The sequence below is a fragment of the Amycolatopsis coloradensis genome (assembly GCF_001953865.1).
Classification (GTDB): domain Bacteria; phylum Actinomycetota; class Actinomycetes; order Mycobacteriales; family Pseudonocardiaceae; genus Amycolatopsis; species Amycolatopsis coloradensis.
Genome location: NZ_MQUQ01000002.1, coordinates 1 through 115,343, shown reverse-complemented (window position 1 = coordinate 115,343; position 115,343 = coordinate 1). Strand labels below are relative to the sequence as shown.

At 68.7% G+C, this 115,343-nt stretch carries 107 protein-coding genes, 1 tRNA gene and 2 pseudogenes (1 of these 110 running past the window's edge); 54 read left to right on the top strand and 56 right to left on the bottom strand.

Annotated elements, in window-relative coordinates:
• The 3 genes from BS329_RS02390 to BS329_RS02380 all read left to right on the top strand — a co-directional run.
• Positions 1-804, top strand: the 3' portion of a protein-coding gene (locus tag BS329_RS02390; RefSeq protein ID WP_076155286.1) for a cysteine desulfurase-like protein. Its footprint begins 381 nt before the window's first position; 804 of the gene's 1,185 nt are visible here — the last part of the coding sequence; its start codon lies beyond the left edge, outside the window; the stop codon is at positions 802-804.
• Between the two features lie 215 nt (positions 805-1,019).
• On the top strand, positions 1,020-1,853 hold the full coding sequence (locus BS329_RS02385) for a poly(ethylene terephthalate) hydrolase family protein (RefSeq protein WP_076155284.1): 834 nt from the start codon (positions 1,020-1,022) through the stop codon (positions 1,851-1,853).
• A gap of 68 nt (positions 1,854-1,921) precedes the next feature.
• Positions 1,922-2,476, top strand: coding sequence for an isochorismatase family protein (locus BS329_RS02380; RefSeq protein WP_076155283.1), 555 nt, complete (start codon positions 1,922-1,924; stop codon positions 2,474-2,476).
• 6 nt (positions 2,477-2,482) lie between these two features.
• On the opposite strand, the gene BS329_RS02375 is transcribed toward BS329_RS02380, so the two are convergent.
• Complete coding sequence (locus tag BS329_RS02375; protein ID WP_076155630.1) at positions 2,483-3,910, bottom strand: PP2C family protein-serine/threonine phosphatase; 1,428 nt, start codon at positions 3,908-3,910, stop codon at positions 2,483-2,485.
• Positions 3,911-4,280: 370 nt separating this feature from the next.
• Between BS329_RS02375 and BS329_RS02370 the strand changes: the two genes are divergently transcribed.
• Entirely contained in the window at positions 4,281-5,105 is an 825-nt protein-coding gene (locus BS329_RS02370; RefSeq protein ID WP_076155629.1) for a GAF and ANTAR domain-containing protein, read from the top strand.
• A gap of 27 nt (positions 5,106-5,132) precedes the next feature.
• Positions 5,133-6,005, top strand: a complete 873-nt coding sequence (locus tag BS329_RS02365; protein ID WP_076155282.1) for an alpha/beta fold hydrolase — start codon at positions 5,133-5,135, stop codon at positions 6,003-6,005.
• Between the two features lie 316 nt (positions 6,006-6,321).
• Here BS329_RS02365 and BS329_RS02355 read toward each other — a convergent pair whose 3' ends face one another.
• The 4 genes from BS329_RS02355 to BS329_RS02340 all read right to left on the bottom strand — a co-directional run bounded on the left by BS329_RS02355 (position 6,322) and on the right by BS329_RS02340 (position 9,573).
• On the bottom strand, positions 6,322-7,860 hold the full coding sequence (locus BS329_RS02355; RefSeq protein WP_076155280.1) for an alkaline phosphatase D family protein: 1,539 nt from the start codon (positions 7,858-7,860) through the stop codon (positions 6,322-6,324).
• A gap of 99 nt (positions 7,861-7,959) precedes the next feature.
• Positions 7,960-8,922: an NAD(P)-dependent alcohol dehydrogenase gene (locus BS329_RS02350; RefSeq protein ID WP_076155279.1), complete on the bottom strand. Its 963-nt coding sequence runs from the start codon at positions 8,920-8,922 to the stop codon at positions 7,960-7,962.
• Between the two features lie 13 nt (positions 8,923-8,935).
• Positions 8,936-9,151, bottom strand: coding sequence for a helix-turn-helix transcriptional regulator (locus tag BS329_RS02345; protein ID WP_076155278.1), 216 nt, complete (start codon positions 9,149-9,151; stop codon positions 8,936-8,938).
• A complete protein-coding gene (locus tag BS329_RS02340; protein ID WP_143252814.1) occupies positions 9,145-9,573 on the bottom strand; it encodes a hypothetical protein in 429 nt (142 codons plus the stop codon). Before BS329_RS02340 ends, BS329_RS02345 begins: the two co-directional genes overlap by 7 nt.
• A gap of 310 nt (positions 9,574-9,883) precedes the next feature.
• Here BS329_RS02340 and BS329_RS02335 point away from each other — a divergent pair, with 310 nt between their 5' ends.
• Positions 9,884-10,273 (top strand): PASTA domain-containing protein, encoded by a 390-nt coding sequence (locus BS329_RS02335; protein WP_244197001.1) that lies wholly within the window; start codon positions 9,884-9,886, stop codon positions 10,271-10,273.
• Between the two features lie 3 nt (positions 10,274-10,276).
• On the opposite strand, the gene BS329_RS02330 is transcribed toward BS329_RS02335, so the two are convergent.
• A complete protein-coding gene (locus tag BS329_RS02330; RefSeq protein WP_076155277.1) occupies positions 10,277-10,663 on the bottom strand; it encodes a MarR family winged helix-turn-helix transcriptional regulator in 387 nt (128 codons plus the stop codon).
• 86 nt (positions 10,664-10,749) lie between these two features.
• On the opposite strand from BS329_RS02330, the gene BS329_RS02325 reads away from it, so the two are divergent.
• Positions 10,750-12,207: an MFS transporter gene (locus tag BS329_RS02325; protein WP_076155275.1), complete on the top strand. Its 1,458-nt coding sequence runs from the start codon at positions 10,750-10,752 to the stop codon at positions 12,205-12,207.
• Between the two features lie 47 nt (positions 12,208-12,254).
• Here the strand turns inward: BS329_RS02325 and BS329_RS02320 are convergent, their stop codons facing one another.
• Entirely contained in the window at positions 12,255-13,514 is a 1,260-nt protein-coding gene (locus BS329_RS02320; RefSeq protein ID WP_076155624.1) for a cytochrome P450, read from the bottom strand.
• 49 nt (positions 13,515-13,563) lie between these two features.
• Here BS329_RS02320 and BS329_RS02315 point away from each other — a divergent pair, with 49 nt between their 5' ends.
• Complete coding sequence (locus tag BS329_RS02315) at positions 13,564-14,292, top strand: alpha/beta fold hydrolase (protein WP_076155274.1); 729 nt, start codon at positions 13,564-13,566, stop codon at positions 14,290-14,292.
• A gap of 54 nt (positions 14,293-14,346) precedes the next feature.
• On the opposite strand, the gene pdxR is transcribed toward BS329_RS02315, so the two are convergent.
• From pdxR to BS329_RS02300, 3 genes are all read right to left on the bottom strand, one after another.
• Positions 14,347-15,783 carry a MocR-like pyridoxine biosynthesis transcription factor PdxR gene (pdxR, locus tag BS329_RS02310; protein WP_076155273.1) on the bottom strand — a complete coding sequence of 479 codons (1,437 nt, stop codon included), beginning with the start codon at positions 15,781-15,783 and terminating at the stop codon, positions 14,347-14,349.
• A gap of 12 nt (positions 15,784-15,795) precedes the next feature.
• The gene (gene metH, locus BS329_RS02305) at positions 15,796-19,404 is read right to left on the bottom strand and encodes a methionine synthase (RefSeq protein WP_076155271.1); all 3,609 of its coding nucleotides are present in this window, start codon (positions 19,402-19,404) and stop codon (positions 15,796-15,798) included.
• A 227-nt stretch (positions 19,405-19,631) separates the two neighbouring features.
• Positions 19,632-20,309, bottom strand: a complete 678-nt coding sequence (locus BS329_RS02300; RefSeq protein WP_076155270.1) for a peptidylprolyl isomerase — start codon at positions 20,307-20,309, stop codon at positions 19,632-19,634.
• A 90-nt stretch (positions 20,310-20,399) separates the two neighbouring features.
• On the opposite strand from BS329_RS02300, the gene BS329_RS02295 reads away from it, so the two are divergent.
• On the top strand, positions 20,400-20,966 hold the full coding sequence (locus BS329_RS02295) for a hypothetical protein (RefSeq protein WP_076155268.1): 567 nt from the start codon (positions 20,400-20,402) through the stop codon (positions 20,964-20,966).
• A 46-nt stretch (positions 20,967-21,012) separates the two neighbouring features.
• Here BS329_RS02295 and BS329_RS02290 read toward each other — a convergent pair whose 3' ends face one another.
• Positions 21,013-21,282, bottom strand: coding sequence for a DUF2631 domain-containing protein (locus BS329_RS02290; protein ID WP_076155622.1), 270 nt, complete (start codon positions 21,280-21,282; stop codon positions 21,013-21,015).
• A 95-nt stretch (positions 21,283-21,377) separates the two neighbouring features.
• Here BS329_RS02290 and dxr point away from each other — a divergent pair, with 95 nt between their 5' ends.
• From dxr to map, 6 genes are all read left to right on the top strand, one after another.
• Complete coding sequence (dxr, locus tag BS329_RS02285; protein WP_076155267.1) at positions 21,378-22,583, top strand: 1-deoxy-D-xylulose-5-phosphate reductoisomerase; 1,206 nt, start codon at positions 21,378-21,380, stop codon at positions 22,581-22,583.
• Positions 22,584-22,586: 3 nt separating this feature from the next.
• Positions 22,587-23,828, top strand: a complete 1,242-nt coding sequence (locus BS329_RS02280) for a M50 family metallopeptidase (RefSeq protein ID WP_076155266.1) — start codon at positions 22,587-22,589, stop codon at positions 23,826-23,828.
• A 118-nt stretch (positions 23,829-23,946) separates the two neighbouring features.
• The gene (gene ispG / locus BS329_RS02275) at positions 23,947-25,098 is read left to right on the top strand and encodes a flavodoxin-dependent (E)-4-hydroxy-3-methylbut-2-enyl-diphosphate synthase (protein ID WP_076155264.1); all 1,152 of its coding nucleotides are present in this window, start codon (positions 23,947-23,949) and stop codon (positions 25,096-25,098) included.
• Between the two features lie 153 nt (positions 25,099-25,251).
• Entirely contained in the window at positions 25,252-26,106 is an 855-nt protein-coding gene (locus BS329_RS02270; protein ID WP_076155620.1) for a GNAT family N-acetyltransferase, read from the top strand.
• Positions 26,107-26,155: 49 nt separating this feature from the next.
• The gene (locus BS329_RS02265) at positions 26,156-27,961 is read left to right on the top strand and encodes a penicillin-binding transpeptidase domain-containing protein (protein ID WP_076155263.1); all 1,806 of its coding nucleotides are present in this window, start codon (positions 26,156-26,158) and stop codon (positions 27,959-27,961) included.
• 23 nt (positions 27,962-27,984) lie between these two features.
• Entirely contained in the window at positions 27,985-28,842 is an 858-nt protein-coding gene (gene map, locus BS329_RS02260; RefSeq protein WP_076155261.1) for a type I methionyl aminopeptidase, read from the top strand.
• A 116-nt stretch (positions 28,843-28,958) separates the two neighbouring features.
• Here map and BS329_RS02255 read toward each other — a convergent pair whose 3' ends face one another.
• Complete coding sequence (locus tag BS329_RS02255; RefSeq protein ID WP_076155259.1) at positions 28,959-29,648, bottom strand: FadR/GntR family transcriptional regulator; 690 nt, start codon at positions 29,646-29,648, stop codon at positions 28,959-28,961.
• Between the two features lie 48 nt (positions 29,649-29,696).
• Between BS329_RS02255 and BS329_RS02250 the strand changes: the two genes are divergently transcribed.
• Positions 29,697-30,944 carry a CynX/NimT family MFS transporter gene (locus BS329_RS02250; RefSeq protein WP_076155257.1) on the top strand — a complete coding sequence of 416 codons (1,248 nt, stop codon included), beginning with the start codon at positions 29,697-29,699 and terminating at the stop codon, positions 30,942-30,944.
• 55 nt (positions 30,945-30,999) lie between these two features.
• Positions 31,000-31,509, top strand: a complete 510-nt coding sequence (locus tag BS329_RS02245) for a hypothetical protein (RefSeq protein WP_244197000.1) — start codon at positions 31,000-31,002, stop codon at positions 31,507-31,509.
• 52 nt (positions 31,510-31,561) lie between these two features.
• Here the strand turns inward: BS329_RS02245 and BS329_RS02240 are convergent, their stop codons facing one another.
• From BS329_RS02240 to BS329_RS43255, 3 genes are all read right to left on the bottom strand, one after another.
• Entirely contained in the window at positions 31,562-32,956 is a 1,395-nt protein-coding gene (locus BS329_RS02240; RefSeq protein WP_076155255.1) for a mycothione reductase, read from the bottom strand.
• Between the two features lie 73 nt (positions 32,957-33,029).
• Complete coding sequence (locus BS329_RS02235) at positions 33,030-33,755, bottom strand: M15 family metallopeptidase (protein WP_244197010.1); 726 nt, start codon at positions 33,753-33,755, stop codon at positions 33,030-33,032.
• Entirely contained in the window at positions 33,682-33,855 is a 174-nt protein-coding gene (locus BS329_RS43255) for a hypothetical protein (RefSeq protein ID WP_158075745.1), read from the bottom strand. Before BS329_RS43255 ends, BS329_RS02235 begins: the two co-directional genes overlap by 74 nt.
• A gap of 215 nt (positions 33,856-34,070) precedes the next feature.
• Between BS329_RS43255 and BS329_RS02230 the strand changes: the two genes are divergently transcribed.
• Both BS329_RS02230 and BS329_RS02225 read left to right on the top strand, forming a co-directional pair.
• Entirely contained in the window at positions 34,071-34,904 is an 834-nt protein-coding gene (locus BS329_RS02230; protein ID WP_076155251.1) for a S1 family peptidase, read from the top strand.
• A 33-nt stretch (positions 34,905-34,937) separates the two neighbouring features.
• Positions 34,938-35,420, top strand: a complete 483-nt coding sequence (locus BS329_RS02225) for a GNAT family N-acetyltransferase (RefSeq protein WP_076155249.1) — start codon at positions 34,938-34,940, stop codon at positions 35,418-35,420.
• Here BS329_RS02225 and BS329_RS02220 read toward each other — a convergent pair.
• The 4 genes from BS329_RS02220 to BS329_RS02205 all read right to left on the bottom strand — a co-directional run bounded on the left by BS329_RS02220 (position 35,386) and on the right by BS329_RS02205 (position 42,786).
• Positions 35,386-36,573 (bottom strand): 8-amino-7-oxononanoate synthase, encoded by a 1,188-nt coding sequence (locus tag BS329_RS02220; protein WP_076155247.1) that lies wholly within the window; start codon positions 36,571-36,573, stop codon positions 35,386-35,388. The two genes, BS329_RS02225 and BS329_RS02220, sit on opposite strands and share 35 nt — an antisense overlap.
• Before the next feature lie 156 nt (positions 36,574-36,729).
• Entirely contained in the window at positions 36,730-38,229 is a 1,500-nt protein-coding gene (locus tag BS329_RS02215) for a DEAD/DEAH box helicase (protein ID WP_076155245.1), read from the bottom strand.
• A 366-nt stretch (positions 38,230-38,595) separates the two neighbouring features.
• Complete coding sequence (locus BS329_RS02210; protein ID WP_076155244.1) at positions 38,596-39,537, bottom strand: serine protein kinase RIO; 942 nt, start codon at positions 39,535-39,537, stop codon at positions 38,596-38,598.
• Between the two features lie 423 nt (positions 39,538-39,960).
• Positions 39,961-42,786, bottom strand: a complete 2,826-nt coding sequence (locus BS329_RS02205) for an ATP-binding protein (protein WP_076155242.1) — start codon at positions 42,784-42,786, stop codon at positions 39,961-39,963.
• Positions 42,787-43,095: 309 nt separating this feature from the next.
• On the opposite strand from BS329_RS02205, the gene BS329_RS02200 reads away from it, so the two are divergent.
• From BS329_RS02200 to BS329_RS41730, 3 genes and pseudogenes are all read left to right on the top strand, one after another.
• A complete protein-coding gene (locus BS329_RS02200; protein WP_076155240.1) occupies positions 43,096-44,259 on the top strand; it encodes a S8 family peptidase in 1,164 nt (387 codons plus the stop codon).
• Positions 44,259-45,806: a S8 family serine peptidase gene (locus BS329_RS02195; protein ID WP_076155239.1), complete on the top strand. Its 1,548-nt coding sequence runs from the start codon at positions 44,259-44,261 to the stop codon at positions 45,804-45,806. The genes BS329_RS02200 and BS329_RS02195 overlap by 1 nt, the downstream gene beginning before the upstream one ends.
• Before the next feature lie 88 nt (positions 45,807-45,894).
• Positions 45,895-46,365, top strand: a pseudogene (locus BS329_RS41730) (FAD-dependent oxidoreductase); the annotation flags it as partial.
• Positions 46,366-46,433: 68 nt separating this feature from the next.
• Here the strand turns inward: BS329_RS41730 and BS329_RS02185 are convergent.
• Together BS329_RS02185 and yaaA are read right to left on the bottom strand one after the other, a co-directional pair.
• Positions 46,434-47,885 carry a trypsin-like serine protease gene (locus tag BS329_RS02185; RefSeq protein ID WP_076155237.1) on the bottom strand — a complete coding sequence of 484 codons (1,452 nt, stop codon included), beginning with the start codon at positions 47,883-47,885 and terminating at the stop codon, positions 46,434-46,436.
• 87 nt (positions 47,886-47,972) lie between these two features.
• Positions 47,973-48,728, bottom strand: a complete 756-nt coding sequence (gene yaaA / locus BS329_RS02180; RefSeq protein ID WP_076155236.1) for a peroxide stress protein YaaA — start codon at positions 48,726-48,728, stop codon at positions 47,973-47,975.
• A 59-nt stretch (positions 48,729-48,787) separates the two neighbouring features.
• Between yaaA and BS329_RS02175 the strand changes: the two genes are divergently transcribed.
• Positions 48,788-49,756, top strand: coding sequence for a GNAT family N-acetyltransferase (locus BS329_RS02175; RefSeq protein WP_076155235.1), 969 nt, complete (start codon positions 48,788-48,790; stop codon positions 49,754-49,756).
• Between the two features lie 73 nt (positions 49,757-49,829).
• A complete protein-coding gene (locus BS329_RS02170; protein WP_076155234.1) occupies positions 49,830-50,765 on the top strand; it encodes an aminoglycoside phosphotransferase in 936 nt (311 codons plus the stop codon).
• A 25-nt stretch (positions 50,766-50,790) separates the two neighbouring features.
• Here the strand turns inward: BS329_RS02170 and BS329_RS02165 are convergent, their stop codons facing one another.
• On the bottom strand, positions 50,791-51,693 hold the full coding sequence (locus BS329_RS02165; RefSeq protein ID WP_076155232.1) for a 2-hydroxyacid dehydrogenase: 903 nt from the start codon (positions 51,691-51,693) through the stop codon (positions 50,791-50,793).
• 28 nt (positions 51,694-51,721) lie between these two features.
• A complete protein-coding gene (locus BS329_RS02160; protein WP_076155230.1) occupies positions 51,722-52,078 on the bottom strand; it encodes a VOC family protein in 357 nt (118 codons plus the stop codon).
• A 126-nt stretch (positions 52,079-52,204) separates the two neighbouring features.
• On the opposite strand from BS329_RS02160, the gene BS329_RS02155 reads away from it, so the two are divergent.
• Together BS329_RS02155 and BS329_RS02150 are read left to right on the top strand one after the other, a co-directional pair.
• Positions 52,205-53,953: a proline--tRNA ligase gene (locus BS329_RS02155; RefSeq protein ID WP_076155229.1), complete on the top strand. Its 1,749-nt coding sequence runs from the start codon at positions 52,205-52,207 to the stop codon at positions 53,951-53,953.
• Positions 53,953-54,894 carry a DUF8017 domain-containing protein gene (locus BS329_RS02150; RefSeq protein ID WP_076155227.1) on the top strand — a complete coding sequence of 314 codons (942 nt, stop codon included), beginning with the start codon at positions 53,953-53,955 and terminating at the stop codon, positions 54,892-54,894. The genes BS329_RS02155 and BS329_RS02150 overlap by 1 nt, the downstream gene beginning before the upstream one ends.
• Here BS329_RS02150 and BS329_RS02145 read toward each other — a convergent pair.
• From BS329_RS02145 to BS329_RS02130, 4 genes are all read right to left on the bottom strand, one after another.
• Positions 54,831-57,020 carry a bifunctional lysylphosphatidylglycerol flippase/synthetase MprF gene (locus BS329_RS02145; protein ID WP_143252813.1) on the bottom strand — a complete coding sequence of 730 codons (2,190 nt, stop codon included), beginning with the start codon at positions 57,018-57,020 and terminating at the stop codon, positions 54,831-54,833. The genes BS329_RS02150 and BS329_RS02145 overlap by 64 nt on opposite strands.
• A 71-nt stretch (positions 57,021-57,091) precedes the next feature.
• Positions 57,092-57,958 (bottom strand): DUF8017 domain-containing protein, encoded by an 867-nt coding sequence (locus BS329_RS02140; protein WP_076155224.1) that lies wholly within the window; start codon positions 57,956-57,958, stop codon positions 57,092-57,094.
• Positions 57,955-58,875 carry a DUF8017 domain-containing protein gene (locus tag BS329_RS02135; RefSeq protein ID WP_076155222.1) on the bottom strand — a complete coding sequence of 307 codons (921 nt, stop codon included), beginning with the start codon at positions 58,873-58,875 and terminating at the stop codon, positions 57,955-57,957. The genes BS329_RS02140 and BS329_RS02135 overlap by 4 nt, the downstream gene beginning before the upstream one ends.
• A gap of 9 nt (positions 58,876-58,884) precedes the next feature.
• Positions 58,885-59,571, bottom strand: a complete 687-nt coding sequence (locus BS329_RS02130) for an HAD hydrolase-like protein (protein ID WP_084749326.1) — start codon at positions 59,569-59,571, stop codon at positions 58,885-58,887.
• 127 nt (positions 59,572-59,698) lie between these two features.
• Between BS329_RS02130 and BS329_RS02125 the strand changes: the two genes are divergently transcribed.
• On the top strand, positions 59,699-60,703 hold the full coding sequence (locus tag BS329_RS02125; protein ID WP_076155218.1) for a YhgE/Pip domain-containing protein: 1,005 nt from the start codon (positions 59,699-59,701) through the stop codon (positions 60,701-60,703).
• On the opposite strand, the gene BS329_RS02120 is transcribed toward BS329_RS02125, so the two are convergent.
• The 3 genes from BS329_RS02120 to BS329_RS02110 are packed head-to-tail and all read right to left on the bottom strand — an operon-like array spanning position 60,641 to position 62,236.
• Entirely contained in the window at positions 60,641-61,051 is a 411-nt protein-coding gene (locus tag BS329_RS02120; protein ID WP_076155216.1) for a secondary thiamine-phosphate synthase enzyme YjbQ, read from the bottom strand. The genes BS329_RS02125 and BS329_RS02120 overlap by 63 nt on opposite strands.
• 5 nt (positions 61,052-61,056) lie before the next feature.
• On the bottom strand, positions 61,057-61,662 hold the full coding sequence (locus tag BS329_RS02115) for a DUF3626 domain-containing protein (RefSeq protein WP_208619136.1): 606 nt from the start codon (positions 61,660-61,662) through the stop codon (positions 61,057-61,059).
• A 10-nt stretch (positions 61,663-61,672) separates the two neighbouring features.
• The gene (locus BS329_RS02110) at positions 61,673-62,236 is read right to left on the bottom strand and encodes a helix-turn-helix domain-containing protein (RefSeq protein ID WP_076155215.1); all 564 of its coding nucleotides are present in this window, start codon (positions 62,234-62,236) and stop codon (positions 61,673-61,675) included.
• Between the two features lie 31 nt (positions 62,237-62,267).
• Here BS329_RS02110 and BS329_RS02105 point away from each other — a divergent pair, with 31 nt between their 5' ends.
• Positions 62,268-62,798: a GNAT family N-acetyltransferase gene (locus tag BS329_RS02105; RefSeq protein WP_076155213.1), complete on the top strand. Its 531-nt coding sequence runs from the start codon at positions 62,268-62,270 to the stop codon at positions 62,796-62,798.
• 273 nt (positions 62,799-63,071) lie between these two features.
• Positions 63,072-63,458, top strand: a complete 387-nt coding sequence (locus BS329_RS45350) for a nuclear transport factor 2 family protein (RefSeq protein ID WP_341866308.1) — start codon at positions 63,072-63,074, stop codon at positions 63,456-63,458.
• Between the two features lie 100 nt (positions 63,459-63,558).
• On the opposite strand, the gene BS329_RS02095 is transcribed toward BS329_RS45350, so the two are convergent.
• The 7 genes from BS329_RS02095 to BS329_RS02065 all read right to left on the bottom strand — a co-directional run bounded on the left by BS329_RS02095 (position 63,559) and on the right by BS329_RS02065 (position 69,945).
• Positions 63,559-64,818 carry an HNH endonuclease signature motif containing protein gene (locus BS329_RS02095; protein ID WP_076155211.1) on the bottom strand — a complete coding sequence of 420 codons (1,260 nt, stop codon included), beginning with the start codon at positions 64,816-64,818 and terminating at the stop codon, positions 63,559-63,561.
• A 199-nt stretch (positions 64,819-65,017) separates the two neighbouring features.
• Complete coding sequence (locus BS329_RS44330) at positions 65,018-65,503, bottom strand: hypothetical protein (protein ID WP_076155210.1); 486 nt, start codon at positions 65,501-65,503, stop codon at positions 65,018-65,020.
• Positions 65,504-65,540: 37 nt separating this feature from the next.
• The gene (locus BS329_RS02085) at positions 65,541-66,185 is read right to left on the bottom strand and encodes a response regulator transcription factor (protein WP_076155615.1); all 645 of its coding nucleotides are present in this window, start codon (positions 66,183-66,185) and stop codon (positions 65,541-65,543) included.
• Between the two features lie 15 nt (positions 66,186-66,200).
• The gene (locus BS329_RS02080; RefSeq protein ID WP_076155208.1) at positions 66,201-67,463 is read right to left on the bottom strand and encodes a sensor histidine kinase; all 1,263 of its coding nucleotides are present in this window, start codon (positions 67,461-67,463) and stop codon (positions 66,201-66,203) included.
• A gap of 47 nt (positions 67,464-67,510) precedes the next feature.
• Positions 67,511-67,714, bottom strand: coding sequence for a hypothetical protein (locus BS329_RS02075; protein ID WP_076155206.1), 204 nt, complete (start codon positions 67,712-67,714; stop codon positions 67,511-67,513).
• Positions 67,715-67,724: 10 nt separating this feature from the next.
• Entirely contained in the window at positions 67,725-68,840 is a 1,116-nt protein-coding gene (locus tag BS329_RS02070; protein WP_076155205.1) for a fatty acid desaturase family protein, read from the bottom strand.
• A 13-nt stretch (positions 68,841-68,853) separates the two neighbouring features.
• Entirely contained in the window at positions 68,854-69,945 is a 1,092-nt protein-coding gene (locus BS329_RS02065; protein ID WP_076155203.1) for a ferredoxin reductase, read from the bottom strand.
• A 125-nt stretch (positions 69,946-70,070) separates the two neighbouring features.
• On the opposite strand from BS329_RS02065, the gene BS329_RS02060 reads away from it, so the two are divergent.
• The 5 genes from BS329_RS02060 (at position 70,071) to BS329_RS02040 (ending at position 74,384) form a co-directional block, all read left to right on the top strand.
• The gene (locus tag BS329_RS02060; RefSeq protein ID WP_425266348.1) at positions 70,071-70,691 is read left to right on the top strand and encodes a TetR family transcriptional regulator; all 621 of its coding nucleotides are present in this window, start codon (positions 70,071-70,073) and stop codon (positions 70,689-70,691) included.
• A 180-nt stretch (positions 70,692-70,871) separates the two neighbouring features.
• Positions 70,872-71,978, top strand: a complete 1,107-nt coding sequence (locus BS329_RS02055) for a Re/Si-specific NAD(P)(+) transhydrogenase subunit alpha (RefSeq protein WP_076155200.1) — start codon at positions 70,872-70,874, stop codon at positions 71,976-71,978.
• Positions 71,978-72,277, top strand: a complete 300-nt coding sequence (locus BS329_RS02050) for an NAD(P) transhydrogenase subunit alpha part 2 (protein ID WP_076155198.1) — start codon at positions 71,978-71,980, stop codon at positions 72,275-72,277. Before BS329_RS02055 ends, BS329_RS02050 begins: the two co-directional genes overlap by 1 nt.
• On the top strand, positions 72,274-73,659 hold the full coding sequence (locus tag BS329_RS02045; protein WP_076155197.1) for an NAD(P)(+) transhydrogenase (Re/Si-specific) subunit beta: 1,386 nt from the start codon (positions 72,274-72,276) through the stop codon (positions 73,657-73,659). The genes BS329_RS02050 and BS329_RS02045 overlap by 4 nt, the downstream gene beginning before the upstream one ends.
• A complete protein-coding gene (locus tag BS329_RS02040) occupies positions 73,656-74,384 on the top strand; it encodes a lipoate--protein ligase family protein (protein WP_076155195.1) in 729 nt (242 codons plus the stop codon). The genes BS329_RS02045 and BS329_RS02040 overlap by 4 nt, the downstream gene beginning before the upstream one ends.
• 65 nt (positions 74,385-74,449) lie before the next feature.
• Here BS329_RS02040 and BS329_RS02035 read toward each other — a convergent pair whose 3' ends face one another.
• Complete coding sequence (locus BS329_RS02035) at positions 74,450-75,142, bottom strand: Lsr2 dimerization domain-containing protein (protein ID WP_076155194.1); 693 nt, start codon at positions 75,140-75,142, stop codon at positions 74,450-74,452.
• 157 nt (positions 75,143-75,299) lie between these two features.
• Between BS329_RS02035 and BS329_RS02030 the strand changes: the two genes are divergently transcribed.
• A complete protein-coding gene (locus BS329_RS02030; protein ID WP_076155192.1) occupies positions 75,300-76,673 on the top strand; it encodes a dihydrolipoyl dehydrogenase family protein in 1,374 nt (457 codons plus the stop codon).
• On the opposite strand, the gene BS329_RS02025 is transcribed toward BS329_RS02030, so the two are convergent.
• Entirely contained in the window at positions 76,670-78,118 is a 1,449-nt protein-coding gene (locus BS329_RS02025) for a hypothetical protein (RefSeq protein ID WP_076155190.1), read from the bottom strand. The two genes, BS329_RS02030 and BS329_RS02025, sit on opposite strands and share 4 nt — an antisense overlap.
• A gap of 94 nt (positions 78,119-78,212) precedes the next feature.
• Here BS329_RS02025 and BS329_RS45115 point away from each other — a divergent pair, with 94 nt between their 5' ends.
• The 4 genes from BS329_RS45115 (at position 78,213) to BS329_RS02010 (ending at position 82,240) form a co-directional block, all read left to right on the top strand.
• Positions 78,213-78,338 (top strand): hypothetical protein, encoded by a 126-nt coding sequence (locus tag BS329_RS45115; protein WP_279628123.1) that lies wholly within the window; start codon positions 78,213-78,215, stop codon positions 78,336-78,338.
• Positions 78,339-78,675: 337 nt separating this feature from the next.
• Entirely contained in the window at positions 78,676-79,179 is a 504-nt protein-coding gene (locus BS329_RS02020; RefSeq protein WP_091599164.1) for a DUF3145 domain-containing protein, read from the top strand.
• Positions 79,180-79,220: 41 nt separating this feature from the next.
• Positions 79,221-79,814 carry a hypothetical protein gene (locus BS329_RS02015; RefSeq protein WP_076155189.1) on the top strand — a complete coding sequence of 198 codons (594 nt, stop codon included), beginning with the start codon at positions 79,221-79,223 and terminating at the stop codon, positions 79,812-79,814.
• 65 nt (positions 79,815-79,879) lie between these two features.
• Positions 79,880-82,240 (top strand): cation-translocating P-type ATPase, encoded by a 2,361-nt coding sequence (locus tag BS329_RS02010; RefSeq protein WP_208619135.1) that lies wholly within the window; start codon positions 79,880-79,882, stop codon positions 82,238-82,240.
• An 83-nt stretch (positions 82,241-82,323) separates the two neighbouring features.
• Here the strand turns inward: BS329_RS02010 and BS329_RS02005 are convergent, their stop codons facing one another.
• From BS329_RS02005 to BS329_RS01985, 5 genes are all read right to left on the bottom strand, one after another.
• Positions 82,324-83,574 (bottom strand): beta-ketoacyl-[acyl-carrier-protein] synthase family protein, encoded by a 1,251-nt coding sequence (locus BS329_RS02005; protein ID WP_076155187.1) that lies wholly within the window; start codon positions 83,572-83,574, stop codon positions 82,324-82,326.
• A gap of 40 nt (positions 83,575-83,614) precedes the next feature.
• The gene (locus BS329_RS02000; protein ID WP_076155185.1) at positions 83,615-83,860 is read right to left on the bottom strand and encodes an acyl carrier protein; all 246 of its coding nucleotides are present in this window, start codon (positions 83,858-83,860) and stop codon (positions 83,615-83,617) included.
• Between the two features lie 68 nt (positions 83,861-83,928).
• The gene (locus tag BS329_RS01995) at positions 83,929-84,912 is read right to left on the bottom strand and encodes a beta-ketoacyl-ACP synthase III (protein ID WP_076155184.1); all 984 of its coding nucleotides are present in this window, start codon (positions 84,910-84,912) and stop codon (positions 83,929-83,931) included.
• The gene (locus BS329_RS01990) at positions 84,909-85,835 is read right to left on the bottom strand and encodes an ACP S-malonyltransferase (protein ID WP_279628122.1); all 927 of its coding nucleotides are present in this window, start codon (positions 85,833-85,835) and stop codon (positions 84,909-84,911) included. Before BS329_RS01990 ends, BS329_RS01995 begins: the two co-directional genes overlap by 4 nt.
• A 181-nt stretch (positions 85,836-86,016) precedes the next feature.
• Positions 86,017-87,231, bottom strand: a complete 1,215-nt coding sequence (locus tag BS329_RS01985; protein ID WP_076155180.1) for a PucR family transcriptional regulator — start codon at positions 87,229-87,231, stop codon at positions 86,017-86,019.
• A 342-nt stretch (positions 87,232-87,573) separates the two neighbouring features.
• Here BS329_RS01985 and BS329_RS01980 point away from each other — a divergent pair.
• Positions 87,574-88,055: pseudogene (locus BS329_RS01980) on the top strand (mechanosensitive ion channel family protein).
• Positions 88,056-88,277: 222 nt separating this feature from the next.
• Positions 88,278-88,919 (top strand): nicotinamide mononucleotide transporter family protein, encoded by a 642-nt coding sequence (locus BS329_RS01975; RefSeq protein ID WP_076155179.1) that lies wholly within the window; start codon positions 88,278-88,280, stop codon positions 88,917-88,919.
• Positions 88,920-88,996: 77 nt separating this feature from the next.
• On the opposite strand, the gene BS329_RS01970 is transcribed toward BS329_RS01975, so the two are convergent.
• Together BS329_RS01970 and aceE are read right to left on the bottom strand one after the other, a co-directional pair.
• Positions 88,997-90,208 carry an alpha-hydroxy acid oxidase gene (locus BS329_RS01970; RefSeq protein WP_076155177.1) on the bottom strand — a complete coding sequence of 404 codons (1,212 nt, stop codon included), beginning with the start codon at positions 90,206-90,208 and terminating at the stop codon, positions 88,997-88,999.
• A gap of 125 nt (positions 90,209-90,333) precedes the next feature.
• Positions 90,334-93,129, bottom strand: a complete 2,796-nt coding sequence (gene aceE / locus BS329_RS01965) for a pyruvate dehydrogenase (acetyl-transferring), homodimeric type (protein ID WP_076155176.1) — start codon at positions 93,127-93,129, stop codon at positions 90,334-90,336.
• Between the two features lie 400 nt (positions 93,130-93,529).
• On the opposite strand from aceE, the gene BS329_RS01960 reads away from it, so the two are divergent.
• The 3 genes from BS329_RS01960 to BS329_RS01950 all read left to right on the top strand — a co-directional run bounded on the left by BS329_RS01960 (position 93,530) and on the right by BS329_RS01950 (position 94,610).
• Positions 93,530-93,961: a DUF3052 domain-containing protein gene (locus BS329_RS01960; RefSeq protein ID WP_076155175.1), complete on the top strand. Its 432-nt coding sequence runs from the start codon at positions 93,530-93,532 to the stop codon at positions 93,959-93,961.
• 77 nt (positions 93,962-94,038) lie between these two features.
• Positions 94,039-94,500 carry a peroxiredoxin gene (locus tag BS329_RS01955; RefSeq protein WP_076155174.1) on the top strand — a complete coding sequence of 154 codons (462 nt, stop codon included), beginning with the start codon at positions 94,039-94,041 and terminating at the stop codon, positions 94,498-94,500.
• 38 nt (positions 94,501-94,538) lie between these two features.
• A tRNA-Val gene (locus tag BS329_RS01950) sits at positions 94,539-94,610 on the top strand.
• Positions 94,611-94,630: 20 nt separating this feature from the next.
• Here BS329_RS01950 and BS329_RS01945 read toward each other — a convergent pair.
• Positions 94,631-95,581: an SDR family NAD(P)-dependent oxidoreductase gene (locus BS329_RS01945; protein ID WP_076155173.1), complete on the bottom strand. Its 951-nt coding sequence runs from the start codon at positions 95,579-95,581 to the stop codon at positions 94,631-94,633.
• 41 nt (positions 95,582-95,622) lie between these two features.
• On the opposite strand from BS329_RS01945, the gene BS329_RS01940 reads away from it, so the two are divergent.
• On the top strand, positions 95,623-96,210 hold the full coding sequence (locus BS329_RS01940; protein ID WP_244196997.1) for a TetR/AcrR family transcriptional regulator: 588 nt from the start codon (positions 95,623-95,625) through the stop codon (positions 96,208-96,210).
• A 285-nt stretch (positions 96,211-96,495) separates the two neighbouring features.
• Here BS329_RS01940 and BS329_RS01935 read toward each other — a convergent pair whose 3' ends face one another.
• Positions 96,496-96,999, bottom strand: coding sequence for a carboxymuconolactone decarboxylase family protein (locus BS329_RS01935; RefSeq protein ID WP_076155171.1), 504 nt, complete (start codon positions 96,997-96,999; stop codon positions 96,496-96,498).
• 23 nt (positions 97,000-97,022) lie between these two features.
• Between BS329_RS01935 and BS329_RS01930 the strand changes: the two genes are divergently transcribed.
• Positions 97,023-97,532, top strand: coding sequence for a MarR family winged helix-turn-helix transcriptional regulator (locus tag BS329_RS01930; RefSeq protein ID WP_076155170.1), 510 nt, complete (start codon positions 97,023-97,025; stop codon positions 97,530-97,532).
• On the opposite strand, the gene BS329_RS01925 is transcribed toward BS329_RS01930, so the two are convergent.
• A complete protein-coding gene (locus tag BS329_RS01925) occupies positions 97,529-97,948 on the bottom strand; it encodes a cupin domain-containing protein (protein ID WP_076155168.1) in 420 nt (139 codons plus the stop codon). The genes BS329_RS01930 and BS329_RS01925 overlap by 4 nt on opposite strands.
• Before the next feature lie 19 nt (positions 97,949-97,967).
• On the bottom strand, positions 97,968-98,573 hold the full coding sequence (locus BS329_RS01920) for a TetR/AcrR family transcriptional regulator (protein ID WP_076155166.1): 606 nt from the start codon (positions 98,571-98,573) through the stop codon (positions 97,968-97,970).
• Between the two features lie 63 nt (positions 98,574-98,636).
• Between BS329_RS01920 and BS329_RS01915 the strand changes: the two genes are divergently transcribed.
• Entirely contained in the window at positions 98,637-99,128 is a 492-nt protein-coding gene (locus tag BS329_RS01915) for a DUF1453 domain-containing protein (protein ID WP_076155164.1), read from the top strand.
• Here BS329_RS01915 and BS329_RS01910 read toward each other — a convergent pair.
• On the bottom strand, positions 99,125-100,303 hold the full coding sequence (locus tag BS329_RS01910; RefSeq protein WP_076155609.1) for an aminotransferase class V-fold PLP-dependent enzyme: 1,179 nt from the start codon (positions 100,301-100,303) through the stop codon (positions 99,125-99,127). The genes BS329_RS01915 and BS329_RS01910 overlap by 4 nt on opposite strands.
• Before the next feature lie 55 nt (positions 100,304-100,358).
• Here BS329_RS01910 and BS329_RS01905 point away from each other — a divergent pair, with 55 nt between their 5' ends.
• Together BS329_RS01905 and BS329_RS01900 are read left to right on the top strand one after the other, a co-directional pair.
• The gene (locus BS329_RS01905; protein ID WP_076155162.1) at positions 100,359-100,988 is read left to right on the top strand and encodes a GntR family transcriptional regulator; all 630 of its coding nucleotides are present in this window, start codon (positions 100,359-100,361) and stop codon (positions 100,986-100,988) included.
• A 4-nt stretch (positions 100,989-100,992) separates the two neighbouring features.
• Positions 100,993-101,754 carry a metallophosphoesterase gene (locus tag BS329_RS01900; protein ID WP_076155160.1) on the top strand — a complete coding sequence of 254 codons (762 nt, stop codon included), beginning with the start codon at positions 100,993-100,995 and terminating at the stop codon, positions 101,752-101,754.
• A gap of 114 nt (positions 101,755-101,868) precedes the next feature.
• Here the strand turns inward: BS329_RS01900 and BS329_RS01895 are convergent, their stop codons facing one another.
• The 5 genes from BS329_RS01895 to BS329_RS01870 form a co-directional block, all read right to left on the bottom strand.
• Positions 101,869-103,482, bottom strand: coding sequence for a CocE/NonD family hydrolase (locus BS329_RS01895; protein WP_076155159.1), 1,614 nt, complete (start codon positions 103,480-103,482; stop codon positions 101,869-101,871).
• Between the two features lie 229 nt (positions 103,483-103,711).
• Positions 103,712-104,674 carry an asparaginase gene (locus BS329_RS01890; protein ID WP_076155157.1) on the bottom strand — a complete coding sequence of 321 codons (963 nt, stop codon included), beginning with the start codon at positions 104,672-104,674 and terminating at the stop codon, positions 103,712-103,714.
• Complete coding sequence (locus BS329_RS01885; RefSeq protein ID WP_076155155.1) at positions 104,671-106,110, bottom strand: amino acid permease; 1,440 nt, start codon at positions 106,108-106,110, stop codon at positions 104,671-104,673. Before BS329_RS01885 ends, BS329_RS01890 begins: the two co-directional genes overlap by 4 nt.
• Positions 106,111-106,114: 4 nt before the next feature.
• A complete protein-coding gene (locus tag BS329_RS01880; RefSeq protein WP_076155153.1) occupies positions 106,115-106,786 on the bottom strand; it encodes a FadR/GntR family transcriptional regulator in 672 nt (223 codons plus the stop codon).
• Positions 106,787-107,202: 416 nt separating this feature from the next.
• Positions 107,203-107,604 carry a nitroreductase/quinone reductase family protein gene (locus BS329_RS01870; RefSeq protein WP_076155150.1) on the bottom strand — a complete coding sequence of 134 codons (402 nt, stop codon included), beginning with the start codon at positions 107,602-107,604 and terminating at the stop codon, positions 107,203-107,205.
• A 134-nt stretch (positions 107,605-107,738) separates the two neighbouring features.
• Between BS329_RS01870 and BS329_RS01865 the strand changes: the two genes are divergently transcribed.
• The 5 genes from BS329_RS01865 (at position 107,739) to BS329_RS45470 (ending at position 115,067) form a co-directional block, all read left to right on the top strand.
• On the top strand, positions 107,739-108,791 hold the full coding sequence (locus BS329_RS01865) for a plasmid pRiA4b ORF-3 family protein (RefSeq protein ID WP_244196996.1): 1,053 nt from the start codon (positions 107,739-107,741) through the stop codon (positions 108,789-108,791).
• A gap of 193 nt (positions 108,792-108,984) precedes the next feature.
• Positions 108,985-112,569 (top strand): DNA polymerase III subunit alpha, encoded by a 3,585-nt coding sequence (gene dnaE / locus BS329_RS01860; protein WP_076155148.1) that lies wholly within the window; start codon positions 108,985-108,987, stop codon positions 112,567-112,569.
• Complete coding sequence (locus BS329_RS01855) at positions 112,569-114,041, top strand: MFS transporter (RefSeq protein ID WP_076155146.1); 1,473 nt, start codon at positions 112,569-112,571, stop codon at positions 114,039-114,041. Before dnaE ends, BS329_RS01855 begins: the two co-directional genes overlap by 1 nt.
• Positions 114,042-114,498: 457 nt before the next feature.
• Positions 114,499-114,699, top strand: coding sequence for a low temperature requirement protein A (locus BS329_RS45475; RefSeq protein ID WP_425266349.1), 201 nt, complete (start codon positions 114,499-114,501; stop codon positions 114,697-114,699).
• Positions 114,696-115,067, top strand: coding sequence for a low temperature requirement protein A (locus tag BS329_RS45470; protein ID WP_425266347.1), 372 nt, complete (start codon positions 114,696-114,698; stop codon positions 115,065-115,067). Before BS329_RS45475 ends, BS329_RS45470 begins: the two co-directional genes overlap by 4 nt.
• The last annotated feature ends 276 nt before the right edge of the window (positions 115,068-115,343 follow it).

Sequence of the window (115,343 nt, the reverse complement as noted above, 5' to 3'; positions counted from 1 at the left end):
CGTGCCGGGATGACCGTCCGCTGGATCGACATCGACCCCGAAACCACCGAACTCGACCTCGATTCCCTCGCCCTCACCGAGCGGACGAGGCTGGTCGCGGTCACGGCGGCCTCGAACGTCCTCGGCACCAAGCCGCCGATCCGCCGGATCGCCGATCTCGCCCACGACGCCGGGGCGCTGGTGTTCGTCGACGGTGTGCATTTCGCCGCCCATGACCTGGTGGACGTTCCCGCGCTGGGAGCGGATTTCTTCGTCTGCTCGCCGTACAAGTTCCTCGGCCCGCACTGCGGGGTGCTCGGCGCGTCGCCCGCCCTCCTCGAAACCGTCGAACCGGACAAGCTCCTGCCTTCGCCCGACGCCGTGCCCGAACGCTTCGAATTCGGCACCCTGCCCTACGAGATCCTCGCGGGCGCGACGGCCGCGGTGAACTTCCTCGCCACCCTCGACCCGGGAACGGGCGGATCGCGGCGGGACCGGCTGACGAACTCGCTGAATTCCTTGCACGACCACGAAAGCGCGCTGCGCGCCAGGCTGGAAGAAGGGCTGGGAGACGCTGTCACCGTCCACTGCAGGGCGGCCGACCGGACCCCGACCGTCCTGATGGGCCTCGGCGGACGTGAGCGCGAAGCCCAACGGCATCTCGCCGAACGGAGGATCGTCGCCCCGGCGGGGTCTTTCTACGCCCACGAAGTCTTCGCGGCCTTGAAGCTGGAGGACCCGGCGCTCCGGGTCGGGCTGGCGCCGTACACCAGCGCCGAGGACGTCGACAGGTTGCTCGACGGGCTGTCGGCGTTCGTCTGCTGAGGGGCCGCGTGTCGTCCACCCGATCACGTCCCTACGCCATCTTGGCCTGCCCGCCCTGACCCGAACAGGTCAGCCGACCTGCTTTTGGGCCCGGTCACAAGACTCGTTCGCCCGTTCTTGTGATCGGCCCCATGGACCTACGGTGACCGGACCGACACCCTGGGAAGGGAACGTCGCGGGCAACGGGGCCCGGACGGACCAGGACGGTGACCACCATGGGGAGACTTCGCGCACGGACACTGATCGCCGGGATGGTCGTGCTCGCGACCGTGGGCATCACGCCCACCGCGACGGCCACGGCCACGACCGGGATCGCGGACCAGTGGAGCAAACCGGGGCCCTTCGAGGTGACCGTCGAAGCCCTCGACGATACGCACACGGTGTACCGGCCCTCGCGGCTGGAGAAGCACCCGGTGATCCTGTGGGGCAACGGCACCGGCGCGAACCCGGGGATCTACGACGGCCTGTTGCGTCATCTGGCCTCACACGGTTTCGTGGTCGCGGCCACCGACACGCCGAACGCGGGTTCAGGCAAGGAGATTCTGGCCGGGGCCACGACCCTGATCGCCGAGAACTCGCGCCCCGGCAGTCGTTACCAAGGCAAGATCGACACCGCGCACATCGGTGCGACCGGCCATTCCCAGGGCGGTGGCGGGGCGATCGCGGCCGGTGCGGATCCTCGCGTCACCACCACGATCCCGATCGAGCCGGGGCCGCAGGGCTCCGCGACGGCGTTGAAGGGGCCTTCGTTCTTCCTCGGTGGCCAGTTCGACATCATCGTCGTTCCCGCGCTGCTGGTCATCCCGCGGTACCGCCTCGCGACCCAGGTACCCGCGATCTACGGCGAACTCGCCGGCGCGACCCATTTCACGCCCACCGGTGACGGAGGCGGGTTCCGCGGCGCGGTCACGGCGTGGTTCCGGTTCTGGTTGTCCGGTGACGAGCGAGCCCGTGCGGAGTTCTTCGGTCCGTCCTGCGGATTGTGCCGGGACGGGGCGTGGTCCGACGTCCAGCGGAACGCGAAGGCCTTGGCCGTCCCGGCGGCTTGATCGCCGGTTCTTGTCGGTGGGCCGGTCTAGGGTCTTCCCGACAGCCTGACCAGGAGGGACACCCCGTCATGACCACACTCGACAACCGGCCGAACACCGCGCTCTTGGTCGTCGACGTCCAGAACGGCGTCGTCGACGAGGGCCACGAGCGCGACGCGGTGGTCGCGAACATCGGCGCTCTCGTCGGCAGGGCACGGCGGGAAGACGTCCCGGTCGTGTGGGTGCAGCATTCCGACGAGGAACTCGTGCGAGGAAGCGAAGAATGGAACATCGTCGGTGAGCTGACCCGCGCCGACGCCGAGCCGGTCGTCCACAAGTCCTATGGCGACTCGTTCGAGGACACCGATCTGGAGAAGGTACTGGCGGAACGCGGCGTCGGACGGCTGGTGGTCGTCGGGGCGGAGACCGACGCCTGCATCCGCTCGACACTGCACGGTGCCCTGGTCCGCGGGTACGACGCGACGCTGGTCGGTGACGCGCATACGACCGTGGACAAATCGGCATGGGGCGCGCCGAAGCCGGAGCAGGTCATCGCGCATACGAATCTGTACTGGCGCTACCAGATCGCGCCGGGCCGGAAGGGAGGGACGGTCGAGACCACGGACGTCGATTTCAGCGGCTGAGCCGTCTCACGGCCGGCCGGACCAGCGCGCGATCAGCAGACCGGCGTCACCGGTGAACTCGTTGCCGCAGTGGGTTTTCGCCGCCTGAAGCACCCGCCGGGCGGTTTCGGGCGGTACGTGTCCGGCGTTGTCGGCCAGGCAGGTGGCGAACGCGAACCGTTCGCCGTCGGTGTCACGCGCGCCCGAGAGGCCCTCGGTGTGCAGGACCAGGAGATCTCCCGGCCGTAGCCAGGCGGTCGCGATCCGGCCGGGCGGTCCGGTGCCGAACGGCGGGCGCCGTCCACTGTCCAATGTGGTCTGTTCGGGCTCGTCGCCGAGCACGAACGGCGGTTCGCGCCCCGCGTCGAGGTAGCGGAGCCCGCCGCCGGTGAGGTCCATTTCGGCCAGTACGCCGCGGACGGGGGCACCGTCGCCGAACTGCGTCGACAGCGCTTTGTCGACAGCGGTTTCCTGGCCGCGCAGGTCCAGGCCCTGGCGGCGAGCGGACCGGTAGGCCGCGAGCGCCGCCGCGACCACCAGGCTCGCGGAGCGGGTGTCCCGGCCGGCGTCGAAGATCGCCAGCCACGCCTTCGTTTCGGAAAGGGAGTAGTCGAACGTGACACCACGAACGTCGTAGGTGGGCTCGATACCGCCGGCCACCACGACGGTGTGCGTCGCGGCGGTCAAGGGAGGCAGGTTCTGCCAGACCAGCTCCGCGGCGGGAGTGCGCCGTCGGTGCCGCCTCAGCGTGTCGAGGCCGTCGCCGTACCTCGACGCGGCGGCGAGGAGATGACCGGACAGCGACGCGAGCCACCGGCACTGGATGCGCAAGGCTGGGTCGTGGAGGTCGGCGTCCGCGCCCGCTTCGACCTCGAGTACGCCCATGCGCTCGTCGCCGTCCAGCAGCGTGGCCCACAGGCGTGGTCCGTCCGGTTCCTCGAACAGCAGGGTGCCGGCGTGCCGATACGCCTGGCCCGCGGTGCTGGCCTCGATGGCCAGCGGTACACGGCCGGGCGCCGTCCCGCCGGGAACAGGTACGAGCTGCCGCTGGTCATGGTCGACCAGGTAGACGGCGATCTCGAGGCCCAGTGCCTGGCCCGCCGAGGCGATGATCCCGGGTAGGCGTTCGGGTGCGGCCCGGTGAGCGCCGTCGAGCAGCCCCACCAGTGCGGCCAAGGGACCGCGAGGACGGGTGTCCTCACCGGTCTCACGGCTGTATGGCGCCCGGTGCGCGCCGTCGACCTCGTCAAGCCGCTCGTTGACCGCGTGGGCCACCATGTCCCGCTGGATCCTGGGCAGGGGAGCCAGCCCCTGGAGGAAGCCGTCCAGCTCGACTTCGCTGACATCGCCGCCCAGCGCGAAATATCTCAGCCACAGCTGCTCCAAGGTCAGGCCGGTGCGCGCGAAACACGCCGCTACGATGCGGCGCTGCTCCTCTGCCTGGAGCGAAGCCATGACGATCACCCCCGCGAACTCGCCTACCTTGGACCCGGATACCAATCGGAAGCCGGTGCGAAACATGAGTCGGCGCCCGAACCACGCCCGGTTGGGCGAGGAGCGGGTTACGCCAGGTGGCGGAACGGTTCGTCGACGGCGTGACCTGACCGACAGAACCGGGACAGGCCGAACGTGGGTCGCGGTAGGCGGGGTGATCGCATTCGGCTAAGGTCGGCTTCCGAAAGCGGTTCTGAGCGTTGAGAAGTTAGCGCCGATCCGCCGGTAACCGGGTTGGTTGCGGCGGTTGATGGTGCGCGCTCGGCGCCGGTTCTCGCCGGTGACTCCCGTGGTGCATCACGCCGATGTGCAGAAGTGGGAGAGGCGGGCTTTGGCCGATGAAATCGACTGGCAGCAGGACAAGAACCGATTCGTCGAGGATGTCGGCGACGGCGAACTGCCGGTGACCTCGGAAAACGGCGCCCGGCTGATCGCCGGGCCACTGGTTTCGCAGTTCGTGGCACTGACCAGGGCGCTGCTGGACTCCGGCTCGGTCGCGGCGGTACTCGAACGAGTGGTCTTCGCGACTCGTGACCTGGTGCCGGGCGCGGATTTGGTGAGTGTCACCCTTCTCGATCCGGACGGCGGGTTCCACACGCCGGTGCGGACCGACGAGATCGCCGGCGAACTGGATCAGTTGCAGTACCAGTACAGCGAGGGGGCCTGCGTCGAAGCCGCGCGGGCTTCGGGGCCGGCGGCGGCCTTCAGCGACAATCTCGCCGAAGACGCCCGCTGGCCGCGGTTCGGGCCCGCCGCGGCGGCGCTCGGCTTCCACTCGCTGGTCTCGACGGCCTTGCTGCCGGAAGCGTCGAGTTCGCAGCTTTCGGGCGCGCTGAACGTCTACTCGCGCAGTCCGCACGGCATCGCCAGGACCGACAGGGACGTGTTGTTGCTGCTGGCGACGCACGCGTCGCTGGCGCTGGCGACCACGCACGCGGTCACGCGCGGTCAACTCCAGGAGGAACAGCTCCAGCAGGCGCTCGACAGCAGGGACGCGATCGGGCAGGCCAAGGGCATCCTGATGGCGCGGCGCGGGATCGACGCGGCGGAGGCGTTCGAGGTCCTGCGGCACACGTCGCAGAATATGAACATCAAACTCCGGGAGCTGGCGGAGATGCTGTCCAAACGGCATACGGAACTGCATCTGCCCGACTGAGCGGGCGGCGCCACTACGATCGCGATCATGGGTTTCGGCGAACTGGAGTTGTCGCGGACGTACGAGTGGCGCGGCCGTTCGGTGGCGTGGGAACGCCTCGGCGAGGGCGCCCCGGTGGTGCTGTGCCACGGGACACCGTGGTCGGCGCAGCTGTGGGCGCCTTTCGCGCGGGCGCTCAGCGAGGAGTTCACCGTCCATGTCTGGGACATGCCGGGGTACGGCCGTTCGTCGAAGGAGCCAGGCCACGCCGTCGATCTCGGGACGCAGGGTGAGCTTTTCGCCGACCTGCTCGGGCATTGGGGGCTGACGGCCCCGCATGTGATCGCCCATGACTACGGCGGGGCTGTTGCCCTGCGCGCGAAGCTGCTGCACGGTGCCGAGTACGCCTCGCTCGCCTTGGTGGACGTCGTCGCGCTGCGGCCGTGGGGTTCGGAATTCTTCCGGCTCGTCGCGGAGAACGCCGAGGTCTTCCAGGCGCAACCCCCGACAGTGCACCAGGGTGCGCTCGAGTCCTACATCGGGACGGCCTCCCATCGTGGTCTCACCGGCGCCCAGCTGGCCACGCTGACCGGGCCTTGGCTGGACGAGGAGGGGCAACGCGCCTTCTACCGGCAGATCGCCGAGGCGGACGTCCGGTACACCGACGAGATCCAGGACCGCTATCCCGAACTCGCGTTGCCGGTGAAGGTGATCTGGGGCGCGGACGACACGTGGATCCCGGTGGACAGGGCGGAACAACTCGTGAACGCGATCCCCGGCGCCCTCCTGGACGTCATCCCGGAGGCCGGGCACCTGATCCAGTACGACACGCCGGTCGAACTGGCCTTTTCCCTGCATCGCTGGCTTACCGCGGAAGTGGACCGGTGGGGATCCGGGTCAAGATCACCATCGTGTTCTTGAAACAGTGGAAATCGTCTACGTGATACCCGGCGACATAGGCGCTCGAAAGCAGTCCGCCGCGACCTTCCGCCGTCGACGGTCCGAACCGAGCTGGACCCGATGTCCGACGGTGTACCACTAGGAGGATCCCGACGCGCGGTGGGCGACCACTCGACAGGTTTCCGATGGCCTCGGCAGGGAGAAACAGGTCAGGGAAATTCTTTCGCCGAGCGGAGGCCGGTGAACCGGCCAGGTTTCCGGCCACCGAGGGCGGCCAAGATCAAAGCGCTGCTCCGGAAGAGCGTCCCCCGCCACCTTCTGAGTTCGCCCTTTTGGTCTAGCGGCGCCTGTATTGCGCCGGTGACGTGATCGTCGACCGGTCCTCATAGGACCCCGGCCTGCCGCGGTCGACGTGGAACGTCGTCAGGGTGCTGACCGGCGAACGCGGGTCGCGCCGGTCCCCGATCACCCGCATGTGCGTGCTCCAGCGGCGCGGGGTGACCTCGTAGACGTCGTAGCCGTACCGGTTGCCCTCGAAGTACTGGAGGTGCGGGTTCGCCGCGCCCATCTTCGGCCCGTTCGTGGCGTTCCATTCGGGGGAGTAGGCGCCGGAGGAGACCGAGTGCGCGGTGAACTCCGTCCCGATCACCGGGGTCGCCGGGTCCGCGAAGTCCGGGCGGATGTCGTCGACGAACGCGGAATGCCAGTCGCCGGTGATCACCACGAAGTCTTCGAGGCCGCTGTTCGCCACGTGGGTCAGCACCTCCTTGCGTTCGGCGAGGAAGCCGTCCCACTGGTCGGTGAACATGTAGCCGCCGCCACCCGGCTTCGCCAGTTGGCTCAGCATGATCGAGTTGACCCAGCAGTGCCACGCCTCGCCCGCGCCGGTCACCTGGTCCTTGAGCCAGGCCTTCTGGTCCGCGCCGAGGATCGTGCCGTCGGGCAGGTTCTGTGCCGACCGGTACTGGCGGAGGTCCAAAATGGACAGATCAAGCAGGTCGCCCCAGCCGCGCCGCCGGTGGATCCTCGGCGTCTCGGGGTGGTCCGGCCGCACGGGCATGTGCTCGTACCAGGCCTGATACGCCGCCGACCGCCGTGCCCGCAGCGATGGCGTGGTGCCGCTGTAGTCGTTGACGACCTCGTGGTCGTCCCAGGTGATGAACCAGGGGTGGGCCGCGTGCGCGTCCCGCAGCGACGGGTCGGACTTGTAGAGCGCGTGCCGACGCCGGTACGCGGGCAGGGTCAGCACCTCGGGGCCTTCGTGGTCGCGCAGCGGGTTGCCGCCGACCTGGCCGTGCTCGTAGACGTAGTCACCGAGGTGGACGACGAAATCGAGGTCCTCCCGCGCGATCCCGGCGTGCGCCGCGTAGAACCCGTCGTGGAACGCCTGGCAGTTCGCCGAGGCGAACCGCACTCGCCGGACCGGCCCGACCGGGGCGGTGCGGGTGCGCCCGGTCCGGCTGACCTTGCCGAGGGCGTGGAAGCGGTAGAAGTACTGCTCGCCGGGCTCGAGCCCGGCCACCGGAACGTGCAAGCTGTGCCCGAGCCCGGCGGTGGCCGCCACCGTGCCGCGCGCCACGCGGCGGCGGAACCCACGATCGGCGGCGACCTCCCAGCCGACCTCGACGGTGTCCGGCAGCGGCTGCTCGAACTCCATCGGCTTCGGCGCGAGCCTGGTCCAGAGCACGACGCCGTGCGGGACCGGGTCGCCGGACGCGATGCCGAGGGTGAACGGCGCCTCGTCCCAGCTCGCCCCCAGCGCCGCCGCGGCCTCTTCCGCCTGGGCGACGGTCATCCGCGAACTCAACGGCCAGGCCAGCCCCAGCGCACCGGCGGTGGCGGCGCCTCGTAACAGGTCCCGGCGGTTGACGGACATCGGTGGTCTCCCTGGCTGTTGTGGTGGGTCGCTCCACGACACCGAACACGCCCAAGATGGCCGGAGGTGAACGCGCGGGAAAACTCTTGCCGGAGGAGTTCACACGGTGATGACGACCTTGCCGCGCACATGACCCTCGCCCGCGTAACGGATGGCTTCGGGGACCTCGGCCAGCGAGTAGGTCCGGTCGATGACCGGTGCCAGTTTCCCTTCCTCGATGAGCGCGCGCAGGGTCTCGAGATCTTCGCGGTTCTCCGTCGAGAACAGGCCGCGCAGCTTGTGCTTGACGAACGGCCCGAGGAGCAGTGCCCGCAGGTTGCGGCCAACCGGGCCGATCCACTTCCCGTCGCCTTCGCCGCCGACGATCACGAGAGTTCCTAGCGGGGTGAGGCATTTCCGTAGCGAGGTCAACGACCGGGTGCCCGCGGTGTCGAGGATGACGTCGTAGCCGCCGGTGAAATCCTCGCGGGTGTAGTCGAAGACGGTGTCCGCGCCGAGCGAGCGGACCAGGTCCACCTTGCCCGTACTGCACACGCCGTCGACCTCCGCGCCGAACGCCTTGGCGATCTGCACCGCGTAGCCGCCGACGCCGCCGCCCGCCCCGATGACGAGGACCTTCTGCCGGGGCGTGATCCCGCCTTTGTCCCGAAGTGCCTGGAGCGCCGTGAAAGCCGAGATCGGGACCGCGGCCGCTTCGTGGAAGCCGAGCCGCCCGGGCTTCCGCGCGAGTTTGTCCACTGTGGTCAGTGCGTACTCGGCGAAGGAACCCTGGCAGGTACCGAAAACCTCGTCACCGGGCCGGAATTCCGTCACGTTCTCGCCGACCGCGTGCACGATCCCGGCGAAGTCCAGCCCGCGCACGCGGGCCTTAGGTCTGCGGACTCCGAACCCCATCAGCCGCACGAGGTACGGCGTCCCCTCCATGAGATGCCGGACGCCGGGATCGACGCCCGCCGCGCGCACCTGGACGACCACGCCGTCCGGCCCCGCTTCGGGTTCCGGCAGGTCCGTCAGCCGGAGAACATCGGTCGTGCCGTATTCGTTCTGGACGATCGCCTTCACGGCGGCCTCTTTCCTAGTCCGGATACTGGAAAACGTCGTCGAGCCCGACGCCGAACACCCTGGCGATCTGGAAGGCCATCTCCAGGGACGGCGAGTAGCGGCCCTGTTCGATGGCGATGACCGTCTGGCGCGTGACGCCGATCCGGTCCGCGAGTTGCGCCTGCGTCATCTCGCCGGCGGCGAAGCGCAGGGCGCGGATCGAGTTCGTGACCTTGGTCGGTTTCACCATGTCCGGAATCCCCAGCGGTACGCGGCGATCTTCGCGATCGAACCGAGCAGGGACGAGAGGACGAAGGCGAGGTACACCGTGTTGGCGATCCAGAAGTGGTCCAGTTCGGCCATCGCCATGACCAGCGCCGCGACGCCGCCGATCACGACGAACGACTGCCCGACATGCTCGCCGAACCGGCCGATCTCGCGGTCGCGCTGGTCCTTGCGGCCCGCGTCCGCCGGTGAGATCAGCGCCGCGGCGACGTGCAGCACGATCGAGGCCACGATGGCCGCCCCGACCGTCCACAGCAACGGTGCCACGTAAGGGACTTCGGCCAGCGCGCCGGAACTCGCCCGGCCGAGGACGACGAGCAGGTAGACCGCGTAGGCGCAAACCGTGACCACGAGCATGATCCACGCGCGTTTCTCTTCCAGTGCCACGCTGTCCAACGTAAAGACTTCTAGACATGGTGTCAAATATTCTTTACCTACGTGGTGAGTGTGAGGACGCCGGTCAAGGTCAGGTCGGTCGAGCCGGGAGGATCTGGGACGTTGAACGTCCTGAATCCTCCCCGCTCGACGCCCGCTGCGCACCGGACCTGGCGGCGAGGCCCGTCAAAGAAAGCACCGGAGATCCCGCGATCAGTGCCGGGCAAGGGTATGGCTCGCGGTGTCGCCCGGTCGGGTGCTAACACTCGGCCGCCCGGCCGCGACTCTTCTCGGTCCCGCCGTCTCAGAATGGAGTGCCCGGATGAGTGGAACCGCCGGCCGGATCGTCCTGTCGCTGGCGGTCGGCGCGCTCGCCCTCGCCGGGTGCGGCACCCCGAACCCGCGACCTGGGGCACCGGCGACCGCCACCGAGACTTCCGTGAGCGTGCGGCCATCCGCCGAGCCGAGTACGTCGGCGGCTGCCCGGCTTATCACCGTCCCGGATGTCTCCGGGATGAACCATCAGGCCGCGCAGGACGCGATGCAGGCGGCCGGGTTGTACAACCTGCGCGAGGTCGACGGGACGGGCAAGGGCCGGATGCTCGTCATGGACCGGAACTGGGTTCAGACCGGGCAGGATCCCGCGCCGGGGACGAAAGTGGCCGCGGACGCGGTGATCACGCTGACCGCCGTCAAGATCGGCGAGAAGTGAACTTCAGGCCTTGACGGTGAGAGTTTCTTCGAGCGTCGCCCGGTGCGTCGGCTTCGCCTCTTCGTAGCGACGACGGCCTTCGTCGGTAACCACGACGAAGATCCCGCGCCGGTCCGCCTCGCAGAGCGCGCGCTGGACGAGTCCTTCGCGCTCCAGGCGGGCGACGAGTCGTGATGTGGCGCTCTGACTCAGGTGGACGACCTCGGTCAGGTCCGCGGCGCGGCATTTGCCGACGGCGCAGTTCACCAGCCGTTCCAGGGCTTCGAACTCGGTGACACCGAGGCCGTGACGCTCCTGCAGCCGGCATTCGAGCCTGCCGAAGACCGCCGCGTGGCGGGCGGACAGGTTGTGCCACTCCAGCAGCAGGTCTTGCTCGGCGACGTCGCTCACGCGGCCCAATATAGCATGCACGTGAATTTTATGCAAAGTCATTAAATGCTCTTGCATTAGATGCGTGTGCATGTACTGTACTGATCATGAGTTCTTCCGTGCAGCTGTCCACCAGCTCGACCAGGTGGGACGCGCGCCTCTGGGGTGTCCTGCTCACTGTGTCCGTCGTCGTGGGCCTCGACGCGCTCGACGTGTCGATGGTCGCCGTCGCCCTCCCGTCCATCCAGGCCGAACTCGGCCTCTCCACCGGTGCCCTGCAATGGATCATCAGCGCTTACGTGCTCGGCTACGGCGGCCTGCTGCTCCTCGGCGGGCGCACCGCCGACCTGCTCGGCAGGCGACGGGTCTTCCTCATCGCCGTCGCGGTCTTCGCGCTCGCTTCCCTGCTCGGCGGCCTCGTCGACGACGGCGCGCTGCTGATCGCCACCCGCTTCATCAAGGGTCTCGCCGCCGCGTTCACCGCACCGGCCGCCCTGTCCATCATCACCACGACCTTCCACGAAGGCCCCGCCCGCAACCGGGCGATCAGCATCTTCGCCGTGTTCGGTGCCAGTGGTTACTCCGCTGGCCTCGTCTTCTCAGGTCTGCTCACCGAGGTGGGCTGGCGCTGGACGTTCCTGCTGCCGGTGCCGATCGCGCTCGCCGCGCTGGTCGCCGCCGTCAAGCTGATCCCGTCCTATCAGCCGCAGACCGGTGGCGGCTATGACTTCCCCGGCGCGATCACCGGTGCCGCCGGTTCGCTCCTGCTGGTCTTCGCCGTGGTCGAGGCACCGGAGATCGGCTGGGCCGCCCCGCGGACCCTGATCTCGTTCGCCCTCGCGCTCGCCCTGCTCGTCACGTTCGTGTTCATCGAGAAGCGCAGCAAGCACCCGCTGCTGCGGCTCGGCATCCTGCGCTCCGGCCCGCTGGCCCGCGCCAACCTCGGCGGCGCGACGTTCTTCGGTGCCTACATCGGTTTCCAGTTCGTGGTCATGCTGTACCTGCAGACCGTGCTGGGCTGGTCCGCGTTGCAGACCGCGCTCGGGTTCCTGCCCGCCGCGCTGATCGTGGCCTTCGGTTCGCCGAGGATCGAGCCGCTGATCGACCGGCTCGGCACGCCGCGCACGATTCTCGCGGGCGTCGTCGCCCATGTCATCGGATACGCGTTGTTCCTGCGGATCGACGAGAGTTCCAGCTACGCGGGTTCGGTGCTGCCGAGCATGATCCTGCTGGGTATCGGCTTCATGCTGGCGTTCTCCTCACTGAACATCCAGGCGACCAACGGCATCTCCGACGACGAGCAGGGCCTCGCCGGCGGTCTGCTGAACACGTCGATCCAGGTCGGCGGCGCGATCGGCCTCGCCGTGGTGACCGCGGTCCTGACCGGCAACGCGGGTGGCGCCACCGGCCCGGCCGCGCTGCTGAACGGCTTGGCGCCCGCGCTGACCGTCGTCACCGGCATCGCCGTGATCAGTGTCCTGGTGGCGCTGTCCGGAGTGGTCGGCCTGCGCAAGGCCGAAGCCCGCTCCACCGTCGCCGAACCGGAGTTCGCCGCGGCCGAATGACCAGGGGGGTGTCGGGCCCCTTCCCGCGCTCGGGGGCGGGAAGGGGCTCATCCCTGCCAGTGGATCGGCAGGGACTTCAGCCCGTTCTGGAAGTTCGACCGCAGCCGCACCGGCTCCCCGGCGAGTTCGACCTCGCCGAGCAGGTCGAGGACCGCTTCGAACATCGCCCGCAGCTGCACCCTGGCGAGCTGGGCGCCGAGACAGAAATGCGGGCCGTGCCCAAAAGTCAGGTGGTCGTTGGGCGTACGGCCGATGTCGAAGCGGTCCGGGTCCTCGAACACGGACTCGTCGCGGTTCGCCGCCGAGAACCAGACGACGACCTTGTCGCCAGCCCGGATGTCCACATCGGACAGAACGACGTCCTCGGTCGCGGTCCGGCGAAAGTGCATGACCGGCGTCCACCAGCGCAGCATCTCTTCCACCGCACTCCGAAGCAGTGATCGGTCGGCCAGCAGCCGCCGGTACTGATCCGGATGCGACAGCAGCGCCAGCAGTCCACCGGGGATGCCGTTGCGCAGCGTTTCGTTGCCCGCCACGGAAAACAGCCAGAACAGGTTCTCGAACTCCACGATCGAGACCCGCCCGTCCACGTCGTCGACGTGTCCCATCAGGTTGCTCATCACGTCGTCCCCGGGATTCTCCCGTTTGTACTCGCCGAGCGCGGTGGCGTACGCGTAGAGATCCGGCATCCCGGCACGCGTGCGCGGATCGGGCATCGCGCCGTCCGGTCCCGGAACCGGCCGCACGGCCAGCGCCGCCCGCGCGAGATCGGTGACCTCGTCCGCCTCGACGGTCGCGCTCACCGCGTAGTCGGCGTCCTGGTAGCCGATCACGCGATTGCTCCAGTCGTACATCAGCCGCCGGTCCTGTTCGGGAATCCCGAAGACCTCGGCGAGCGTCAGCAGCGGGAGATCGGCGGCGACGGCGGCGAAGTCGCATCGGCCGTCCGCCGCGACCTCGGTGATCAGATCCCTTGCCCAGCCGTGGATCCGCTCGGTCAGCCCGCCGACGGCGCGCGGCGTGAACGCCTTGGTGAGCAGGCCGCGCAGCCGGGCGTGCTCGGGCGGATCCATGTTGAGCATCATCCGGCGGACGTAACCGAGATCCTGCTCGGTGGCCGGGTCCCGGATCTGCGTCCCGCCGAGGCGCGACGAGAACAGCTTCGGGTTCTTCAGCACGTGCTTGACGTCCGAATGGCCCAGCACGGCCCAAAAATCGTCCATCCGCACGACCGGCGACTCCCGGCGCAGCGCCGCGAGACGTTCATACGGCACTCCCCGGGTGAACGTGTCCGGATCGGTGATCACGGCTCCGAACACTAGCCCGGGGACGGGGGACTGGGGAAAGATCCGTCCGGTGGAAACACTGAAGATGCGCACCGCCGGAACCGAAGGCCCCGTCGTGGTGCTGCTGCACGGCCTCGGCGCGACGGGCGCGGTCTGGGACGGCCTCATGGCGGAGCCGGGATATCGCTGGCTGGCGCCCGACCTGCCGGGACACGGGGGATCGGGCCGGTTGCCGCACTACTCGTTCGGCGGTCTGGCGGCGGCGGTCGCCGAAGCGCTCCCGGAACGCGGGCCGGTGCTGGTGATCGGTCATTCCCTGGGCGGCGTGGTCGGGCTGGCGCTGGCCAGCGGCTGGTTCGGGGTGAAGGTCGCCGGGCTGTTCACGGTCGGCGTCAAGGTCGAATGGAGCGAGGACGACCTCGCGAGGGCGGCCGCCATGGCGGCCAAGCCGCCGAGGGTCTTCCCGACCCGTGAGGACGCCGAACGCGGCTTCCTCAAGATCGCCGGTCTGGTCGGGATCGCCGACGCGGATCCCGACGGCGTGGCCGAAACCGAAGGCGGCTGGCGGCTGGCGCTGGACCCCCGCGCGTTCGGCGTCGGCGCGCCCGACATGCGCGGTCTGCTCGGTGCCGCGCGCTGCCCCGTCGTCCTCGCGGCCGGGGAACACGACCCCATGAGCCGCCCCGAACAGCTTCGCGCCCTCAGCCCGCACACGGCCGTACTCCGGGGACTCGGCCACAACGCCCACGTCGAAGACCCGTCCTCGCTCCTGCCCTTCCCCCGGCAATTCGTCCTCTAGTTGCGGTAGTTCGACGCCGAACCACCGCAACTAGAGGACGAAACGCGGGTGGTGTCAGGGCCGAAGGCGGCCGAGGGTCGCGATGCCTTCGGCGATGTCGGTCGCCGGGCTGGCTCCATAGCCGAGGACGAGTCCCGGCTTCATCGGCCGCTGGCAGTGCCACGACAGCGGCTGCACCTTCACGCCCTGCTCCAGCGCGGCGGCGGCGAAGTCGAGGTCGGAGAACTCGGCGTCGAAGGTGATCGTCAGATGCAGCCCGGCGGCGGCGCCGTGCACCACGGCGCCCGGGAGATGCGCCCGGAGCGCGTCGATCATCGCGTCCCGCCGGCGGCGGTGCCGTTTGCGGACGAACCGCAGTTGCCGCTCCATCTCGCCGGATTCCATGAGATGCGCGAGCACCAGCTGCGGGAGGACGGCGTTGCCGAGGTCGGCGAACCGTTTGGCCGCGACCACCTCGTCCCGGTACCGCGGCGGCACCAGCATCCAGCCCACCCGCAGCGCGGGCGCGAGCCATTTCGACACGCTGCCCGCGTAGCAGACCTGTTCGGCGAGCATCGAGCGCAGCGCGGGGACCGGCGGACGGTCGTAGCGGTGCTCGGCGTCGTAGTCGTCCTCGATGATCAGTCCGCCGTCCGCGGCCCAGCGCATCAGTTCGCGACGGCGTTCCCCGCCGAGGACGACGCCGGTCGGGAACTGGTGCGCGGGCGTCAGCAGGACGGCGGGCGCGCCGCTGCGAACCAGCTCGTCGACGTCGATGCCTTCGTCGTCGACGCGGATCGGCGGGGTCGCGAGCCGCCGGTCGTGCAGATGCTGCCGCGCGCCCAGCGAACTCGGGTCCTCGACCGCGATCTCGGCGATCCCGTTGTCGCACAGCACCTGGGCCAGCAGCCCGAGGCCCTGCGCGACCCCGGCGACGATCAGGACGTCGTCCGCGTCGGCGGTGATGCCGCGAGTACGCGCGATCCAGTGCGCGATCGCCAGCCGCAGCGCGGGCGCTCCCCGCGGGTCGCCGTAGCCGAACGCCGCCGCCGAAAGGTCGTTGAGCACGGTGCGCTCGGCGCGGAGCCACGCCGTCCTCGGGAAGGCCGTCAGATCCGGCACGCCGGGGGACAGGTCGATCTTCGCCGGGGTCGACCGCAGCGAGTCGAAGACGCCGATCCCGGGTGCGGGCTGGAAGATCGTGCCCGCGGACGGCGGCCCAGGCGCCGTCTGTTCCTTCGTCCTCGCCGGTGCTGCGACGACCACCGTGCCCGCGCGGCCGCGTCCGGCGACGTGGCCGTCCTCGACCAGCCGCTGGTAGGCCTCGGTGACCACGCCGCGGGAGACCTGGAGATCCGCCGCCAGCGCCCTGGTCGCGGGCAGCCTGCTGCCGACCGGCAGGCGGCCGTCGGAGATGGCGTGCCGCAACCGCGACGCCAGCCAGTCCGATCGGCGCCCCGGTGGTGCGTCCCCGATGTCCAGCTGCAGGAAGTCCGAGCCCTCGGCAGTCACCCGATCATTGTGTCATTCGGGTTCGTAGGCGAGGTTCGGCCGCAGCCATTGCTCCATAGTGGACAGTTCGAGACCGCGACGGGCGGCGTAGTCCTCGACCTGGTCCTTACCGAGCCGTCCGACGGTGAAGTACTTCGAGTCGGGGTGGGCGAAGATCAGCCCGGACACGCTCGCCGCGGGCGACATCGCGAACGACTCCGTCAGCGTCATACCGAGCTTGTCGGAGTCGAGCAGGTCGAACAGCTCCTGCTTCTCGCTGTGGTCCGGGCTGGCCGGATAGCCGAGCGCCGGGCGGATACCGCGGAACCTTTCGGCGTGCAGGTCTTCCAGCTTCGGGTCGGCGTCCGGCTCGAACCATTCCCGTCGTGCCTTCAGGTGGATGTACTCGGCGAACGCCTCTGCGAGCCTGTCCGCGAGCGCCTTCACCATGATGGCGCGGTAGTCGTCCTGCTTCGCCTCGAACTCGGCGGCGAAGTCCTCGGCACCGAGGATGGTGACCGCGAACCCGCCGAGGTGGTCGCCCGCCCCGGCCGGCGCGATGTAGTCGGACAGGCAGCGGTTCGGCCGCTCCAGCGGTTTCTTGGTCTGCTGGCGCAGCATCGGGAACTTGACGCCCGACTCCAGGATGATGTCGTCGCCCTCGGAGTGCGCGGGCCAGAACGCGTACGCGCCCTTCGCCTGGAACCGCTCCTCGGCGATGATCTGGTCCATCAGGGTATTCGCGTCGTCGAACAGCTCCTGCGCGACCGGATTCGAGAGAATCGCCGGGTACTTGCCCTTCAGCTCCCATGCCAGGAACAGGAAGGTCCAGTCGACCATCTCGCGCAGTTCGGTGAGCGTCGGCGAGAGGTACCGGACGCCGGTGAACTCGGGGGTCGGGATGTCGTCGAAGGACACCTTCTCCGGGTTCGCCCTGGCCTGCTCGACCGTCAGCAGCGGGGTGCGCTGCTTGGTGGCGTGCTGCTCACGCAGCTTCTCCTGGTCGGCCCGGTTGTTCTTGTCGAGGATGTCGGCGCGGTCCGCGTCGAGCAGATCACCGACGACGCCGACGACGCGGGAGGCGTCGAGGACGTGCACGGTCGTGTTCTCGTACGCGGGCGCGATGCGGACCGCGGTGTGCTGGCGTGACGTGGTCGCGCCGCCGATCAGCAGCGGCAGTTTCAGCCCGCGCCGCTCCATTTCGGTGGCGACGTTGACCATTTCGTCCAGCGACGGCGTGATCAGGCCGGACAGCCCGACGACGTCGGCGCCCTCGGAGACGGCGGTGTCCAGGATGACCGAGGCCTGGACCATCACGCCGAGGTCGATCACCTCGTAGTTGTTGCAGCCGAGGACGACGCCGACGATGTTCTTGCCGATGTCATGCACGTCGCCCTTGACCGTCGCCAGGACGACCTTTCCGTTGCCCTGGCGGGTTTCGACGCGGCCTTCGAGACGCGCCTTCTCCTTCTCGGCCTCCATGAACGGTTCGAGGTAGGCCACCGACCGCTTCATCACCCGCGCGCTCTTGACCACCTGCGGCAGGAACATCTTCCCGGATCCGAACAGGTCGCCGACGATCTTCATGCCGTCCATCAGGGGACCCTCGATGACTTCGAGCGGCCTCGGCAGTTTCTGCCGGGCTTCCTCGGTGTCCTCTTCGATGTAGTCGACGATGCCGTGCACCAGCGCGTGGCTGAGCCGCTCCTCGACCGTCCCTTCACGCCAGGACAGGTCGATGACGCGCTGCGTTCCCTTGCCGTTGACCGTTTCCGCGAAGGTGACCAGCCGGTCGGTGGCGTCCTCGCGGCGGTCGAAGAGCACGTCCTCGACCAGTTCCAGCAGATCCTTGGGGATGTCCTCGTAGACCGCGAGCTGCCCGGCGTTGACGATGCCCATGTCCAGCCCCGCGCGCACCGCGTACAGCAGGAAGGCCGAGTGCATCGCCTCGCGCACGACGTTGTTGCCGCGGAAGGAGAACGAGAGGTTCGAGATACCGCCGCTGATACGCACGCCGGGACAGCGTTCCTTGATCCGCGGCAGCGCGTCGATGAACGCCTTGGCGTACCCGTTGTGCTCGGAGATACCGGTCGCGACGGCGAGCACGTTCGGGTCGAAGATGATGTCCTCGGCGACGAAACCGGCCTTCCGCGTCAGCAGGTCGTAGGCGCGGCCACAGATGGCGACCTTGCGGTCGGCGGTGTCGGCCTGGCCCTGCTCGTCGAAGGCCATCACGACCACGCCCGCGCCGTAGTCGCGGATGCGCCGGGCCTGCTCGAGGAACTGTTCCTCGCCTTCCTTGAGGCTGATGGAGTTGACGACTCCCTTGCCCTGCACGCACTTCAGCCCGGCTTCGAGGACCGTCCAGCGCGAGCTGTCGATCATGATCGGCAGCCGGGCGACCTCGGGTTCGGTGGCGATGAGGTTGAGGAAGGTGGTCATCGCCTCTTCGCTGTCGAGCAGGTCGGCGTCCATGTTGACGTCCAGCAGGTTCGCCCCGCCGCGGACCTGCTCCAGCGCGACGTCGACGGCGGCCTGGTGGTCGTCGGCCTCGATCAGCTTGCGGAACTTGGCGGATCCGGTGACGTTGGTCCGCTCGCCGATCATGACGAACCCGGTGTCCTTGCCGATCTCGAACGGCTCGAGCCCGCTGAACCGGGTGCTCGCCTTCGGAGCCGGTACCTGCCGCGGCTCCATCCCGCGGACGGCGTCGGCGATCTCCTTGATGTGCGCGGGTGTCGTGCCGCAGCAGCCGCCGACGACGTTGACCATCCCGGAGGTGGCGAAGTCGCCGAGCAGTCCGCCGGTCTCCTCGGGCGTCTGGTCGTACCCGCCGAACGCGTTCGGGAGGCCGGCGTTGGGGTGACAGGCCGTGTAAGTGCCCGCGAGGCGGGACAGTTCGGCGATGTGCGGGCGCATTTCCTCGGCGCCGAGCGAACAGTTGACCCCGACCAGCAGTGGGTCCGCGTGCTCGATGGAACTCCAGAACGCCTCGACCGTCTGCCCGGACAGCGTCCGGCCGCTCAGGTCGACGATCGTGACCGAGATCCACAGCGGCAGATGCGGCGCGACGTCGCGGGCGGCGGAGATCGCGGCCTTGCAGTTGAGGGTGTCGAAGATCGTCTCGATCAGCAGCAGGTCGACGCCGCCCTCGGCGAGCGCCTTGATCTGGTCCGCGTACGCCGCGTAGACCTCGTCGAAGGTCACCGCGCGGAACGCCGGGTCATCGACCTTGGGCGACAGCGACAACGTGACGTTCAGCGGCCCGACCGACCCGGCGACGAACTTCCCGCCGGCGGCGTCCGCCGCCTCGCGCGCGATCTGAGCGCCGCGGAGGTTCATCTCGTACGCGAGATCCTCGAGCCCGTAGTCCGCCTGGCCGATGGTGGTGGCGGTGAAGGTGTTCGTCGTCGTGATGTCCGCGCCGGCGTCGAGGTACTGGCGGTGGATGTCACGCACGACGTCCGGCCTGGTGATGTTCAGCAGGTCGGGGTCGCCGGTGATGTCGCGGGGGTGATCCTGGAACCGCTCGGTGCGGTAGTCCTCTGGCTTGAGGCCGGCGTTCTGGAGCATCGACCCCCAAGCGCCGTCGAGCACGACTATGCGCTCATCCAGCAGCTTTCGAAGGGTGGTCGTTTCCATCCAGAGCTCCTCCCATGTCGTGGGAGGCGCCCTTGCGGTGAGGTACGGGGCCGAGCGTGGCGGACCCCGTGGTCCGTTGCAGCGCCTCTCGACCTTCGGTGAGCTTACCGGACACACACAAGGGGACTTCGCCTGAATTGCTCAGCCGCTGGCCAGAGCGCGTGGGGGCTCCCGCACTGTGGGATCGGTGCAGGGGAATCGGTGCAGGGGGCCTGTTCCGATCGCCCTCAGAACCCGACGGTCGCCTTCTGGATCTTCACCGGCTTCGCGGGCAGCCCGTCGGCCGGGCCGTTCGGATCCGTCGGGATGATGCCGTTCGCGACGATCCTGTCCAGCACCTCCATACCCCGCACGACCTTGCCCATCACCGAATAGTTCTTCGGGATGTTCGCGAACGAGTGCACGATGAAGAACTCGCTGCCGTTGGTGCCGGGACCCTGGTTGCCCATGGCGATGGTGCCGCGTTCGTAGGTCTCGGTGCCGTCGACCTCGTCCGCGAACTTGTAGCCGGGACCGCCCTTCTCGGCTTCGTAGATGTCGCCGCATTGAAGGACGCCGAGGCGCGAGGTGTTCGTCAGGCGCCAGCACTGGCTGTGGTCGTAGAACCGCTGCAGGGCCAGGCTGGCCAGGTTGTGCGCGGCGCACGGGGCGGCGCCCGCGCGGTTCAGGCGCACGGTCACGGGGCCGTGGTTGAAGCGGAACGTGACGTCGATGGTGCCGCGGGTCAGCGCGAAGGGCAGCGGACGCAGCACCGGCCGGGCGGCGGGGTTGTCCGGTGTCGGCGTGAACTCGCAGCGCACGATCGGCAGGGAGGCCGAAGTGGCGGGTGCGGCCGAGGCGACCCCCGGCAGCAGGACGGCGGCGAGAGCGGAGACGACGGCGGTGACACCCCAGCGCGGCTTCATGAGGGGGAACCTAACTCAAATGGGTGGTCGTCGGGTAGCGGTTCACGCGGGTCGCGCCTGGTGAGTGCCCAGGGCCGTTAGAACATTCACATGCTGAGTACGACTCTCGCGATCACTCTCCTGCTCGTCCCGCCCATCGAGATCCGCCCCGACCAGGTCGACCACGTCGCCCTGCCCTGCGTCCAGGCCGGAGCGTCGGCCGCCGACGCGGAATCCGCCAAAGTCCTCAACCAGCGACTCGCCACCAAGATGCGCCGCTACATGAACCCGTACAACACGTCGTGCGCCAGAGCGGTCGTCGGAACCGTCAGGAAGTCGGGCCTCGACGAACGCGCGGCGGCCATCGCGATCGCCACGGTGATCGTCGAGTCGAGCATCGCCAACCTCGACGGCGGACTCGGTGACTCCGTCGGGCTCTTCCAGCAGCGCGCCAGCTGGGGATCCTTCGCGCAGCGGACCGACCCGGTCTGGGCGACCGGGAAGTTCCTCGCCGTCATGCGGCAGTTCTATCCGAAGGACGCGTGGAAGAACGCCGCCATCGGGGACGTCGCCGCGGCGGTCCAGCGGCCGGCGGCGAAATACCGGCATCGCTACGGGGTCGAGGCAGGCGACGCGGTCAAGATCGTCAGCGAACTGTGGGCCAAGGGCGGCAAATGACCCCTGCCCTCGACAGAGGACAGGGGTCACTGAAGCCGTGCAGGAACTATTTGCGCCAGGCCGTGCGCTGTTTGCGGATGTCCGTCACGAGACCGAACACCAGCGCGAGCGACAGGCCGATCAGCCACAGGTTCTCGGTCCAGCCGTGGTGGTTGCCGTACAGCATCACCAGCAGGATGATCGCGCTCAGCCAGCCCGCGATCCGCGTCGCCTTCGGGAAGGAGCCGTGCCAGCCCCATTCGGCCGACGGCTCGTCACGGGGATCGACGGTGTCGACGCCCACCCGGCCACGCTTTTCGACCGCCTTGCTCGCCACGATCAACTCCTCAAGACCCGGTGGTTCACTTGCCGGCGAATGATCCCACACCTGGCTGCACGCGCCGGATGGGGCCCAAGCGACAATGAGCCCCGATGACTACCTCGCGAAGTGTGCTCGTGCTCGGTTCGACCGGCTCGGTCGGCGCCCAGGCCCTCGACGTCGCGGCCCGTAACCCGGACCTGTTCCGGGTCGCCGGGATCGCCGCGGGCGGCTCCGACCCCGTGGCGCTGGCCGCGCAGGCCCTGGCGCACCAGGTCGACGCCGTCGCCATCAGCAGGCCGACGGCCGTGGAAGACCTGCAGCTCGCGCTGTACGCCGAGGCGCAGAAGCGCGGCTACTCCAGCGGCGACTTCAAGCTCCCGCGCATCTTCGCCGGGGCCGACGCGGTCGTCGAGATGATCGACACCACCCCGGTCGACGTCGTCCTCAACGCGCTCCCCGGCTCCCAGGGGCTCCCGCCGACGCTGCGCGCGCTGGCCACCGGCGCCACACTCGCCCTCGCGAACAAGGAGTCGCTGATCGCGGGCGGGCCGCTCGTGCTGGCCGCGGCCAAGCCCGGCCAGCTCGTCCCGGTCGACTCCGAACACTCCGCGATCGCCCAGGCCCTGCGCGCCGGCCGGGAGACCGAGGTCGCGAGGCTCGTCCTGACGGCGTCGGGCGGCCCGTTCCGCGGTCGCAGGCGCGAAGAACTGGCCGACGTCACCGTCGAGCAGGCGATGGCGCATCCGACCTGGTCGATGGGCCCGCTCATCACGATCAACTCGTCCACCTTGGTCAACAAGGGACTGGAGCTGATCGAGGCGAAGCTGCTGTTCGACATCGAGACCGACCGCATCGACGTGGTGGTCCACCCGCAGTCGATCATCCACTCGATGGTGACGTTCGTGGACGGCTCGACGATCGCCCAGGCCAGCCCGCCCGACATGCGGCTGCCGATCGCGCTGGCCCTGCACTGGCCGGACCGTGTTCCCGGCGCCGCGGCCGCGTGCGTCTGGGACAAGCCCGCGAGCTGGACCTTCGAACCGCTGGACAACGACGCCTTCCCCGCTGTCGAGCTGGCCAGGCACGCCGGAACCGTGGGCGGCTGCGTCCCGGCGGTCTACAACGCCGCGAACGAGGAATTGGTCGCCGCTTTCCTGGCACAGAACACCGGCTTCACCTCGATTGTGGACACTATTGCCCAGGTGGTGGAAGCCGCCGACGAGTGGCGTCGCGAACCTCGCGACGTTGACGACGTACTTGCTGCCGAGCGCTGGGCTCGCGCGCGTGCCGGTGCGCTGATCGGTAAGGGGAAGTAGCGCGTGGTCTTCATTCTCGGGATCGTGCTGTTCGCGCTGGGCATCTGCCTGTCCGTCGCACTGCACGAGGCCGGTCACATGTGGGCGGCCAAGGCCTTCGGCATGAAGGTCCGGCGCTACTTCATCGGCTTCGGGCCGACGATCTTCTCCTTCCGCCGCGGCGAGACCGAGTACGGCTTGAAGTGGATCCCGCTCGGCGGGTTCTGCGACATCGCGGGGATGACCGCGCTCGACGAGGTCACGCCGGAGGAATCGAAGCGCGCGATGTGGCGCTTCAAGACCTGGAAACGCACCGTCGTCATGTCGGCGGGCTCGGCGATGCACTTCATCCTCGGTTTCATCATTCTCTATTTGATGGCCGTCACCATGGGCCTGCCGAACCCCGCCGCGCAGGCCGCCCCCGCCGAGGCCGTGATCAGCGCCACGTCGTGCGCCCGCGCGGCCACCACCGTGGAGCAGCTGAACGACACGGCCTGCCCGCCCGACGCCCCGACCCCCGCGAAGACCGCCGGCCTCCAGGCGGGCGACAAGGTCGTCTCCGTCGCGGGCAAGCCGATCAAGAGCTGGCGCGAGATGCTCGCGGCCGTCCAGGTCGCCAACGGCCCGACGCCGTTCGTGGTCGAGCGGAACGGGCAACGGCTGAACCTGACCGTCGACGTGCCACGGGTGCAACGGCTGGTCGCCGACGGTTCCAACAACACCACGGTCAAGGACGTCGGCATGATCGGCGCCTCGCCGATCCAGAACACCGCGCCGCCGATGCTGAGCTACGGCCCCGTCGACGCGGTCGGGGCGACGTTCTCCTTCACCGGCACGATGTTTTCCGAGACCGCCAAACGGCTGATCGAGTTCCCGTCGCGGATCCCCGCGGTGGTGGATTCCATCTTCGGCGGCGAGCGCGACCCGAACACCCCGGTCAGCGTGGTCGGCGCCAGCCGCATCGGCGGTGAGGCCGCCGAGCGTGGTCTGTGGGAGATCTTCGTCCTCCTGCTGGCGAGCCTGAACTTCTTCATCGGCGTGTTCAACCTGCTGCCGCTGCTCCCGCTCGACGGCGGGCACATCGCGGTCGTCTGGTACGAGCGGGTCCGGGACTGGTTCCGGAAAATGCGGGGCAAGGCGGCGGGTGGCCCGGTCGACTACACGAAGCTTTCCGCGATCACGATGGTGCTCGTCTTCATCGGCGGCGCGGTGACTCTGCTCACTGTCACCGCCGACATCGTGAACCCGGTCAAGCTGTTCCAGTGACGGGGAGCCCCGATTACGGAGCGCGCTGTCAGCGTCGTTGGGCTGCCCAGGTAATGCTGCTCACCGTGACGGCTGACGTCGTGTATGTCCGCCGATCGGGGTAGGTACGCTTGAAGGCGTGACTGTCGCTCTTGGTATGCCAGCGCTTCCTCCTCCCGTCCTCTCCGAGCGTCGCAAGACCCGACAGCTGCAGGTCGGGCCGGTCGGCGTCGGGAGCGAGCACCCGATTTCGGTGCAGTCGATGACCACCACCCTCACCTCCGACGTCAACGCGACCCTGCAGCAGATCGCCGAACTGACCGCTGCGGGCTGTGACATCGTGCGGGTCGCGTGCCCGTCCGCGGACGACGCCGAAGCGCTGCCCGCGATCGCCAGGAAGTCGCAGATCCCGGTGATCGCCGACATCCACTTCCAGCCCAAGTACGTCTTCGCCGCGATCGAGGCGGGCTGTGCGGCCGTCCGGGTGAACCCGGGCAACATCCGCAAGTTCGACGACCAGGTCAAGGAGATCGCGCGGGCCGCGAAGGACCACGGCACCCCGATCCGGATCGGCGTCAACGCGGGTTCGCTGGACAAGCGGATCATGGACAAGTACGGCAAGGCGACCCCGGAGGCGCTGGCCGAGTCCGCGCTGTGGGAGGCGTCGCTGTTCGCCGAGCACGACTTCTACGACGTCAAGATCTCCGTGAAGCACAACGACCCGGTGGTCATGGTGCGCGCGTACGAGATCCTCGCCGAGCAGTGCGACTATCCGCTGCACCTCGGCGTCACCGAGGCGGGACCGGCGTTCCAGGGCACCATCAAGTCGGCCGTGGCGTTCGGCGCGCTGCTGCGGCAGGGCATCGGTGACACCATCCGCGTTTCGCTGTCGGCGCCGCCGGTGGAAGAGGTCAAGGTCGGGATCCAGATCCTGCAGTCGCTCAACCTCAAAGAGCGCAAGCTTGAAATCGTCTCCTGCCCGTCCTGCGGCCGCGCACAGGTCGACGTCTACACCCTCGCCGAGCAGGTGACCGCCGGGCTCGAGGGTATGGAGGTCCCGCTGCGCGTCGCGGTCATGGGCTGCGTCGTCAACGGTCCGGGCGAGGCACGCGAGGCCGACCTCGGCGTCGCTTCGGGCAACGGCAAGGGCCAGATCTTCGTCAAGGGCGAGGTCATCAAGACCGTCCCCGAACACGCGATCGTCGAGACGCTGATCGAAGAGGCCATGCGGATCGCCGAGGAGTCGGGCCAGACAATCGGCGAGGGAGAGCCCACCGTCACGGTCGGCTGACTGGTCGAGACCACGTTATGAACGGTCCGTTCATTACAAAAATCTGTAATGAACGGACCGTTCATAACACTTGGGCCCCCGCCAGCCCAACTTCTCTCAGCGTGTCGTAAAGCGTGCGTTCCGTTTACGCCGTCGATCTGGCACCCTGGAGTGGTGTTGCGGCTCGCAGGTGCACGGCTGCTCGATGATCGGGACTATCCGGCGGTCCGTGCCGCGCTCGCCGCGGACCCGGTCGGCAGCTGCATGGTCAGTGCCAGAGTGGAGACCGCGGGTCTCGACCCCTGGCGGCTCGGTGGTGAGCTTTGGGCCGCCGATTCCCGTCCCGTGCGGGCGGGCAGGCTCCAAGGGCTGTGCTTCTCCGGGCCGAACCTGATTCCCTTGCGCGGCAGCGCCTCCGCCTTGCGTTCGTTCGCCGATCGTGCCCTGCGCCGCCAGCGAAGCTGTTCTTCGCTCGTCGGCCACGCGGAGCAGGTCATCGGACTGTGGGACGAACTCGAGCCCGAATGGGGCCCCGCCCGCGAAGTACGGCACGACCAGCCGCTGATGGCGCTGGACGGGGTCCCGCACGTGGCGGCCGATCCGCTGGTCCGCGCGGTACGCCCGGAGGAACTCGACAGGTACCTTCCGGCCGCGATCGCGATGTTCATCGAAGAGGTCGGCGTCGATCCCCGCAACGGTGACGGCGGCGCCGGGTATCGCGCCCGCGTCGCGGAACTGATCGCGGGCGGACGCGCGTTCGCGCGGTTCGAGGACGGCGAAGTCGTGTTCAAGGCCGAGATCGGCGCGATGTCCTCCACGGTCGGCCAGATCCAAGGTGTGTGGGTGCATCCGGAACGTCGTGGCGGCGGCCTCGGCACCGCCGGGACGGCGTCCGTGGTGACCAGGCTCGTCCGTGGCATGGGCCGCACCGCGAGCCTGTACGTCAACGCCTACAACAGCCCGGCGCTCGCCGCCTATCGCAAGATCGGCTTCCAGCAGGTCGGGCAGTACGCGACGGTTCTCTTCTAGGCCGTGTCGCGTTCGGTCGGAAACCGCCCGGACTGGCAGGATCCGTTGCATGCCAGCAGGTCGTCGTGTCGCCGTCGTCGTGCTCGCGGGGGTGGTCGGCCTTGCGGCCGCCGGTTGCGGACTCTTCGCCGATTCCGGTCCCGGTGACGCCGTCTCGGGTTTCCTCGGCGGGCTCTCCTCCGGCGACGTCGCCGCCGCAGCCTCCTTCACCGATTCGCCGGACGCCGCGCGTGCGTCCTTGGAGATGGCTTGGAAGGCGCTTTCCCCCGAGTCGATCAAGGTCGCGGACACGAAGGTCCGGCACTCGTCCGGCGAGGACAACGGGACGGCGACCTATCAGCTCACCTGGAATCTCCCGCGCGGCCACGTCTGGACGTACAAGGCCGACGCGCAGGTCCATTCCACTCAGGACGGCTGGAAGGTGCGCTGGCTGCCGACGGCGCTCCATCCGCAACTGGCCGTGCAGCAGACCATCTCGCTGAAGTCCGAACCGCCGGACCTCGCGCCGGTGCTCGACCGTGACGGGATGCCGTTGCTGCGCCCGCAAACCGTTGTCGGCGTGGTGCTCGACCCGGCGAAGGCGGGGGACCTGGTGGCGGTCTCCGACAAACTCGGCGCGGTGCTCGGCCGGTTCGACGCCTCGGTGACCGGTCAGTCGATCCGCGACGGGGTGAAGACGCTCAAGCCGGGTGCCGGCTATCCGGTGATCAGCCTGCGCGCGAACGACTACCAGCAGGTGAAACCCGAGATCTACGACCTGCCCGGCGTCCGGTTCGGCCAGCAGGACCGGTTGCTGCCCGACGACAAGAACTTCGGCAAGCAGGTGCTGCCCGCCGTCCGCTCACTCGTGGAGGACCAGGTGGAGGGCTCGGCGGGCTGGCGCGTCGTCACGCTCGACACGGGCGGCGGCGAGATCATCGACCTGTACACCGAACATCCCCAACCGGCTCCGGCGGTCGTCAGCACGCTCAGCGTGAAGGCTCAGGGTTCGGCGGAGCGGGCGCTCGCCTCGCTCCCGACGGCCTCCGCGCTGGTCGCGATCCAGCCGTCGACCGGGGAACTCCTGGCCGTTGGGCAGAACGCCCCGGCCGACACCCAGGGCGCGATCGCGCTCAGCGGCCGGTTCCCGCCGGGCTCCACGTTCAAGATGGCCACCGCCGTCGCGGCGTTGTCCGCGGGCACCGTACAGGCGAGCAGCCCTGTCGACTGCCCCGGCACGGCCACCTTCGAGAACCGGACGGTGCCGAACGAGGGCAAATTCGCCCTCGGCGTCGTCCCGCTGTCGACGGCGTTCGCGAGATCCTGCAACACGACGTTCGCGAAGCTCTCGACCGACCTGCCGCCTGCCGCGCTGACGGACGCCGCGCGTGACCTCGGCGTCGGCGCCGACTTCGTGATCCCGGGACTGACCACGATCACCGGCTCGGTGCCGCCGTCGAACACCGTCGCGCAGCGGGCGGAGAGCGGCTTCGGCCAGGGGACCGTCGTGGCGAGCCCGTTCGGGCTGGCGGTCGCCGCCGCGACGGTCCAGGCGGGGAAGGTCCCGGTGCCGACGCTGGTGCGGGGGATGACCACGACGTCGTCCGGGCTCGGGAAGCCGATCCGGCCGGAGGTGCTCGACGCCGTCCGCGGGATGATGCGCGAGGTCGTCACCGACGGCACGGCGACCCTGCTCAAGCCACTGCCCGACGTCCGGGGCAAGACCGGGACAGCCCAATTCGGCGACGGGACGCGTTCGCACGGCTGGTTCGTCGGTTACACCGGTGACCTGGCCTTCGCGGTGCTGGTCACCGACGGGGGGACGGCCAAACCCGCGGTCGAGGCCGCCCAGCGCTTCCTGACGGGGCTCGGTTAGCGACCAGGTCGTAGGCTGGACTCATGTCCGTTCGTTCCCCCTTGAAGCCCGGCGTCCAGACGCCGAGGCGAGTCGTCCCCGCCAGCATCGCCCGTCCCGAGTACGTCGACCGGCCGGCGCCGAAACGCGACACGGGCAACGGGGTCCGCACGCCCGAGGTGATCGAGGCGATGCGCGTCGCGAGCCGGATCGCGGCGCAGGCGCTCGAGGAAGGTGGCAAGGCCGTCAAACCCGGCGCGACCACCGACGACATCGACAAGGTGATCCACGAGTTCCTGCTGGACAACCACGCGTATCCGTCCACCCTCGGCTACCGCGCTTTCCCGAAGTCGTGCTGCACCTCGCTCAACGAGGTGATCTGCCACGGCATCCCGGACTCGACGGTGATCGAGGACGGCGACATCTGCAACATCGACGTCACCGCGTTCATCGGTGGCGTGCACGGCGACACCAACGCCACGTTCCTCGCGGGTGAAGTCTCCGAGGAGGCGCGGCTGCTGGTCGAGCGCACGCGCGAAGCGACCATGCGCGCGATCAAGGCCGTCCGCCCCGGCAGGCAGCTCAACGTGATCGGCCGCGTCATCGAGGCGTACGCGAAGCGGTTCGGCTACGGCGTCGTGCGGGATTTCACCGGCCACGGCGTCGGGCCGGCTTTCCACACCGCGCCGACCGTCCTGCACTACGAGGAGCCGTCGGTCGACACGGTCATCGAGCAGGGCATGACCTTCACGATCGAGCCGATGATCACCCTCGGCACCATCGACTACGACATCTGGGCCGACGACTGGACCGTCACCACCAAGGACAAGAAGTGGACCGCCCAGTTCGAGCACACCCTCGTGGTGACCGAAGACGGCGCCGAGATCTTGACCCTGCCTTGAGAAACTCGTGAGTGACCGAGAGGGGCTGGCTGGCGGGCAACTTCGGATCGTGGCCGCGTTGATGAAGGACTCGGGACGTGAGTGTCCCGGTTCCTTCATCAACGAGCCCGGCCCCTTCAGCTCTCGTCCCGCTCCACCCTGGCGAGCAGCTCGTCGAGGAAACCGCACGCCTCGGAGGCGGCACGGTCGGCGTCGCCGTCGGCGATGGCCTCGGCGAGACCCTCGTGACCGATCTCCGGCAGGTATTCGCCTCCCGGCGTCACGTTCGACGTCGCGGCCACACTGGCCGTGATCACCTCGGTGAGCCCGCGATACATCTCGGTCAGCAGGGTGTTATGTCCACTTTGGACAACGGCGAAGTGGAATTCCGCGTCGAGACGGGCGAAATCCTCCCAGTGGCGCTCCCGCAGTTCGAGATTGCGGCGTTCCAGCAGCGAGCGCAGCTCGGTGACCTCCTCCTCGGTCCGCGACCGGGCCGCGAGCCGGGCACCCTCGACCTCGAGGATGCGCCGCACCTGCAGCACCTCGCGCAGCTCCGAACCGCACAACCGCCGGATCGCGCCCGAGACCTCGCTCGTCGCCCGCACGTAGGTGCCGTCGCCTTGCCGGACCTCGAGCAGTCCGGTGTGCGCGAGCGCGCGAACGGCTTCCCGGACGGTGTTGCGGCCGACGCCGAGCTGTCCTGCCAACTCCGGCTCGGTCGGTATCCGCTGCCCGATGGGCCATTCTCCCTGCGTGACGGCGTCACGCAGCTGCTCGATGACCTGATCGACCAGGCCGGCACGGCGCGTGGTGGCCAATGGCACAGCGTTGTCCCTTCATCCAATCATCCTATGTATGTGATACTAGCCGACGTGCGTGTCGACTCCCGAGAACCCGTTTCCCCGTTCGACGATCGTCCTGAATTCGAAGGCTCGATCGAGACGGAGTGGCGGCCGGGAGTGATCTCCGGCGGTGTCCTGCTCGGCGTCGCGGTCATCCTGGTCGCCCTCAACCTGCGCCCGGCGATCACCAGCGTCGGCCCGATCCTCGGCGAGATGCGCGACGACCTCGGCGCCACGGCGACCTGGGCCGGCGTGCTCACCACGCTCCCCGGCCTCTGTTTCGCCGCCGCCGGGCTCGCCGCTCCCGCACTGGCCCGCCGGTTCGGTGTCGGCGTGGCCATCGCCTCCGCGCTGTCGGTGCTGGCCGTCGGGCTGGTGCTGCGGGTGATCGACGGGCCGTACGTCGTGCTCGGGGGAACCCTGGTGGCCACGGCGGGAATCGCACTGGCGAACGTGCTGATCCCAGTCGTCATCAAGGACTCCTTCCCGGCGCGTGTTGGCATGATGACCGGCGTCTACACCGCCGCTCTTCAGGGCGGAGGCGCCCTGGGGTCCGCGCTCACCCCTCCCCTGGAGAACGCGTTCGGCGGCTGGCGTCAAGGTCTCGGCGCCTGGTCGGTGCTGGCGGTGCTCGCACTCCTCGTCTGGATTCTCGCAGCCCGCGGTACTGGGCGTGCGCCCGTTGCCGAGGCAGGCAAGCAGGGTAGCGGGCGTTCGCTCCTGCGGAGCCCCCTTGCGTGGATGGTCACCCTTTTCTTCGGCACTCAGGCCTTTTTGGCCTACGTGGTGATGGGCTGGCTGCCGGAAGTGATGATCGACGCCGGAGTAAGCAAGGGTGATTCCGGTCTGCTGCTCGGGCTGATCTCGCTCATCGCCGTTCCGATCAGTCTCGTGGTGGCGCCGATGGCCGCTCGGCACGGCAGTCAGAGCCCGTGGATCGTCGGGCTCGGCGTCTTCGGCTTCGCGGGCATGGTCGGCATGATGGTCGCCCCGGCCGCCTCGCCGCTGCTCTGGTGCGTCCTCATCGGGCTCGGGATGAGCGTCTTCTCGCTCGCGCTGACGGTGATCGCGCTGCGGGCGCGCACCGGCGCGGACACCGCGAGGCTGTCGGGGATGGCGCAGGGCATCGGCTACCTGCTCGCGGCCGTCGGGCCGTTCCTCTTCGGACTGCTTCACGACCTCACCGACGGCTGGACCGTGCCGTGGATCATGATGCTCGTCGTCTTCGCCGCACAGATGACCTTCGGCGCCTTCGCCGGTCGCCGCCGCTTCGTCTGAACGCGTTCAAAAAACTCCTTGACCCCACGCCGGGCGCAGCCATAACCTAAGCGAGTTGAACCTGTTCAAAAACTTGGTTCTGGGGGTCGGCGTGGTGGAAGAAATCGCGTACGGAACGGTTTTGGCCTGCTTCGCCGCGGTGTGCGTCGTCTTGGCGCCGTCGCGGCCCCCGGCCGCGGTTTCGCCGTCGGAGTTCTACCGCGCCGTGGACCTGGTGTGCGTACAGGTGGGGGCGGACAGCACGGCGTTCCAGCGCTACTGGCCGGACCCCGAGGGGGACGTCGCGACGGAGCAGCGCAAGTGGCAGCACTTCGTCGCGACGAGGGTGGACGACGCCAAGGACATCCTCAGGGGAGCGACGGGGGTCCGCACGGTGCCGGGAGAGGCGGCATCGGCGCGTGAGGAGTTCTTGGCGGCAGTCCGCCGGTACGTCGAGGCGGGCGAGCGGTTCTCGGGAGACGGGGCCCGCTCGGCCACCTTGATGGGTGCCTCGGACACCCAGATGAACGCGGTGAGCGAACTCGCGGTGCGGAACGGGGCCCGCAACTGCGGACGCGTCGTCTGACGTCCGGCGAGCCCCAAGGGAACCGCAACTAGAGGACTACTTGCGGCGGAGGTCAGTCCAGCGGCAGGTTCAGCAGCGCGTTCTCGACCAGTTCCGGCATCGCCGGGTGGATCCAGTACTGCCCGCGCGCCATGCTCTTCGCGTCGAGCCCGAAGCTCATCGCCTGGATCAGCGGCTGGATCACCGACGACGCCTGCGGGCCGATGATGTGCGCGCCCAGCAGTTGCCCGGTGGCCGGGTCGGCGAGCAGCTTCGCGAAGCCGGTGGTGTCCTCCATCGCCCAGCCGTAGGCGATACCGGCGTAGTCCTGGTGCGAAGTCACGTACGAAACGCCGCGCTCGCGGGCCTCGCGTTCGGTCAGCCCGACCGAAGCGACCTGCGGCGAGGTGAACACCGCGTGCGGGACGAACCGGTGGTCGGCTTCGATCCGCTCGTCCGGGTGCAGCAGGTTGTGCTGCACGACGCGCTGCTCGTGGTTCGCGACGTGCTTCAGCTCGAAGACCGACGAGAGGTCGCCGAGCGCGTAGATCCCGTCGACCACGGTCTGCTGGTACTCGTCGACCACGACGTGCCCGCGCTCGCCCGTGGTCACGCCGGTGGCGGCGACGTCGAGGAGGTCGGAGTTCGGCGTGCGGCCGGTCGCGACCAGCAGCACGCCGGCCTCGACGGTCTCGGCACCCTCCGCGCCTTCGAGGTCCAGCGCGACACCCGAAGAGGTCTTGCGCGCGCGGACGGTCTTCCGGTCGAGCCGGACGTCGAACCGCTGCCCGGCCAGTTCGGTGAACCTCGCGCTGACGTCGTCGTCCTCGGACCGCAGCAGCGCGCCGGACCGGTTGACCACGGTCACGTTCACCCCGAACGAGGCGAAGACGTGCGCGAACTCTGCCGCGATGTACCCGCCGCCGAGGATCACGATGCTCGCGGGCAGTTCGTCGAGCCGCATCACCGTGTCGGAGGTGTGGTACCCGGTTTCGGCGAGGCCGGGGACGTCCGGGAGCACCGGGCGCCCACCGGCGGCGAGGACGAACCGGTCGGCCGTGATCGTCTCGGCCGGGCGGCCGTCGGGGTAGCTGACCTGGAGTTCCTTGTGCCCGGTGAAGCGGCCTTCGCCCTCGTACACGGTGACGTTCTTGTTGTCCTCGTGCTTGACGCGGTACTCGCGCCCGCCTGCGGCGATCGGGTCGATCCGCCCGAAGATCCGGTCGCGGACGTCGCGCCAGCGGACCCCGGTCAGCTCCTCGTCGACGCCGTATTTCGACGACGACGCGGGGGTGGCCGCGACGTTGGCGGCGTGCACGAACATCTTCGTCGGGATGCAGCCCACGTTCAGGCAGGTGCCGCCGAACGTGCCCTTCTCCACGATCGCCGTGTTCCAGTTCGCGAAACGCGGGTCGAGGATCGAGTTACCCGATCCGGTACCGACGATCACCAGGTCGTAGTGGGGCACGCTGACTTCCTTTGCGGCTGAAGCGGGTGGTTCCGACTCTAGCCAACTTGTCACGGCGACCGGTTGTTCCCGGTCAACGCCCGTTCGCGCTGAAGTGCATCCGGTCCACTGGCGTGGTCCAGGTCCCGCCCCAGGTCCAGCCGATCGCGGAGAAGGCGGCCACGGTCGCATCGCCCCGCGTGATCATCCCCGGCCGCCGGTTCCCCCGGTCGAGGTACGCCGATGCGAGTTCGGGCAGCACGAGATCGCCCTTGGTGTACGGGTTGCAGAACGGGTTGACGTCGATCGCGAGTCCGTAGGCGTGCGCGGACCAGTTCGTCCGGCCGCGGGCAGGGCGGCAGACGAACGCGTTGGTGTTGTTCCCGTCGCCCGTCGGGGGAGCGGTGAGTTCGGCGGGAGCGGTCACGCGCATTTCCTCGATCGGGAACTTCGCGGCGAACAACCGCCCGAACACGGTGACGACGGCGCTCGCCACCGACGCGTTCACGAGCATTTCGCCGGTATGCGCGCGGCCGTCGAAACCCCAGAACGACAACGTGAGGTAGCGCAGTTCGCCTGCTTTGACCGGACAGCCCGCTTGCCAGGTGCTGCGCGCGAGAACCCCGGCGGGGGCCGCGTTCACCGTGCTCGCGAACCGGTTCCCGGCGGGCGGGGGGAGCAGGTCCGCGGTCGGCAGCGAACGATCGGCCAGCACGGGAGGAGTCGGGAGGATCTGCCCGAAACCGTCACGCCGCAAGGGAAGCGGCTTCGCGCCGACTTGCCAGAGCGGTGCGGGAGGCGGGGCAGGGGTGCTCGATATCGGTGCCGGTGAAGGGGTTTTCGCCGGACTGCCCGCAGCGGCCGAGGTGGACGGCGGGGACGGCGCCGGTGCCGGAACAGGCGGGGGCGGACTGGAACACGACAGCAGGAGAAAGGCCGTAGCCGCCAGAATCGTCGCCGTCGCCCGCACGGGGTCCAGCGTGTCAGATGCGTTCGGTGAGCACAGGTCCACCCGTTTCAGTGACAGCACCTCGGGCTTTCTCGGATTAGGGTATTGCGATCGCTTGTGTACGCGCTGGAGTCGAACGACTTCCCAGGGTTTGACCGTACGTACGCCCCGGTGAAGGGACCGAACATGCCCAAGAAGTCACGTCGCACCCTGCTGTACGCGGTCGGGGCGGTACTCGCGACGGCCGTGATGGCGCCGGTCGCGGTCAACAGCGCGTCGGCGGCCGGCAGCGCGGTGGGCGGCCCGGACAAAGCCGTCGAACCGAGGATCGTGGGCGGTGGCAAGGCTTCGGTCTCGCAGTACCCGTACGCGGTCTATTTGGCCGATCGCAGTGGAAACCAGTACTGCGGAGCGGTGATCGTCAGCCCCACGACGATCGCGACGGCGGCGCACTGCGCGGTCGCGGTCGACAAGAACGACGTCCGGGTCATCGCGGGCCGGGAGGACAAACGCACGCGGGACGGCGTGGAACTGCGCGTTTCGAAGGTCTGGGTCAGCCCCGACTTCCAAGGGGACCCCGCCAAGGGCGGCGACATCGCGGTGATGACGGTCAGCGGCCAGTTGCCGTACCGGTCCGCGAAGGTCGCGGACAACGGCAACGCCGACCTGTACAGCGAGGGGACGAAAGCGACGGTGCTCGGCTGGGGCCGCGTCGCCGACGGTGGGGCGCGTTCGGACTACCTGCGTAGCGCTGTCGTCCCGGTGGTCAGCGACAAGACCTGCCGCACCGCGTACTCGGGCTACGATCCGAGCGACATGGTGTGCGCCGGATACCCCGAAGGCGGGGTCGACGCCTGCCAGGGCGATTCGGGTGGCCCGTTGGTGGTGGGCGACACGCTGATCGGGATCGTTTCGTTCGGCGAAGGCTGCGCGAAGGCGAACAAACCGGGCGTGTACACCCGCGTCTCGCACTACGCGAACGAGATCTCCCAGCAAAGCAGCCGACGGCTGATCGGCTGATCGATGCCGTCTTCACGTCCGATGTGCTAACAAGTGGGCGTGAGCACCGACACCCCGATCATCGAGACCTCGTCGTTCCCGCTGTCCGTCGCCGGTGACGAGATCACCGCCGCGCAGTTGCACGGCATCCTCCGTCTGCGCGTCGACGTGTTCGTCGTCGAGCAGAACGTCGCCTATCACGAGATCGACGGGCGTGACCTCCTGCCCGGCACGCGTCACCTCTGGATCGGCGGTTCCGTCGCCGTCGACTCGTACCTTCGCGTGCTGCAGGACGCCGGCGGCACCTTCCGCATCGGCAGGGTGTGCACGGCCGTCCGCTCACGCGGCAAGGGCCTCGCGGGACGGCTGATGGAGACCGCGCTCGCGGGGATCGGAGACGCGCCGTGCGTCCTCGACGCGCAGACGTACGCGACGAAGTTCTATGCCAAGTACGGCTTCGTGGCCGAAGGCGACGAGTTCATGGAAGACGGGATCCCGCACATCACGATGTGGCGCCGGGAGGCGCCGCAGCCGTGATCACCCCGACCGCGCGGTCCACGTCGGCCTCGGTGAGATCGGCGCGCGCGGTCAGGCGCAGGCGGGAGATGCCGTCGGGTACGGACGGCGGGCGGAAGCAGCCGACGCGGATGCCCTGATCCGCGCACGACGCAGCCCACGCGACGGCCGCTTCGGGCGACGGCGCCTGCACCGAGATCACCGCGGCGTCCGGGAGACTGACCCGGAACCCCGCCGCTTTCAGTTGCATCGCGAGGTTTCCGGCCGCGTCGGTCACCTTGGTGGCCAGCTCCGGCTCGGCCTTCAGCGCGGTGAGAGCGGCCAGCGCGGCGGCGGCACTGGCCGGCGCGAGGCCGGTGTCGAAGATGAAACTGCGGGCGGTGTCCACGAGATGCTTGATCACCCGGCGCGGCCCGAGCACCGCTCCACCTTGCGCCCCAAGGGATTTCGACAACGTGATCGTGGTGACGACGTCCGGCGCGCTGGAGAGTCCCGCCGCGTGGACCGCACCTCGGCCGCCCTCGCCCAGGACGCCGAAGCCGTGGGCGTCGTCGACGAGCAGTGACGCGCCGTGCTCCCGGCAGACACCGGCGAGTTGTTCCAGCGGGGCGATGTCGCCGTCGACGGAGAACACGGAATCGGTGACGACGAGCGCGCGGGGTTTGCGGCGGGTCGCGAGCGCGTGTTTGAAGGCGCTCGGATCGCTGTGCGCGACGGCGGCGATGTCCGAGCGGGACAGGCGGCAGCCTTCGATCAGCGAGGCGTGGATGTACTTGTCCGTGACGATCGCGGAGTCCGCGCCGGACAGGGCCGTGACGGCGCCGAGATTCGCGGTGAAACCGGACGAGAAGACCAGGGCGGCCTGAGTGCCGCAGAAGCGGGCGAGTTCGTGCTCGAGTTCCGCGTGGACCTCGGTGGTGCCGGAGACGAGGCGGGAGCCGGTCGCCCCGGCGCCCCAGCGCAACGCGGCCGCGGCGGCCGCACCGGCGACGCGTTTGTCCCTGGCGAGCCCGAGGTAGTCGTTGCCCGCGAGATCCAGCTCAGGTTCCTGGGCCTGCCGGATACGCAGCTTGCGTACCAGCCCTGCTTCGGCCCGCTTCTCCGCCTCGACGTCGAGCCAGTCGAAAACCTGCTCGGGCGGGAGGTTCTGGGGAGCGGGGCCGGGAGAAGTCACGTCCCGCAGTCTCCCATTCGCGCCCCGGCTGCCGGTGCGGTGGTCCCGCTGTGCACTCGCTGGAACGCACTGAACGGGACTTTCCTTGCGAATTCGCAAGGAAAGTCCCGTTCAGCTCACGCTGGGGCCGGGGTGAACCGGCTCCGTTCAGTCAGTTCAGCTGTCGTAGCTGCGACGCGGGCGTCCGGCGCCCGGACGCTGCGGGCGGCCGCTGCCGCCACCGGACTCGCCACGACGCGGGCGGCCGCGGAAGCCGCCGGGACGGCCGCCTTCGCGGTGACCCTCGCGCGAACCCTGGTAGCCACCGCGGTCGCCGCCACCGTAACCGCGGCCACCGCCGCGACGCGGGGACTCACGACGACGCTCGATGACCGGCTCACCGCTGGGCTGCTGCGCACCGGTGATGCGAGCGAGCTCGGCGTCGCCCGGGCGGACCGTGGTCTGCTCGGCGCGGACACCGGCGCGGTCGGTCATCCGGCGCACCATGCGGCGCTGGTCGTGGGTGACCAGCGTGACCACGACACCGGACGCCCCGGCGCGCGCGGTCCGGCCGGCGCGGTGCAGGTAGTCCTTGTGGTCGGCGGCCGGGTCGACGTGCAGCACCAGCGAGATGTCGTCGACGTGGATACCGCGAGCGGCGACGTCCGTGGCGACGAGGACCGGGGCGAAGCCCTCCTTGAAGTCCGAGAGGACCCGGTTGCGCTGACCCTGGGTCTTGCCGCCGTGCAGAGCGGCCGCGTGGACGCCCTTCTCGCGCAGGCGCTCGGTGAGGCGGTCCACGTGGTGCTTGGTGCGGACGAACATGATCGTGCGGCCCTCGCGGGCGCCGATCTCGGTGATGATGTCCTGCTTGTCCTGGTGCGACACCTGGAGCACGTGGTGGTCCATGGTGGTGACGCTCGCGGTCGACGGGGCGACCGAGTGCGTGACCGGGTTCGTCAGGTACGCCCGGACCAGGCGGTCGACGTCACCGTCGAGGGTCGCCGAGAACAGCAGGCGCTGGCCGTCACGCGGGGTCAGGTCGAGGATCTCGCGAACCTGCGGCATGAAGCCCATGTCGGCCATCTGGTCGGCCTCGTCGAGCGCGATGAAGTTGACCTCGGACAGCGACGCGGTGCCCTGGCGGACGTGGTCCGACAGCCGGCCGGGGGTGGCGATCAGCAGGTCGACGCCGCGGGAAAGCGCGTCGGCCTGGCGGGTGAAGGCCATGCCGCCGACAGCGGTGCGGCACCACAGGCCGAGGGACTTGGCCAGCGGGGTCAGCGAGTCGGCGACCTGCATGGCCAGTTCGCGGGTCGGGACCAGGATCAGCGCGCGGGGGTGCTTCGGACGGGCGCGGCCGCCGTTGAGCCTGGTCAGCATCGCGAGGCCGAAGGCCAGGGTCTTGCCGGAACCGGTCTGGGCGCGGCCCAGCACATCGCGGCCGGCGAGCGCGTCGGGGATGGTCGCCGACTGGATCGGGAAGGGGGTGGTGATTCCGCCCTCGGCCAGTGCCCGCAGCAGCGGCTCGGGAAGACCGAGCTCCGCCCAGGTCGTGGCCTTGACACTCTCGACGGCGTCGTTGTGCAGCATCGCGTCACCCGCGGGGCGGGTGCGCGGCTTGCGGTGCTGACGCGCCGACGGTGAGGTGTGGCCGGAGTTGAACGTGACTGTCACAAATGCCTCTCGGACGTGGCACGTCGCAAGGAGGCCCGGGCTGCCCGCACGCAGGCAGGGCAAGATGGTGTGCACAGATGGGCGTTCACAGGGACGAACCCGGCACACCGCGTCTGCATGACACCGCGCGCCAATTGGTTGATACGGATACCGCGAGCCATTCGGTTGGCTTTGGAGGCGACGGACACCACTCATCCACGCCGCCGGTTGCGGTCTAGCCCTACTGTACCGGACCGTTACCCGGCCTCCCACTCGGAGGGACCGATTGTGGGCAGGGTCTCCACCGGGGCTTCTCCTGGCGTGTCATGAAAGGGGCTTTCCCGGCGTGATGGGCAGGGAAAGCCCCTTTCATGACACTGTGGACGGTCAGCGCAATCCGGCGATCTCTTGCAGTTCCCCGATCAGCTCCGGGACCGCCGTCAGCCGCTCCGGCAGTTCCCGTGCGTGGAACCACGTGGCAATGTTCCGCACGTCCCGCGCGAGGAACTCGAGTCCGCCGGGATTGGCCACGATGTCGACCACCTGCGGCAGGTCGATCACCATGATCTGCCCGCGGTGGACGAGCAGGTTGTACGCCGAGAGGTCGCCGTGCGCGAGACCTTGCGTCGCCAGCAGTTCCAGCATCGCCGAGGTCTGGAACCACAGTTCCCGCAACTGCCCGGGTTCCGGCCGGACCTGTGCCAGCCGCGGCGCGGCGGTCTCCCCGTCGCCGAGGAATTCCAGCAGGATCTCGGTGCCGTCGCGCTGCACCGGGTACGGCACGGGCGCACCGACCGTCCAGAGCCTGCTCAGCGCGCTGAATTCGGCCACCGCCCACTGTTCGGCGATGAGGTTGCGGCCGAAGCTGCTGCGTGACTCGATGGCCCGCATCTCCCGCGAACGCCGCATCCGCCTGCCTTCGAGATAGCCGGCGTCGCGGTGGAACAACCGGTGCTCGCCACTGCGATACCGCTTGGCCGCGAGCACCGTGCCCTCGGTGCCGGGAAGGTTGCGCCGGACGAGGTGGACGTCGGCCTCCTTGCCGGTTTTGAGGACGCCGAGTTCGGTGTCGACCGCCGCCAGTTCGGTGATCACCCAGTCCGGGCGCGGCTGCGGCCCGTGCTCGGACTCTCCCCAGGTACTCCAACGGTCGGCGCCGTCGGGGATGGCGGTTTCGGTGTAGGCGTCCTCGCGCAGCCGGGCGAGCCGGACGCGTTCGGCCGCGGTGAGCCGTCCGCCGCGGGCGGGTTCGGGCTCGTCGTCGAACCGGGCACGACGGGTGCGGCGTGGACGTTGTTCGTGGGACTCTTCGAGATCGTGCTTGCGCACTGGTGGGTTCTCCTAGTCAGGGATGCCCCACCGGGCGAGCGTCGTTTATTCGCGCTCAGCCGCGAGGGGCGAGTGGATGGGGGCGGACAACGCCCCGGACAGTCATCAGCACGAGGCACCTCCCGGTCGCATCCACCGGCTCCCTGCCGGATCGCGGACGATTATCTCGGACGCCGCCAGGCGCCCGCAACCGAATTAAGGCTGGGTAAGGCGAAGCAGCCTGCTCGAGCCGTCCTTCGGTGCTGCCCTGCCCACCTGAAGTACGTGATGGCCCCCTTCCTTGCGTCCAGCGCAGTGAAGGACCCCTTCATGTACTTGAGGAAGGGGTGAAGGTCGAGTTTTCGCGACACGGCCGCTTTGCCACTCACGACGACGCCGGCCTCGCTCTCCGACGCCGCCAGGCGCCCGCAACCGAGTTGATCCCTAAGCCGAACGCAGACTCGCCAGCTCACCCCGGGAACGCACCTTCAGTTTGCGCAACACGCTCGCGACGTGCTGTTCCACCGTCCGCCGGGACAGGAACAGCACCTCGGCGATCTCCCGGTTGGTGTGCCCGGCGGCGAGCAGCCTGGCGACGTCGCGCTCGCGTGGGGACAGTTCGTCGCCGTAGCCCCGGCGGCCACGCCGCGAGGGGGCGACAGCGCCGGTGGACCGGAAGGCGTGGCGGCAGCGCGCGGCGTCCCGGGTGGCGCCGAGGTGGTCGAATGTTTCGGCGAGCGCGGCGAACGTCTCGGCGACGTCCTCGTTCCCGGCGAGACGGCAGCGCGTGGCCCGTTCGGCGATCAGCGCCGCGTGATACGGCGCCGGGAGGGCGTCGTACCGTTCCCGTGCCTGCTCGAAGGCCTTGATCGCCGCCACGTGGTCGCCACGGGACGCGGCGATGAGGCCGCGGTTCGCGGCCAGCGCGGCATGGGTGGACGGCGCGTCGAGGTCGCCGATCTCGCGTTCGAACTCGTCGGTCAGCGCTTGCGCCTCGGCGTCGCGACCGGTGGCGCAGTACGCGTCGACGGCGGCCACGAGCAGGTCGGCGCTCCAGGCCCAGACACCCTTGGCGCGCAAGAGTTCCAGTCCTTTCTCGGCCTGTGCGACGGCGGCTTCCCCGAGGTCCTGCGCGAGCAGCATGCCCGCCATCCCGGCGTGCGCGGCGATCGCGACCGGCGTGAACGCGTTCTCCGGCTGATCCGCCGCGGTACCGGCGAACCGGGCCGCGGCTTCGTCCCATTCACCGCGGGCGGCGGCGAGCAGGCCGAGCACCAGGCACAGTTCGCTGGTCACCGGCAGGAGGTCGCGGTATTCGTCGATCAGCGCGCCGGCCCGTTCGGCGAGGCCGTCCCAGTTCCCGGTGAGCCAGTCGGTGTGGACCGCGGTCGCGCGGGCGGTGCTGACGACGTACGGCGCCCCGCAGTCGGCGGCCAGCTGCATCCCGCTGCGCAGCAGGCTCCTGGCGCGGCGGTGGTGACCGATCCAGGCACAGGCGTCGGCGCCGTTGCAGTGCAGCCGCGCCAGATGCCGCTGCTCGTCGGCCGAAGCGACGCTGGTGGGCGCCCGGTCCAGCATGTCCCAGCCGCGCGCGTCCCCGATGTGCAGCCGCGACGCCACGTTGTTGGCCAGCAGGATGATCTTCAGTCGCTGGTCGGTGGCCAGGTCGATGAGCCCGTCCACGCGATCCATCCACCGCCGGTGTTCCCGCAGCGGGGTCGCGCCGACCCACGGCTGGGCGAGCACGCCCATCCCGCGTCCGGCGAGGTCGGGCCGGTCGGGGAGATCGTTGACGGCGAGCTCGATCTCCGTCCTGGCCGCTTCGAGGCCGCCGGCCTGGCGGACCAGCAGGAGCCCCAGTCCCAGCCGGACTTCACCGCTCAGCCGCCCGGACAGCCTGCCGTCGGTGAGCAGCCGCTCCAGTGCCGGGATGACTTCGGTCTGGCCGAGACCGTTGCACGCCACCGCGCTGAACTTGACCGCCAGTCTGTCCACATCGGACGGTTGCAGGCCCGGTTCGTCGAGCAGGGTACGGAGCAGATCCGTCGCGGTGGCGAGATCGCCGACCGTCGACGCCTGATCGGCGGCCGCTTCGCCGTACTTCAGCGCACCGGCCCGGTCGCCCGCCTTGCGGCAGTGCTCGGCGAGCCGCACCAGGGACTGCGGGAGGCGGTCGCGCAGCAGCCGCGCGGCACGCCGGTGCAGCTCCTGGCGGTCGGGGCCGGGGATGGTGCGGTAGGCGGCCTGCTGGGCGAGCGCGTGCCGGAAGCCGTATTCACCCTCGCCGGTCTCCACCAGGACGTTGCGTTCGAGTGCCAGGACCAGGGCGGGGTGGGCCCGTTCGGGAGTCAGCGCCGCCGCGGCGGCCAGCAGGTCCGAAGTGCACGGTGTGCCGAGGACGGCGGCGGCCTCGGTGATCCGCCGGGCGGCAGGCGGCAGCGCGGTGAGGCGTTCGACCATCGCCTCACGCAGCAGCGCCGGGACCTCGACGGCGTCGAGCAGGCGCCGCGCGGTCGCGCCGTCGGCGTGCACCGCGCCCTCGATGCCCCCGATCGCGTGCACGATCTCCTCGACCACGAACGGGATCCCCGCGGTCCGCTCGTGCAGCCGCGCGGCGAACTCGGCCGAGACGTTCGCCCCGCCGAGCAGGGCCGACACCAGTGCCTGGACGCCGTCTCGGTCCAGCGGGCGGAGGGTGACGAGTACGTGCTCGGTGCCGGACGCGGGCCGGTAGGCGCTGCCGAGCGGGATGCCGCCCGGCGTCTCCTCGCGCCGGTAGGTGAGCAGAAGGGTCAGACCGGCGGGCGGGTCGGTCATCAGGAACCTCAACAGGCGGCGGGAACCGTCGTCCGCCCAGTGGAGGTCCTCGATGAGGAGGACGTGCGGTCCCAGCGAGCCGAGCAGCTCACGGACGGCGCGGAAGAGCCGGTGCCGTTCGGCCCTCGGATCGCCGAGCCGGGGTGGCGGATCGGGCAGGAAGGCGGCGAGTTCCGGCAGGTAGGGACCGAGTACGCCGGTCACGGGGTTGAGTTGGCGCGCCGGGCGGGCGTCCTTCAGCGCGTCGAAGACCACGCCGTACGGGAAGGGCTCGCGCAGCGGCTGGCAGCTTCCGGTGAGCACCGGCCGTCCGGCCAGTTCGGGGCAGGCCAGCAGTTCGGTGGCGAGCCGGGTCTTGCCCACCCCCGCTTCGCCTTCGAGCATGATCGCCGCCGGCGAGCGCATCGCGCCGTCGAGGATCACGCGTAGTTCCGCATCACGGCCGACGAGCACGGGCGAACTCGTCCTGCGTCGGCAGCCACCGATCACCATGCCGGGTCACCCCCGCTTCACGAACAACACCGTTCGAGTGAACGCAGCTTAAGCACCTGTTCGGCGATCACGGAACCCGCTCGGACGGTCACACAACTTTCGTAGGGACGGTGATTTTCCCTAATAGATACGTAGTCCTACGGACCGTTGCCTCGCTTGTTCGGGCAGGTCCCGCCACCCGAAAGTGAGTCAAGCGTGACTGCTCGTCACGGCGTCGGCCGGGATTCCCGCCGGCGCGAACCACCTGTTCGAGTGAACGGAGCTCAGGAAATGCGTGGAGAACTTCGACGTCACCGGATCGCGGGCGCGGTGCTCACCGGGGCCTGTGTAGCGGCCTCGCTGGCCTTCGCCGGATCTGCCACGGCCGCCGAGGGGCAGATCCGCGGCGCCGGTGTGCCGGGCGCCGTCACGGACGGGTACATCGTCTCGTTGAAGAGCGGCGACGCCGGTCTCGCGGCGAAGTACGGCGGCCAGGTGAAGGCGACCTACAGCGCCGCGCTGAACGGCTTCTCGGCGAAGATGACCGAGGCACAGGCCAAGCGGCTCGCCGCCGACCCCCATGTCGACTTCGTCCAGCAGGACGCCGTCGCGTGGATGACCGGCACCCAGACCAACCCGACCTGGGGCCTTGACCGGATCGACCAGAAGAACCTGCCGCTGGACCGGAAGTACACCTATCCCAACGACGGTGCCGGGGCGACGGTCTACGTCCTCGACACCGGTGTCGACTACCGCCAGGCCGAGTTCGGCGGCCGCGCGACCAGTGGATACGACTTCATCGACAACGACAGCGACGCCCGTGACTGCCAGGGTCACGGCACGCACGTCGCCGGCACGGTCGGCAGCGCCACCTACGGTGTGGCCAAGGGCGCCAAGATCGTCTCGGTCCGCGTGCTGAACTGCCAGGGCAGCGGCCAGTACTCGCAGATCATCAGCGGGATCGACTGGGTCGTGAAGAACGCCAAGGGCCCGTCGGTGCTCACCATGAGCCTCGGCGGACCGGCCGACTCCGGGGTGGACTCCGCCGTGCGCCGCGCGGTTTCGGCGGGCATCACCAACACGGTGGCCTCCGGGAATTCCAACACGGACGCCTGCTCCACCAGCCCGGCCCGAGTGCGTGAGGCCATCACCGTCAACGCCACCCAGAGCGACGACCGCCGGTCCACGTTCTCGAACTACGGCAGCTGCACCGACATCTTCGCGCCCGGCACCAACATCACCTCGACCCGTAACGGTGGCGGCACCCAGCAGATGAGCGGTACCTCGATGGCGACCCCGCACGTCGCGGGCGCGGCCGCGATCTACCTGACCTCGCACCCGTCGGCGAACCCCGCCGCCGTGGCCTCCGGTCTGGCGAGTGCCGCCACCAGCGGTGTCGTGACGAGCCCCGGCTCCGGTTCGACCAACAAGCTGCTGAACGTGGCGGGTCTCTGATGCGCCGCGGCGTGCGGGCCGGTGTGGTGGCCGTCGCGGCCACCGCGCTGGCCGCGCTCGCCGCGGGCAACGCCGTCGCCGCGCCGGCGGAAGGCGTTGTCGTGCAGGCGAATCAGCACTACGGGGACCAGTACATCGTGGTGCTCCACGAGGTCGGCACCATGGCGGTCGAGCGGTCCTCGGCCGCACTGACCGGCCGATACGGTGGCGAGGTCCGCTCGGCGTACAGGAACGTGCTTCGCGGCTTCTCGGTCAAGGGAATGTCCGAGCAGCAGGCGAGGCGGCTCGCGGCCGACCCGGCGGTCAAGGCGGTCTACCAGGACGGCACCGCGCGTGCCGTCGGCACCCAGGCCAACCCGACCTGGGGCCTCGACCGGATCGACCAGAAGAACCTGCCGCGGGACAAGAGCTTCACCTACCCGAACACGGGTGAGGGCGTCACCGCGTACGACATGGACACCGGGATCAACCCGGAGAACCCCGAGTACGAGGGGCGCGCGTCCATCGGCAAGGACTTCGTGGGTGGCAACGGGAAGGACTGCAACGGGCACGGCAGTCACACGGCGGGCACCATCGGCAGCAAGACCTACGGCGTGGCGAAGAAGGTCAAGCTCGTCGGGCTGAAGGTGCTGGGCAACGACTGTTCGGGCAACGGTCCCGACTCCGCCATCGTCGACGCGGCCGAATGGCTGACCGCGAACGGCACCAAACCGGCGGTGGCGAACCTGAGCCTGAAAATGGACCAGGTCGGGCTCGGCGACGACGTCATCAAGAAGTCCATCGCGGCGGGCTTCGTCTACGCGGTGGCGGCGGGCAACGAGAACCAGAACGCCTGCAACGTCAGCCCCGCCCGCATCCCCGAGGCGATCACGGTCGGCGCCTCGGACGAGAACGACAACAAGTCCTCGTTCTCCAACCACAGTTCGTGCGTGGACATCTTCGCCCCTGGCAGCAACATCACGTCGCTGTCCACGTCCAACGGTGGTTCGGCGAACATGAGCGGGACTTCGATGGCCACGCCGCATGTGGCGGGCGCGGCGGCGCTGTACCTGGCCGCCAACTCCGGTGCCACCGCACAGCAGACGCGGGACGCGCTGGTGAACAACGCTTCGGACGGTGTGCTCAAGGGCCTGCCGGGCGGAACGGTGAACAAGCTGCTGAACGTGTCGTTCATCGGCGGTGGCGGCCCCGGCCCGACGTGCGGGGCCAAGTCCAACACCACACTGGTGTCCATTCCGGACGCGGGTGACGCGGTGACCAGTTCGGTGACGCAGGAAGGCTGCGACGGCAAGGCGTCGGCGACGCTGCCGGTCAAGGTCGACATCGCGCACACCTACACCGGTGACCTGGCGATCGATCTGGTCGGGCCGAGCGGCGCGGTGTTCGCGCTCAAGCCAGCGGGAGGGATCGGCGAGGCGGGCGGCGTGCACACGTCGTACTCGGTGAACGCCTCGTCCGAACCGGCGAACGGGACCTGGAAGCTGCGGGTCCGTGACGTCCACCGGTTCGACAGCGGGACGATCGAAGGCTTCTCCATCGCCTTCTGAGTCCTTGCGAGCGGCGGTGCGCCGCGGTCACGATGACCGCGGCGCACTGTCGTTTCGCTGGGGAGGCTCGCAGGGAGTCCTATGACGCCGTGATCGTCGGTGGCGGGCACAACGGCCTGGTCGCGGCGGTCTCCTTGTCGACACGGGCGAGAGCGGCCGGACGGCGGCGTCGTTCTCCGCGCTCACCGGGTCCACAAAGGACTTCGAGGCGTGGCAACGGTTCCACGCGATGACGTCCGGGTCGCGCGGCGGACGTTCCCCACGCTGACCGAACCATTGCGCTCGAAGGAGGAGCTGCGCCGGCGCCGGCGATTTCCGGCAGAACCTTCGCCTGCTGTACCACGTGATCGGCAAGGGGACCGGCGACTGGGACGTCCCGGTGGGCGGCATGGGCGCGGTGACCGGCGCGCTCGCGTCGGCCGCCAGGAACGCCGGGGCTCGCCTGGTGACCGGAGCCGAAGTGCTGTCCATCGACCCGGACGGTTCAGTGCGCTATCGGCTCGGTGACGACGAGCTCGCGGTGCGTGGCGGCCACGTGCTGGCCACCGTCGCGCCGCGTGTCTGAAGTCCGTGAAGGCCTCCTTGAGGAACTAGAGTTCCTCAAGGAGGCCTTCACGGACTTGCTGCTTACTGGACGGTGAGGGTGTACGTGGCGGTGGCGGTCTTGCCCGCCGAGTCCGTCGCGGTGACGGTCACCGGGTAGGTGCCGCGCTGGAACGGCGCGACCACCTGCATGGTCGAGCTACCGCCGCTCGAGATCGTCTTCGGGTTGAAGAACGGGGCGAACGGCAGGCCCTGTCCGGCCGCCGACAGGGTGATCGTGCCGGTCCCGCCGGTGGCGGAAACGGTGACGTTGCTGAAGAACCCGGGCTGGACGGTGCCGCTGCCGGGACTTACGCTCACCTGGAGGTTGCCGGGCTGCGGGCCGCCGTTGCCGACGGTCAGCGTCAGGTTCGTGGTCGCCGTGTCGGTGGTTCCCTTACCGGAAATCGTGACCACGTAGTCCTTTTTGGCCGTCCCGGCGGGAACCTCGACGGTCACCTTGGCCGACTCACCCGAGTTGATGGACGCGGGCTGGAACGTGGCCTTCGCGCCGTCCGGGAGTCCGGCCGCGCTCAGGTCGACCTTCTCCGCACCGTTCTTGCCCGGCTTGCTGGTCACCGTGGCCGAGACGTACTTGCCCGGCTCGACCTTGAGCGACGAAGGCGTCACACCGAGGGAGAACGTCTCCGGGTTCTGCGGCGCACCGATCTTCTCCTTGACCCAGTCGCCCATGTCGTTGTTGAGCCTGCCGTACACGCTGTACCACTTGAAGTCGCTGCGGCTCCACGACGCGACGCCGACGACCTTGCCGTCCACGATCAGCGGCCCGCCGCTGTCACCCGGCAGGATCGTGACGTGACCGTCGCTGTAGCCACTGCACACCATCGTGGCTTCCTTGAAGCCCGCGCCGACCCCGTTGCAGTTGCTGCCCTGCACGATCGGCAGGGTGAACTTGTGCAGTTCGACGTTCGCGGGACTGTCGTTGTGGCTCTTCTTGCCGTAGCCCAGCCCGAGCCCGGACTTGCCCGGCTTGTTCAGCTCCGTGTCGGCCGACGTCGCGACCTTCGCGTACTGGCCGCCCGGCACCGGGATGTCGGCGTCCGTGGTGACCACCGCGACGTCGTAACCCTGGTCGAAGTTGACGTACTTCGGGTGGATGTCATAGCTGACGACGCCGATCCGCGTCCCACCGCCCGCGTTGAGATCGTCCAGCCCGTAAAGGAAACTCTTCTCGCCGTCGGCCGCCTTGCAGTGCGCGGCGATCAAGATCTTGCGCGGCGCGACGACCGAGCCGGTGCAGGTCTGGCCCTGTGGTCGCGTCCCGCCTTGGCGCAGGCCGGCGATGATGAACGGGTGGTCCTTGACCGAGGCGGGGGTGCCGCCGATGGAGTTCGTGTGCGGTCCACCGGGGACGATCGCTTGATCCGTCGGCGTGACGGCGGTCAGGTTCGCGGCGGCCGCGGGCGACGGCAGGAGGACCGAGAGGCAGCCGAGGGTGGCGGTGGCGATCCCCAGTAGCCGTTGTCTTCTGTTCACGGTGGTTCCTTTCCAGGTGGCTGGAAATCACTTTCCGCATGTGCACCTGGCGGAACAACCGAGGAAGAAGCCCGTAGGGGTACGGAACTAATGCGGGCCGTCTCCGGTGAGTAATTCGAGACTGTGGTCGCCGGTGCGCTCGACGTCGAGACCGGCCTTCGACAGCACCCGCAGCAGCTGTTCCACAGTGGACGGTTCGCTCCGGGACTTCACCAGCTCTGAGGCCAGTCGTCCCTTGTACGCCTTGTTGAAGTGGCTCACCGTCGTCCGATTGCCCTTGGCGTCCTCGGTCACGACGCGTACGGTCACCGCGTCCGGACGGAGCTTCGCGAGCGCCGAGTAGGTACCGGAGCGCAGGTCGACGACGAGCCCCTCGATGCCTTGGAGCACCGGTTCCAGCGTCGGCTTCCACACGCTGCGGACGGTTCCGAGTGACGGCAGCGCGTTCCCGCCCGACAGCCGGTACGCGGGGATCGGGTCGGTCGCCGCGACGACACCGAACAGTGCCGAAGCGACGGCGAGGCGCTTCTCGGCCTTCGCCAGCGTCGCCTTGGTGAACGACTTGACGTCGAGCGCGTCGTAGAGCACCCCGGTGTAGCGGCGCAGCGCCGGCATCGTGGGCGAGGTCCACAGCTCGGCGTTGCGGGTGACCTCGTCGGCCTGCCGCGGCGTGATGCCGAGCGCGGCGACACTGGCCGGGACGTCGCCCGCCAGTTCGGCCAGCGCGTCGGCCAGCTTCGCCCTGGTCGGGTTCAGTTCCGGGAACGACAGGGCACCGAGGTCCAGCGGCGCGCCGGTGCCGCCGGCGGCCTTGGTTTCGGAAGGGGGGAGCAGCACGAGCACCACGGAAGCGTAACTAAATGGAGTGCGTCACCCCGAGGCGCGGGCTTAGCCTCGACCGCATGAGCCTGACCTGGCGCCCGCTGACCTTGGACGACATGCCGCGACTGGCCGAGACCTTCGCCGCGGCGGAGCGTGTCGAGCCGATCGAGGAGCACTACAGCGCGGAAGATCTCGCCGAAGAGATCAGCACGCCGACCGTCGACCTGCCGACGGCGTCCACCAGTGCCTGGGACGGCGACAAGCTCGTCGCCTACGGTCTGCTCCGGCGACGTGACGCGGCGGATCCGGTGCACATGATGAGGGTCGAGACGCTCGTTCACCCCGAGTACCGCGAAGACGCGATCGCCGCGCACCTCACCGGCTGGTTCGAGGAGGCGGGAAAGCGGCTCCACGCGAAGTCCCACCCGGACGTACCGCTGGAACTGCACGCCGCGGCCAACACCAAGCAGCGCTGGCTTTCCGAGGTCCTTGTCGACTCCGGATTCGAGCACGCCCGGTGGTTCGTCGACATGCGGGCCAGCCTCGACTCAATCCCGCCGGTCAAACCGCTGCCCGAAGAGTTCCCGCTCGTCACGTACGAGGACAAGTACGAGGCCTTCACCCTTCGGTCCCGCAACGAGACCTTCGCGGACCACTGGGGGAGCACGGAGCAATCTCCGCAGGCGTGGCGGCATCTGGTGGTCGGCGCGAAAGACTTCCAGCCGGACCTGTCGTTCCTGCTGCTGAGCCCGGAACGCGACCGAGTGGTCGCGATGGTGCTGAGCGCGTTCTTCGCCTCCGACGAGGCGGCCACGGGTGTGAAGGACCTGTATGTCAGTCACGTCGCGACGGACGCGGCCCTCCGCGGGCGCGGCATCGCGGGCGCGCTGCTCGGGCACACGATCATTCAAGCCGAGGCCAAGGGCTTCCAGCGGGCTTCGCTCAACGTCGACCAAGACAACAACCACCGCGCCCTCGGTGTCTACGAGCGGGTCGGCTTCAGCGAACATCAGCGCTGGGCCGGGTACGTGAAGCCCGTCCCGACCTGACCGGTTGTCACCTGAAAGGGTGGATTTCGGTACAGTCGATCTTCTCGGACAGATCGCTGGGGGTGGTAGGGCGTTGCCGGTTTCCGCACGCCTCGGCTGGCATGACCTGCCTTCGGCGACGCGTGACACCGTGGAGCGTGAGCTCGGGTCGGTCGTCCGCCGTTCGCTGTGGCAGACCCCGGAATTCGACGGCGGTGTCGCCGCGAGGCTCGAACTCGAACGCGGTCATCGCTGGGTCTTCCTGAAGGCGATCCCCGCGCACAGTCCGCGAGCGGGCGGCTACCGGACGGAGGCCGCCATCGCCCGGCGGCTGCCCCCGGAGGCGCCGACGCCGAAGCTGCTGTCCTTTGTGGACGGCGAATGGCTGGTGCTCGCGTTCGCCGACTTCGACGGCACCAGACCGAACCTGCGCCCCGGGTCGCCGGACCTTTCCGCGGTCCTGGCCACTTTCGGCGCACTGGGGCGCACGCTCACACCGTGCCCGCTGCCCGACGTCCCGGACGCGCTCGACGATCTCGGCCCGCTCCTGCGCGGCTGGCACGAACTGGCGAAGGAGCCACCGGACGACCTCGACGGCTGGGCCGTCCGCAACCTCGACAGGCTCGTCCAGCTGGAGACGTCCTGGTATCCCTGGTCGGCCGGGGACACGTTGCTGCACAACGACATCCAGCCCGAGTACCTGGTGAGGACCGGGCCAGGCCGGGTGCTCGTCACCAACTGGCGCTACCCGGCACGAGGCGCGGGCTGGCTCGATCTGGTCGCGCTCGTCCCGTATCTGCTCGACGCCGGGCACGAGCCCGCCGACGTCGACCGCCTGCTGCGGCGGCGCCCCGTGCTCACCGGCGTCCCGGTCTGGGCGGTCACCGCGTTCGGCGTCGCCTTGGCAGGCCACGCCGAACGAGCGTGCCGACTACCGGAGCCACCGGCGACGACCGGGGTTCGCGCCGCGCAGCGCCGTCTCGCCTCGGCCATGCGCGAGTGGCTCGCCTACCGCACGCACTGGCACTGACAGCGACTAGAGGACGAAACGCGAGTCAGCCGACCACGTTCAGCGGCTCTTCCCCGGCCGCGTACCGGCGCAGCTGTTCGGCCACCAGTCGCTTCGCGCGCGGGTAGAACGACGCGGACCCGCCCGCGATGTGCGGCGTGACGACCACCCCCGGTGCCGTCCACAGTGGATGGTCCGAAGGCAGCGGCTCGGGATCAACGACGTCCAATGCCGCGCGCAGCCGTCCGGCGACGGTCTCGGCCGTGAGCGCCGCGGTGTCGATCGCCGAGCCTCGCCCGACGTTCACCACCAGGGCGCCGTCCGGCAGCGCGGCGAGTTCCGCGACGCCGATCAGGCCCGTGGTCGCGGGCGTCTCGGGCAGGATCAGGACCACGATGTCGGCGGACGGCAGCAGCGCCGCCAGCTCGCCGACGCCGTGTACCCGCTGCGCGGGACGGGCCGTGCTCGCCACCCTGGTCACGACGGCTTCGGCCGCGACCAGTTGCCGCTCGATGGCCTGGCCGATCGAGCCGTGACCGACCAGCAGGACACGGCTGTCGGCCAGCGAGCGCGTGTGCTCGCGCTCCCACGAACCGATCGCCTGCTGCGCGAACCAGCGCGGAAGATCCCGCTGCGAAGCGTGGATCAGCGCCAGCGCGTGCTCGGCCACGCTGAGATCGTGCAGGCCACGGCCGTTGGCCAGCTTCACCCCCGCCGGCACCAGCGGGATCAGCTTCTCCACCCCGGCCGAAAGCGACTGCACGAGCTTCAGCGACGGAAGCCGGTCGAGCAGCTTCACCGGCTCCATACCGGTGTCGTACGGCAGCACATAGACCTCGACATCATCGAGGTCGCCGTCCGGAAGCGGGCCGGTGCCGTCGTACAACCGCGCGGTCAGGCCCTCCGGCAGCTCGAGGCCGGACCAGGGCAGGATGGCTCGCTCCGTCATACCGCCATTCTGACCATCGCGACCGGTGTCAGCCCTCGTGGGTCGCGACGCAGAACTCGTTGCCGACGGGATCGGCCAGCACCGTCCAGGCGAAGCCCGGCATCTCGTGCCTGTCCAGCTTCTTCGCACCCAGTCCGATCAAACGTTCCACCTCCTTCTCCATGTCGTCGGTACCGAAGTCCAGGTGGACCCGGTTCTTGCCCGCGCGCTGCTCCGGCACGCGCTGGAACCCGAGTACGGGTCCGTTTTCCGTCTTGGGGTGCAGGATCAGAACCTCGCCGCCGTGGTCCTGGTCCACCTCCACCCCGAGTGCCTTCGTCCAGAACTCCGCGAGCCCTCGCGGATCCGCGCAGTCGATCGTGATCATGCCCAGCTCGATGCCCATACCGGCAAGCTAGCGGAGCCCACCGACAAAACCGGCCACCCGCGATAACCGGTTGAAGACCCCCTGGGCGGGTTGACTACGCTGCGCAGACCGTCTAAGCGCGTCATCGCAGCGAGGAGCCCAGAAGTGATCACCAGGATGTCGTCGTTGTTCCTTCGCACTCTGCGTGAGGATCCGGCGGACGCCGAGGTACCGAGCCACCGGCTCCTGGTACGCGCCGGCTACGTCCGCCGGGTCGCCCCGGGCGGCTACTCCTGGCTGCCGCTGGGCCTGCGGGTGCTGCGCCGGATCGAGAACGTCGTGCGCGAAGAGATGAACGCGTTCGGCGCGCAGGAGATCCAGTTCCCCGCGCTGCTGCCGAGGGAGCCTTACGAGGCCACCGGCCGCTGGACCGAGTACGGCGACGCCCTGTTCCGCCTCAAGGACCGCAAGGGCGCCGACTACCTCCTCGGCCCGACGCACGAAGAGTTGTTCGCGCTCACCGTGAAGGGTGAATACAACTCGTACAAGGACTACCCGGTCGTCCTGTACCAAATCCAGACCAAGTACCGCGACGAGGCACGTCCCCGCGCGGGCATCCTGCGCGGCCGCGAGTTCGTCATGAAGGACTCCTACTCCTTCGACCTCGACGACGAGGGCCTGGCGAAGTCGTACGAGCTGCACCGTCAGGCCTACACCAGCCTGTTCGACCGCCTCGGCATCGAGTACGTCGTCGTCAAGGCCACCTCCGGTGCGATGGGCGGCTCGGCTTCCGAAGAGTTCCTCGCCGTGGCCGAGACGGGTGAGGACACCTACGTTCGCAGCACCGAATCGGGTTACGCGGCCAACGTCGAAGCGGTCACCACGCCCGCTCCCGAGGCCAAGCCGATCGAGGGCCTGCCCGAAGCGAAGACCCACCACACGCCGAACACGCCGACCATCGAGTCACTGGTCACGTTCTTGAACGACGCGGGCCTCGGCCGCACCTTCACCGCCGCGGACACGCTCAAGAACGTCCTGGTCAAGACCCGCCGGCCGGGTGCGAAGGAGTGGGAGCTGCTGGCCATCGGCCTCCCCGGCGACCGCGAGGTCGACATGAAGCGGCTCGAAGTCTCGCTCGAGCCCGCGGAATTCGAGCTGCTCGAAGAGGCCGACTTCGCGAAGAACCCCTTCCTCGTCAAGGGCTACATCGGCCCGAAGGCGCTGAAGGACAACGGCGTCCGCTACCTGCTCGACCCGCGCGTCGTCGACGGCACCGCCTGGGTGACCGGCGCCGACGAGCGCGACCACCACGTGGTCGACCTGGTCGCGGGCCGCGACTTCACCGGTGACGGCACGATCGAGGCCGCCGAGGTCCGCGAAGGCGACACTTCGCCCGACGGCAAGGGCACCCTCGTCGCCGCGCGCGGTATCGAGATCGGGCACATCTTCCAGCTGGGCCGTAAGTACGCGGACGCGTTCGAGCTGGACGCGCTGGGCCCGGACTCCAAGCCCATCCGCATCACCATGGGTTCCTACGGTGTCGGCGTCTCGCGGCTGGTCGGCGTGCTCGCCGAGCAGAACCACGACGACCTCGGCATCATCTGGCCGCGCGAGGTCGCGCCGTTCGACGTGCACGTGGTCATCGCGGGCAAGGACGAGGCGGTCGCCACGGGTGCGGAGAAGCTCGCCGCCGAGCTGGACGCCGCCGGGATCGAGGTCGTCCTCGACGACCGCAAGGCCTCGCCCGGTGTGAAGTTCGCGGACGCCGAACTTGTCGGTGTGCCGACGATCCTGGTGGTCGGGCGCGGACTGGCGAACGGCGTCGTCGAGGTCAAGGACCGCCGCACCGGTGACCGCGAAGAGATCGCCGTCGACGCGGTCGTGGAGCACCTGGTCAAACTCGTCCGCTCGTAATGGGCCTGTTCGGCAAGAAACGCGGGGATTCCCCGGGCTACGAGGACAACGCGGCGCTGGACGGATTCGGGGGCTACCAGCCCTCGGATTCGCCCGGCTCCCCGCCGGCTCCCGAACCCGCCCCGGCCGCCGAACCGACATCGGAGCCGCAACAGCCGGCGAAGCAGCCGATGTCGCGAAGCGGGCGCAGGGCCATGTACGGCTTCTTCGCCACGCTCGGCGTCATCGCGATCGCCACGCTGGCGAACACCAGTGACAACTCGTCGGAGAGCAGCGCTCCGACGAGCCGGAAGCCGAGCGTCTACACGCCGTCACCGCAGGTCGTGAGCCCGCCGTCCATCGAAGGCTGGCAATCGGTCACCGGAGGGGACGGCACGTACGCCTACGACGTCCCGCCCGGCTGGACGCCGAAACCCGGCACCGTGCACGGCTGGGAGAAATCCGCCGCCGTACCCGGCAGCACCATGACAACCAGCGCGTTCTTCGGCGACGGCTTCTGCCCGCAGGAACGGACCAGCAGGCTGGCCGGCAGCGGTGTGCGGAGCGAGAAGACCGCGGACCCCGCCGCGGCCGCGCTGAAAGCCGCGTCCGACCTCGCCCTGAGTGCCTACAGCCCGGACGAAGGCCCGCTCGCGACGTTCACCGTCTCGCCTGCCCAGAAGACGGAGATCCCTCTCGCCAACGGCGAGAAGGTCTCCGCGAGCATCGTGCTTCTCGACGTCGTTCCGGTGCGGAGCAACGCCTGCGTCTCCCAACGCGCGGTGGTCGGCGCGCTCGCCGTCGCGTCGGGGGACAAGTCGCTCACCATGCTGGCCTATTCGGATCAGGACCGTCCGGGGACCGCGGACCGCGAACAGATCCTGAAGATCCTCAAGACCTACCGGGGCGTCCCGGCGGCCGACCGCAAGACCATCACGCCGCCGCCTTCGACATCGCGCTGATCTTTCCCGGGCTGAGGCTTCTTGCCGGACCTGGCGAGTTTGGCCAGCCGCAGCAGCCCGGTGTTCGGCAGGTAGGCCCGGCCGAGCGCGATCCCGATCCGCGGCAGATCCGCCTCGTCGCGGAACGCCAGGTACAGCGGGACGTGCTTCGGCTGGAACTTCGCCTTGAACGCGTGCAGCGAACGGAATCCGTAGAACGGCTCCATCATCGTGCCGAGCGCGTCCAAGACACGTTCGACGGCGTGCGCGGGTTCGGCCGAGCCCGCCAGCGGAGCGCCGGACAGCGACACGAACTTCGCGCCCTCCTCGCGGAAGGCGAGGCACGACGACGCGATCAGGAACTCCATCGAGGGACGGAAACCGTCGGCGCGCTTGCGCATGACGTCGAGCGTCCAGCCGCCGATGGCTCCGGCACCGGTGTAGACCGGCAGCCACGACGTCACACCGTGCACCACCCCGTCGGCGTCCACCGCGAGACCCACGCGGGTCTCCGGATCCATCGCCTCGTCGACCCCGCCGAGGGTGAAGCCCATTTCCGGCATGCCCTTGTCGCTGATCCACTCCTCGGAGATCGCGCGGACCTGCGAGATGACCGAACGAGGCTGATCGGCGAGCCGGACCAGCCGGAACTCGATACCGTCCTTCTTGGCGCGGTTGAGCGCGGTCCGCACGTCCTGCCAGCGCTTGCCGCGGAACTCCAGCGTTTCCAGTTCGATCAGGGTGTCTTCGGCGACCTGGACCTGCTTCCAGCCGAGTTCCGTGGTCTTGGCGGTGGTGCTCCCGGTGGCGGAGAACAGGCACGGCACGAGACCGGTGTTCTCACACATCGCGATGAACTCGGCGATCGTCCGGTCACCGGCGCCGTCCGGGGCGATCGGGTCGCCGAGGGCGATGGCGACACCGGCGTGCCGTCGGTAGGCGAGGTAGGACTTGCCGTCCGCGGCGACGAAGTACGAGTTCTGCGGCCACGTCGTCATCCACGAGAGCGTGCTTCCGCCGTGACGGCTGAGCAGCGTGCGGGCCAGCGCGGGGTTGCCCATCCGGCCGAGACGGCGGCGCTTCCGCCGCGACGGCACCCGGAAGGCGCCCCGCGAAGAGATCAGGAGCGCGAACTCGACCGTCCACAGGAGATTGTCCACGAAGAACAGCGGCGGATCCGAAAGCCCGGTGTCCTCGCCGAGGATCTCGGCCAGTGCGAGCACCCCGCCGTAGGCCATCACCTGGAGGATGACGAACGAGGTCAGGATCATCGCGCACCACCAGGCGACCTGGCTGCCCTTGCGCAGGCCGTTCATGATCGGCAGCACGATCAGGCACAGGAGGACGACTTCCCAGGTGGACAGCGAAAGTTCCTCGGACGAACCGAAGGGACCGTTGCCCGGCACGAAGGACATCACCAGTTCGGCGACCGTCAGCACCAGCAGGCCTGCCATGGCGTAGAACCGCCACTCGCGCAGACTCGGCCGCCGTTCGCGGGCGGAGTCCGTCGAACCGAGGAACCGGCGCCCGAACGGCAGGGCCAAGGCGAGTGCGAAGAAATGCACGAGATCGGCGAGTGTGCCGACGAAGATGATCGCGATCCCGGCGTAGACGCACAGTCCGGCGCGCAACCGCAGGCGCCACGGCGGGCGCAGGGTGGCGCTGGCGACCGCGACCGCGGCGAGCGCGCCCCCGGAGAACCCGACGTCGAGATTGCCGCCGACGCGTTCCGCCCATTCCCAGCCGGAGTTGCGGCTCAGCGCGAGGAACTGGACCGCGACCAGCACGCTGACGAACTGCCCGCCGATCGCGACGGTCATCGCGCGGCGCGTACCGAGCCGCCATTCGGCGAATCCGGCGAACAACGCGAAGCTGAGCACCATCGGCAGGTAGCACAGCGGGACGACCGCGAACAGCGGTCCGGTCAGCAAGGTCCACCACCGGCCTGATTCGAGCGACGGCAGCCCATAGGCGATGTACGGGTACACCGCGCGATCCTCGGCGGCCGACCAGAGCGCGCCCGTGGCCAAGGCGAGCGCGAGCATGGTGACCGTGACGAGGGTCGTGAAAGGCAGCCGGTGCCTCAGCACCGTGGCGATCTTGTGTGTCCGGCCCGGCGCGGCCGTCCCGCTTCCCCCTGTTGGCATGGGAATCAAGGTAGGCGGCGGAGCCGGTCGGACACATCCGGCACGGGACCCATATTTCCCTTAGGGGAGTGCTACTCCCGACGGATGCTCTCACCCATCTTGAGGACGATGTCCCTGGCTACCGCACCGGGGATCTCCTGGTCCGCCAGTACCAAAAGGACGTGGTAGCGGCCGGAGCCGGGCAGGGCGCGCAAGGGGAGGGCGATCGCGGTGACCGCGACCGACGGCGCCGGGCATCGTCCGTTCGCGGTGGGAAGGACGGTGGTGGTCACGGCGGTGGCGATCATGGCGCCTTCGAGGACGGTCACCGGCCCGGACGTGCCGAGTTCGGTCTTCGGGCCTTGCCCGTCGCCGAGCGAGCCGTATGCGGCTTCGGCCCACCGCAGAGTCGTTTCCTCCGCGGCCTGGGCGATGCCGCCGACCTCGCCCTCGTCGATGGTGGTGATCCCCGCCATCGCCCGCGCCGAAAGTTCGGAGCCCGGGCAGAAGTCGCGGCGGAACCGGGCGACGCCCTGCAAGGTGACGAGTTCGCCTGCCGGTGTCTCGAATCCGATGGCGACGTCGGGTTCTTCGATCTTCCAGTCCGGCGGGACGTCGAAAACGAGCGGGTGATCGTCGGACAGCACCGTTTGCCAGCCCGCGATCACCGGTTTGATCCGGGTGGGCAGCACCGGATCGGGAAGGACGAGGTCCTCGGCGGACGGCGCCGGGACCGTGGCCTGGTAGGTGGCCGTCGTGCCGACCGCGAGGACGATGGCCAGCCCGACGACACCCAGCGCGGGCAGGAGGCGAGGGCGACGGCGCGGCGGGACCGCGTCCCGAACCGGCGGAAGCGGCCCTGTCCGTTCGGTTTCGGTTTTGGTTTCCAGCGGCTGCCCGGTGAGCGGATCGACGAACCACAGTCGCGGTTCGTCAGGGCGCCCACCGGGGCCGGTCATGGCCGCGGCCTCAAACTCGCGAGGATCTTTTGGGCGTCCGCCTCGGGCAACGCGTCGGGCGTGCCCTGGTCGAAGGCCATGACGAAGCAGATGGTCTGGTCGCCGGACTTGAACGCGGCCGAGGTGACCTTCACGCTCGGTGCCCGGCAGTCCTCGGTCTCGGCCGGGGTGAACGTCCCGGTCGAACTGACCCCCTGGATCGAGCCGCTCGCGATCGGGACCTGCGTGATCTCGGGCAGCGGGACGTCGGACCTGCCGGTCGCGGACTGGATCCAGAGCCGGACGGCGCCCCTGGCGGCGTTCTCGACCGGAATCTGGTCCGCGGTGGCGAAGCCGACGACACCGCGGTTCGAGCCACGGGCATCCGGGCAGGCGCCGAGTTTGTACGTCGACGCCTCGTGGATGACCATCTTGAACTCGCCCTCGTTGTAGCCGACGATCTGACCCGGCTTGGTCTCCCAGCCGGTCGCGGGCAGGTCGTAGGCCGCTTTGTCCTTGGTTGACAGGATCCCCTGCCAGCCGGGCGTCGTCGAGGGGACTTTGTTGTCCTTGGGGGCTCCACTGCTCGTGGACGGCGGTTTCGCCGCCGAAGACGACGGCGGCGCCGGTTCGGCGGAAGCGGGCGGGGCGGCCTGAGGTCGCGGATCGTCGCCTTCACGCAGGACGAAGAAAAGCGTGGCACCGACGGCGATGACCACGACGAGCGCCCCGAGGCCGATCCAAAGGCCCTTCTTGCCCTTGTTCGGCGGTTCGGGCGCGAAACCCTGGTAGGTCTGCTGGAAGTACTGCTGCTGGGGGTCCTGCGGGTACTGGCCATACCGGGGCGGATTCTGCGGCGGATACTCCTGCTGCGGGGGTTGCTGCCGATAGGGCTGCTGCGGTTGCTCCGGCCAGCCGTTGCCGCCTGGGTATGCCATGGAGCGAGCTTAGTTGGCGTCCCCGAGCACGGCCGCACGTACCGCCGCCAGGTCGGAGAGGTCGCCGAGCACGGTGTGGGCGCCCGCGTCGGCCAGTTCCTCCGCGCTGAACTGGCCGGTCGCCACGGCCACCGCGACGGCGCCGTTGTCGAGCGCGGCCCGCACGTCGTCCGGGGTGTCGCCGATGACGACGACCGACGTCGGCGCGAAATCGGTGCCGTGCTTCTCCGAAGCGTGGCCGACGGCGGCGGGCACCAGGTCGGGCCGGTGCGCCGAGAGCGAGCCGTAGCCGCCGATCTCGAAGTCGACGTGCTCGTGCAGGTCGAAAGCGGTCAGCTTGTGCACGGAGATTTCCGGCAGGTTTCCGGTGACCAGCGTCTGGACGATGCCGCCGTGCGTGGCGAAGTCGTTCAGCGCGTCTTTGGCGCCCGGGAGCGCCCGTCCGTTCGCGGACAACGTCGGGGCGTGGCTTTCGGAGACCGCGACCAGCGCGAGCCAGAGTTCGCGGACGTTCTCCTCGGTGGGCTCGACGCCGTGCGAGGACAGGATGTCCGCGCTGATGGCGCGTTCGGTGCGGCCGCCGAAACTCGGCAGTCGCCGCAGTTCGACGCCCGCGACTTCGGCGAGCGCGGCCGTGTACCAGGCGGCACCGACGCCCCGCAGGTCCACGAGGGTCTGGTCGATGTCCCACAGCACGAGCCGGTGCGGAGTAGTCACGTGATCGAAGGTAACGGGAAGCCTATTCAACGTCTGTTGACTTCTGCTGGGCGGACGCCTACCTTGGCAGCTAATTCAACAAGTGACGAATAAATGGAGGACGGTCATGACGACCCCGATCCATCGCCCCGCCGGGGCGTTCGCCTTACTCGCCGCGGCGGCCGGTGCGCTCGTTGCCGTCGTACTCGGCTTTCTCACCTTCGGCGCGCAGGCCACCGTCGCGCCCGACGGTCTCCCCGTCGCCGTGGCCGCGCCGCCGGGACCGCTCCAAGCGGCCGCGAACGGGATCGCGTCCCACGGCGGCGGCCAGGTCTCCTGGCGGGTGATCTCTCCCGAGGAAGGCCGGAAACTGTTGGCGGACAAGGAGGTCTACGGCGTCCTCGAACTACCGTCCACGGTCGTGGTCTCCGGCGCGGTGAACCCGTCCGGTACGCAGATCGCGCAGCAGGTGCTGACCGGTGTCGCGCAGACGCGGGGCGGGACGCCGAAGATCGAGACGCTGCACCCCGCCACCGCGGCGGGCCGGGTCGCGCCGCTCGCGTTGAGCGCCCTGGCCTGGGTCGGCTGCCTCGCCGCGGGTGCCGTGCTGATCCTGGCCGGGCGGCGGATCGGCAGGGAGGCTGGAGTCGCCGCACGTTTCACACAGATCGTTTCGGCAGGCGTGCTGGTCACCGGAGTCCTGGCCGGATTTCTGAAACTGTGGGACTCCTCGCTCCCACTCGGCTGGGACGTCCTCGGCTTCCTTTTTCTGGCCTCGACCGGATTCGCCGCGCTGCAAACCGGTCTGCTGCGGCTGCTCGGCGTCCGCGCGATGGCGATCCTCGGCCCGCTCTACCTCGTCGCGCCCGCCGTCGCCGGTCAGGTGCCGGAGCTGCTGAACCCCGCATACCGCGCGGTGTTGTGGTCTTGGACGCCGTTCCGGTTCTCCGCCGAAGGCCTCCGGAGCCTGCTGCACGGCGTGCCCGGCGCCCCGGACGTCACGACCGGGGTCTGGGTGCTCGCCGGACTGCTCGCGGCCGGGCTGCTGCTCGCGCTGTGGCCGGGCCGGTCAGCCCTCCAGGAGACTGAAACGGACACGGCGGACCGGGTTGTCCACGTTGGTGTCCACTAGGCAGACCGACTGCCAGGTGCCCAGCGTCATCACGCCGCCGAGTACCGGGATCGTCGCGTACGGGGGCAGCAGCGCGGGCAGGACGTGGTCACGGCCGTGACCGGGACTGCCGTGCCGGTGCTCCCAGCGGTCGTCGCGGGGGAGCAGGTAGTCGAGTGCTTTGAGCAGGTCTTCGTCGCTGCCCGCGCCGGTTTCGAGAATCGCCAGCCCGGACGTCGCGTGCGGGACGAAGACGTGCAGGATCCCGTCCTCGGCGTCCGCGTCGCGCAGGAAGGTCTCGGCGTCCTTGGTCAGGTCGTGCACCACGGCCACGCTGCCGGTGCGCACCTCGATCTCCGTGGAATACATGCTCTTCACGGTAGTACCCCGAAGCGCGCGACGTAGTGCCAGACACGTTTCAGGGCTTGCGGGTCGAGTACGACGGCTTCGACGTCCGTCTTCAGGTCGATCGGACCGTGAACGTGTGCCTCGATGTAGTCGTCGAGAAGATCCGTGTCATCCTGATCCGCCAGTGCGATCAATGCGGAAACCCGGGTGCCGTGGCCGAAATCCGCCGGCTGCAGCACACTGTCCGGGTAGCAGAAGGTGGTCCGCTCGACGGTGTGCGCCGCCATCCGGAAGTGAGCGGAGCCGAACCTCGGTGCTCCACCGACCGCGCGGCGCCGGAAGTCGAGTGCCCCGTATTTCGGCCGTTCGGCGGGTGACGCGTCGTCGTAGGCTCCGCCGAACATCCGGCTTTCCCACTGCCAGCGATCTCCGCCGGGGTACGCGGTCAGTCCGCCGTTGCTCGTTCCCGTTTCGAATTGGCTCCGGTAGAAGCCATCCTCGGCCATGACTGCCAGCAGCGGGCGTCCGTCCACTGTGGATCGATCAGGATGGAAGTGCAGGGTCACCGGCAGTCCGGTTTCGTGCCCGCCGCGCGCTTTCGCCGCGACGTACGCGAGGGCACGGGAATCCATCACCCCAGTATCAGGCGTGACGCCGGGCGAGGGCGACCAGATATCGGACCGGCTCGTCGGTCGGGTTGACGTAGGCGCACGGCTGCGGCGTGCCGAGCTGGAGGCAGTCGCCCGCGCCGAGTTCGTGCTCGACGTCGCCCTCGCGGAACCGCAGATGGCCGTCCAGTACCCAGATCTGGTGGTGCGTCAGCGCGTAGGTGTGGGCGGGGAAGGAAACCTCGGCGCCCGCGGGCAGCACGACCTCGACAAGTTCCAACGGCCCGCCGAGCGACGGGGAGACGGCGCGGCGCACGTACCCCGTGTCCGGGTCGGTCCACGTCGGCTGGTCGGCCACGCGCACGAGCCGCCGGTCACCGTGTTCGGCGCGCGCCACCAGCTCGGACAACGTCATCCCGAGGGCGGCCGAAAGCCTGCTGAGCAGGACGGCCGTCGGCTGCGCCTCGCCGCGTTCGATCTTGCCGATCATCGCCCTGGACACACCGGACAGCTCGGCGAGAGCGCTGGCCGAGAGGTTCTGGTCGAGTCTCGCGGACTGGAGCGTCGCGGCGAGCGACGCGGACAAGGGATCCGGCATGCTGTCCACTATAGTGGCAATCTTGGTTACTATGATTGCCATGGTGATCAGGGAAGCGACGGAAGACGACGCGGCGGCGTGCGTGGAGATCTACGCGCCGTACGTCACCGACACGGTGATCTCATTCGAGACCGAGCCGCCCAAACCGGACGAGATGGCCGAGCGCATCGCCAAGGCGCAGCGATCGCACGCGTGGCTCGTACTCGAAGACGACGAAGGCCGCGTCGCCGGCTACGCCTACGGAGGCCCCTTCAGCGGGCGTCCTTCCTATCGCTGGTCGTGCGAGGTCAGTATCTACGTGGAGCTGGGCCGACGGCGGACGGGCGGCGGTCGCGCGCTCTATCAGGCGCTGCTGGACAGGCTGGCGTCCCGCGGAATCCGGAACTTCTGCGCGGGAATGGTGCTGCCGAACGACGCGAGCGCCGGGCTGCACGCGGCGATGGGATTCGAGCCGGTGGGGACCTATCGGCGGATCGGGTACAAGCACGGGGCTTGGCGGGATGTCGCTTGGGTGCAGTTGTGCCTGCCCGAGGTGGATGAAGTTCCGGTGGAGCCACGGTAGGCCGGGTGTCGCTGGCGACGGCGCCTGGGCAGAAGGCGTAAGTGTTCACGGGCCGCGGACCCGACCGCGGTCGCCGAGGCACGTAAGCCCTTGGCTTTGGGGCTGGTGATCTTGGGTCGCACCGAACACCCGACGACGGAGAGACTCACGGTTGGCCCGGGAGCCGCAGCGAGCCGTGACGTACTCCTGGTCCCTCGATACCGTGTGGCCTTCTGGCCTGGTTGTAGGCGCACGTGTCGCCGACCAGAACCGAACGAGTGAACAGGAGCGGGTATGACCGACGATGTGGCAGGCCAAGTGATCAAGGCCGAACAGGATCGGATCCACTGTCTCCTCGACGTGGATCGCGGCACCTACGACCGCTTGCATGCCGCGGAGTACCGGTTGTGCAACCCGACCGGCACCGTGTGGACGAAGGCCGAATACCTGGATCTCCTCACCACCGGGCGAGTCGTCTACCGGGAACTGGCGCTGACCGGCGACGTGGACGCCATCGTCGNNCGGACATCCCGCGGCACGAGGCCTGGCACACCGACGTCTACACCGATGCCGACGGCACGTGGCGTTGTGCCTGGTCGCAAGCCACCGGCATCATGGACCTTCCGTCGGCCGCGCCCTGACCCAGCACGAGGTAGGCGCGGACCCGCCGGACTGGGTTGAGGAAAGGAAGCTTGCACAGGCCGGAGGCCCGACCGCGGCTGCCGCGTCGCTTGAAGTGCAGGAAGGGGGCCTTTCTGTGCAAGGCCTGGCTCCGGAGCTTCTACGTCATCAGGTGCATGGTGTTTCGCCTCGGGGCTCCGGTCGGGTCGAGGTAAGCCGGTGCGATGAATTCCGGGAGCCCGTCTTGGGCCATCCGGACCTTCCACTCGCTCTTGTGGATCAGCCGGTGATGCTTCGCGCACAGCAACACCAGGTTGTCGATCTTCGTTTCGCCGTGATGGCGCCAGAAAACTATGTGGTGAGCGGTGCATCGCTGAACGGGCATGTCACAGCCAGGGAACGCGCATCCGCCATCCCGGATCTTCAACGCGTGCTTCTGAGGCGTGGTAGTGGAACGGCTGGACCGCCCCACATCGAGGGGTTGCCCGGCGCCGTTGAGGACGATGGGGCGGATCCGGGCGTCGCAGGCCAGGATTCGGGCGTCGGTGGCGTTGATCGGCCCGACCAGATCCAGGTGCGCCTGGCCCAGGTCTCGCATGAGGTCCTCGTAGGACATGGTGATCAGGATCTGGGTGGACTCCCCGGCCTGGCCGGGCAGATCCGGGCTCGCGGTCTTCAGTCGCACATAGTCGGAGAAGGCATCGCCGTAGCGTTCGGCTTGGGTGCGGGAGTCCCGGACGCCGTCCACGGCCTTGTGCGGTTTGGCCAGAGGGTCCAGGTCCGACTTCAGCCGGGCGTAGGTTTCGAGGTCCAAAGTGCCGGTGATGCCGAGGGTGCCGTTGCGGTGCTTGACGAACCGTAACTCCGACTGGGCGTCCTTCGGATCCTCGTCGCGAGGTTCTTTCCCGTCGGGATCGAGTCTGTCGAGCAGGCGCCGCCCGGCGCGGGCGATCTCCGGAGGAGCGGCGTTGCGGGCTGTGTCGACCAGATAGGCTTCTCCGGCGCGGACGGCTTCGTCCGGTACGAAGGAGGGAATGCGGGAGAGGGTGCGGATGATCGCGTCGATCTGCCCGCCTCCGATCGCGCCCTCCGCGGCGGCCTCGGCCGTCAGGGGCGCCAGTGGCGGTTCCTTGTCTCCGCCGATGGACACGCCGGGATGCAGTGCCAGTGCGCGATCGGCGCGAGCGGAGGCTTCTTCCTTGGACACGTGGAAATCCTGAAGGATCAACCCCGCCAGCGTCGAATGGCCGGAGCATCCACGAATGCCGCGCGCATTCAATTCGGCGAAGATCGCGTACTGCTCCGCCTCCAATTGACGCTTCAGGACTTCGAGTTCCTGTTTGCGGGCGTGCAGCGTCGCGGTGTCGACACGCCACCACTCGGTGGGTGCCGATGCCTGGGATGTGTTTTCGCTGGCCACGACACCCAGGTTACGCCGATTCGAACAGGTGTGCTAGCCCGGTTAGCGTAGCGACAGCGGTCAGCTCGCTTCACCCGGAAGGGGTGGATGACCGCGAACCGGTTACCCAGGGACACTTCTCATCAAGAGTGAGGGCGGACTTTTCTTCCTGCCCAATTCTGTTTCCGCACGCCCCTAACTTTCCCATTCGATCTTTCCTTTATTCTCGTGAGATCGTGTCGATCTTGGGCTCAAGCTCGTTTCCACCAACCCATAGACTCCCCAACGTGACAGTGATCCTGGTGACCGGCATGTCCGGCACGGGCAAATCCACCGCCTGAACGCCCTGGCACGCAAGGGCTTCCGCAGCGTCGACACCGACACCGGCAACTGGATCGCCGAAGCCGAAGACGGGGAACGCCTTTGGGTTCCCGCCCGTATCGACGCCCTCATCGCCGAACACGAGCACACCGGAGAGCCGCTCTTCATCGCCGGAACCGTCCGGAACCAGCAGGACTTCTATTCGGGGTTCGACCACATCGTCCTGCTCAGCGCCCCGATCGACGTCCTCCTCGAACGCCTCGCGACCCGCGACACCAACCCCTTCGGCAAAACCCCGGAAGAACACGACCGCGTCATCGCGGACACCGAAGAGATCGAACCGCTGTTGCGCGAGTCCGCCACCGTCGTCATCGACACGAGACAACCCCTCGCCGATGTCGTCGCGAGACCGGAAACCTGCGCTAAGACTCCAGGTACCGCAGCACCGCCAGCACTCGCCGGTTGTCCCCTTCGGACTGAGGCAGCGCCAGCTTCCCGAAGATGCTCGACACGTACTTCTCCACCGAGCCCGCCGAAAGGAACAGCCCCGCCGCGATGGCCGAGTTCGATCGCCCCTCGGCCATCAGCCCCAGCACTTCTCGTTCCCGCGGGGTCAGCCCGGCGAGCGCGTCCGTTTTGCGTGTGGCGCTGAAGAGCTGGCTGACGACCTCCGGGTCGAGCACGGTCTCGCCCTCGGAGACCCGCCGCAGCGCGTCGAGGAAGTCCGACACCTCCGCGACGCGGTCCTTCAGCAGGTAGCCGACGCCGCCCGCGCGGTCGGCCAGGAGTTCCGTCGCGTACTGCGTTTCGACGTACTGTGAGAACAGCAGGATCGCGCAGCCCGGCAGTTCGGCGCGCAGCGCGATCGACGCGCGCAGGCCTTCGTCGGTGTGCGTCGGCGGCATCCGGATGTCCACAATGGACACGTCCGGGCGGTGGGTGCGGACCGCCGCGCACAGGCTGTCGCCGTCGGCGACGGCCGCGACGACCTCGTGTCCCCGAAGGTTCAGCAGTTCGACCAGTCCCGCTCGCAGGATGGCCGAATCCTCCGCGATCACGACGCGCACGCCGCCCCCCATGTTCTATTTCCGTAGTGGAATCTCCGCGCTGATCACCGTAGGCCCTCCTGGAGGGCTGTCGATGTCGAGCCCGCCGTCGACGGTCGCGAGCCGTTCGGCGATCCCGGCGAGCCCGCCCCCTCGTTCCAGCCGGGCCCCGCCTTCGCCGCCGTCCCGCACCACGAGCCGCAAGCCGTCGTCGACGATACCCACGTCGACCTCGATCGCGGACGAAGTGTGTTTGGCGGCATTCGTCAGCAGTTCGGCGACGGTGAAGTAGGCGATGGTCTCGATCGACGGCGACGGCCTGCTCGGCAGGTCCACGGTGACCCGCGCGTCGACACCCGAGTCGGCGGCCAAAGTGGACAGTGCGATGTCGAGGCCGGCGTCGAGCGCGGCGGGGTGGATGCCGCGGGCGAGGTCGCGCAGTTCGACGAGCGCCTGTTTCGCGTTGGCGTGCGCGGCGGTGACCAGGGCGTTGACCTGCTCGATGTCGCCCTCGCCGGTCAGCTCGTCCTTCGCGATGCCGAGCTTCATCGCCAGCGCGACCAGCTGGGCCTGCGCGCCGTCGTGCAGATCGCGTTCGATCCGCCGCAGCCGCCGCGTGGCGTCGTCGACGGCGGTCGCCCGGCTGCGTTCGAGATCACGCACGCGTTCGGAGAGGTCTTCGGCGCCGAGGATCCCGCGCACCAGCAGGCGGTCGAGTTCGGTCAGGCCATGGACCACCCACGGCATCGCCAGCAGCACGGCCAGCCCGGTGAGGGCGAGCGGCAGGGTGAGGGGCCAGGCGTCGACGTGGAGATCGAACGACGGCATGGCTTCACCGTCGAGGGTGAACCAGGACAGTGGATAGGTCAGCGCGTTCACGGCGTACGCGAACAGGGCCACGACCAGGAAGAACTCGAGCAATGACAGCGGCAGCCGGATCACCAGATAGCCGATCGACCGCCAGCCGATCGGATCGCCGATCTTGCTCTTGATCCCGTTCCACAGACCCGGCCGCGGCTCGGGCCTCGACGGCGACGTGACGGTCGTTCCGAGCAGGGCACGGGCCAGGCCGACATGCGCGGCGCCGATCAACCGAGCACCGGCCACGACCCCGATGAGCACCGGCAGGCCGACGGTCAGCATGCTCAGGCCGATCCCGAGGAACAGCCCGACGCCGACGAGCGCGAAGAACACCAGCGTCAGCGGCGCGCCGATGATCACCCACGCCAGCTCCGCCCAGTACGCGCGGTTCAGCTGTGCGCTGAGGACGCGTCCTGGAAAGGCGAGGTGGGTGGTCACGGCTTCAGCCTGCCGTGACCACCTGCCTCACGCCCATCCAGGTTTCCCTAGTCTTCGCGGAGCTGTTCGTCCGCCTGCGCCCGCTGGGACGCCTCGCGCATCTCGATGACGTCCGTCAGCCAGTCGCCGGTCTCGCGGGCGATGTCCCGGATCGCGCCGGTGATGATCGTCGCGATGTTGCCGATGTGGGTGGCCGCCGACTCGGTGACCTCTTGGACCACGTCCTTGGTGCTTTCGAACTGACCGACCATGTCAGACACCTTAAGCCGCTCGGAGGGTCTTGTCGCTCTCCACGGTAGCGGGAGTGCGGGGTTCACCGTTCCAGGGCATGGCCAGTTTCACGATCTTCTTGGCCACCGAGAACAGCTGCTTGTGGAGCGGGCCGGTGTTGTACGGCAGGCCGTACTTCTCGCAGATCGCCCGCACCTCGCCCGCGATCTCCGGGTAGCGGCGCGCCGGGATGTCCGGGAAGAGGTGGTGCTCGATCTGGTGCGAGAGGTTCCCGGTCATGATGTGGAAGAGCTTGCCGCCGGTGATGTTCGCCGAGCCGAGGATCTGCCGCAGGTACCACTGGCCCCGCGACTCGTTCTCGGTCTCCTCCTCGGTGAAGCTCTCGACGTCGGCGGGGAAGTGCCCGCAGAAGATGATCGAGAACGACCACAGGTTGCGGGTCAGGTTCGCGGTGGCGTTGCCGAGGAAGGTCAGCGGCGCGAGCGGGCCGGTCAGCAGCGGGAAGAGCACGTAGTCCTTGCCGACCTGGCGGCCTGCCTTCTTGAGCATCTTCAGGCCGACCTCCTTGTTGTCCGACCACTTGCGCTCGCCCTTGACGACGCGGTCGAACTCGAGGTCGTGCAGCATCACGCCCCACTGGAACATGAACGCCAGCGCCACCGCGTACACCGGGTTGCCCAGGTAGTACGGGTGCCATTTCTGGGCCGGGTCCATCCGCAGGACGCCGTAACCGATGTCGCGGTCCTTGTCGAGGATGTTGGTGTAGGTGTGGTGCATGTAGTTGTGCGAATGGCGCCAGTTCTCGGCGGGGGCGACGTTGTCCCACTCGAACTTCTGCGAGCTCAGCGCCGGGTCGCGCGTCCAGTCGTACTGGCCGTGCATGACGTTGTGGCCGATCTCCATGTTGTCGAGGATCTTCGCCACCGAAAGCGCGGTCACCCCGGCGATCCACGCGGGCGGGAAGAATCCGGCGAACAGCAGCCCGCGACCGGCGACCTCGAGCGCGCGCTGCGTCTTGATGACGTTGTGGATGTAGTCGACGTCCACCTGGCCGAGGTCGGCGACGAGCCGCTGCCGGATCTCGTCCAGTTCGCGGCCGAAACTTTCGATCTGAGCCGGGGTGAGCTTGTCCTGCAAGCCGGTCATGCCGGGGTCCTTTCTAAGCGTTGATCTCGACGTCCCCGACCGGGACGGAGATGCAGAGCTGGATCTCTTCGTTCTCTTCGCTGGAGGTCTCGCCGGTCTTGGCGTTGCGCACGCAGCCCGAGGTCTTGATCTGGGTGCAGGAGAAGCAGATGCCCATCCGGCAGCCGTGTTCCGGGCTCAGTCCCGCGTCTTCGGCCTGCTCCAGCAACGGCTTCCCGGAGTTCTCGAACTCACGGCCGCTGCGCGCGAACCGGACCTGCCCTTCGGCGTTCTCGGTGTCGAAGGTGAGCGCCGGCGGCGTGAACTCCTCGGTGTGCAGATGTGCGCCGAGGCCGTCGGCCTCGAACGCCTCGCGGACCGAATCCATCAGCGGCTTCGGACCGCACAGGAAGGTCTCGGCGTCGGGGTACCAGGACGCGGCCTCCACGAGGTGTTCCTTCGAGAAGAACCCGTGCAGGTCGCCGCCGGTTTTCGCGTGAGTGAACGCGTGTACCACCCGCAGACCGGGCAGGCGGCGGGCGAGGTCGCCGAGTTCGGCGCGGTAGAGCGTGTCGTCGGCGGTGTTGGAGTAGTGCAGGAAGGCGACGTCGCCTTCGTACTTCTCGTCCGCCAGGGTGCGCAGCATCGACAAGACGGGGGTGATCCCGCTTCCGCCGCTCAGCAGCAGGATCCGCCGCGGCCTCGGCGACGGCAGGGTGAACTGACCGTCCGGAGTGGACAGTCCGAGCACGGAACCGGTCGTGATCGTGCGGTTCAGGTGCCGTGAGACGAGGCCCTGCGGGTCGGCCTTGATGGTCAGTTCCAGTGTGCCGTCGTGCTCCGAACCGGCGGGGGAGTAACAGCGGGTCCGGCGGACGCCGTCGATCTCGACGGTCACCCGCACGTACTGGCCTGCGACGTGCCCGCGCCAGGCCCGGCTCGGCTTGATCGTCAGCGTGACCGTGTCGGACGTCTGGCGCCGGACGCCGGTGACCAGGCCGCGGATCTCGCGGCGGACCAGCATCGGGTCGACGAGTTCGAGGTAGCGGTCCATTCCGTGGGGCGTGAGCAGGGCCTCGGCCAGCGAGGCCAGCCGCCTGGCCCTGCGCGGTACCAGTGCCGTCATCACTTCTCCCGAATTCAGTGAACGCTTGTACACTGAACAGTGAAGTGGCGACGGTCGTCCTTGTCAACGCGAGAGGTGGGCGATGTGACGTGAGTGATACCGCGGAGGCGATTACGCTGTCCGTCGTGACAACAGAGCCCGTTTCCCGGCAGGAGCGCAAACAGCGCACGCGCCAGGCGCTCCTGGACGCGGCCCTGGACCTGGTGGCGGAACGCGGGTTCTCCGGGCTGAGCCTGCGCGAGGTGGCGAAACAGGCCGGGATCGTGCCGACGGCGTTCTATCGCCATTTCGCGTCGATGGGCGAACTGGGCGTCGCGCTCGTGGAAGAGTCGATGCGCACTTTGCGCACGATGATCCGCTCGGCACGCACCAAACCGGCCGCGTACAACGACATGATCAAGATGTCGGTGCGCATCCTGCGCGAGCACGTCCGGGCGCACGAGGACCACTTCCATTTCCTGACCAGGGAGCGGTACGGCGGCACGGGCCCGGTCCGGCAGGCGATCGCGTTCGAACTCAAGCTCTTCGTCAGCGAACTCGCCGTCGACCTCGCGCGGTTCGACAATCTCCGCGAATGGAGCACCGAAGATCTCCACCTGCTCGCCGACCTGATCGTGACGACCATGCTCACGACGGTGCTGGAGTTGCTCGAGGCGCCTTCGCGTGACGACGAGATCGGGCGCACGGCCGAACGGCGGCTGCGGCTGATCTTCTTGGGGGTGCCGAACTGGCGCAGCGTTCCATGATGCGGAAACCGCTGCCCTGGGCCCCTTATGAGGTCGCACACCTGGATCGATGGCTGGATCGATCGTGATGGGCGATGTCACGGAAAGATGCCGCCCGGATACGTTCAGCCAGGAAACTTGTCGGCCGGACGTGGTAAACAGTGCGGGTTCGTGTGGTCCTCTCCAGCGAGGAGGTCGCCTGTGGCGGCAGAAAACGAGCAGCTCACGGTCGGTGTTGTCCGGGAGACCGGACTAGGTGAACGCCGCGTCGCGCTGGTACCGAAGCTCATCGAGCGCGTCTCAGGACGCGGACTGCGGGTGGTGGTCGAGCCCGGTGCGGGCGCCGGCGCGCTGCTCGCCGACGAGGTCTTCGAGCAGGCGGGCGCGGCGATCGGCGACGCGTGGGATGCCGACATCGTGGTGAAGGTGGCGCCTCCGAGCGCGGCTGAAGTCGCGAAGCTCAAGCAGGGCACCATCCTCATCGGCTTCCTGAATCCACGGGCCGATCCGGACGGGATAGCGGCGCTGGAGTCGGCGGGCGTCCGCGCCTTCGCTGTCGAGGCGATCCCCCGGATCTCGCGCGCGCAGGCCATGGACGCGTTGTCGTCGCAGAGCAGTGTCGCGGGCTATCGCGCGGTCCTGCTGGCCGCGGAGAAACTCACCCGCTTCTTCCCGATGCTCACCACCGCGGCAGGCACCGTGCCACCGGCGAAGGTGCTCGTGCTCGGCGCGGGTGTCGCCGGGCTCCAGGCCTTGGCCACGGCGAAACGGCTCGGCGCGCAGACCACCGGGTACGACGTCCGGCCCGAGGTCGGCGAGCAGGTCAAGTCGATCGGCGCGAAATTCCTCGACCTCGGCATCGAGGCGGTCGGCGAAGGCGGGTATGCCCGCGAGCTGACCGAGGAGGAAAAGGTCGAGCAGCAGCGCAGGCTCACCGAGGCGATCACGAGGTTCGACGTCGTGATCACCACGGCGCTCGTCCCCGGCCGCAAGGCGCCGATCCTCGTCACCGCCGACGCGGTGAAGGGGATGCCCGCCGGGGGTGTCGTGGTCGACCTAGCCGGCGAGTCCGGCGGCAACTGCGAACTGACGAAACCGGGCGAGGAGATCGTCGAACACGACGTCACCATCTGCTCGCCGCTCAATCTCGCCGCGGAGATGCCCGCGCATTCCAGCGAACTGTACGCGCGCAACGTCACCGAACTGCTGGAACTGCTCGTCGACTCCGAAGGCAAGCTCGCGCTCGACTTCTCCGACGAGATCGTCGCCGGGGCCTGCGTGGCCGGTAAAGAAGAAGGAGGCGAGTGATGCTCGTAGGCAGTTTGGCGATCCTCGTACTCGCCGGATTCGTGGGCTTCACCGTCATCTCGAAGGTGCCCAACACCCTGCACACCCCGCTGATGTCGGGGACCAACGCCATCCACGGCATCGTCCTGCTCGGCGGGCTGATCGTGCTCGGCCTCGGGGTGGACGGCGTACTGAACAAGATCCTGCTGGTGATCGCGATCGCCTTCGGCACGATCAACGTGGTCGGCGGCTTCCTCGTCACCGACCGGATGCTTTCGATGTTCAAGGCGAAGAAGCCGGAAGACGGTGGTGACCAGTGACGACCTTCATCGCCGTCCTCTACATCATTTCCTTCGCACTGTTCATCTACGGCCTGATGGGGCTGACCGGTCCGCGTACCGCGGTGCGCGGGAACTGGATCGCCGCCGTCGGTATGGGCATCGCGGTGATCGCGACGCTTTTGACGCCCGGCATGAGCAACTGGCTGCTGATCGCCCTCGGCGTCGCGATCGGTGTCGCCGTCGGCGTGCCGTCCGCTCGCAAGGTGAAGATGACCGCGATGCCGCAGATGGTGGCGCTGTTCAACGGCGTCGGCGGCGGGGCGGTCGCGCTCATCGCCTGGGTGGAGTTCCGCACCACCGACGGCTACGCGCACGAGCCCGCGTACGTCGCGATCGCGTCGCTCTTCGCCGCGATCGTCGGTTCGGTGTCCTTCTGGGGCTCCAACATCGCGTTCGGGAAACTCCAGGAACTCATTTCCGGCCGCCCGATCACCTTGGGCAAGTTGCAGCAACCGGTGAACGCGCTGGTGCTGATCGCGGCGATCGTCTTCGCGGTCGTCATCGCCATCGGCGGCGACGCCGAACTGCTGATGATCGGCCTGCTGGTCGCGGCCGGCGTGCTCGGCGTGGTGGTCGTGCTGCCGATCGGCGGCGCGGACATGCCGGTCGTCATCTCCCTGCTGAACGCGCTCACCGGTCTGTCGGCGGCGGCCATGGGGCTCGCGCTCGACAACACCGCGCTGATCGTGGCGGGCATGATCGTCGGCGCGTCGGGTTCGATCCTGACGAACCTGATGGCGAAGGCGATGAACCGGTCGATCCCGGCCATCGTCGCCGGCGGGTTCGGCGGCGGCACGGCGGTCGCGAGCGGGAAGTCCGGTGAGGTCCGGCCGGTCCGCAGCACCAGTGCCTCCGACACCGCGATCCAGATGGCGTACGCCAACAAGGTCGTGGTGGTGCCCGGTTACGGCATGGCCGTCGCGCAGGCGCAGCACGTGGTCCGCGAGATGGCGAAGCTGCTGGAGGCCAAGGGGATCACGGTCGAGTACGCGATCCACCCGGTCGCGGGCCGGATGCCGGGACACATGAACGTCCTCCTCGCCGAGGCCGACGTCCCGTACGAGCAGCTCAAGGAAATGGACGAGATCAACTCCGAGTTCGCCCAGACCGACGTCGCGCTGGTGATCGGCGCGAACGACGTCACGAACCCGGCCGCGGAGACCGATCCGGGCTCGCCCATCTACGGGATGCCGATCCTCAAGGTGAACCACAGCCGGTCGGTGATCGTGCTCAAACGCTCGATGAGTTCGGGCTTCGCGGGCATCGACAACGAGCTCTTCTACGATGCGAAGACCAGCATGCTCTTCGGCGACGCCAAATCGTCGGTGGGCGAGATCGTGGAGGAACTCAAAGCACTGTGACCGGTCCCTCGGAAGTCGTCGCCTCGTTCGGCGACCCGGCCGACAACCTCGCGTTCGACGAAGCCCTCCTGCGTGCCGCGCCGGATGCGCCGGTCCTGTGGATCTGGCGCAACACCGACTGTGTGGTCGTGGGGCGGGGGCAGAAGATCGAACGCGAGGTCAAGGCCGACGTCTGTGCGAGCGACGGCGTCCCGGTGCTGCGCCGGGCCAGTGGCGGCGGGACGGTGTTCCACGATCCCGGCAATCTCAACATCACCCTCGTCCTGCCCGGTCAGGCGAACAAACCGCTCGAAGCACTCGGGGAACTGATGACCGCGACGGTGGCCGAACTCGGGCTGCCGTCGCGGCTCGGTGATCGGGGACTGTTCGTCGGTGACTCGAAGCTGTGCGGTTTCGCCGTGTTCCGCACGAGAACGGGTTTGCTCGCGCATTCGACCTTGCTCGTTTCGACCGCGGCCGAACGGGTCGGCCGGTACCTCACCGCGGCACCGGCGGACCCCCGTCCGCTCGACTCGCACCGGAGCCAGGTCGCGTCCCTCGCCGATCATGGCCTGCGCAAAGGTGTTGCCGAAGTCACGGCCGCGGTCCGCTCGGCGGCGGCCGCCCAACTGGGTGAACTCACCACCCGGCAGCCCTCGGAGGCGGAGCGTGAGTGTCACCGCTCGCTCCGGCACACGCGGTACCACTACCCGGAATGGCATTCCGAAGGCGCTCAGCGCAAATAGCCGGAAATAGAGAAAGCCCTTTTGCGCGAGACTCGAAATCGCGAAAAAGGGCTTTTCTCGTTGACTTACTTTTCCTTGGCCGAAAAGGTGACGGCGGGCACCTTGCGGGCGGCCCGGCTGGTCTTCTTCGGCTCCGCGGCCTTCTTCGCCGGAGTCTTCGCGGCGGCCTTGGGAGCGGCCTTGGCGGCCGTCGTCTTCGCCTCGGTGGGGGCCTTGGCCGTCGTCTTCGGAGCGGCCTTCGCGGCCGTCGTCTTCGCCGCGGTCTTGGTCGCGGCAGCCGCCTTCGCGCGCCCGGCCGGAGCCTTGGCCGCGGTGGGCTTCGTCGCGCTGGCGGCCGTCTTCGCCTTGGCAGCGGTGGCTTTCGCCGTGCTCCGGGTGGAGGTCTTCGCCTCCGCCTTGGGCGCGGCCGCGGTCTTGGCGGCGGCGGGCTTGCGGCCCGCGACACCCTTCGTGGCGGGCTTGCGACCCGGCTTCGCGGCCGTCTTCGCCTCCGCTTTCGCGGCTGTCGCCGCGGTCTTCGGGGTCGACTTCGCCGCCCGTGCGCCCTTGGGACGCTGCACGATCCGCGGGCGGAGTTTCCGTCCGCCGATCCGGCGGCCGTTCTCCACGAAAGCACGCAGGATTTCCCGGAGTGCGGCGGCATTGTCGGCCGAAAGGTCGATGTCGTAGGCGATTCCGTCCAAACCGAAAGCGACCGTTTCCTCGGCCGCCTCGCCGGTCAAATCGTCCAGCAAATGCACAGCAGTGTTCCTGGCCATGAAAAAACCTCCCGCGCTCGATCGTTCTACTGCGTAACCGGCACGGTGAAACCTGAACCCGCGGCTGATGACTCACGCAGCGACACGAGGATAGCGGCAGGTTGCGCGAAGCTGCGCGGTGGTGTGCGCTGAATGCATGTCAGCACAGGATTTTGACGTGATCGTGATCGGAGGCGGCCCCGTCGGCGAGGTCGCCGCCGAACGGGCCGCGCGCGGCGGGCTCAAGGTCGCCCTCGTCGAACACGAACGCTTCGGCGGTGAATGTTCTTACTGGGCCTGCATTCCGAGCAAGGCGTTGCTGCGCCCGGGGCTCCTCCTCGCCGCCGCCAAACGGGTGCCGGGTGTCCCGGTCGGCGACGCGGTCGACCCGGCCAAGGTGTTCGCGCGCCGGGACTGGTTCACCGGCAAGGGAGACGACACCGGACAGGTCAAGTGGGCCGAGGGCGTCGGGATCGCCCCGATCCGAGGGCATGGCCGGATCACCGGTGAGCGGGAAGTCACGGTCGACGGCGGTGACGTGCTGACCGCGCGGCACGCCGTGATCGTCGCCACCGGCAGTGTGCCGCGAACGCCGTCGATCCCCGGACTGGACACCATTTCCGTCTGGGGCTCACGGGAGGCGACGTCGGCCGAAGAGGTTCCGCGCCGCCTCGGCGTACTCGGCGGCGGTGTCGTCGGCGTCGAAATGGCGCAGGCCTACGCCACGCTCGGCGCCGAAGTCCATCTGATCATCTCGGGCGAGCGTCCTTTGCCGCGGCTGCCGGACTTCGTCGGCGACGCCGTCATCGCGGGGCTCCGCGAAGCCGGGGTCACCGTGCACACCGCCTCCGGCCTCGACTCCGTGTCCGCTGTGGACGGTGGTAAGGAACTGACCCTGAAAGGCGGCGAGCGGTTGCTCGTCGACGAACTGCTCGTCGCCACCGGCCGCCGCCCGGCGACCGACGGACTCGGCGTGGAGACGCTGGGACTCGAGGCCGGCACGCCGCTCACCACGGACGACAACGGCCGTGTGTCCGCTGTGGACGGTGACTGGCTGTTCGCCGTCGGGGACGTCACCGGCAGGGCGCCGCTGACCCACCAGGGCAAGTACGCCGCCCGGGCCACCGGTGACTCGGTGGCCGCGCAGGCCGCGGGCAAGCCGGTCGACGCCACGGCATGGAGCGCGCACAGCGCGACCGCCGATCACCACGCCATCCCGCAGGTCGTGTTCACCGACCCGGAGGTCGCTTCGGTCGGGCTCGCCGGGCCGGAGGAGGGCAAGCCACACCGCGTCGTCGACATCGACATCGCGGTCGCCGGTTCGTCGCTGCACGCGGACGGCTACACGGGCAAGGCGCGGATCGTCGTCGACACCGAACGCGGTGTCCTGGTCGGCGCGACGTTCGTCGGGCAGGACGTGGCCGAACTGCTGCACGCCGCGACGATCGCGATCGTGGGGGAAGTCCCGATCACGCGGCTCTGGCACGCGGTGCCGTCGTTCCCCACGATCAGTGAGGTGTGGTTGCGCCTGCTGGAGGCGTACGGCCTTTAGCCGTTGACGGGGAGTTCGAGGGCGGCCTTCGCGCCTCGGACCAGGCCGGGATCGTCCGGAGTGGACGGTCCCGGCACCCACACCACCTGGACCAGCCGGACCGACTTCCCGGCCTGGCTGCTCTGGTAGGCCGCGCCTTCGAAGACCGGGACGTCGCCCTGCCACTGGTTGGTCTCGGTGGCGACGTCGAAGATTCCGCCACCGCCGGGAGTGTCGGCGGCCGCCTTGAACGCGGTGGCCTGTCCGGTATCCGGGAACTCCACGACGGCGATCGTCACCGCGGCGGCCCGGCCGTCGATCGAACTGGCGAAGCTGGCCCGTTTCACCGCCGAGCAACTCGTCCGCTGAAGGCTCGACTGGACGTCGCCGTACGCGTGCGACGCGCATTTCTGGTCCGCGGCCGATGCCCGCGAGGTGAACTGGATGTTCTCCACGGCACTGCTGCTCGGCGGGGGAGAACTGGTCGCCGGGGTCGGCGGCGGGGGAGTCGCCGTGGACGCGGCGTCGTCACCGCCGGCGGCGACGCTGATCGCCGCGACCAGCAGCACGATGAGCAGGCCGATCGCGGCGAGCGGGAGCCATCTCACCGTCTTGGACTGGTGTGGGGCCTTCGGTGCGGGCTCGGCAGGAACAGGTGCCGCCGCCGGTGACGGGGCTTGTCGAACCGGGGGAGCGGGCGCCACGGCGACGGCCTGCCGAGCGGGCTGACCGGGCGGGGTGGCCTGCGCGGGCTTGGCGGCCGGTTTCGCCGGTCTTTTCGCTTTGCCCGGATGCCGCACCGGCACCGTCGGCGCGATCGCGACGAGGGGATTCTCGCGGATCACCGTCGGCTCGTCGTCGGAATAGGCGCTGAACCCCTCGCCGAGCAACATCTCTTCGGGCATCGGCGGCGCGTCCGGGGCGAGCGCGGCGATCAGGTCCCGCGCCTGCTGGACCGACCGGGGCCGGGACGCGGTGGCCAGCGAGACCGTCGCGGCGAGCATCGTCGTCGCCGTCGGGTACAGGACGCGGACCGAGCCCGCGAGATCCGCGGCGGGCTGGTCGACCGTCTCGACATACGGGCCGACGGCGATGATCGTGCCGATCGGCCCGGCGCCGGGGGCGACGTCCGCGATCTTGTGCGTGCACGCGGCGGACAGCGAAAGCGCGTCGGTGGCCGGGTTGATCGAGGTGTCACCGTGGACCAGCGGCCAGCCGTCGGCCTTCCACGGCCCGCCGAGCGGGGCTTCGAGCTTCAGCGCCGGATCCGGCAGGTCGACGCCGATGACGATGAGGACGCCCTTGGGCATGACGACGACCGCTTCGACCGGGCGCCCCTCGACCGGGCTGGCGCCGACCAGTGCGACCCCGCCGACGACGTTGCTGCCCCTGCCGAGTGAAGCCAGCGCGGCGCGCACGTCCTCGGCCACCCGGGACGGCTGTTGAGCGAGGCGAACGAGTCGCACGAACCCCTCCCCATCTCGTCGGTCTCGGTGCACAAAGTAGCGCCTCCGAACGGACCAGCGGGGAGACACGTCCCACCCGGGTGACATCGAGGCCATGGCGTGCAAGTTCGCGAACGGCTCGCCGTACGTGGCGGCGGGGCCGTACACGTCGAGCTTCGACAAGGGCGCGGGCCTGGGGGACACCTTCGCCGCGGCGCAATCACTGGGCGCACAGGGCTGAGCCGCGTGAAGGCTGATCTGCTGGCGGGGCACTGCTCCCGCGATCGCTCCCCGACAGTGATGGCCCAAGGTGGCATTGGGTGCATCCGTGCCCGGGGCACGCCCGCGATCACCCGCGTGAAGGCCCCCTTCACGCCCCACCCTTCCGCGGCCGAGGGGCTTTCACGCGGAGTCCCTCGTCCCAATCAGGTGCGACTTGTGGTGTTCATGTGGCCAAACAGCACAGTTGGGGTGCACAATGTGCTCACGCGTACCGGGAGGCGGCACGAGCCACCTGACCAGCGCAGCTCGCGAGGTCGTAGGGGAAGACGCCCCTCGTCGAGTAGCGGAGGTCAGCAGTGAGCACCCGTGGCAACACCCGTGGCGTGGTGTACGTCCACTCGTCGCCGTCTGCGGTCTGTCCGCACGTCGAGTGGGCCATTTCGGGCACCCTGGGTGCCCGAGTCGAGTTGAAGTGGACGGCGCAGCCCGCCAGTCCAGGACAGCTCCGCGCCGAATGTGGTTGGCGTGCGCCTTCGGGCACCGGCGGAAAGCTGGCGTCCGCGCTCAAGGCGTGGCCGATGATCCGGTTCGAAGTCACCGAAGAGCCCAGTGCGGGGGTCGACGGAGAGAGGTTCTGTTTCGCTCCGGGTCTCGGCCTGTGGCACGGCAGGACCAGCGCCAACGGTGACATCGTCGTGGGCGAAGACCAGCTGCGCGCGCTCGTGAGCAAGGTGCGCACCGGAGAATCGCTGGCGCACAAGCTTGACGAGCTCCTCGCCGCCAATTGGGACGAAGCGCTCGAACCGTACCGGCACGCCGGTGACGGTGCTCCCGTCACCTGGCTGCACCAGGTCGGGTAGACGGCGTGAAGACGGAAGAGGCGGGCGGCTAACCTTTCGGGGTGACCGCCCAGCCTCGCCCCACCTCTCGCCAGCGGTGGCTGATCCCCGTCCTCGTGGTGGTGATCTCCCTGACCGTCGGAGTCGGTCTGCTGGCGCGTGATCTCTACCTCCGCCCGGAGGCCGCGCCCACCGAACCGGTCGTCAGCGCTTCACCGTCGCCGGTCGCCCCGGACGCACAGCCCGGATCGCCCGCCGTCGAGGTGACGCCCGACGTCGTCGCGCATCCGCAGTACCAGAGCGTCCGGCAGGTACTACAGGGATATTTCGACTCCATCAACGACCGCGACTATGCGAAGTGGACTTCGGTGGTCACCCGGGAACGGGCCAAGACCAAGACCGCGGTGGAGTGGAAGAAGGACTATCAGTCCACTCGGGACGGCAGCATCCTCGTCCACCGCGTCGAGCCGGGCGCGCCGGGCACGCTCCGGGTCCTCGTCGCCTTCACCAGCACTCAGGACGTCGACGACGCGCCGGTGTACCTGCCGGAGGGATGCATCCGCTGGCGGCTGGTGCTGCCGCTGCGGCTGGAGAGCGGGTCCTGGCGGGTCGACACCACCGAAGGCGGCACCAACCCCGAACACGAAAGATGCTGAAGTAGGGGTCGACATGGTCCCCCAGGCTGACGCGTGCGGAAACCGGTGCCGAATAGAGTCGCCGCATGGCACTTGATCAGCCGGCCCTGCTGACCGACGCCTCGAGGGGACTCTCCGGTGAAGAGGTCGCCGAGCGTGTCGCCGCGGGCAGGACCAACACCGTCTCCACGAAGACCAGCCGGACCACCGGCGAGATCATCCGCGCGAACGTCTTCACCCGGATCAACGCGATCTACGGGGTGCTGTTCGTCCTCATCCTGTCGACGGGGTACTTCATCGACGGGCTGTTCGGCGGACTGATCATCGTCAACAGCGCGGTCGGCATCATCCAGGAACTCCGGGCGAAACGGACCCTGGAACGGCTCGCCATCGTGGGACAGGCGAAACCGACCGTCCGCCGTGACGGGCAGAGCGTCGAGATCGCCCCGGAAGACGTCGTCCTCGGCGACCTCGTCGAACTGGGCCCCGGCGACAAGATCGTCGTCGACGGCCCGACGCTGACGGCCGAGGCACTGGAGGTCGACGAGTCGCTGCTGACCGGCGAATCCGATCCGGTGGTCAAGCAGCCCGGCGACAAGGTGCTGTCCGGCAGCTTCGTCGTCGCGGGCAGCGGCACCTACCGCGCGGACATCATCGGCGACGAGTCCTACGCCGCGAAACTGGCCGCGGAGGCCAGCAAGTTCACCCTGGTGAAGTCGGAACTGCGGCAGGGCATCGACAAGATCCTCAAGTTCATCACCTACCTGCTCGTCCCGGCGGGCGCGCTGACCATCTACAACCAGCTCGCGGGCGACCAGGCGTGGCCGGACGCGCTGCGCGGCATGGTCGCGGCGCTCGTGCCGATGGTCCCCGAGGGCCTGGTGCTGATGACCAGCGTCGCGCTCGCGGTCGGCGTCATCCGGCTCGGCAAGCGTCAGTGCCTGGTGCAGGAACTCCCGGCGATCGAGGGGCTGGCCCGGGTCGACGTGGTGTGCGCGGACAAGACCGGGACGCTCACCGAGAACGCGATGCGGCTTTCCGAGGTCCGGGAGATCACCCCCGGCCACCCGGTGGACACCGTGCTGGCCGCGCTCGCCGCCGCCGACCCGCGGCCGAACGCGAGCCTCCAGGCCATCGCGGAGGCGCACGGGACCGATCCGGGCTGGCGGGTTTCCACGACGATGCCGTTTTCCTCGGCGCGGAAGTGGAGTGGCGCGTCGTTCGGTGCCGACGGCGACTGGGTGCTCGGCGCGGCCGACGTCCTGCTGCCCGAGGGAGAGCACCGGGCGGAGGCCGAGAAGATCGGTTCGCGCGGTCTGCGGGTCCTGCTGCTGGGCCGCGCCGCACGGGCCGTCGACGCGGCGGAGGGCCCCGGTGACATCGAACCGGTCGCGCTCGTGGTGCTGGAGCAGAAGGTCCGTCCGGACGCGAAAGACACTCTGGACTTCTTCGCGCATCAGGACGTCGCGGTCAAGGTCATCTCCGGCGACAACGCCGTCTCCGTCGGCGCCGTCGCGGGGACGCTCGACCTGCCCGGCGCGGACAAGCCCGTCGACGCGCGCAAACTGCCGGACGACGCCGAAAAGCTGGCCGACACCGTGGAGGAGCGCGCCGTCTTCGGCCGCGTCACCCCGTTGCAGAAACGCGCGATGGTCGGGGCGCTCCAGTCGAAGGGCCACACCGTCGCGATGACCGGCGACGGCGTCAACGACGTCCTCGCCTTGAAGGACGCGGACATCGGCGTCGCCATGGGCGCCGGCAGCCCGGCCACCCGCGCGGTCGCGCAGATCGTGCTGCTGGACGACAAGTTCGCCACCCTGCCGCATGTGGTCGCCGAGGGCCGCCGGGTGATCGGCAACATCGAGCGCGTCTCGAACCTGTTCCTCACCAAGACGGTCTACTCGGTGCTGCTGGCGCTGATGGTCGGTATCGCGCAGGTGCCGTTCCCGTTCCTGCCGCGGCACATCACGATCACCGCCTGGTTCACGATCGGCCTGCCCGCCTTCGTGCTTTCGCTGGCGCCGAACAACGAACGCGCCCGCACCGGCTTCGTCGGCAGGGTGATGCGGATGGCCGTCCCGGCCGGGCTGGTCATCGCCACCGCGACGTTCGTGAGCTACCTGCTGGTGTACAAGGGATCCGGACAGTCCGAAGTGGACAAGATCCAAGCGGGGACGACCGCGCTGATCACGCTCATCGCGATCGCGCTGTGGGTGCTCGGGATCGTCGCGCGGCCGTACAAGTGGTGGAAGATCCTGCTGATCGGCGGGATGGTCGTGCTGACGCTCGCGTTGTTCCTGATCCCGTTCACGCAGAAGTTCTTCGCGCTGGACCCGAGTGTGAGCGCGTACACGCTCTCGGCGTTCACCTGCGCCGGGGTGGGGATCGTGCTGGTGGAGGCCGCCTGGTGGATCGGGCGGCATCTGGTGAAGCGCTCCGAGGCCTGACCGGCCAGTTTACGCGATGAAGGGGCCTTTCAAAGCGAATTCGCTTTGAAAGGCCCCTTCATCGCAGCGAGCGAGCCCCGGCGTCAGGCCGCCGGAGTGAACAGCAGCGCCGTGTTGTGCCCGCCGAAACCGAACGAGTTGCTGATCGCCGCGGTCAGCTCCGCCTTGCGGGCCTCGCCCGCCACGACGTCGAGCTGCACCTTCGGGTCCAGGTCCTCGAGGTTCAGCGTGGCCGGGATCAGGCCGTGGTAGATCGCCAGGATCGTGGCGATGCCCTCGACCGCGCCCGCGCCGCCGACCAGGTGCCCGAGTGCGCCCTTGGGAGCGGTCACCACGGTGTGATCGCCGACGGCCTTGCGGATCGCCGCGGCCTCGCCGACGTCGCCGACGACCGTGGAGGTCGCGTGCGCGTTGACGTGCCCGACGTCGGAAGGGGAGACCCCGGCCATCTTCATCGCCGCGCGCATGGCGGCGATCTGGCCGATGCCTTCGGGGTGGTTACCCGTGATGTGGTACGCGTCCGAGGTGATCCCGAACCCGCTCAGCTGCGCGTAGATCCGCGCGTTGCGGGCCCTGGCGCGGTCGGCCCGCTCCAGGATCACGACGCCGGAGCCCTCGCCGAGCACGAAACCGTCGCGGTTCGCGTCGAACGGCCGCGAAGCCTTCGTGGGATCGTCGTTGCGGGTGGACACCGTCCTCGCCTGGGCGAACCCGGCGAGGGTGATCGGGTGGATGCACGCCTCGGCGCCACCGGCGACCACGACGTCGGCCCGGCCGGTCCGGATCATCTCGTAGCCGGCGGCGATGCCTTCCGCACCCGAGGCACAGGCCGAGGCGGGCGAGTGCACGCCGGCACGGGCCTTCAGGTCGATGCCGACGTGCGCGGCCGGACCGTTCGGCATCAGCATCGGCACGGTCAGCGGGGACACCTTGCGGAGGCCCTGCTTGTGCAGCAGATCGTTCTGCGAGATCAGGGTGACCGGACCGCCGACACCGGTGCCGATGGTCACCCCCAGGCGCTCGGGGTCCACATCCTGATGCTCATCGGTCGGCTGCTCGAAGCCCGCGTCCGCCCAAGCCTGACGCGCGGCGATGAGCGCCACCTGCTCGCACCTGTCCAGGCGGCGGGCCTGGACCCGAGGGAGGACCTCGGACGGGTCCACGGCGAGCGTGGCGCCGATCTTCACCGGCAGGTCGAGCTCGTCGACCCAGTCGGCTTCGAGCCGGCGGATGCCACTCTCACCGCCGAGCAGGCCGTCCCACGTGGACGTGACGTCCCCGCCGAGCGGCGTGGTGGCACCCAGCCCGGTGATCACGACGTCGATGTTGCTCATTGGAGTCTCCCCAAGGTCGGCGCCATCAAGTACTGGTGACTTACTTGGAGTTGGCGGACACGTAGGTCACCGCGTCGCCAACGGTCTTCAGGTTCGCCAGCTCGTCGTCCGGGATCTTGACGCCGAACTTGTCCTCGGCCTGAACAGCGATCTCCACCATGGACAGCGAGTCGATGTCGAGGTCGTCCACGAAGGACTTCTCGGCGGTCACGTCGTCCTGCGCCACACCGGCGACCTCTTCGACGATCTCGGCGAGGCCGGCGAGGATCTCTGCGTTGTCTGCCACTGGTTGTTCCCTTCTCGGTGATGCTTTCGGCTGCCCCGCGGGCACGGCGCCCGCGGGGGAAGTATTCATCACGGGCAGATGAAGGCCTGGCCCGCGTAGGAGAGTCCGGCGCCGAAGCCGACGGCGAGTACGACGTCGCCCTGCTTCGCGGTGCCTGCCTTGCGCATGTGGTCCAGCGCGAGGGGGATGGACGCGGACGAGGTGTTGCCCGAGTACTTGATGTCGTCGGCCACGATCATGTCCTCGCGGGCGCCCTTGGCGCGCAGCTTCTTGGCGATGGCCTCGACGATGCGCAGGTTGGCCTGGTGCGGGATCAGCACGTCCACATCGGACGGTTCGAGTCCGGCGATCTCCAGTGCCCGCAGCGCGATCGGCGCGATCTGCGTGGTCGCCCAGCGGAAGACCGACTGGCCCTCCTGGTAGATCCACTTTTCGTCGCGCATGTAGATGAGGTCGACGTGCTCACCCGCGCTGCCCCAGGCGACCGGGCCGATCTGCGCGGTGTCGGCCGCGCCGACCACCGCCGCGCCGGCGCCGTCGGCGAAGATGATCGCGTTCGCGCGGTCGACCGGGTCGACGTGGTCGGTGAGTTTCTCGGCGCCGATGACGAGCGCCTTCTTCGTGCTGCCCGCCCGGATCAGGTCCGAGGCGACACCGAGGCCGTAGCAGAACCCGGCGCAGGCGGCGTTGAGGTCGAACGCGGCCGGATGCGTGATCCCGATCCGGTCGGCGACCTGGGCGGCGGCGTTCGGGATCTGGGTGGGCATCGTGCAGTTGGGCAGGATGACCGTGTCCACTTCGGACGGATCCACCCCGGCATCGGCGAGTGCCGCCGTGCCCGCCTTGACCGCCATGTCGACCAGCGACTCGTCCTTCTCGGCGAACCGGCGCTCGACGATGCCGACCCGTTCGCGGATCCACTGGTCGTTGGTGTCCATGATCTGCGACAGATCGTCGTTGGTCACGATCTTCTCGGGTTGGAAGCTCCCGACGCCGAGAACGCGGCTGCCGGCGGCGCCCGTGGTCTGCCGCAAGGTGGATCGGTCGGTCACGAAGCGTCCTCCTGCCCGTGAAGCTTCGCCAGCTCGGCCGGCGTCTTCAGCGCGATGGTGGTGGTCACGGTTCCCTTGAGCTGCCGCTTGACCAGCCCGGTCAGCGTGCCCGCCGGCGGGAGTTCGAGCGTCGTGGTGACGCCCGCGGAGACCAGACCGTCCATGGTCAGGTCCCAGCGCACCGGGTTCGTGACCTGCTTGACCAGCCGGTCGAGGTATTCGGCCCCGCTGGTGACGACCTGGCCGTCGGCGTTCGACAGCAGCGGACGCGTCGGGTCCGCCGGGGTGATCTTCGCAGCCTGGTCGGCGAGCGCCGCCTGCGCGGGGGCCATGTACGCCGTGTGGAACGCGCCCGCGACCTTGAGCGCGCGGACCTTGGTGCCTTCGAGTGGCTCGGCCACGATCCTCTCGATCGCGTCGGCGGCGCCCGAGGCGACGATCTGGCCCGCGCCGTTGCGGTTCGCGGCGGCGAGGCCGTGGCCGTCGAGCCAGGCGACGACCTGCTCCGGGTCACCGAGCATGACGGCGGCCATGCTCGTGGGCTCCAGCGCGCACGCCTTCGCCATCTCGGCGCCACGGATGGCGGCCAGCGCGACGGCGTCGTCGGGGCTCAGGACCCCGGCGATGGCGGCGGCGGCCAGCTCGCCGACGGAGTGCCCAGCGACCGGCGCGTCCGCGGCGACAAGTGCCTCGCGCTGGAGGTGTTCGAACGCCAGCAGCGAGAGCGCCACGATCAGCGGCTGGGTGATCGCGGTGTCCTGGATCTCTTCGGCGTCCGCTTCGGTGCCGAGGCGGACGAGATCGAGACCGGCCCGCTCGGACCAGGCTTCGACGCGCGCGCGGGCACCGTCGAGCTCGAGCCAAGGGGTGAGCATGCCTGGGGCTTGGGAACCCTGACCGGGGGCGAGGACTGCTGCTGTCACTCCACTAGGGAACACTCTCGGCCACCGAGGTCGTGATGCCGAGGCTCACCAAGTCCGGCGAGTGTAATTGTGGGAACCCTCCAAAAGTGCCTTCCTGATCACTGTGCTTAACCCAAAAGCCTTGTCGGGTTCAACCAGCTTTCCCTATGAAGTCCATCACTGCGCAGCGTTACCACCGGGTTTACCAGAGCCCGCGGGCCCGGGCCAGCCGCCCGACCGTCAGCGCCACCTTCAGCACCCAGGCGTCGCGCGATTCGGCGGCGTGGCGGCCGGTGAGTTCGGCCGCCTTCCGCAACCGGTACCGGACGGTGTTCGGATGCACGAACAACGTCCGTGCGCAGATCTCGAGGACACCGCCGCTGTCGAGATAGGTCTCCACCGTCCGCAGCAGTGCCGGTCCCGCCTCCTCCAGTGGCCGGGCGATCTGCTCCACGAGCAGGCGTTCCGCTTCGGGATCGCCGGACAGCGCGCGCTCCGGCAGCAGGTCGATCGATCTCGCGGGCCGCGGCGCACCGGGCCAGCCGACGACGGCGCGCAGGCCGGAGAGCGCCTCTGTCGCGCTGTGGTGTGCCTCGGCGAGCGTGGGCACCGTCGGCCCGGCGACCACCGGCCCCTCGGCGAAGGCGACGGACAGTTTGGTGAGGATCTCGCGGTCCTTGACGCTGCCGTCGGTGGGGCCGGCCACGACCACGACCAGCCGGGACCCCTGCACCGAAAGCAGGACGGGGCGCCCCACCCGCGCGGCGCGGCTGCGCACTTCGAACACGACGGCAGGCGGGTCGTCCGACGTCGGGGTGCCGACCAGCGCGGTGGCGGGCGCGGCGGGATCCCAGCCGAGCGCGGCCGCACGGGAGAGCACGGCCTCCTCGGCGTCACCGCGGACGACGCCGTCGACGACCAACGCCTCCAATCGCGCGTCCCAGGCGCCGCGCGCCTCGGCGGCGGCGGCGTAGGAGTTGGCGGCGGCGAACGCGATTTCCCTGCCGTAACGCAGGATCCCTTCGATCAGCGCGGCGCGTTCCGCCTCATTCGCGGCGAACTCCGGCAGCTGCTCTTCGAACACCTCGATCGCCAGCCGCACCATCCCGACCGCCTGCCGCAGGCTCACCCAGCGGGACAGTTCGGCCGGCGCTTCACGGAACGCCTCGGTGGTGAGGGAGAGCGCCTCCTTCGCGTCGCGGAGCCAGTCGACGAAACCGGCGGCACCCGCCTGGGTGATCAGCAGAACGCTCGCGCGCTGGTCGGCGGGAAGGCGGGCGAACCAGCTCAGCCGTTCCTCCATCACCGCCACGCTCGCACTCGCGAGACGGCCGGAGGCGTGTTCGAGCCGCCGGAGGGTCTTGGCGGACAGCCCGTGGTGCTTGGGCACATGCCGTCCGGAAGTCGCATCAGCCATGGTCAGCCGATCCTAGTCCGCCCCGGCGAGATGCTCCTCGTCCTGCGGCCGGACCGGCCTCGCGTCCGAAGTGGACAGACGTCGCGCGATCAAGGGCGATGAATGGTGAAAGGTGTTCGCATAAAACTCGAGGCCGCCCGGCGCGAGCGTTTTTCGCTGCGCCGGACGGCCTCGTCTCCCCGGTCCCCACCGGTAGGACAAGTATGGGACTTGTGGATCTTTTCCCGCTACCTCACTCACTCGATCGTGGGTCGCCAAGTCGCCGGTGACGGGCCCGTGATCAACGATTCCTCGCAAGCCGCGCCGGTGTTCGGAGCGGATGCGCGGAGGAGGGATTTCACCGTGTGCGAGCAGCCGAAAGACAGTCTGGGGCAAGCATGCGACCTTGTCGCCATACATCGCGGCCCCAACCGGTCGAATTCCTGATCATCCTCATCGGCTGGGTGATCGCGAAGGCCGTGTCAAAGGCAAAGGCATGGGGATTGGTTCTGTCGACGAATGTCGACGCTGGCGGGATCTTCGTCAAACTTGTGTACTACTTCATTCTCCTGATCGCCTTGCAGTTCGCGTCCGGCGTATTCGGTGAGAGCAATCCGGTCAGCGCGCTGCTCGACGACATCATCGCGTTCCTGCCGCGGATCCTGGTCGCGCTGGTGCTGGTGATCGTCGCCGGCTCCGGCGGCGGCCTGATCAAACCCGCGCAGGAGCGACGGCAGGGCTGGCCGGCCAACTCGCAGGGACGGCTGGAGCCGGGCGGCGGCAATCAGAAAGTCCGTTCGGAGCCGCCGACGTCGCCCGTGGGCATCGGTCGCGTAGATTCCTGAGCATCCCGCGGGCCCGGTGATCGAGGAAGGCACCGGGCCCGCGTGGAGTCGACGGGGGCCCATCGCCGCGGACCAAGCGGCGGCGGGCCCCTTCGTCGTGCCCGGGCGGCTACTCCACCTCAGCGGCTCTCAAGCCCGTTGCCTGTTCCGCAGCTCACACTCTCTAGGGAATGGTGTCGCGGCGGAGCATGTTGGAGCGGTAGACGACAGAGGGGCGCGGACGTGGACTTCCTGCTGCACAACGGTGTCACGGTGCTGGGTCAGTGGATCTCCTTCGCCGAACTGGCGGGGCAGATCTTCGCGCTGGCCGTGGTCTTTCTGGCTCAACGCCGCACGCTGTGGACCTGGCCGGTCCAGGTCGGTGCCACCGTGCTGCTGTTCTCCGTCTACCTCTCCGCGCACCTCGGCGGGCTCGCCACCAGGCAGATCGCGATCCTCGCCATCTCGATCTACGGCTGGTGGGCGTGGTCCCGCCGCAGCGACCCGGTCTACGGCGTCGTCGTCCGCAAGGGCCGTCCCGCCGAACGGCTGGCGATGATCGGCGCGTTCGCGATCGGCACCACCGCGATGGCGCTGGTGCTCGACGCGCTGGACGCGTCGTGGGCGCCATGGCCGGACGCCGCGATCTTCGTCGGCACGCTGGTCGCCTTCGCCGCGCAGGGTGCCGGGCTCGTCGAGTTCTGGCTGGTGTGGCTGGTCGTCGACGCGATCGGTGTCCCGCTCCAGCTTTCTTCGGGCCTGTACTTCTCCGCGGCGGTCTACATCGTGTTCGCCGGGCTGGTCGTACACGGCTGGTGGAGCTGGAACCGCACGGCGAAGCAGGTCCGCACCGCGCCGTCCGGGGTCACCGCCGCGGCCCGCTGACCCCGCGTTTCGTCCTCTGGTTGCGGTAGTTCGTATCACGAACTACCGCAACCAGAGGACGAAACGCGTGTGGGGTATCAGCGCAGGGTGGCGTGCGAGGGCTTGAGGTCGTCGAGGGTACGGACGCCGAGCAGCTGCATGGTCCGGACGATCTCGGCGCGCAGGATGTCCACGCACCGCTGAACCCCACGCTCGCCCCCGGCCATCAGGCCGTAGAGGAACGCGCGCCCGATGAGCACCGCGTCGGCGCCACGCGCGATCGCGGCCACGATGTCGCCACCGGAGAGAACGCCGGTGTCGACCCACACCTCGGCGTCGCCCTGGATCTCGTCGAGCACCGCGGGCAGTAGTTCGATCGGCGTCGGCGCGCGGTCGAGCTGACGGCCGCCGTGGTTGGACAGCAGCACCGCGTCGGCGCCGTGCTTGACCACGTCACGCGCGTCATCGACGTTCTGGACGCCTTTGATCACCAGCTTGCCCGGCCAGGTCTGGCGGACCCAGTCGAGGTCGTCGAAATTCAGGGTGGGGTCGAAGAGCTGGTTGAGCAGTTCGGCGACCGTGCCGTCGAACTGGCTCAACGACGCGAAGGTCAGCGGCTCGGTGGTCAGCAGGTTGAACCACCACGACGGATGCATCGCGCCGTCGACAAACGTCTTGAGGGTGAGCGCCGGCGGGATGGTCAGTCCGTTGCGGACATCACGCAGCCGCGCGCCCGCGACCGGGGTGTCCACCGTCAGCATGAGGGTGTCGAAACCGGCGGCCCAGGCGCGATTCATCAGATCTTCGCCTGCTTTGTGGTCGCGCCAAACGTAGAGCTGGAACCACTTGCGGGCCTCCGGTGCGGCGGCCGCGAGGTCTTCGATCGACGTCGTCGCCATGGTCGACAACCCCATCGGGATACCGTTGCGCTGCGCGACGCGGCCCACCGCGGACTCGCCCTCGTGGTTCATCATGCGGGTGAACCCGGTCGGCGCGAACGCGAACGGCAGCGCCGAACGCTTGCCGAGGATGTCCTTGCCGGTGTCCACATCGGACACGCCGCGGAGAATGTTGGGATGGAATTCCACGCTGCGGAAGGCCTGCCGGGCGCGGCGGAGGCTGTCCTCCAGCTCCGCGGCGCCGTCGGTGTAGTCGAACGCCGCCCTCGGCGTCCGCTTGCGGGCAAGCATCCGGAGGTCGGCGATCGTGTGCGCGCCCGCCAGGCGCCGCTCGGTCGGATTGAGCACGATCGGCTTCGGCCGCAGGATCTGCTTCAGCTCACTCGGCTTCGGCAGTCGACGCTTCGTCACACTCGCTCACCCTCTCCGTTCGCCCCCGAAACATCCGATGTCTCACCCTAGACGATCGGCGACCGGGTGTTATGAACGGACCGTTCATAACAAAATCTGTTATGAACGGTCCGTTCATAACACGGCTAGGCGCTACCGGAGTCCGACAACTGCGGACCCGCGGCGGCGACGTCGTCGAGGCGGTACTTGCGCGCCGCCTCCACCACCTTCGCCTGGCCGACCTCGCCGCGCTTGGCGAGCGCGCTCAGCGTGCCGACCACGATCGACTGCGCGTCGACCAGGAACTTCCGCCGGGCGGCGGGGCGGGTGTCGGAGAACCCGAACCCGTCGGTGCCCAGCGTCAGCATGTCGGTCGGCACCCAGGGGCGGATCAGGTCCGGCACGGCACGCATCCAGTCCGAAACCGCCACGACCGGCCCGTTCACGCCGGACAGCTTCTCCGTGACGTACGGCACACGCGGGGAGTCGCCCGGGTGCAGCAGGTTGTCGTGGTCGATCGCGACGGCCTCGCGCCGCAGTTCGGTCCACGACGTCGCCGACCACACGGCCGCGCGGACGCCCCACTCCTCGGCGAGCATCTGCTGCGCGCGGAGCGCGTCCGGCATGGTGACGCCGGACACCAGGATCTGCGCCTCCGGCCCGTCGCCCGACGGGGCTTCGGCGTACCGGTACAGACCCTTGAGCAGACCGTCCACGTCGAGGTTCTCGGGCTCGGCGGGCTGCTGGTAGGGCTCGTTGTAGATCGTCATGTAGTAGAAGATGTTCTCGCCGTTGCCGTCCGGCCCGGTCTCGCCGTACATCCGGCGCAGACCGTCCCGCACGATGTGGGCGATCTCGAACGACCACGCCGCGTCGTAGGCCACGACGGCCGGGTTGGTCGCCGCCAGCAGCAGCGAGTGCCCGTCGGCGTGCTGGAGGCCCTCACCGGTCAGCGTGGTGCGGCCGGCGGTGGCGCCGAGCACGAACCCGCGGGCCATCTGGTCCGCCGCCGCGTAGAGGCCGTCACCGGTCCGCTGGAACCCGAACATCGAGTAGAAGATGTAGATCGGGATCATCGGCTCGCCGTGCGTGGCGTACGAGGTGCCGACGGCGGTGAACGACGCGGTGGAACCCGCCTCGTTGATGCCCTCGTGCAGGATGACGCCCTTTTCGGACTCCTTGTAGGCCAGCATCAGGCTCGCGTCGACCGACGTGTACGTCTGGCCGTGCGGGTTGTAGATCTTGGCCGTCGGGAACATCGAGTCGAGGCCGAAGGTGCGTGCCTCGTCCGGGATGATCGGGACGATCCGCTTGCCGATTTCGGCGTCCTTCGCCAGCTCGCGCACGAGCCGGACGAACGCCATCGTGGTGGCGACCTCCTGCTTGCCCGATCCCTTGCGGATGCTTTCGTAGACCTTGTCGCCGGGCAGTACGAGCGCCTTCGAGGCCTTCGGGCGGCGCTCCGGCAGGAACCCGCCGAGCGTCTTGCGGCGGCCGATCATGTACTCGATCTCCGCCGAGTCCTTGCCAGGGTGGTAGTACGGCGGCAGCTTCGGGTCGCGCTCGAGTTCCTCGTCGCTGATCGGGATGCGCTGGGCGTCCCGGAACAGCTTGAGGTCGTCGAGAGTGAGCTTCTTCATCTGGTGCGTGGCGTTGCGGCCCTCGAAGGACGGGCCGAGGCCGTAGCCCTTGATGGTGTGGGCCAGGATCACCGTCGGCTGGCCGTGGTGCTCCAGCGACGACTTGTAGGCCGCGTAGACCTTGCGGTAGTCGTGCCCGCCGCGCTTGAGGTTCCAGACGTCGGCGTCGGTGAGGTCCTTGACCAGTTCCTTGGTCCGCGGGTCGCGGCCGAAGAAGTGCTCGCGGACGAAGGCGCCGTCGTTGGCCTTGTAGGTCTGGAAGTCGCCGTCCGGCGTGGTGTTCATCAGGTTGACCAGCGCGCCGTCGCGGTCCGCGTGCAGCAGCGAGTCCCACTCGCGGCCCCAGATGACCTTGATGACGTTCCAGCCGGCGCCGCGGAAGTACGACTCCAGCTCCTGGATGATCTTGCCGTTGCCGCGCACCGGGCCGTCGAGCCGCTGCAGGTTGCAGTTGATCACGAAGGTCAGGTTGTCGAGGCCTTCGCCGGCGGCCACGTGGATGAGGCCGCGCGATTCCGGCTCGTCCATCTCGCCGTCGCCGAGGAACGCCCAGACGTGCTGGTCGCTGGTGTCCTTGATGCCGCGATCGCGCAGGTAGCGGTTGAACCGGGCCTGGTAGATCGCGTTCATCGGGCCGAGGCCCATGGACACGGTCGGGTTCTCCCAGAACTCCGGCATCAGCCGGGGGTGCGGATACGACGGCAGGCCGCCGCCCTCACCCGCGTGCGAGTACTCCTGGCGGAACCCGTCCAGCTGGTTCTCGGTGAGCCTGCCCTCGAGGAACGCGCGAGCGTAGATGCCGGGGGAGGCGTGGCCCTGGATGAAGATCTGGTCGCCGCCGCCGGAGTGGTCCTTGCCGCGGAAGAAGTGGTTGAAGCCCACCTCGTACAGCGCCGCGGACGAGCCGTAGGTCGAGATGTGGCCGCCGACACCCACGCCGGGACGCTGCGCGCGGTGCACCATGATCGCGGCGTTCCACCGGATGTAGGCGCGGTAGCGGCGCTCGATCTCCTCGTCACCGGGGAACCAGGGTTCGTTCTCGGTGGGGATGGTGTTGACGTAGTCCGTCGACGTCAGCGCCGGAACGCCGACGTGACGCTCCCTCGCCCGCTCGAGGATGCGCAGCATCAGGTAACGGGCGCGCTGCTGACCACCCCTGGCCAGCGCCTCGTCGAAGGAGTCCAGCCATTCGGCAGTCTCCTCCGGGTCGATGTCGGGCAGGTGCGCCGCCAATCCGTCACGGATGACGCGTACGCGTGCCGGGGTCTCCTTACCGGAGGCGCCGTCGTTCTGCGGGGCCAAGGGGTCTCCTTGCAAAAGGTGGTAGCTGGTTCTGCTCGTACGCGGGCGTGTTCGCCTTCCATCGTCGTCCTCCGGTTCCGTTCGCGTCACCGCTACTGATCGGTAACGTTCGCGGACCCGATTGCGACACGCCTCGCGCGCGCCTGTATCGCGCGCGCGTTTTCTCTCCCACCCTAAAGCAGGGCGTTCGGAGGCGCCCAAGTGCGCCTGAATTGACCTCGCGCGGGTGGTCCGAATGTCCGTACGCTGCGACACGAGTTGTTCAAGATCCGGTGTGGACGGTTGCGCGCAGCGCCTCACCAGTGTTCGCTAACGGGCATCGTGTACCCGAGTGTGGTGCCCGCCCGGTCGATTCGGCCGGGCGACACCACGCTCCGTCGTAGTTGGAGGAGTGACAGCAGTGGTCGCCGCGGGAGACGCTGATCAGAGCAGCGTCGCCGAAAGGCTTGGGATCAAGCCGGACATGGTGGTCCAGGAGATCGGCTGGGACGAGGACGTCGACGACGACCTCCGAGCGGCGATCGAGGAACAGATCGGCGGCGACATCCTCGACGAGGACGCCGACGAGGTCATCGACGTGGTGCTGCTGTGGTGGCGCGAGGACGACGGTGATCTCGGCGACACGCTGATCGAGGTCCGGACCCCCTTGAACGAGAACGGTGTGATCTGGGTACTGACCCCGAAGACGGGACAGCCAGGGCACGTCGAGCCGAGTGAGATCGCCGAAGCGGTGCCGCAGGTCGGGTTGGCGCAGACGGCCAACATCAATGCCGGCCCGAAATGGGCGGGCACCCGGCTGGTATCGCCGAAGTCGTCCAAGACCAAGCGGTGACCTCCGGAGCCGCGCGATCGACACGATAGGGTTGTCGTCGCAGGCCCCTGTTCGCCCTTTGAGAGGAAACCGCCGGTATGGCCGTCGAGGTCGGATCGCAAGCCCCGGACTTCACGCTCAACGACTACAACAAGCAGGCCGTGAAGCTGTCGTCCTTCCAGGGCGACAAGCCGGTCCTGCTGGTGTTCTACCCGTTCGCGTTCAGCGGCATCTGCACCGGTGAGCTGTGCCAGCTTCGCGACGAGTTCGCGGACTACGACGGTCAGGGCGTCCAGGTCATCGGTGTGTCCGTGGACACCCCGTTCTCGCTCAAGGCGTGGGCCGAGCAGGAGGGCTACCAGTTCCCGCTGCTTTCGGACTTCTGGCCGCACGGTGAGGTCGCGAAGGCCTACGGCGTCTTCAACGAGGCGGCCGGCCTGGCCACCCGCGGCACCTTCCTGATCGACAAGAACGGCGTCGTGCGGTTCGCCGAGGTCAACCAGCCCGGCGAGCCACGCGACCAGCAGGCGTGGAAGAAGGCCGTGGCCTCCCTGGCCTGAGTCTTCACGGTGGCACCCGTGCGCGGGTGCCACCTCCCGGGCGCATAGCTCAGCGGGAGAGCACTCGGTTTACACCCGAGCGGTCGTAGGTTCGATCCCTACTGCGCCCACCGACGAACAGGCATCCGAGTCAGACGTGGTCCTGCCCGGGGTCCGGAGTGACCCCGGTGGCGGCGCTCGTGATCCGCCAAAGTTCGTTCGCGAGCCCCCGGTCCTTGGCGGTCGCCGAGCGGTGTGCCGGACCGGCCGGGCCGCGGATCTCGAACGGTCCGGCCGGGCCAAGGTAGTCCCCGCCGTCGACCGGCCCCGTGGCGGCGAGGAGCTGGGGTGCGATCCCGGCGGTGACCGGCTGCGAGAGGTATCGGTCCGGCAGTACGAGAAGGCGGGACCTCCACGTGCTCCCGCGGGCGAGGGCGTTGGTCAGCAGCTGTGACTTCGTCAGTCCCGGGTGAGCGGCGATCGACAACACCGGGTCGCCGTCGGCGCGCAGCCGCCGATCCAGCTCCGCGGCGAACAGAAGGTTCGCGAGCTTGGAAGCTCCGTAGGCGCGGGTTGGCGAGTAACGCCGGTGCTCCCAATGCAGGTCGGCGAGGTCGAGTCCGCCGGTGCGGTGGCCGAGGCTGGATGTCGTCACGACCCGGGCGGGCCGCCCGCGGTCTCCGGCCGCTCGCAGCGCGGGCATCAGCAGCCAGGTCAGCGCGGCCGGGCCGAGGTGATTGGTGCCGATCTGCAGCTCGAATCCGTCTCGGGTCCGGCTGTGCGGCCCCAGCGACACCGCGGCGTTGTTGATCAGCACGTCGACCCGGTCGCCGGTGCGTTTCCGGATCTCCGCGGCGGCGGCCCGTACCGAGGAGAGGTCGGCCAGGTCGAGCAACACGGGTTCGGCCGACCCGGTGCCGTCGATCCCGGCTCGCACCTGGTCGACGGCCGCCGCTCCACGCTCGGCGTCGCGAACGGTCATCAGGACCCGGGCACCGGCCGACGCCAACGCGCCGGAAAGGGCGAGGCCGAGGCCGGAGGTCGTGCCGGTGACGACGATGGTGCGGCCCTTCAGGTCGGGTAATTCATGTGACACTGTCATATGAAATAGTCTGCCCAGTTCGGATGACACTGTCAACTAGAATGGCCGATGTGACGCGCACCGAGACCGCCGAGGCGACGCGGCAAGCTCTTGTCCGCGCTGCTTCCGAGCTGCTCGACCAGGGCGGCCCTGACGCTGTGACCCTGCGTGCGGTCGGAGCCAGGGCCGGAGTCTCACGAGGTGCGCCCTACGGGCACTTCGAGAACAAAGAACATCTGCTCGGTCAGCTCGCCATCAACGCGTGGACTTCACTGGCGGACGACGTCGAGCATCTTCGTGCGAACCTTGAGTCCACTTCGGACATACGGCTTGAGCGAGCCATTCTGGCGTTGATCGACGTCGCTCGCCGGCGGCCGCACCGGTACGCGCTGATGTTCAGCGCTCCGGCCGATACGCCTGCCGCGCTGGAGGCCGCAGGGCGTCTCGAGGGCGTGTTCCTGGCCCTGGTCGCGGATATGGTCGGCGAATCCGACGCGCCTCGGTTCGGCGCGCTGCTGATGTCGAGTGCGCACGGCATCGCGGGAATGGAGCTCAGCGGTCATCTGGCGAAAGACAAGTGGCAGGTCAGCGTGGAGCAACTCGTGCACATGCTGATCGACGCGATCCGACCCGGGATGTCGAGACGTTGAGCGTCCGCATGTGGTCGACTACTTGCGCATGACACGTGAAGGCCCCTTCACTCGACTGGTTTTTGAAACCGTGGCCGAGTGAAGGGGTCTTCACGCACCCCCAACCCCTGTGGAACGTCTTCGGTTTTTCGGCGGTCTGGTCTGCCCCCTCGGCAGGCCAGACCGCCGGTGCGCCGCGCCGCGGGTGGCGAACTTTCGGCTGCACAAGACAAGAGACGGACTGGACTGCCCAGATACATCAAGATCGGCGGCCAAACGAGTGATCCCGCCGATCACGGAGAGCGACTACGCGCGAGTCAGCCGGTTCGCCAGGGTCGACATCGTGTAGGTCCCGATGCCCATGACGACTTCGAGGGCATTCCGCTCGGTGTGGCCATGGCCGAGGAAGGTCCGCAGCGTCTCGTCGTCCACGCCGCCGGCGTTCTCGAGCACCGCCAGCGTGAACTGGCGGACGGCTTCCAGGCGCTCGTCGGGCACGGGCTCCGCCGAGCGGAGTGCCGCGATGACGTCGTCGCCCGCGTGAAGTCCCTTCAGTTTGCCGGTGTGCATCTCGACGCAGACTTCGCAGCCGTTGCGCGTCGCCACGGTCATCACGACGGTCTCCCGCGCGAGGGGTTCGAGCGTCGTCCGCTCGAAACTCGCGCTGAGCTTCAGGAATCCGTCGAGCAGTTCCGGTGACGACGCCAGCCGGGCGACGGCGGTGGGGAGGTGGCCCAGATGCCGGATGGTCGCTTCCATCGGGCGACGCGAGGCTTCGGGTGCGGTTTCGAGGGTGTGCTCGGTGAACAAGGCTTGCCCCTAAGGTAGTCAACGTGGTTGACGAAAAGGTAAACCAGGTTGTCGAACATGGCAAGCGAGTTCCCGACGTACCCGGATTCGAACTGCCGCTCCTGCTGTTCGCGGGTTTCCGCTCGATCATCGACCGGCTGCACGCCGAGCTGGCCGAACAGGGGCACCCCGACGTCCGTCCGGCGTACGGCTTCGCCATGCAGGCGATCGGCCGTGACGGCGCGACGGCGAGCGAGATCGGGCGGCGGCTCGGGGTCAGCAAACAGGCGGCGGGCAAGACCGTCGACAAGCTGGAGCAGCTCGGCTACGTCGAGCGCGCCGACGACCCGGCCGACGCGCGGCGCAAAGTCGTGCGGCTCACCGGCCGCGGCATCGACTCGCTCGGCCGGTCCGCGGCGATCTTCGAGGAGTTACGCGAGGACTGGGCCGACGCGCTGGGCGCCGACAGGGTCCGCGCCCTCGAAGCCGACCTTCGCACGATGGCGCCCGCGGACGGCTTCCGCCTCGACGTCGCGGGCTGGTTCGGGGCCTAGAAGGGGCAACCCGGGTTCGGCGCGTCCTCCGAGAGCGGGCTCCCGTGCGGCAGCACGTAGAGCACCTCCAGCACCACAGGCGTCGTCCCGAGGTTGCGTCCGATGTGGACGGTGTCACTCGGCTCGGTGAACGTGGCGCCGCGCCGGTACAGCCCGTCGAGGCCGCAGTCGGCCGAGTTGTGCGTCAGCGTGCCCGCCTTGACGTACGCGTAGAGCTTCCCGTCGTGGTAGTGCCAGCCGGTGTACCCGCCCGGCTGGATGACGACCTCGCGCAGGACGTAGTCGGTGTCCCCGACCGTCTTCTGGCTGAAGATCGTCCCGGTCACCCCGGAACCAGGGGTGGCCGCGGCCGTCGACGGGACGGGGAGCGCGAGGACGAGTGTGGCGAGCAGCGTGGTCACGGACCGCGGGCGCATGAGGAAACCGTACCGCGATTCAGGTCGCCCGCAGGGTCTCCAGATGCCGCCGGAGCACCGTTCGCATCAGTTCCGGCGTGGTCCGGCCCGCCGACAGGGCGAGACCGTCCAGCAGCGCGGCCAGCCGTTCGGTCTCGACGGCCAGGTCCAGGCCGTCGAGCAGGCCGCCCGCCCCATGCGCGCCCTCAAGCACCCTTCGGACGAGTGAGCGGACCCCGTCGTACGTGCGAGCGGCTTCCTCGGCGAGATCCGGGCGGTTCTTCGCGGCGGCCGTGAACGCCAGCCAGACGTCGGTTTCGGCCCGGGTCTGTTCGGTGAGCGGCAGCAGTTCGCCGAGCAGTGTTTCGGTGAGTTCCTGCCGTCGCGAGCGTGGTGTCGCGGGGTCGAGCAGGTCCGGGAGGTGCCCCAGCAACCTCGCCACGAGCCGGTCGCTCAGCGAGCGCATGGCGAACACGATCAACTCGTCGTGCCCCTTGAAATAGTGCCGCACCGAACCGATCGCCAGGCCGGCCTCGTCGGCCACGCTCCTGAGCGACGCCTGCGGCAGGCCGTCCCGCTGGATCACGCGGAAGACGGCTTCGGCTATCTCCAGGCGGCGGGCCTCGGGATCGACGATCTTGGGCACGTTGCCTTTATAGCATGACCTTGCTATTTTATTTGGCATAGTCATGCTACAAAGGGGGAGTTCATGAGGACCTGGTTGCTGATCGCGCTGGCTGTCGCCGTGGTGATCGCGATCGTCGTGCGAAGGCTGCGCGGGGAACCACTGGTCGCCCGGGATGTCTTCGGAGCGCCGGTGATCCTGCTCGGATTCGGGGTCTACGGCCTGACCAAGCTCGACGCCTTCACCTTCACGGACGGTCTCTGGCTCGTGCTGGGCTCCGCGGTCGGCTGCGGTCTCGGTGCGGTGCGTGCCGCCACCACGAAGCTGTTCGAGCGCGACGGCGTGCTGTGGCTGCGCTACACCGGCTGGACGTTCGGGGTCTGGGTGCTGTCGCTGCTGGTGAACTTCGGGATCGGTTTCCTGGCCACCATGGCCGGGGCGCATCCCGACGCGAGGCCGGTGACGCTGTCGATCGGCGTCAGCCTGCTGGGCGAGGCACTCGTGCTGGGCATGCGGGCGAAGACGACGGGGCTGCCGTACGCCCCGTCGTCCGAGTCCGCGCTTTCGCGCCGTTAGGCCAGTTTCCCGACTTCGCCCACGAGGAGCGCGATTTCGTCTTCGGTGTTGAAGTAGTGCACCGACGACCGGACCATCGACGGCAGTCCGCGTGCGGCGAAGTCGAACTGGGCTGACGTCGCTTCCACGACGCTGACGTTGATCTTGGCCGCCGCCAAATGCTGTTTCACTTCTTGCGATGGCGTTTTCTCGACGCTGAACGTGACGATCCCGCATTGCCGCGCGCCCTGGTCGTGGATCTGGACGCCAGGGATTTCGCGGAGCGCGTCGCGCAGTTTCGCCGCGAGCGCGGCGACGCGGGCTTCGATGGCGGGCATGCCCCATTCGAGGGCGTAGTCGATCGCCGCGCCGAGTCCGTGCACCGCGGCGTGATCACGTTCCCAGACCTCGAACATCTTCGCCGTCGTATCGACTCGGTAGGTCTCGGGCGCGGTCCACGCCGCGGAGTGCAGGTCGAGCATCGCGGGCTCGAGGCGCTCGCGCAGGCGAGGGTGCGCGTAGAGGAACCCGGTGCCGCGTGGCCCGCGCAGATATTTGCGGCCGGTCACGCTGAGCGCGTCGCAGTTCAGGCGCGTGACGTCGAGATCGATCTGGCCGGCACTCTGGCAGGCGTCCAGCAGGAACGGGATCCCGGCCTCGCGCGCGACCGCGCCGATCTCCTCGGCGGGATTCACCAGCCCGCCCTGCGTGGGCACGTGGGAGACGGCGATCAGCTTGACGTCGCCGTCGATCCGGCGTTTCAAGTCCTCGACGTCCAGCTGTCCTGACTCGTCGTTCTCGACCACCTCGACCACGGCGCCCGTGCGCTTCGCGAGCTGAAGGTAGGAGATGACGTTGCTCGCGTACTCGGACTTCGCCGTCAGGATCCGGTCTCCCGCGGTGAACGGCAGCGCGTAGAAGATCGCCTGCCACGACCGGGTCGCGTTGTCGGTCAGCGCGATGTCGTCGGGTTCCGCGCCGATGAGCCGCGCGGCCGAAGCGTAGACGCCTTCGTGCCGCTCCACGGTCGCCGCGGCCTGCTCATAACCCCCGATCAGGGCTTCTTCGCGCAGGTAGTCGACGACGGTGTCGGTCACCCGTGCTGGCGGGAGCGACGATCCGGCGTTGTTGAGGTGGACCACTTCCGCGCAACCCGGCGTTTCGGCACGGGCGCGGTTGACGTCGAAGTCCTGAATGCTTGTCACTTCTAACTGAATACAGTACGACCGAAGTGCATGCAATACTGAGCGCATGACGAGGAACCTGCTCCGGCGTGACCTCACGGAGGAGATCACCGCCCGTGTGTTCGACGGCCGGATCGCCGCGGACAGCCGGATCAACGAGGTGCATCTCGCCCGCGAGCTGGGCGTCAGCCGGACGCCGCTGCGCGAGGCACTGATCGGGCTGGCCGATCGCGGCCTGCTGGTGTCGGCGCCGGGTCGTGGTTTCCTCGTGCCGCCGTTCGACCCCGAAGAGGCCCGGCGGCTGTATCCGCTCGTCGCGGAACTGGAATCGCTCGCGTTGCGCTGGAGTGCGCCGCAGGACCTCGCCGGGCTCACCGGCGGACTGGACCGGATCACCGCGGAGATGACCACGGAGCTCGAACGGGGCGGCGAGTTGTCCACTTTGGACGATCGCTGGCACTCGCTGTTGCTCTCCCGGTGCACGAATCCGCATCTGCTGCGTCTGATCGAGCAGACCAAACCGCTCCTGAAGCGCTACGACACCTGCTATTTCGGTGGCGCCGAGCGCTCGCTGGAGAGTATCGACGAGCACCGCGGGATCGCCGAGGCGATCCGCGTCTCCGACCTCGCGAGGGCAGCGGAGCTGCTCGTGCGGAACTGGGTGAAAACGCTGGCATATCTGGAAAACACGGAGTGACACGATGTTCGTGACGGCACATCTGAGCGACAACCATCTCGACGGCGGGGAACGCGCCGACGAACGCACCGCCCGGGTCATGCGGTACCTGGAGAACCTGGCGACACCGGTCGACGCGATCCTCGTGACCGGCGACATCGCCGACCACGGCACGATCGAGGAATACCGGCGCGCGGCCGAACTGTTCAAGACCGACGTCCCGCTCTTCACCTGCCCCGGAAACCACGACGAACGTGGCCCGTTCCGCGAAGGGCTGCTCGGCCAGGGGCCGGACGACGGGCCGGTCAACGAGGTGTGCACCGTCGGCGACGTCACTTTCGTCATGGCCGACTCGAGCATCCCCGGCAAACCGGACGGGCAGTTCGACGACGAGACCATGGCCTGGCTGGACGGTGTTCTCGCCGACGGCGACGGTCCCGCCTTCCTCGCCTTCCACCATCCGCCGGTCACGCTCGGCCTGCCGTTGGTGGACGCGATGCGGCAGTACGGCGAGGACAGGCTCGCCGACGTGCTCGCCCGCCATCCGCGAGTGGTGGCCCTGCTCTGCGGGCACGTCCACGCAGGGGCGTCGACCACGTTCGCGGGGGTGCCGCTGCGGTCGGCGCCCTCGGTCGGGTCAAGCATCCTGTTCCCGTGGGAGGAGAACGGTCTCCGGCCGTGGGCGGAAGGCGGGCCGGTCGACTACGACCTGCCGCCGTCGCTGCTGTTCCACGTGCTGCACGACGACGGCAGGCTGACCACGCACCAGCGGGTGGTCCCGGCCTGACGAGGAGTCAGGCGAGGTGGCGTGGTGCTCGCCGGGTCTTGAGTGGTGTCGCGAAAGCCACTTTCGGGACATCAGACGTCCCGAAAGTGGCTTTCGCGACACAGATCCCGCCCGTCAACACGGCAGCGTGATCCGGGAAGGCCGCGCGGGGTCGTGGAAGATCTCGAACCGCGCGGGTTTTCCGTCCACCGCGGTGAAAACCCGCTCGCCGGTGCCGTGGTTGCGGGCGAAGCGGGGGAACGCGCCGCCCGCGATCTGGAGCCGCAGCCGGTGCCCGCGCCGGAACCGGTACGCCGTCGGGTCGAGGTGGACCTCGGCCGCGACCACACCGTCCACATCGGACTCGGGGTTGCCGGGGCGCAGGCGGAGGATGCCGTCGGTGACGTTGCGGGAGACACCGCGGCCGTCCACATCGCACAGCCGGACGAAGACGTCGCCGTGGCCGAGGTCGGTCCGCACGTGCACCAGCGCGGAGATCTCTCCGATGACGTCGAGGTCGCGCTTCAGCCGGTCACCGGTGAAGAGCAGCACGTCCCGACGCTCCTCGACGGCCTTGTTGTCGCGCTGTTTCTGCACGCCCGAGAGCAGCGGACCGCCGACGGACGGGGTCGGATCGGCCGGGTCGAAGGTGAACGTCCCGGGTTTCGACTCGACCGGTTCGGCGGGGGAAAGCCCGCCGGGGCGCAGGAAATACGGGGTGGCGGCGGATTCCGGCGGCCAGCTTTCGAAGTCCAGCCAGCGTCCGGCACCCTGGAGGAACAGCCGCACCGGGGCTTGGCGCAGTGGGGCGGTGTCGCCGAGGAGATGGGCCGACAGGAAGCCGATCTGGTCGGTCAGCAGGGTCTTCAGGCTGGCGGGCTCGCCGTGTGCCCACGGGCCGATGGTGATCCGTGGTGCACGTCCGGCGGCGGCGAGTTCCTTGAAGTCACGCAGCTGGGCGGAGATGAACAGGTCGTACCAGCCGGTCACCATGGTCACCGGGGTCCGCAGCGCGGCGACCTCGGCGCTGTGATCCGCCGGCGCCCAGAAGTCGTCGCCGGGTTCGGCGTGCCCGGAGACGTCCTGGAGGAACCGCACCTGCTTGCCGATGGCCGTCACGTCCGCGCCGGAAACGGGCAGATGCGCCATGGCCGCGCGGGTCTTCTTCGTTTGCCACGGGTTCGGCAGACCGGCGAACCGGCCTTCCTGGCGGCCGATCAGCGCCGACCACGAGACCATGTTGTCGACCGCGAGGATGCCGCCGGGATAGAAGGTCGAGACGAACTCCGACGCGGTGACGCCGAGACACAGTGCTTCGAGGGGTTCATCGAGATACGGCGCGACCGCCCATTGCGTGTGACCGAGGTAGCTCGCGCCCGCCATCGCGACCCGGCCGTCGCACCACGGCTGCTCGCGCAGCCAGGCGACGGTGGCGAGGCCGTCCTCCTTCTCCAGGTGGAACGGCCGGAACTCGCCGCCGGAGCCGAAGGTCCCGCGAGTGCTCTGGAGGACCGTCTGCAAGCCGTGACGGGCGAACGTCTCCCCGAAGATCTTGCCCATCAGGCCCTTCCGGCCGTACGGAGTGCGGATCAGCACCACCGGCCGGGGCTCGTCGCCGGGAACGGCGTAGCGGTCGGCCAGGAGCCGGACGCCGTCGGGCATCGGGACGGGGATCGCCTTGGTCACCGAGGGAGCGGGGCCTTCGGCCGGAGGGAGGCCGAGGAACCGGTCGAGGAGTCGGTCGAGCACGCCTGGGCCGCCTTTCGTGCGGACGATCACCTTCCGCTTGCGACCGTACCCGGGTGGACCCGCGGCTGCCTGAAAGGAAAGCGTCCTTCATTGCGAATTTCGCAATGAAGGACGCTTTCATGGCGCGGGGCAGACCGCCCGGTACCGCCCCGCTGGTCCGGTCACCGAAGCCGCGCGAGCGTCTTGTCTCCCAGCGGATCGTGTTCCACGCGGTGCATCACAAGGCTCCTCAGGCTGCCAGTCGGACTTCGGCGAGCGTGCCCGCCACACGCAGGCCGGGGGTCCCGGTGAAGGGCTTCAGCACTTCCGGATCGACGCCGCACAGGGCGAGCGCGGCGGCGAGCACCGGCTGCCGGGCGCGGTCACCGCCGTCGGCGATCTTGATCGCGATCGCCGTGCCGTCCGGCAGGGCGGCGACCTGGACGGCTTCGAAACCGTCCTTGGCGATCAGGCCGGGAACCGCGCGCATCAGCGCGGTGACGTCGCGGCGGGTGCCGGCGACCAGTTCCGGATGCTTCCGGATCCCTTCGGCCACGAGACCTTCCGGGGTTCCCGGCGCCGCGGCGGCGATCTTCCCGACGGCCGCGGCGAGACCGCGCAGCGAGACCGCGAACAGGGGAGCGCCGCAACCGTCGACGGCGACCTTCGGGATTCGTTGTCCCGTCAGCTCTTCGACGGACTCCGCGATCGCGCGCTGCAACGGGTGCCCCGGATCCAGGTAGTCCTTTGTGGACCACTCGGACCGGCGGCAGGTCGCGAGCATCGCGGCGTGCTTGCCGGAACAGTTGTGCGCCAACCTCGAAGCCGTCCGTCCCGAGGCGATCCAGGAGTCACGCTCGACAGGGTCGAACGGCAGGTCTTCGGGCGTCCGCAGGTCCTCGGCGGAGAGTCCGGCGCCGTCCAGCGTCCGGAGGACCTCCGTCAGATGGAACTCCTCACCCGAGTGGCTGGCCGTGCCGACGGCGAACCCGGCCGGGCTCAGGTCGACGCCGAGCCGCGCCATCGCGGTGGCCTGCAAGGGTTTCGCCGCCGAACGCGGATAGAACGCCGCCTCGACGTCGCCTGCGGAGAACAGCACGCGGCCGTCCGGCGCGAGGACGACGGCCGAACCGTGGTGCACCCCCTCGACCATTCCGTCGCGGAGGAGGTGCACCAGCGGTTCGTGCGCGGGCACGCGGATTTCGGGGATCACAGCTTCGTCTTCTCGAAGACGTCCATGTTGATCCGCTTGCGGACCCCGAACCAGCCCGCCACCAGGGCCAGCCCGATGGCCGGCAGGCAGTACAGGGTGATCCGGCCGGTCTCGTCGAAGCCCATCAGCACGACGACGGTGACGAGGAAGATCAGCGTCGCGATCTCGGTGTAGGGCGAGAACGGGAGGCGGTACGACGGGCGCTCGACCTCGCCGAGCTTCGCCTTGCGCACGAACAGCAGATGCGAAAGCACGATGATCGCCCAGGTGCCGAGGATGCCGATGGCCGCGAAATTCAGGACGATCTCGAAGGCCTGGCTCGGCACGACGGCGTTCAGGCCGACGCCGACCACACAGACCGCCGAGGTGAGCAGGATCCCGCCGTAGGGCACGTGGTTCTTGTTCATCACACCGGTGAACTTCGGCGCGGACCCGGCCAGCGACATCGACCGCAGGATGCGGCCGGTCGAGTACAGGCCCGAGTTCAGGCTGGACAGCGCCGCCGTCAGCACCACCAGGTTCATCACGTTGCCCGCCTGCGGCACCCCCACATGCGAGAGCACGGTGACGAACGGGCTCTCGTTCTTCGAGTACGAGCTCCACGGCATCAGCATCGCCAGCAGGACCACCGAGCCGACGTAGAAGATCCCGATCCGCCACATGATCGAGTTGATCGCCTTGGGCATGATCTTGCGCGGGTTCTCGGTCTCACCGGCGGCGACGCCGACCAGCTCCACCGAGGCGTAGGCGAACACGACGCCCTGGACGATCAGCACCATCGGCAGCACGCCGGCGGGGAAGAAGCCGCCGTTGTCGGCGATCAGCGAGAAGCCGGGTACCTGACCGTCGATCGGCTGCTGGGTGACCAGCAGGAAGATCCCGATCCCCATGAAGGTGACCAGCGCGGCGACCTTGATGATGGCGAACCAGAACTCCATCTCGCCGAACAGCTTCACCGAAACCATGTTCAGCGCCAGCACCACCGCGAGCGCGACGAGTGCCAGCACCCACTGCGGGATCGGCGTGAAGAAGGACCAGAAATGCGCGTACAGCGCGATCGCGGTGATATCCGCGATACCGGTCGTCGACCAGTTCAGGAAGTGCATCCAGCCCGCGACGTAAGCACCTTTCTCACCCATGAATTCCCGGGCGTAGGAGACGAAGGCGCCGGAGGAGGGGCGGTACAGGATGAGTTCGCCGAGCGAACGCACCACGAAGAACGCGAAAAGGCCGCAGACCGCGTACACGATCGCCAGCGCCGGGCCCGCCTGCGTGAGCCGTCCGCCCGCGCCGAGGAACAGGCCGGTGCCGATGGCGCCGCCGATCGCGATCATGTTGACGTGGCGGGGCTTCAGCGCCTTGTCGTAGCCGGCGTCACCGGCGTCGGCCGGCACCGGCACGGACTTGTCGTCCGCGCTGAGGGTCTGTTCGGTCACGGTGTCAGTCGTCCTTGTTCTGGTGCGTCGTGTGACTCGGCCGCACGATGGTGGTGAGCGCGTCCTCGACGTGGTGGAGATGGGAGGTCATCGCCGCGACGGCGTCCGCTTCGGAGCCCGCGGCGATGGCGGTGACGATCTCACGGTGCTCGGTGTTCGAGCGGGTCCGACGTCCACCCAATTGGTTGAGAAATGCCGACTGGCGTGCCAGCGCGTCCCGGATCTCCTCGATGACCTTGCCGAACACCGGGTTGCCCGAGGACTGGGCGATGGTGATGTGGAACAGCGAGTCCAACGCCACCCACGCGGTGTTGTCGGTTTCGAGGTCCATCCGCCCGACGAGGTGGCCGAGCAGGTCCAGGTCGTCGCTGCTGCGGCGCAGGGCCGCGTATCCGGCGACGGGGATCTCGACGTGACGCCGCACCTCGAACAGATCGCGGGCAGAGTAGGTCCCGAAGGTGGGGTTCTCGACCGGCCCGGTGGCGGTCACGAAGGTCCCCTTGCCCGTTTTGGACACGGTGAGCCCGAGTGCCTGTAGTCCCCGCAGCGCTTCGCGGACGACTGATCGGCTGACCTCGAACTCCTTGCCGAGCGCCGATTCCGACGGCAGCTTCTGGCCGACGGGGTACTCGCCACGCTCGATGGCACCGCGAAGGTGGGCCAGTACGGCCTCCATCGCGCTGATGCGCCGTGGACCACCGTGTCCGGCTGTCTGGCTGTCAGACAGGTTCATGAGACGAGATCGTGCGGTCGGCCCCCCGCTTTGTCAAGCGCTCGGCCGAGGGCTCCGATCCGGCCCGCGAGGTCGGCGTCGATGGGGTAACCGGCCGAGAAGGGGAAGCCGTGCTGGGCGCTCTCGTACGTCCGGAGTTCCGTTGTGACACTGGCTTCCCGCGCGGAGGTGGCCAGTGTCACAACGGCCCGACGCGGGCTGGCCGTTTCGGGTGATCGGCCGGACGACACGGCGAGATGTCCCTCTGGACACGCGTGTCGTCCAACCAATCACGCGTGTCGTCCCGCTGGTCACGCGACACCGCCACCCGCGCTCGGTACCCAAGACACTCTCGGCCCAAGCGCGACCATCGGGAGGGGTCAAACCCGCTTGAGCGCGATCACCGGGAAAGGACGGCTGGTCTTCGACTGGTGTTCGGCCAGCCGCGGGAACGCCTTCGCCTGCTTCGCGAACAGACGGTCCCGTGCCGCTCCGGTGATCTCGACAGCGTGAGCGGTGAAGGCCTCTCCGTCCGCTTCGACGTCGACGGACGACTCCGAGATCAGGTTGCGGTACCAGTCCGGATGTCCGGGAGCGCCCCCGTTGGCGGCGAACACGATGTAGCGGTCGTCGTCGGCCAGGAACAGCATCGGCGTCACGTGCCGCCGTCCGGTGCGGGCGCCGGTGGTGGTGAGCAGCAGCGTCGGGAGGCCGTCGCCTCGGCGGCCGTTCGCGCGGAACTCCGCGATCACGCGTTCGTTCATGGCCTGTAGGTCGATCATCAACTCTCCGAGCGGCTCGGTGATCTTGGCGGCTGGCCAGTCTGCACATCCGCGCCCAGGTCGGCAAGCGTTTTTCGATCATGGCTGCTCACGACGACGCGGAAACTGTCGGTGCCGCCGGAGACACTGCACGAGTGAGCCCCGTCAGCCGAGGGCGCAAGCCCAAGAAGCCGAAGAATCAGCGCTCCCGCTCGCCGCGTCCCTTCGACGTGACCAGGGTGGAGCGCTGGCCGAAGCTGCTCCACGGCGCTGTCGAGCTGTCGGACCGCGTCGTGCGGGGCGAATCGGACCGGGACAGGGTCGTCCTCGCCGCCACCCTGACCGCGGGCCAACGCTCGGTGGGCGTCAGGGTGGTGGTCGACGGCGACAGCGTCCGCACGATCGAACTTCACGCGGAGCCATCGGACGCCTTGGTCTCGCGCCGCCGCTCCGAGGTCAAGGCCTCGCTGACACCCGAGGAGTTCCGGAGCCAGGTCGAGGCGGCGCTGATCGTCCGTGCCGATTTCGACGCCTGGCTTTGCGAAAGGGTCCCGGATTTCTTCGAGCGCTGGAAGTCGGACCTGCCCGAACGAGCCGGCCAGCTGCGCCGATGGCTCGGCCTCCCCGAGTACGAACCGGTACCCCGGCCGGCGGTCGATCCTGTTCCGCTCGTCCTGCCTCCGCCCATGCCTGCCACCGGGCTCAGCCTGGCGGTCGCCCTGTCCGGGCCGGACAGGGCGATCTGGCGACGGGTCGAGGTCCGCTCCGACGTCACGCTCGCCGGAGTGCACCGGATCCTGGCGGCGGTGTTCGACCGGGACGAGCGGCAGTACCACCGGTTCGAGACCGCGTACGGCGTCTTCAGCTCCGATGGCCAGGGCGGAGAAGGCGATCGCCTGGACGATCAGGTGCTCCTCGGCCAGGTCGTCACGGCGCCGGGTCACCGGCTCCCTTACGAGGCGGAGCGCTGGCGGCACTGGATCCGCGTCGAGCGAGTGGTCGACCTCCCCGAAACGCCGAGCTGTCTCGACGGCGAGCGTGCGGCGCCTCCGCCGGAATGCGAAGACGAGCACGCGTACGAGATGTTGCTGGAGGCGCTGAGAGATCCGGGCGACGACGAGAACGAGGGGCTCCTCGAAGAGCTCGGCGGCTACGGATTCGATCCGGAGTGGTTCGACAGGGAGGGGGTCAACGCCCGGCTGGGCTGAGCATCGCTGCCCGTTCGGGTGGCGGCGACTACGGCGAGGCCGCTGGATTTGATCTTGATCGGCTAGCAGACTCGGCACTGCCCGAAGGCCGCGTCCCCCCGCGAGTTGCTGATGATCATGAGAAGCCTAGGGTGGGAGGACCGGCCCGCGTCACGCAGCCAGGGACCCGTCTGCCTAGGGGAGGTTTTCGCTGGTGTCGAACGATTCCTTCGTCCACCTGCATGTGCACACCGAGTACTCGATGCTCGACGGTGCGGCGAAGATCGCCCCCTTGTTCAAGGAGGCGGCGCGGCTCGGCATGCCCGCGGTCGGCATGACCGACCACGGCAACATGTACGGCGCGGACGAGTTCTACCAGCAGGCGGTCAAGCACGACCTCAAGCCGATCATCGGCATCGAGGCCTACATCGCGCCGGAGAGCCGGTTCCACAAGAAGCCGGTGTTCTGGGGCCAGGCCAATCAGCGTGGCTCCGACGAGTTCGGTGAAGGCGGCGACGTCTCCGGTAGTGGTTCCTACACGCACATGACGATGCTCGCCGAGAACTCCACCGGCCTGCGGAACCTGTTCAAGCTCTCCTCGCTGGCGAGCATGCAGGGCTACTACCGCAAGCCCCGGATGGACCGCGAGCTGATCGCGGAGAACCACCAGGGCATCATCGCGACCACCGGCTGCCCCTCGGGCGAGGTGCAGACGCGACTGCGGCTGGGGCAGCGCACCGAGGCGATCCAGGCCGCGTCGGACTACAAGGACATTTTCGGCGCCGACAACTTCTTCCTCGAACTGATGGACCACGGGCTGCCGATCGAGCGGTCGGTCCGGGAAGGCCTGCTCGAGGTCGGCAAGCTGCTCGACCTCAAGCCTTTGGCCACGAACGACTCGCACTACGTCACCAAGGACCAGGCCGACACCCACTCCGCGCTGCTGTGCGTGCAGGCGGGCAAGACCCTGAACGACCCGAACCGGTTCAAGTTCGACGGTGACGGCTACTACCTGAAGTCGGCCGCCGACATGCGGGAGTACTGGGACAAGGAAGTTCCCGGCGCCGCCGACTCGACGCTGCTGATCGCCGAGCGCGTCGAGTCCTACAAAGACGTCTACACACACAAGGACCGGCTGCCGTTCTTCGAGGTCCCCGAGGGCTACGACCAGGGCACCTGGCTGCGGGAAGAGGTCGCGCGCGGTCTCAAGTGGCGGTACCCGGACGGCGTCCCGGACGAGTACTACAACGAGCGCATCGAGATCGAGCTCGACGTCATCATCGGGAAGGGCTTCCCCGCCTACTTCCTCATCGTCGCCGACCTCATCAACTACGCCCGCAAGGTCGGCATCCGCGTCGGCCCCGGCCGTGGTTCGGCCGCCGGCTCGCTGGTCGCGTACGTGCTCGGTATCACCAACCTGGACCCGATCCCGCAGAAGCTGCTGTTCGAGCGGTTCCTGAACCCCGAACGCGTGTCCATGCCCGATATCGACATCGACTTCGACGACCGCCGTCGCGGCGAGATGATCCGCTACGCCACCGACAAGTACGGCGTCGACAAGGTCGCGCAGGTCATCACCTTCGGCACCATCAAGACCAAGGCGGCCATCAAGGACTCCGCCCGCGTCCACTTCGGCCAGCCCGGCTACGCGATCGCGGACCGGATCTCGAAGGCGCTGCCGCCGCCGATCATGGCGAAGGACATCCCGCTCTCGGGCATCGTCGACTCCAAGCACGAGCGCTACGGCGAGGCCGCGGAGGTCCGCGCGCTCGTCGAGACCGACGAAGAGTGCAAGACGATCTTCGAGACCGCCCGCGGCCTCGAAGGCCTGATCCGCAACGCCGGCGTCCACGCCTGCGCGGTCATCATGTCCTGCGACCCGCTGACCGACGCGATCCCGCTGTGGCAGCGTGACGACGGCTCGATCATCACCGGCTGGGACTACCCGTCGTGCGAGAACATCGGCCTGCTCAAGATGGACTTCCTGGGCCTGCGGAACCTCACCGTCATCGGTGACGCGATCGACAACATCAAGACCAACCGCGGGGTCGACATCGACCTCGACACCCTCGGCGTCGAAGACCCGGAGACGTACAAGCTGCTCGCCAGGGGAGACACGCTCGGCGTGTTCCAGCTGGACGGCGGGCCGATGCGGGATCTGCTGCGCCGGATGCAGCCGACGGTCTTCGACGACATCGTGGCGGTGGGCGCGCTGTACCGCCCCGGCCCGATGGGCATGAACGCGCACAACGACTACGCCGACCGGAAGAACAATCGGCAGAAGGTCAAGCCGATCCACCCGCAGCTCGAGGAGCCCCTGAAGGAGATCCTGGCCGACACCTACGGCCTGATCGTCTATCAGGAGCAGATCATGCACATCGGCCAGAAGGTGGCCGGATACACGATGGGCCGCGCGGACGTGCTCCGCCGGGCCATGGGCAAGAAGAAGAAGGAAGTCCTCGATCTCGAGTACGAGGGCTTCGAGGCCGGGATGAAGGCCAGCCCGCTGATCGAAGGCGGTTTCTCGCCGGAAGCGGTGAAGGCGCTCTGGGACACGATCCTCCCGTTCGCCGGCTACGCGTTCAACAAGAGCCACGCGGCCGCGTACGGCCTGATCTCCTACTGGACCGCGTACCTCAAGGCGAACTTCACGCCGGAGTACATGGCCGCGCTGCTCACGTCGGTCGGTGACAACAAGGACAAGTCCGCGGTCTACCTGTCCGAGTGCCGTCGCCTCGGCATCAAGGTGCTCCCGCCGGACGTCAACGAGTCGGCGCTGAGGTTCGCGGCCGTCGGGAACGACATCCGCTTCGGTATGGGTGCCGTCCGCAACGTCGGCGCGAACGTCGTCGAGTCGATCATCAAGACCCGCGAGGAGAAGGGGAAGTACTCCTCCTTCACCGACTTCCTCGACAAGTCCGAACTGGTGGCCTGCAACAAGCGGGTCATCGAATCGCTGATCAAGGCCGGCGGTTTCGACTCGCTCGGCAACTCCCGGCTTTCGATGGTCCAGGTGCACGAGGACGCGGTCGAGGCCGTGGTCCCGCTCAAGCGCCAGGAGGCGATGGGCCAGTTCGACCTCTTCGGTTTCGGCGGGGACGACGACGCCGAAGCCGCCGTGTCCTCTTCACCGCTCGCGCACCTCAAGTTCGGCGAGGACGAGTATCCGCGCAAGCAGCTCCTGGCCTATGAACGGGAGATGCTCGGTCTGTACGTCTCGGCGCACCCGCTGGACGGCGCCGAGCGCATCCTGCGCAAACACGCGCCGAGACCGATCGCCGCGATCATCGCCGACCCGCCCAAGGAAGGCGAGCTGATCATCTCCGGGCTGATCACCTCGCTGGAGCGCCGGGTCAACAAGAAGGGCGAGCCCTGGGCGATCTGCACCGTCGAGGACATGGACGCCTCGCTGGAGGTCCTGTACTTCCCGAAGTCGTACGCGATGTTCTCCGCCGACCTCATCGAGGACAACGCGGTCCTGGTCAAGGGCAGGGTGAACTGGCGCGAGGACAAGATGTCCATCTTCGGCGGCGGACTCGTGCCGCTCGACCTGTCCGAGATCGGGAACGGCGACGAGGACCTGCCGCTCGTCCTGCTGGCCGCGGCGGAGAAGCTCGACCAGTCGGTGGTCAGCGAGCTGAAGCAGACCCTGCTGGCGCACAAGGGGGAAACCCCGGTGCACCTCAAGCTGGTCGGCAAGAACCAGACCGTCTTCGCGCTGTACGACTATCCGGTCAAGGTGACGTCGATGCTGATCGGTGAGCTCAAGGGCATCCCCGGAATCGCCGCCAGCACCTGATGAGCACCTACGAACCCGATCCACGGCGCTGGAAGGCGCTCGCCGTCTCCCTTGCCGCCGGGTTCATGGGCCTGCTCGACGTCAGCATCGTCAACACGGCGCTGCCCTCGATCCAGCAGGACCTCGGCGCGTCGAGCGGCGGGATCCAGTGGGTCGTCTCGGGGTACGCGCTGGCCTTCGGGCTCGTGCTGGTGACCGGCGGCAGACTCGGCGACGCGCTCGGCCGCCGCCGGATGTTCCTGTTCGCGCTCGCCGCGTTCGTGCTGACCAGCGTGTTCGCCGGCGCGGCGCCGAACGAGACGACGCTGATCGTCGCGCGGCTTCTGCAAGGCGTCGCGTCGGGCATGATGACGCCGCAGAACAGCGGAATGATCCAGGACCTGTTCCGCGGCGCGGAGCGGGGCCGCGCGTTCGGCATGTTCGGTGCCACCGTCGGGATCTCGACGGCTGTCGGGCCGGTGCTCGGCGGCGTGATCCTCGCCGTCTTCGGCGACCCGGAAGGCTGGCGCTGGGTCTTCTATGTGAACGTGCCCATCGGGATCCTGGCGTTCGCCCTTGCCCTGAGATGGCTCCCGAAAGCGGCGAATCCGGCGAGAAGCCTGCGGGGTGAGATCGACTTCGTCGGCATCATGCTGCTGGGGGTCGCCGTGCTCGGGGTACTGCTCCCGTTGATCGAATCCGAACAGGGCGGACTCAGCAGCCTGTGGTGGCTGTTCGTCGTCGCGGTGGTCTTCGGGTTCGCGTTCGTGCGCTGGGAGCGGTCGATGGTGCGGCGCGGCCGTCCGCCGTTGCTGGACACGCGGCTGTTCACCGACACTCCGGGCTACGCGACGGGCGCCGCCGTGGGCGCGCTGTACTTCAGTGGATTCACCGGCATGTGGCTGGTCTTCGCCATCTTCTTCCAGCAGGGCCTCGGCTACACGCCACTGCAGTCCGGGCTCGCCGTCACCTCCTTCGCCCTCGGCTCGGCCGTGTCGGCGGCGATCGCGGGACGGCTGGTGCCGAAATGGGGCCGCAAGCTCACCGTCACCGGCCTGGTCATGGTGATCGCCGGGATGGTCACGGTCGCCTTCCTCGCCGGCCGGGCTCCCGGTGCCGCGGCGGGTTGGTGGTTCGCGCTGCCGTTGCTCGTCGCCGGGGTTGGTGGCGGCATGGTCATCTCCCCCAACACCACGCTGACCTTGGAATGCGTGCCGACGTCGATGGCGGGCGTGGCTGGGGGCGCGTTGCAGACCGGGCAGCGGATCGGCACCGCGATCGGCACGGTCGTCCTGGCCACGGTCTTCCACGCGGTACTGGGGGCGAACGGCGGCTATCCGTCGGCGTTGACCGCGGCGATGCTGTGCGCCGCCGGATTGACCTGCTCGGCGCTCTTACTCGCCGTGATCGAGCTTCGGGCGCGCCGGGCCCGGCGTTTGCTCACTGAGCGGGACGAAGCCGGGACGACTGCCGCCGACAGGCAGCGAGGCTGAGTCATCGGCGCGCGCCGATGACTACGGTCGGCTAGACCGGATGCTCCATCCGAGTGACGGAGGTCGTCATCCTCTGGTGCTACTCAGAGCAACCGGGTAGACCTTACGGAGCCTTCACTGCTGTGGCATGGCTACCGACAGTGGTATTTCTGTCGATCGATCGGGGATGGATCGATCGGCGGGAGCGATCGTGGTGAGTCCGGAGTTTTCAGGAATGGGCATCCGCGGTCACGAGCCGGTGGACGGCCGTCGGCGTCCGCGGGGGACCGTTCGGCGGCACCCGGCTCACCACCACTGACAGCCACGTCCCGGTGAAGCAATCGCGCGGGTGGGTCTGTGCGGGGTCGCCTGGGGAGGTGCACCCGGCCCGGGCCCACCCGCCGCGCGTTCCCCGCGTGTGTGAACCGCCTCCGGTGATCGCCGAACGCCGCCGCCCACGGGCTGGCATCCGCACCACATCGCCGAACGCTACGGCCTGTTCACGATCATCGTGCTGGGTGAATCCATCCTCGGCGCGACCACCGCGATCAAGGAAGGGCTGGACGAGGGGGAGCACGCCGGCAGCCTGACTTCCCTCGCCGCCAGAGGGCTCGTGCTGGTCTTCCCCTGTGGTGGCTGTACTTCGACCAGCCGGGACACGTCCGCCTCGAAAAGGTGAGGAACCTGTTCACCGTCGCGAGCCGGGGTTACGGGCACTACCTGATCTTCGCCTCGGCGGCCGCGCTCGAAGTCGCGGTCGACTACGACACCCACACCGGGCACGTCGCGGCGCTGCCCGCCGCCATGGCGACGACCGTGCCCGTCGCGATCTACCTGCCGAGCGTCTGGCTCATGCACATCGGACCCACCGACGAATGCCGTCCGATCGCGATCGGCTTTCCCGGCGACCGCGGTGCTCGTCCTCGCCGCGTCGTTCACGCCCGCGCCCATTCACGTCACCGCTTTGCTCGCCGCCGCTCTCGTCGTGCTGACGGTCGTCGCCACGCACGGGAGCCGGTTCCGGGCGCCGCGGCGGCTGTCGAGTAGATCTACGCAGGTCAGAGCGCCGGCGCGAAAAAAGGGACCCCCCTGTAAACGCCGGTTTCGGGCCGTGTAATGTTCTCTTCGTCGCCAGGGAAACCGAGCGGCCGCCGGGAACACGAACCAAGCTCCCACCGGATGGTGGTAGAGTGGGTGGTCCCGAATCGGAGAGGTAACTAGACCCCGCTGAGACGGCAGTTTCAAGCAGGTGTAAAGTGAGCTCCGAACAAAGCCAAGAAATGACTGCTTCGGATAAGGCCGTGTGAGTGCGGTGCGATCTGG

Coding starts and splice junctions, on each gene's coding strand:
- BS329_RS02385 (WP_076155284.1), top strand. CDS start 1,020: ATGGGGAGACTTCGCGCACGGACACTGATCGCCGGGATGGTCGTGCTC.
- BS329_RS02380 (WP_076155283.1), top strand. CDS start 1,922: ATGACCACACTCGACAACCGGCCGAACACCGCGCTCTTGGTCGTCGAC.
- BS329_RS02375 (WP_076155630.1), bottom strand. CDS start 3,910: ATGGCTTCGCTCCAGGCAGAGGAGCAGCGCCGCATCGTAGCGGCGTGT.
- BS329_RS02365 (WP_076155282.1), top strand. CDS start 5,133: ATGGGTTTCGGCGAACTGGAGTTGTCGCGGACGTACGAGTGGCGCGGC.
- BS329_RS02355 (WP_076155280.1), bottom strand. CDS start 7,860: ATGTCCGTCAACCGCCGGGACCTGTTACGAGGCGCCGCCACCGCCGGT.
- BS329_RS02345 (WP_076155278.1), bottom strand. CDS start 9,151: ATGGTGAAACCGACCAAGGTCACGAACTCGATCCGCGCCCTGCGCTTC.
- BS329_RS02335 (WP_244197001.1), top strand. CDS start 9,884: ATGAGTGGAACCGCCGGCCGGATCGTCCTGTCGCTGGCGGTCGGCGCG.
- BS329_RS02325 (WP_076155275.1), top strand. CDS start 10,750: ATGAGTTCTTCCGTGCAGCTGTCCACCAGCTCGACCAGGTGGGACGCG.
- metH (WP_076155271.1), bottom strand. CDS start 19,404: ATGGAAACGACCACCCTTCGAAAGCTGCTGGATGAGCGCATAGTCGTG.
- BS329_RS02300 (WP_076155270.1), bottom strand. CDS start 20,309: ATGAAGCCGCGCTGGGGTGTCACCGCCGTCGTCTCCGCTCTCGCCGCC.
- BS329_RS02295 (WP_076155268.1), top strand. CDS start 20,400: ATGCTGAGTACGACTCTCGCGATCACTCTCCTGCTCGTCCCGCCCATC.
- dxr (WP_076155267.1), top strand. CDS start 21,378: ATGACTACCTCGCGAAGTGTGCTCGTGCTCGGTTCGACCGGCTCGGTC.
- BS329_RS02265 (WP_076155263.1), top strand. CDS start 26,156: ATGCCAGCAGGTCGTCGTGTCGCCGTCGTCGTGCTCGCGGGGGTGGTC.
- map (WP_076155261.1), top strand. CDS start 27,985: ATGTCCGTTCGTTCCCCCTTGAAGCCCGGCGTCCAGACGCCGAGGCGA.
- BS329_RS02230 (WP_076155251.1), top strand. CDS start 34,071: ATGCCCAAGAAGTCACGTCGCACCCTGCTGTACGCGGTCGGGGCGGTA.
- BS329_RS02200 (WP_076155240.1), top strand. CDS start 43,096: ATGCGTGGAGAACTTCGACGTCACCGGATCGCGGGCGCGGTGCTCACC.
- BS329_RS02195 (WP_076155239.1), top strand. CDS start 44,259: ATGCGCCGCGGCGTGCGGGCCGGTGTGGTGGCCGTCGCGGCCACCGCG.
- BS329_RS02175 (WP_076155235.1), top strand. CDS start 48,788: ATGAGCCTGACCTGGCGCCCGCTGACCTTGGACGACATGCCGCGACTG.
- BS329_RS02165 (WP_076155232.1), bottom strand. CDS start 51,693: ATGACGGAGCGAGCCATCCTGCCCTGGTCCGGCCTCGAGCTGCCGGAG.
- BS329_RS02160 (WP_076155230.1), bottom strand. CDS start 52,078: ATGGGCATCGAGCTGGGCATGATCACGATCGACTGCGCGGATCCGCGA.
- BS329_RS02150 (WP_076155227.1), top strand. CDS start 53,953: ATGGGCCTGTTCGGCAAGAAACGCGGGGATTCCCCGGGCTACGAGGAC.
- BS329_RS02145 (WP_143252813.1), bottom strand. CDS start 57,020: ATGCCAACAGGGGGAAGCGGGACGGCCGCGCCGGGCCGGACACACAAG.
- BS329_RS02140 (WP_076155224.1), bottom strand. CDS start 57,958: ATGACCGGCCCCGGTGGGCGCCCTGACGAACCGCGACTGTGGTTCGTC.
- BS329_RS02135 (WP_076155222.1), bottom strand. CDS start 58,875: ATGGCATACCCAGGCGGCAACGGCTGGCCGGAGCAACCGCAGCAGCCC.
- BS329_RS02125 (WP_076155218.1), top strand. CDS start 59,699: ATGACGACCCCGATCCATCGCCCCGCCGGGGCGTTCGCCTTACTCGCC.
- BS329_RS02120 (WP_076155216.1), bottom strand. CDS start 61,051: ATGTATTCCACGGAGATCGAGGTGCGCACCGGCAGCGTGGCCGTGGTG.
- BS329_RS02115 (WP_208619136.1), bottom strand. CDS start 61,662: ATGGATTCCCGTGCCCTCGCGTACGTCGCGGCGAAAGCGCGCGGCGGG.
- BS329_RS02110 (WP_076155215.1), bottom strand. CDS start 62,236: ATGCCGGATCCCTTGTCCGCGTCGCTCGCCGCGACGCTCCAGTCCGCG.
- BS329_RS02105 (WP_076155213.1), top strand. CDS start 62,268: ATGATTGCCATGGTGATCAGGGAAGCGACGGAAGACGACGCGGCGGCG.
- BS329_RS02075 (WP_076155206.1), bottom strand. CDS start 67,714: ATGGTCGGTCAGTTCGAAAGCACCAAGGACGTGGTCCAAGAGGTCACC.
- BS329_RS02070 (WP_076155205.1), bottom strand. CDS start 68,840: ATGACCGGCTTGCAGGACAAGCTCACCCCGGCTCAGATCGAAAGTTTC.
- BS329_RS02065 (WP_076155203.1), bottom strand. CDS start 69,945: ATGACGGCACTGGTACCGCGCAGGGCCAGGCGGCTGGCCTCGCTGGCC.
- BS329_RS02050 (WP_076155198.1), top strand. CDS start 71,978: ATGCTCGTAGGCAGTTTGGCGATCCTCGTACTCGCCGGATTCGTGGGC.
- BS329_RS02035 (WP_076155194.1), bottom strand. CDS start 75,142: ATGGCCAGGAACACTGCTGTGCATTTGCTGGACGATTTGACCGGCGAG.
- BS329_RS45115 (WP_279628123.1), top strand. CDS start 78,213: ATGGCGTGCAAGTTCGCGAACGGCTCGCCGTACGTGGCGGCGGGGCCG.
- BS329_RS02010 (WP_208619135.1), top strand. CDS start 79,880: ATGGCACTTGATCAGCCGGCCCTGCTGACCGACGCCTCGAGGGGACTC.
- BS329_RS02005 (WP_076155187.1), bottom strand. CDS start 83,574: ATGAGCAACATCGACGTCGTGATCACCGGGCTGGGTGCCACCACGCCG.
- BS329_RS01985 (WP_076155180.1), bottom strand. CDS start 87,231: ATGGCTGATGCGACTTCCGGACGGCATGTGCCCAAGCACCACGGGCTG.
- BS329_RS01955 (WP_076155174.1), top strand. CDS start 94,039: ATGGCCGTCGAGGTCGGATCGCAAGCCCCGGACTTCACGCTCAACGAC.
- BS329_RS01945 (WP_076155173.1), bottom strand. CDS start 95,581: ATGACAGTGTCACATGAATTACCCGACCTGAAGGGCCGCACCATCGTC.
- BS329_RS01940 (WP_244196997.1), top strand. CDS start 95,623: ATGGCCGATGTGACGCGCACCGAGACCGCCGAGGCGACGCGGCAAGCT.
- BS329_RS01925 (WP_076155168.1), bottom strand. CDS start 97,948: ATGCGCCCGCGGTCCGTGACCACGCTGCTCGCCACACTCGTCCTCGCG.
- BS329_RS01915 (WP_076155164.1), top strand. CDS start 98,637: ATGAGGACCTGGTTGCTGATCGCGCTGGCTGTCGCCGTGGTGATCGCG.
- BS329_RS01905 (WP_076155162.1), top strand. CDS start 100,359: ATGACGAGGAACCTGCTCCGGCGTGACCTCACGGAGGAGATCACCGCC.
- BS329_RS01900 (WP_076155160.1), top strand. CDS start 100,993: ATGTTCGTGACGGCACATCTGAGCGACAACCATCTCGACGGCGGGGAA.
- BS329_RS01880 (WP_076155153.1), bottom strand. CDS start 106,786: ATGGAGGCCGTACTGGCCCACCTTCGCGGTGCCATCGAGCGTGGCGAG.
- BS329_RS01870 (WP_076155150.1), bottom strand. CDS start 107,604: ATGATCGACCTACAGGCCATGAACGAACGCGTGATCGCGGAGTTCCGC.
- BS329_RS01855 (WP_076155146.1), top strand. CDS start 112,569: ATGAGCACCTACGAACCCGATCCACGGCGCTGGAAGGCGCTCGCCGTC.